This is a genomic window from Acinetobacter sp. WCHAc060033 (assembly GCF_004209125.1).
GTDB lineage: Bacteria > Pseudomonadota > Gammaproteobacteria > Pseudomonadales > Moraxellaceae > Acinetobacter > Acinetobacter wuhouensis.
Map to the genome: position 1 here is coordinate 57,672 of NZ_SGSW01000003.1, position 83,142 is coordinate 140,813.

At 36.8% G+C, this 83,142-nt stretch carries 88 protein-coding genes and 1 riboswitch (1 of these 89 cut by a window edge); of the genes, 51 read left to right on the plus strand and 37 right to left on the minus strand.

The window, feature by feature from the left end; genetic code table 11:
- The 3 genes from EXE10_RS01815 to eno form a co-directional block, all read left to right on the plus strand.
- On the plus strand, nt 1–492 hold the end of the coding sequence (locus EXE10_RS01815; protein WP_130112160.1) for a CTP synthase. Its footprint begins 1,149 nt before the window's first position; the window shows 492 of its 1,641 coding nt (coding positions 1,150–1,641); its start codon lies beyond the left edge, outside the window; its stop codon occupies nt 490–492.
- Between the two features lie 27 nt (nt 493–519).
- Nucleotides 520–1,377, plus strand: a complete 858-nt coding sequence (gene kdsA, locus EXE10_RS01820) for a 3-deoxy-8-phosphooctulonate synthase (RefSeq protein WP_130112161.1) — start codon at nt 520–522, stop codon at nt 1,375–1,377.
- Between the two features lie 64 nt (nt 1,378–1,441).
- Nucleotides 1,442–2,731: a phosphopyruvate hydratase gene (gene eno / locus EXE10_RS01825; RefSeq protein ID WP_130112162.1), complete on the plus strand. Its 1,290-nt coding sequence runs from the start codon at nt 1,442–1,444 to the stop codon at nt 2,729–2,731.
- Between the two features lie 90 nt (nt 2,732–2,821).
- Here eno and EXE10_RS01830 read toward each other — a convergent pair whose 3' ends face one another.
- Nucleotides 2,822–3,079 carry a Txe/YoeB family addiction module toxin gene (locus EXE10_RS01830; RefSeq protein WP_068974290.1) on the minus strand — a complete coding sequence of 86 codons (258 nt, stop codon included), beginning with the start codon at nt 3,077–3,079 and terminating at the stop codon, nt 2,822–2,824.
- On the minus strand, nt 3,076–3,330 hold the full coding sequence (locus tag EXE10_RS01835; protein WP_087551866.1) for a type II toxin-antitoxin system Phd/YefM family antitoxin: 255 nt from the start codon (nt 3,328–3,330) through the stop codon (nt 3,076–3,078). Before EXE10_RS01835 ends, EXE10_RS01830 begins: the two co-directional genes overlap by 4 nt.
- Nucleotides 3,331–3,645: 315 nt before the next feature.
- On the opposite strand from EXE10_RS01835, the gene ftsB reads away from it, so the two are divergent.
- The 7 genes from ftsB (at nt 3,646) to EXE10_RS01870 (ending at nt 10,340) form a co-directional block, all read left to right on the plus strand.
- Nucleotides 3,646–4,032, plus strand: coding sequence for a cell division protein FtsB (gene ftsB, locus EXE10_RS01840; RefSeq protein WP_068974288.1), 387 nt, complete (start codon nt 3,646–3,648; stop codon nt 4,030–4,032).
- Entirely contained in the window at nt 3,998–4,714 is a 717-nt protein-coding gene (ispD, locus tag EXE10_RS01845; protein ID WP_130112163.1) for a 2-C-methyl-D-erythritol 4-phosphate cytidylyltransferase, read from the plus strand. The genes ftsB and ispD overlap by 35 nt, the downstream gene beginning before the upstream one ends.
- A gap of 99 nt (nt 4,715–4,813) precedes the next feature.
- Nucleotides 4,814–5,950, plus strand: coding sequence for a rod shape-determining protein RodA (gene rodA, locus EXE10_RS01850; protein ID WP_130112164.1), 1,137 nt, complete (start codon nt 4,814–4,816; stop codon nt 5,948–5,950).
- 253 nt (nt 5,951–6,203) lie between these two features.
- Nucleotides 6,204–7,472: a D-amino acid dehydrogenase gene (locus EXE10_RS01855; protein ID WP_130112165.1), complete on the plus strand. Its 1,269-nt coding sequence runs from the start codon at nt 6,204–6,206 to the stop codon at nt 7,470–7,472.
- Between the two features lie 18 nt (nt 7,473–7,490).
- Nucleotides 7,491–8,144 (plus strand): Imm19 family immunity protein, encoded by a 654-nt coding sequence (locus tag EXE10_RS01860; protein ID WP_130112166.1) that lies wholly within the window; start codon nt 7,491–7,493, stop codon nt 8,142–8,144.
- 93 nt (nt 8,145–8,237) lie between these two features.
- Nucleotides 8,238–8,726, plus strand: a complete 489-nt coding sequence (locus EXE10_RS01865; protein ID WP_130112167.1) for a hypothetical protein — start codon at nt 8,238–8,240, stop codon at nt 8,724–8,726.
- 73 nt (nt 8,727–8,799) lie between these two features.
- Nucleotides 8,800–8,885: riboswitch (glycine riboswitch) on the plus strand.
- 201 nt (nt 8,886–9,086) lie between these two features.
- Nucleotides 9,087–10,340: a D-amino acid dehydrogenase gene (locus tag EXE10_RS01870; protein ID WP_068974284.1), complete on the plus strand. Its 1,254-nt coding sequence runs from the start codon at nt 9,087–9,089 to the stop codon at nt 10,338–10,340.
- A 135-nt stretch (nt 10,341–10,475) separates the two neighbouring features.
- On the opposite strand, the gene EXE10_RS01875 is transcribed toward EXE10_RS01870, so the two are convergent.
- The 5 genes from EXE10_RS01875 to EXE10_RS01895 all read right to left on the minus strand — a co-directional run bounded on the left by EXE10_RS01875 (nt 10,476) and on the right by EXE10_RS01895 (nt 14,515).
- Nucleotides 10,476–11,669 (minus strand): hypothetical protein, encoded by a 1,194-nt coding sequence (locus EXE10_RS01875; protein ID WP_130112168.1) that lies wholly within the window; start codon nt 11,667–11,669, stop codon nt 10,476–10,478.
- Between the two features lie 151 nt (nt 11,670–11,820).
- Nucleotides 11,821–12,474, minus strand: coding sequence for an oxygen-insensitive NAD(P)H nitroreductase (gene nfsB, locus EXE10_RS01880; protein ID WP_130112169.1), 654 nt, complete (start codon nt 12,472–12,474; stop codon nt 11,821–11,823).
- 87 nt (nt 12,475–12,561) lie between these two features.
- A complete protein-coding gene (locus tag EXE10_RS01885) occupies nt 12,562–13,107 on the minus strand; it encodes an RNA 2'-phosphotransferase (protein ID WP_130112170.1) in 546 nt (181 codons plus the stop codon).
- A 25-nt stretch (nt 13,108–13,132) separates the two neighbouring features.
- Nucleotides 13,133–13,864, minus strand: a complete 732-nt coding sequence (locus EXE10_RS01890) for a UDP-2,3-diacylglucosamine diphosphatase (protein WP_130112171.1) — start codon at nt 13,862–13,864, stop codon at nt 13,133–13,135.
- Nucleotides 13,865–14,005: 141 nt separating this feature from the next.
- Nucleotides 14,006–14,515 carry a peptidylprolyl isomerase gene (locus EXE10_RS01895; protein WP_068974279.1) on the minus strand — a complete coding sequence of 170 codons (510 nt, stop codon included), beginning with the start codon at nt 14,513–14,515 and terminating at the stop codon, nt 14,006–14,008.
- Between the two features lie 166 nt (nt 14,516–14,681).
- Here EXE10_RS01895 and EXE10_RS01900 point away from each other — a divergent pair, with 166 nt between their 5' ends.
- Entirely contained in the window at nt 14,682–16,403 is a 1,722-nt protein-coding gene (locus EXE10_RS01900; protein ID WP_130112172.1) for a glutamine--tRNA ligase/YqeY domain fusion protein, read from the plus strand.
- A gap of 118 nt (nt 16,404–16,521) precedes the next feature.
- Entirely contained in the window at nt 16,522–16,839 is a 318-nt protein-coding gene (locus EXE10_RS01905; RefSeq protein WP_068974277.1) for a pyrimidine/purine nucleoside phosphorylase, read from the plus strand.
- Between the two features lie 59 nt (nt 16,840–16,898).
- Here EXE10_RS01905 and EXE10_RS01910 read toward each other — a convergent pair whose 3' ends face one another.
- The gene (locus EXE10_RS01910; RefSeq protein WP_130112173.1) at nt 16,899–17,783 is read right to left on the minus strand and encodes a LysR family transcriptional regulator; all 885 of its coding nucleotides are present in this window, start codon (nt 17,781–17,783) and stop codon (nt 16,899–16,901) included.
- A gap of 171 nt (nt 17,784–17,954) precedes the next feature.
- On the opposite strand from EXE10_RS01910, the gene EXE10_RS01915 reads away from it, so the two are divergent.
- Both EXE10_RS01915 and EXE10_RS01920 read left to right on the plus strand, forming a co-directional pair.
- Nucleotides 17,955–19,004 (plus strand): aldo/keto reductase, encoded by a 1,050-nt coding sequence (locus EXE10_RS01915; protein ID WP_130112174.1) that lies wholly within the window; start codon nt 17,955–17,957, stop codon nt 19,002–19,004.
- Between the two features lie 98 nt (nt 19,005–19,102).
- A complete protein-coding gene (locus EXE10_RS01920; protein ID WP_130112175.1) occupies nt 19,103–19,552 on the plus strand; it encodes an SRPBCC domain-containing protein in 450 nt (149 codons plus the stop codon).
- Nucleotides 19,553–19,722: 170 nt separating this feature from the next.
- Here EXE10_RS01920 and EXE10_RS01925 read toward each other — a convergent pair whose 3' ends face one another.
- A complete protein-coding gene (locus EXE10_RS01925; protein ID WP_068974273.1) occupies nt 19,723–20,262 on the minus strand; it encodes a lecithin retinol acyltransferase family protein in 540 nt (179 codons plus the stop codon).
- A gap of 198 nt (nt 20,263–20,460) precedes the next feature.
- Here EXE10_RS01925 and EXE10_RS01930 point away from each other — a divergent pair, with 198 nt between their 5' ends.
- Nucleotides 20,461–21,216 (plus strand): phosphodiester glycosidase family protein, encoded by a 756-nt coding sequence (locus EXE10_RS01930; RefSeq protein WP_130112176.1) that lies wholly within the window; start codon nt 20,461–20,463, stop codon nt 21,214–21,216.
- Between the two features lie 95 nt (nt 21,217–21,311).
- On the opposite strand, the gene EXE10_RS01935 is transcribed toward EXE10_RS01930, so the two are convergent.
- Together EXE10_RS01935 and EXE10_RS01940 are read right to left on the minus strand one after the other, a co-directional pair.
- On the minus strand, nt 21,312–21,560 hold the full coding sequence (locus tag EXE10_RS01935; RefSeq protein WP_068974271.1) for a hypothetical protein: 249 nt from the start codon (nt 21,558–21,560) through the stop codon (nt 21,312–21,314).
- 200 nt (nt 21,561–21,760) lie between these two features.
- On the minus strand, nt 21,761–23,002 hold the full coding sequence (locus EXE10_RS01940) for an OmpP1/FadL family transporter (RefSeq protein WP_130112177.1): 1,242 nt from the start codon (nt 23,000–23,002) through the stop codon (nt 21,761–21,763).
- A gap of 402 nt (nt 23,003–23,404) precedes the next feature.
- Between EXE10_RS01940 and EXE10_RS01945 the strand changes: the two genes are divergently transcribed.
- Nucleotides 23,405–24,049: a TetR/AcrR family transcriptional regulator gene (locus EXE10_RS01945; RefSeq protein WP_162994927.1), complete on the plus strand. Its 645-nt coding sequence runs from the start codon at nt 23,405–23,407 to the stop codon at nt 24,047–24,049.
- Between the two features lie 45 nt (nt 24,050–24,094).
- Complete coding sequence (locus EXE10_RS01950) at nt 24,095–24,772, plus strand: class I SAM-dependent methyltransferase (RefSeq protein ID WP_130112178.1); 678 nt, start codon at nt 24,095–24,097, stop codon at nt 24,770–24,772.
- An 84-nt stretch (nt 24,773–24,856) separates the two neighbouring features.
- Here EXE10_RS01950 and plsB read toward each other — a convergent pair whose 3' ends face one another.
- Complete coding sequence (gene plsB, locus EXE10_RS01955) at nt 24,857–27,061, minus strand: glycerol-3-phosphate 1-O-acyltransferase PlsB (RefSeq protein ID WP_130112179.1); 2,205 nt, start codon at nt 27,059–27,061, stop codon at nt 24,857–24,859.
- A gap of 231 nt (nt 27,062–27,292) precedes the next feature.
- Here plsB and cysK point away from each other — a divergent pair, with 231 nt between their 5' ends.
- A complete protein-coding gene (cysK, locus tag EXE10_RS01960) occupies nt 27,293–28,291 on the plus strand; it encodes a cysteine synthase A (RefSeq protein WP_130112180.1) in 999 nt (332 codons plus the stop codon).
- A 215-nt stretch (nt 28,292–28,506) separates the two neighbouring features.
- Entirely contained in the window at nt 28,507–28,971 is a 465-nt protein-coding gene (locus tag EXE10_RS01965) for a DUF4265 domain-containing protein (protein ID WP_228256762.1), read from the plus strand.
- A gap of 23 nt (nt 28,972–28,994) precedes the next feature.
- On the opposite strand, the gene EXE10_RS01970 is transcribed toward EXE10_RS01965, so the two are convergent.
- Together EXE10_RS01970 and EXE10_RS01975 are read right to left on the minus strand one after the other, a co-directional pair.
- The gene (locus EXE10_RS01970; protein WP_130112181.1) at nt 28,995–29,603 is read right to left on the minus strand and encodes a Maf family protein; all 609 of its coding nucleotides are present in this window, start codon (nt 29,601–29,603) and stop codon (nt 28,995–28,997) included.
- Nucleotides 29,603–29,986, minus strand: a complete 384-nt coding sequence (locus tag EXE10_RS01975) for a DUF2237 family protein (protein WP_068975129.1) — start codon at nt 29,984–29,986, stop codon at nt 29,603–29,605. Before EXE10_RS01975 ends, EXE10_RS01970 begins: the two co-directional genes overlap by 1 nt.
- Nucleotides 29,987–30,128: 142 nt before the next feature.
- Here EXE10_RS01975 and EXE10_RS01980 point away from each other — a divergent pair, with 142 nt between their 5' ends.
- The 6 genes from EXE10_RS01980 (at nt 30,129) to EXE10_RS02005 (ending at nt 35,612) form a co-directional block, all read left to right on the plus strand.
- Entirely contained in the window at nt 30,129–31,316 is a 1,188-nt protein-coding gene (locus EXE10_RS01980; protein WP_130112182.1) for a phosphoglycerate kinase, read from the plus strand.
- Nucleotides 31,317–31,466: 150 nt separating this feature from the next.
- Nucleotides 31,467–31,742, plus strand: a complete 276-nt coding sequence (locus EXE10_RS01985; protein WP_130112183.1) for a hypothetical protein — start codon at nt 31,467–31,469, stop codon at nt 31,740–31,742.
- A 129-nt stretch (nt 31,743–31,871) separates the two neighbouring features.
- Nucleotides 31,872–32,909: a class II fructose-bisphosphate aldolase gene (gene fba / locus EXE10_RS01990; RefSeq protein WP_068975132.1), complete on the plus strand. Its 1,038-nt coding sequence runs from the start codon at nt 31,872–31,874 to the stop codon at nt 32,907–32,909.
- Nucleotides 32,910–33,019: 110 nt separating this feature from the next.
- Nucleotides 33,020–33,880, plus strand: coding sequence for a DMT family transporter (locus EXE10_RS01995; protein WP_130112184.1), 861 nt, complete (start codon nt 33,020–33,022; stop codon nt 33,878–33,880).
- Between the two features lie 33 nt (nt 33,881–33,913).
- Complete coding sequence (locus EXE10_RS02000) at nt 33,914–34,519, plus strand: GNAT family N-acetyltransferase (RefSeq protein WP_130112185.1); 606 nt, start codon at nt 33,914–33,916, stop codon at nt 34,517–34,519.
- A gap of 490 nt (nt 34,520–35,009) precedes the next feature.
- Nucleotides 35,010–35,612 (plus strand): GNAT family N-acetyltransferase, encoded by a 603-nt coding sequence (locus EXE10_RS02005; protein WP_130112186.1) that lies wholly within the window; start codon nt 35,010–35,012, stop codon nt 35,610–35,612.
- Between the two features lie 43 nt (nt 35,613–35,655).
- On the opposite strand, the gene EXE10_RS02010 is transcribed toward EXE10_RS02005, so the two are convergent.
- The 5 genes from EXE10_RS02010 to EXE10_RS02030 form a co-directional block, all read right to left on the minus strand.
- Nucleotides 35,656–36,213: a CbrC family protein gene (locus EXE10_RS02010; protein ID WP_130112187.1), complete on the minus strand. Its 558-nt coding sequence runs from the start codon at nt 36,211–36,213 to the stop codon at nt 35,656–35,658.
- A gap of 32 nt (nt 36,214–36,245) precedes the next feature.
- Nucleotides 36,246–37,286: a helix-turn-helix domain-containing protein gene (locus EXE10_RS02015; RefSeq protein ID WP_130112188.1), complete on the minus strand. Its 1,041-nt coding sequence runs from the start codon at nt 37,284–37,286 to the stop codon at nt 36,246–36,248.
- A 196-nt stretch (nt 37,287–37,482) separates the two neighbouring features.
- Nucleotides 37,483–38,121, minus strand: coding sequence for a DUF4304 domain-containing protein (locus EXE10_RS02020; RefSeq protein WP_130112189.1), 639 nt, complete (start codon nt 38,119–38,121; stop codon nt 37,483–37,485).
- 19 nt (nt 38,122–38,140) lie between these two features.
- Nucleotides 38,141–38,740: a hypothetical protein gene (locus tag EXE10_RS02025; protein ID WP_130112190.1), complete on the minus strand. Its 600-nt coding sequence runs from the start codon at nt 38,738–38,740 to the stop codon at nt 38,141–38,143.
- 112 nt (nt 38,741–38,852) lie between these two features.
- Complete coding sequence (locus EXE10_RS02030; RefSeq protein ID WP_068975141.1) at nt 38,853–39,503, minus strand: hypothetical protein; 651 nt, start codon at nt 39,501–39,503, stop codon at nt 38,853–38,855.
- Between the two features lie 98 nt (nt 39,504–39,601).
- Between EXE10_RS02030 and ispF the strand changes: the two genes are divergently transcribed.
- Nucleotides 39,602–40,093, plus strand: a complete 492-nt coding sequence (gene ispF, locus EXE10_RS02035) for a 2-C-methyl-D-erythritol 2,4-cyclodiphosphate synthase (protein WP_068975142.1) — start codon at nt 39,602–39,604, stop codon at nt 40,091–40,093.
- Nucleotides 40,094–40,500: 407 nt separating this feature from the next.
- Here ispF and EXE10_RS02040 read toward each other — a convergent pair whose 3' ends face one another.
- The 3 genes from EXE10_RS02040 to rpsT all read right to left on the minus strand — a co-directional run bounded on the left by EXE10_RS02040 (nt 40,501) and on the right by rpsT (nt 41,718).
- Nucleotides 40,501–40,728 carry a hypothetical protein gene (locus EXE10_RS02040; RefSeq protein ID WP_130112191.1) on the minus strand — a complete coding sequence of 76 codons (228 nt, stop codon included), beginning with the start codon at nt 40,726–40,728 and terminating at the stop codon, nt 40,501–40,503.
- A gap of 213 nt (nt 40,729–40,941) precedes the next feature.
- Nucleotides 40,942–41,304 (minus strand): hypothetical protein, encoded by a 363-nt coding sequence (locus EXE10_RS02045; protein WP_130112192.1) that lies wholly within the window; start codon nt 41,302–41,304, stop codon nt 40,942–40,944.
- 147 nt (nt 41,305–41,451) lie between these two features.
- Entirely contained in the window at nt 41,452–41,718 is a 267-nt protein-coding gene (gene rpsT / locus EXE10_RS02050) for a 30S ribosomal protein S20 (RefSeq protein ID WP_004720657.1), read from the minus strand.
- 214 nt (nt 41,719–41,932) lie between these two features.
- Here rpsT and EXE10_RS02055 point away from each other — a divergent pair, with 214 nt between their 5' ends.
- The 4 genes from EXE10_RS02055 to EXE10_RS02070 are packed head-to-tail and all read left to right on the plus strand — an operon-like array spanning nt 41,933 to nt 44,502.
- Entirely contained in the window at nt 41,933–42,613 is a 681-nt protein-coding gene (locus EXE10_RS02055) for a nucleoside-diphosphate sugar epimerase (protein WP_130112193.1), read from the plus strand.
- Nucleotides 42,614–42,625: 12 nt separating this feature from the next.
- Nucleotides 42,626–43,138, plus strand: coding sequence for a ribonuclease E activity regulator RraA (gene rraA, locus EXE10_RS02060; RefSeq protein ID WP_130112194.1), 513 nt, complete (start codon nt 42,626–42,628; stop codon nt 43,136–43,138).
- Nucleotides 43,139–43,176: 38 nt separating this feature from the next.
- Nucleotides 43,177–43,962, plus strand: coding sequence for a glutathione S-transferase N-terminal domain-containing protein (locus EXE10_RS02065; protein WP_130112195.1), 786 nt, complete (start codon nt 43,177–43,179; stop codon nt 43,960–43,962).
- Between the two features lie 57 nt (nt 43,963–44,019).
- Complete coding sequence (locus EXE10_RS02070) at nt 44,020–44,502, plus strand: DUF6678 family protein (protein WP_087551898.1); 483 nt, start codon at nt 44,020–44,022, stop codon at nt 44,500–44,502.
- Nucleotides 44,503–44,594: 92 nt separating this feature from the next.
- On the opposite strand, the gene EXE10_RS02075 is transcribed toward EXE10_RS02070, so the two are convergent.
- From EXE10_RS02075 to EXE10_RS02110, 8 genes are all read right to left on the minus strand, one after another.
- The gene (locus tag EXE10_RS02075) at nt 44,595–45,077 is read right to left on the minus strand and encodes a lytic transglycosylase domain-containing protein (RefSeq protein WP_162994971.1); all 483 of its coding nucleotides are present in this window, start codon (nt 45,075–45,077) and stop codon (nt 44,595–44,597) included.
- Between the two features lie 201 nt (nt 45,078–45,278).
- Complete coding sequence (locus EXE10_RS02080; RefSeq protein ID WP_130112196.1) at nt 45,279–45,869, minus strand: hypothetical protein; 591 nt, start codon at nt 45,867–45,869, stop codon at nt 45,279–45,281.
- Between the two features lie 58 nt (nt 45,870–45,927).
- Nucleotides 45,928–46,872, minus strand: coding sequence for a phosphatidate cytidylyltransferase (locus EXE10_RS02085; protein ID WP_130112197.1), 945 nt, complete (start codon nt 46,870–46,872; stop codon nt 45,928–45,930).
- A complete protein-coding gene (locus EXE10_RS02090; RefSeq protein WP_171405023.1) occupies nt 46,869–47,519 on the minus strand; it encodes a lysophospholipid acyltransferase family protein in 651 nt (216 codons plus the stop codon). The genes EXE10_RS02085 and EXE10_RS02090 overlap by 4 nt, the downstream gene beginning before the upstream one ends.
- A gap of 81 nt (nt 47,520–47,600) precedes the next feature.
- Nucleotides 47,601–48,035, minus strand: a complete 435-nt coding sequence (locus EXE10_RS02095; protein ID WP_130112198.1) for a hypothetical protein — start codon at nt 48,033–48,035, stop codon at nt 47,601–47,603.
- Nucleotides 48,032–49,399, minus strand: coding sequence for a phosphatase PAP2/dual specificity phosphatase family protein (locus EXE10_RS02100; RefSeq protein WP_130112199.1), 1,368 nt, complete (start codon nt 49,397–49,399; stop codon nt 48,032–48,034). The genes EXE10_RS02095 and EXE10_RS02100 overlap by 4 nt, the downstream gene beginning before the upstream one ends.
- 94 nt (nt 49,400–49,493) lie before the next feature.
- Nucleotides 49,494–51,242, minus strand: coding sequence for a bifunctional alpha/beta hydrolase/class I SAM-dependent methyltransferase (locus EXE10_RS02105; protein WP_130112200.1), 1,749 nt, complete (start codon nt 51,240–51,242; stop codon nt 49,494–49,496).
- A 26-nt stretch (nt 51,243–51,268) separates the two neighbouring features.
- Nucleotides 51,269–51,913 (minus strand): CDP-alcohol phosphatidyltransferase family protein, encoded by a 645-nt coding sequence (locus tag EXE10_RS02110; protein WP_068975154.1) that lies wholly within the window; start codon nt 51,911–51,913, stop codon nt 51,269–51,271.
- A 161-nt stretch (nt 51,914–52,074) separates the two neighbouring features.
- Between EXE10_RS02110 and ybaK the strand changes: the two genes are divergently transcribed.
- On the plus strand, nt 52,075–52,542 hold the full coding sequence (gene ybaK, locus EXE10_RS02115; RefSeq protein WP_130112201.1) for a Cys-tRNA(Pro) deacylase: 468 nt from the start codon (nt 52,075–52,077) through the stop codon (nt 52,540–52,542).
- A 148-nt stretch (nt 52,543–52,690) separates the two neighbouring features.
- Here the strand turns inward: ybaK and EXE10_RS02120 are convergent, their stop codons facing one another.
- A complete protein-coding gene (locus EXE10_RS02120) occupies nt 52,691–53,605 on the minus strand; it encodes a hypothetical protein (RefSeq protein ID WP_130112202.1) in 915 nt (304 codons plus the stop codon).
- Nucleotides 53,606–54,179: 574 nt separating this feature from the next.
- On the opposite strand from EXE10_RS02120, the gene EXE10_RS02125 reads away from it, so the two are divergent.
- From EXE10_RS02125 to EXE10_RS02185, 13 genes are all read left to right on the plus strand, one after another.
- Entirely contained in the window at nt 54,180–55,973 is a 1,794-nt protein-coding gene (locus EXE10_RS02125; RefSeq protein ID WP_130112203.1) for an IucA/IucC family protein, read from the plus strand.
- Nucleotides 55,966–57,417, plus strand: a complete 1,452-nt coding sequence (locus tag EXE10_RS02130) for a lysine N(6)-hydroxylase/L-ornithine N(5)-oxygenase family protein (protein ID WP_130112204.1) — start codon at nt 55,966–55,968, stop codon at nt 57,415–57,417. Before EXE10_RS02125 ends, EXE10_RS02130 begins: the two co-directional genes overlap by 8 nt.
- Nucleotides 57,414–59,258 (plus strand): IucA/IucC family protein, encoded by a 1,845-nt coding sequence (locus tag EXE10_RS02135; RefSeq protein ID WP_130112205.1) that lies wholly within the window; start codon nt 57,414–57,416, stop codon nt 59,256–59,258. Before EXE10_RS02130 ends, EXE10_RS02135 begins: the two co-directional genes overlap by 4 nt.
- Nucleotides 59,259–59,330: 72 nt before the next feature.
- The gene (locus EXE10_RS02140; RefSeq protein WP_130112206.1) at nt 59,331–60,011 is read left to right on the plus strand and encodes a GNAT family N-acetyltransferase; all 681 of its coding nucleotides are present in this window, start codon (nt 59,331–59,333) and stop codon (nt 60,009–60,011) included.
- Nucleotides 60,008–60,388, plus strand: a complete 381-nt coding sequence (locus EXE10_RS02145; RefSeq protein WP_130112207.1) for a hypothetical protein — start codon at nt 60,008–60,010, stop codon at nt 60,386–60,388. Before EXE10_RS02140 ends, EXE10_RS02145 begins: the two co-directional genes overlap by 4 nt.
- Nucleotides 60,376–61,620, plus strand: a complete 1,245-nt coding sequence (locus tag EXE10_RS02150) for an MFS transporter (RefSeq protein WP_130112208.1) — start codon at nt 60,376–60,378, stop codon at nt 61,618–61,620. Before EXE10_RS02145 ends, EXE10_RS02150 begins: the two co-directional genes overlap by 13 nt.
- Nucleotides 61,621–61,638: 18 nt before the next feature.
- Nucleotides 61,639–63,900 (plus strand): TonB-dependent receptor, encoded by a 2,262-nt coding sequence (locus EXE10_RS02155; protein ID WP_130112209.1) that lies wholly within the window; start codon nt 61,639–61,641, stop codon nt 63,898–63,900.
- Between the two features lie 97 nt (nt 63,901–63,997).
- A complete protein-coding gene (locus EXE10_RS02160) occupies nt 63,998–65,302 on the plus strand; it encodes an MFS transporter (protein WP_130112210.1) in 1,305 nt (434 codons plus the stop codon).
- Between the two features lie 447 nt (nt 65,303–65,749).
- Nucleotides 65,750–66,424, plus strand: coding sequence for a 2'-5' RNA ligase family protein (locus tag EXE10_RS02165; RefSeq protein ID WP_130112226.1), 675 nt, complete (start codon nt 65,750–65,752; stop codon nt 66,422–66,424).
- The gene (gene cobU, locus EXE10_RS02170) at nt 66,412–66,936 is read left to right on the plus strand and encodes a bifunctional adenosylcobinamide kinase/adenosylcobinamide-phosphate guanylyltransferase (RefSeq protein ID WP_130112211.1); all 525 of its coding nucleotides are present in this window, start codon (nt 66,412–66,414) and stop codon (nt 66,934–66,936) included. Before EXE10_RS02165 ends, cobU begins: the two co-directional genes overlap by 13 nt.
- Before the next feature lie 100 nt (nt 66,937–67,036).
- Entirely contained in the window at nt 67,037–68,089 is a 1,053-nt protein-coding gene (cobT, locus tag EXE10_RS02175; RefSeq protein WP_130112212.1) for a nicotinate-nucleotide--dimethylbenzimidazole phosphoribosyltransferase, read from the plus strand.
- Between the two features lie 37 nt (nt 68,090–68,126).
- Nucleotides 68,127–68,753, plus strand: a complete 627-nt coding sequence (locus EXE10_RS02180) for a histidine phosphatase family protein (RefSeq protein ID WP_130112213.1) — start codon at nt 68,127–68,129, stop codon at nt 68,751–68,753.
- Nucleotides 68,750–69,490, plus strand: coding sequence for an adenosylcobinamide-GDP ribazoletransferase (locus tag EXE10_RS02185; RefSeq protein WP_130112214.1), 741 nt, complete (start codon nt 68,750–68,752; stop codon nt 69,488–69,490). Before EXE10_RS02180 ends, EXE10_RS02185 begins: the two co-directional genes overlap by 4 nt.
- A gap of 235 nt (nt 69,491–69,725) precedes the next feature.
- On the opposite strand, the gene EXE10_RS02190 is transcribed toward EXE10_RS02185, so the two are convergent.
- The 6 genes from EXE10_RS02190 to EXE10_RS02215 all read right to left on the minus strand — a co-directional run bounded on the left by EXE10_RS02190 (nt 69,726) and on the right by EXE10_RS02215 (nt 76,827).
- Nucleotides 69,726–71,795, minus strand: coding sequence for a TonB-dependent receptor plug domain-containing protein (locus tag EXE10_RS02190; protein ID WP_130112215.1), 2,070 nt, complete (start codon nt 71,793–71,795; stop codon nt 69,726–69,728).
- Nucleotides 71,796–71,976: 181 nt separating this feature from the next.
- On the minus strand, nt 71,977–72,510 hold the full coding sequence (locus tag EXE10_RS02195; protein ID WP_068975902.1) for a DUF2058 domain-containing protein: 534 nt from the start codon (nt 72,508–72,510) through the stop codon (nt 71,977–71,979).
- A 13-nt stretch (nt 72,511–72,523) separates the two neighbouring features.
- A complete protein-coding gene (locus EXE10_RS02200) occupies nt 72,524–73,201 on the minus strand; it encodes a YoaK family protein (protein WP_130112216.1) in 678 nt (225 codons plus the stop codon).
- Nucleotides 73,202–73,269: 68 nt separating this feature from the next.
- Nucleotides 73,270–74,466, minus strand: coding sequence for a serine/threonine transporter SstT (gene sstT / locus EXE10_RS02205; protein WP_130112217.1), 1,197 nt, complete (start codon nt 74,464–74,466; stop codon nt 73,270–73,272).
- A gap of 179 nt (nt 74,467–74,645) precedes the next feature.
- Complete coding sequence (locus tag EXE10_RS02210) at nt 74,646–76,373, minus strand: SulP family inorganic anion transporter (RefSeq protein ID WP_130112218.1); 1,728 nt, start codon at nt 76,371–76,373, stop codon at nt 74,646–74,648.
- 142 nt (nt 76,374–76,515) lie between these two features.
- On the minus strand, nt 76,516–76,827 hold the full coding sequence (locus EXE10_RS02215; protein WP_068975906.1) for an ArsR/SmtB family transcription factor: 312 nt from the start codon (nt 76,825–76,827) through the stop codon (nt 76,516–76,518).
- A 267-nt stretch (nt 76,828–77,094) separates the two neighbouring features.
- Between EXE10_RS02215 and EXE10_RS02220 the strand changes: the two genes are divergently transcribed.
- The 7 genes from EXE10_RS02220 to EXE10_RS02250 all read left to right on the plus strand — a co-directional run bounded on the left by EXE10_RS02220 (nt 77,095) and on the right by EXE10_RS02250 (nt 82,955).
- A complete protein-coding gene (locus tag EXE10_RS02220) occupies nt 77,095–77,352 on the plus strand; it encodes a hypothetical protein (protein WP_130112219.1) in 258 nt (85 codons plus the stop codon).
- Between the two features lie 6 nt (nt 77,353–77,358).
- A complete protein-coding gene (locus EXE10_RS02225) occupies nt 77,359–78,105 on the plus strand; it encodes a zeta toxin (RefSeq protein ID WP_130112220.1) in 747 nt (248 codons plus the stop codon).
- Between the two features lie 84 nt (nt 78,106–78,189).
- Nucleotides 78,190–78,528, plus strand: a complete 339-nt coding sequence (locus tag EXE10_RS02230; RefSeq protein WP_130112221.1) for a hypothetical protein — start codon at nt 78,190–78,192, stop codon at nt 78,526–78,528.
- 129 nt (nt 78,529–78,657) lie between these two features.
- Nucleotides 78,658–79,074 carry a YeeE/YedE family protein gene (locus tag EXE10_RS02235; RefSeq protein WP_068975910.1) on the plus strand — a complete coding sequence of 139 codons (417 nt, stop codon included), beginning with the start codon at nt 78,658–78,660 and terminating at the stop codon, nt 79,072–79,074.
- Between the two features lie 2 nt (nt 79,075–79,076).
- Nucleotides 79,077–79,487 carry a DUF6691 family protein gene (locus EXE10_RS02240; RefSeq protein ID WP_130112222.1) on the plus strand — a complete coding sequence of 137 codons (411 nt, stop codon included), beginning with the start codon at nt 79,077–79,079 and terminating at the stop codon, nt 79,485–79,487.
- Entirely contained in the window at nt 79,487–80,359 is an 873-nt protein-coding gene (locus EXE10_RS02245; protein WP_171478481.1) for an MBL fold metallo-hydrolase, read from the plus strand. The genes EXE10_RS02240 and EXE10_RS02245 overlap by 1 nt, the downstream gene beginning before the upstream one ends.
- Nucleotides 80,360–80,846: 487 nt before the next feature.
- Nucleotides 80,847–82,955 (plus strand): EAL and GGDEF domain-containing protein, encoded by a 2,109-nt coding sequence (locus EXE10_RS02250; protein WP_130112223.1) that lies wholly within the window; start codon nt 80,847–80,849, stop codon nt 82,953–82,955.
- Nucleotides 82,956–83,142: the final 187 nt, after the last annotated feature.

The following is an 83,142-nucleotide window of genomic DNA, read 5'->3' on the forward strand; positions in this document are numbered from 1 at the left end:
ATGCAATTGGCTGTGATTGAATTTGCACGTCATGTTGCAAATATGCCAGAAGCGACTTCAACTGAATTTAACCGTTCGACTAAATTCCCATTGATTGGTTTAATCACTGAATGGTTAGATGAGCGTGGTGAAATTCAACATCGTAGCACTGAGTCAAATCTTGGTGGAACAATGCGTTTAGGTGCTCAAAAATCAGAATTGGTTGAAGGCACAAAAACACGTGAAGTCTATGGTAAAGCTGAAATCACAGAGCGTCATCGCCATCGTTATGAAATGAATGATCGTTTCATTCCTGCAATTGAAGAAGCAGGTATGAAAATTTCAGGTTACTCATCTGTACAACATCTTGTTGAAACAGTAGAAATTCCTGAACATCCTTGGTTTATTGCTGTACAATTCCACCCAGAATTTACCAGCTCACCACGTGATGGACATCCATTATTTGCTGGCTTTATTGATGCTGCGAAAAAACAGCACCAAAATAGCAAATAAGTTTAAGGACACGACTAGGAAGTTTAAATGTCACAATTAAAACCACAAGAAATTGTACGTTTAGGCGATATACAAATGGCAAACCACTTGCCATTTGTATTATTCGGCGGAATGAACGTACTTGAATCGAAAGACTTAGCTTTTGAAATTGCAGAAACTTATGTAGATATTTGCAAACGCTTAGAGATTCCTTATGTCTTTAAAGCGAGTTTTGATAAAGCCAATCGTTCGAGCTTACATTCGTTCCGTGGTCCTGGTTTGGAAAAGGGCATTGAATGGTTAGGTGACATTAAAAAACATTTTAATGTGCCGATCATTACCGATGTCCACGAACCTTACCAAGCAGTACCTGTTGCTGAAGTTGCAGATATTATTCAGCTTCCAGCTTTTTTAAGTCGTCAGACTGATCTTGTTGAAGCAATGGCAAAAACACAAGCCATAATTAACATCAAAAAAGCACAATTCCTTGCACCGCATGAAATGCGTCATATTCTGAACAAATGTTTGGAAGCAGGAAATGACAAATTGATTCTGTGTGAGCGTGGTTCAGCATTTGGCTATAATAACTTAATCGTTGATATGCTTGGTTTTGATACCATGAAAGAAATGAACGTGCCGGTGTTCTTTGATGTGACACATGCGCTTCAAACACCAGGTGGACGTGCTGATTCTGCGGGCGGACGCCGTGCGCAAATCACCACACTTGCGCGCGCAGGTATGGCGACAGGTCTTGCAGGTTTGTTCCTGGAAGCACATCCAGATCCTGAACAAGCCAAATGCGATGGACCTTGTGCATTACGTATGTCTCAGTTAGAGCCATTCTTAGCACAGCTGAAAGAATTGGATACCTTGGTGAAAGGTTTCAAAAAGCTGGATACACACTAATTTTTACAATTAGATGCGCCTGAGATATGGCGCATCATTTTATTAATCAACTGAGGAATTGTTCATGAGTCAAATCGTTGACATTCGTGCACGTGAAATTTTGGACTCTCGTGGTAACCCTACCATCGAAGCAGACGTAATCCTGGACTCTGGCGTTGTTGGCCGTGCATGTGCACCATCTGGTGCTTCAACTGGTTCTCGTGAAGCTTTGGAACTTCGTGACGGTGACAAATCACGTTACTTGGGTAAAGGTGTTCGCACTGCAGTTCAAAACGTAAATGGTCAAATCAAAGACTTACTAAAAGGTCAAAACGTATTTGAACAAAAAGCGCTTGATGACAAAATGATCGCGCTTGATGGCACTGAAAATAAAGAAAAATTAGGTGCTAACGCAACTTTGGCGGTATCGCTGGCTGCTGCTCGCGCTGCATCTGCTGAAAAGAAAACTGAATTGTTCCAATATATCGCTGACTTACGTGGTCAAACGACTTTATCTATGCCTGTACCAATGATGAACATCATCAATGGTGGTTCGCATGCAGATAATACTGTAGATATTCAAGAGTTTATGATTGAACCTGTAGGTTTTACTTCATTCTCTGAAGCTTTACGTGCGGGTGCAGAAATTTTCCATTCTTTAAAATCTGTACTTAAAAAACAAGGTTTAAATACAGCAGTGGGTGATGAAGGTGGTTTTGCACCTAACCTTCGTACTAACGAAGAAGCGATTACTGCGATTCTTGAAGCAATTGGTCAAACTGGCTATAAAGCAGGTTCTGACATCATGCTTGCTCTTGACTGTGCATCTTCAGAATTTTACAAAAATGGTCAATATGTACTTGCAGGTGAAGGCAATAAAGCATTCACAAGCAATCAATTTGCTGACTATTTAGCTGGTCTTGTAAACCAATATCCAATTATCTCAATTGAAGATGGTTTGGATGAGTCTGACTGGGAAGGTTGGGCTTACTTGACTTCTATCCTTGGTGATAAAATTCAATTGGTTGGTGATGACTTGTTCGTTACAAATCCTAAGATTTTACAACGTGGTATTGATGAGAAAATCGGTAACTCGATCTTAATCAAATATAACCAAATCGGTACTTTGTCTGAAACTTTAGATGCAATTTACCTTGCGAAAGCAAATGGTTATAGCACTGTCATTTCTCACCGTTCTGGTGAAACAGAAGATTCTACAATTGCAGATCTTGCTGTTGGTACTGCTGCTGGTCAAATCAAAACGGGTTCACTTTCACGTTCTGACCGTATTGCTAAATATAACCAATTGCTTCGTATTGAAGAATTAACCAATGCAGTTTACCGTGGTAAAGCTGAATTTAAAGGTTTGAATTAATCGTTATTGATTGATTTAGATTGAAAAAACCACTCTAAAAGAGTGGTTTTTTATGTATAAAGCGTGCAGAAATTGGAAGAATGTTTGGAATTAATCATAATGATAACGGCACATCACAATAATAATTGATTCTGTTGTGACTTTATAAACGATGCGATTTTCTTTATCAATGCGTCTTGACCAATAACCACTGAGATCATGTTTGAGAGGTTCTGGTTTGCCAACTCCATCAAATGGGGATCGTTTGATATCTTTTATCAATGTATTGATTCTTTTGAGTGTTTGTTTATCTGTAGATTGCCAATAAAGGTAATCCTCCCAAGCTTCATTGCTCCAACTTAAAATCATTCTTCAATCAGCTCATGGTTTATTGTTTTACCTGCTTCAATTTGTGCAATTGAATCACGCAATCTTTTTGCATTCGCAGGGCTTTTTAGCAAATGGGCTGTTTCTTCATAGGCATTAAAATCTTCTAAGCTGATCAAGACGGCTGTTTGATTATTTTGCCGAGTCACTAGTACAGGGGAATGATCATCAATGACACCATCAAGTACAGTTGCTAAGTTTTTACGAAGATCCGAATATGTAACAACTTTCATAACAGCACCTTTTAAATTGAGTACACGTTATTGTACTTAATTTTGTACAATGTCAGCAACCATTCAATATGTTCAACTGTTACAGATCGTGTTTTAAATTTTGAATGGCGCAGCGCTGATATAGAGAATTTTATTTGAATAACTATTTGATAATCGTGATCAGTAATTTCATCTTGAAATTGTGTCCGAAACTGTAGATGTAATAATTAAGATTATTCACCATTTGCATATTTACCACAGTAAAGCGTTCACCATGCAAAATATTTGATGTATATTAGCACCTTAATTTAACGCTGTGACATAAGACAAAAATACATGTTAGACGTCTTTAAAACCACTTCAAGTAAAGTGATTGCCGTACTCGCGATCGTCATCGTAGCGGTACTTCAATACCGCTTTTGGTTCGGTGCGGGAGGGCATTTTCCGCATCAAGCACTCGTACAGCAAATCGAACAGCAAGCCGAAGTCAATGCCGACCTAAAAGAACGCAATCGAATCCTAGCTGCCGAAGTGTATGACTTAAAAAATGGCGCGGAAGCCATCGAAGAACATGCACGACTTGATTTAGGTTTAGTAAAACCACACGAAACTTTTGTGCAAATGAGTACCATCAGTACCCATTACAAACCGATTATTACAGATCCAAGTTTAAACAATTCAGGAACAAATGAAGACAGTGAACCAGCACCAGAAGAACCGTAAAATTTGGGCAATTATTCCTGCTGCAGGTACTGGAAGTCGTTTTTCAAAAACTGAACTCAAACAATATCAAATCATCCAAGACCAAACTGTCTTAGAACATACGATAGAACGTTTAAATGATTTACCACTCACTGGTTATGTGTTAGCAATCGGTGAGCAAGATGAATACGCACAAACATTGCCAATTAAAAATAAGCAAATTTGTCATTTTTGCCTTGGTGGTGCAGAACGTGTTAACTCTGTTTTAAATGCATTGAATTACTTAGAGCAATTCGCTCAAGCAGATGATCTTGTATTTGTACATGATGCCGCACGACCATGCGTAACAAAAGAATGCCTTGAAGATCTCATCCAAACAGCAATTGAACAAAACTGTAGTGCAATTTTAGCGATCCCTGTACGTGATACTTTGAAATTTGTTGAAAATCAAAAAGACATTCACAAAACAGTGAGTCGTGAACAGTTGTGGCAAGCGCAGACCCCACAAATTTCAACATTTGCAACACTTAAAAAAGCGATAGAAACAGCTTTAGAGAATGATGTTGTCATTACAGATGAAGCCAGTGCCTTAGAACATATTGGTGAAGCGGTACAAGTAGTCATGGGACGTTCAGATAATATTAAAATCACCTATCCAGATGATTTGGAATTGGCACGACTCATTTTACAATCACAGCAGTAATCCTAGAGAAATAGTTTAAAATTCTAAAATGAGAGATTTTCTCACTCAGCATTTATCTTTATAATCACGTAAAAATAAAGCTTAATTTAAGATTTTTATATGACGCCATCGCCACAATATAAGTTTTTACGCCAATCAGTTCGAGATGGTTTAAGTTTCAACCAAAACGCGTCCAGATGGGATAGATTACATCTCGATCCGTGGTTGCTCGGTTTATTGATTATTAATATGGTCTTAGGGCTATTGATGGTCTATAGCGCATCTTCTGAAGATATGTCGATGGTGATTCGCCAAGGTGTCAGCTTCGCTGTTGGTTTCGTTGTGCTTTTTTTATGTGCGCAAGTACCACCCAAAGTATATCAAGCCATCAGTCCTTGGTTCTATTTGTTTGCCATACTATTGCTCATACTTGTATTGCTGATCGGTGATGTGCGCTTAGGCGCAAAACGCTGGTTGACTATTCCAGGCATTGGCAGTATGCAACCCAGTGAATTTATGAAATTTGCTATGCCACTGATGATGGCATGGTATTTTTCACGGATGCCTTTACCACCGAAATTTCGTCATATCGTTGTTGCACTGATCATTATGATGGTGCCATTCGTTTTGGCATTATTACAGCCCGATTTAGCGATTGGTATTGTGATTGGTGGTGTATTTGCATTGTTCTTGAGTGGTATGTCTTGGTGGTATATCGGTGGTACATTGGCAGCGTTAGCATGTGCATTCCCGATTATTTGGACATTTGTACTGCAAGCCTACCAAAAGAAACGTATTTTAACATTATTCGATCCAGAGTCTGATGCTTTGGGTGCGGGATGGAACATTATCCAATCGAAGATTGCCATTGGTTCAGGTGGCTTGTCTGGGCGGGGCTTCTTAGAGGGTACGCAGTCACAATTGGGTTATTTGCCTGAACATCATACCGATTTCATCATGTCGACCTATGCCGAAGAATTTGGCTTCATGGGCGTGTTCTTTTTATTCGCGCTTTATACTGCGATTATTTTTAGATGCATGATGATCAGCCTAAACTGCTTCCATAACTATGGGCGATTATTGGCAGGTACGATAGGTTTGTCGGTGTTCTTTTATGTTTTCGTTAACTCAGGTATGGTGAGTGGAATTTTACCAGTGACAGGTGATCCATTGCCATTAATGAGTTATGGCGGAACAGCAGTGATCGCTTTATTGGCCAGCTTTGGGATTGTGATGTCGATTCACACACATCGTTAAAATAAATGATCTAAATATTTAAAATTGTAAATTAATAATAGGGTATTTATAAAATACCCTTTTTATTTGAATAAGATAGAAAATAAAAAGAACAGCTCTAATTATTCTAATACTTAAGCATGATTAAAACTATATTGCGTAATTTATATGAAATGCTACATTGAGAATTGATCAATATATTTTTCTAGAAGTATAACTTTTTATTATAGATTTTTATTAAAAATTTAATTTTTTATATAAGGTTCAGTTCTGTATGCATATTATTATACTTGGTGCAGGCGTTATCGGTACAACCTCCGCTTATTATCTAAAACAAGCAGGGCATGATGTGACGGTGATTGATCGACAGCCGAATGTTGCTTTAGAAACCAGTTTTGCCAATGCTGGACAAATTTCCCCTGGCTATGCATCACCTTGGGCTGCGCCTGGCATTCCACTCAAAGCATTTAAATGGATGTTTCAGCCCCATTCACCATTGGCAATTAAACTGACAGGCGATATGTACCAATACCAGTGGATGGTGCGCATGCTCGCAGAATGTAATATCAATCGCTATCAAATCAATAAAGAACGCATGGTGCGAATTTCAGAATATAGTCGTGATTGTCTAGATGATTTGCGTGCTGAAACAGGGATTCATTTTGATGAACGCCAGTTAGGAACTTTACAATTATTCCGTAAACAAGAACAGTTGGATGTTGCGGGTAAAGATACTGAAGTTTTAAAACATGAAGGTGTGCCATTTGAATTATTAGACAAAGCAGGTGTTATTCATGCTGAACCTGCGTTAGCACATGCGACGGTTGATTTTGTTGGTGGCTTACGTTTACCGAATGACCAAACGGGAGATTGTCAAAAATTCACGACAGAATTGGCTGAACTCGCGGCTGAACAAGGTGTTCAATTCTTGTTTAATTCCAGTATAGAAAAAATTGAAAAGGATGCAGATCATATTACAGGAATCTTACTCAGTGATGGAACTCGAGTAAAAGGAGATGCCTATGTGATGGCACTTGGCAGCTATAGCCATGAGATGCTCAAGCAATTGGATATAGATGCACCTGTCTATCCACTCAAAGGATATTCGATCACCACGAAGATTTTAGATCCAACATTATCACCCGTATCGACGATTTTAGATGAGTCTTATAAGATTGCACTGACACGTTTTGATGATCGTATCCGTGTGGGTGGTATGGCAGAAATTAATGGTTTTGATCGTTCCCTAAAAGCCAGTCGTGAAGATACTTTGTTGATGGTATTACAGCAACTTTTTCCAAAAGCCAGTGATATTTCAGATGCACATTTCTGGACAGGTTTAAGACCTGCAACGCCTGATGGAACACCAATAGTCGGTAAAACAAAATTTAAAAATTTATTCACCAATACTGGGCATGGTACGCTTGGTTGGACAATGTCCTGCGGTTCGGCAAAATTATTATCCGATATTATTTCTGGAACGACACCGCAAATTGAATATGATGATTTGAATGTATTCCGCTATGATTCAGTGAATCATTGATATATTGTTGAAAATTGCATGAATCAAAATCACGAAGTACTCAATCAAGAACTTACTTTTTCCAATACGCACTTTTGGCATTGGTTTATATTTTTATTTCGTGGTTTTGATGAGGTCAAGGAACTGAATTTAGATGAAGTACTTCAGGATGTTATAGGTCTAGATTTGAGTAACCAAGCATTTGAAATGTGGTATCAATCTTTTTTACCGAGTGATAGTGACACATTTCGAAATTACCGGTTTTCAGCAGGTTCAAATATTCAAGTGGATATTGAGTTTGCTCAGGATCACATTAATTATTATTTCAATGATTTGTATATTGGTAATTTAAGCGGACACTTTGAAGCTTGGTTTTTTACGCTAGATGAGTTTTTAGGTTTTAAATTGGATGATCAAAATTTCTTGTTATTATTACCTATGTTAGGTGTTGAGCAACAACAGATTTCGGAGATTAAAATTCAGATTTCAAAGCGATTGCAATATATTATTGCTTTTCAAGGGCATGAAGAATATATAGCAGGCTGTATAGTCAATGGTTTAAAGATGAATCAAGAGTTTTATAAAGATAAACAGGTTGGGATATGTAATCGACAAAATCATAGTATTCGTAATATTGAGCTTTACCCTGAGGGTTTTGAGCATATTCAAAAATTAAATCAAATGTTGAGTTAGATTTTTAAGTATTTTATGGATTTAAAAATGCAATGTTCAATCCTATCAAATCCGCAATAGAAATAACGAAGCTGAATAACAAGTTTTTAAAAAATGAATGAATTAAAAGTTTTACGTTTTGCTGAAGATGGTATAGCCCTGATTGCAAATAGCAAAAATAATCAGGTTAAACCTCTCTTGGATGATTTTTCTGCGTATGCATATGAATCTGAGTTTGAAAGAATTATGTATTTTTCCGCAACTGATTTATATGCAGAAAAAAAGCTAACGACCTCTAATTTACAATTATTAGTCAACTCATGGCATGGACAGACTTATATAAAGTGCAATATTGGTGCAGATTTATGTGAAAATTTAGTCTCTGATAGTGGCGTTGTACTGATTTTGACTGAGCAAGTGATCAATGATCAAATTTGGTTAGATCATTTATTTGCTGATAATATGGTTGAATTAGATCTAGCTTTAGCAAAAATAGAGCAAGTTGCACAATTAGAAAAAAATACGATTCAGTCTTTCATTTTAAGATTTTTGACGGAGAGTGATAAACAGCAGTTTCTAACAAGCTTAGACTCAAGTGAATAATATTTTACGCTTTAAAACCTTAAATATGTATCTATTTTATTCAAAATGGCATATACATTGCTATATACAAGGAAAGATGATTGCAGGAGAGAAGTCTTCTGACTCGCCGAAGGAGCAACGACCCCGGAAACTCTCAGGCAAAAGGACTGTAATCATTGTAAAACTCTGGAGAGAAGCCATTCTATTGAAAATAAAAAGAAATGGCTCACCGAAGGGGATGGTTTAACCTAAAACATTGATGATGAATGACTTAGGTTTTATCGAAGCTCTCAGGTACACATGACAGATGGGGCATACATTGACAATGTATTTTAGGACGAATGAAACGTCTTGAACATTACATTTCAAAGGAGTGTGCGTATGTGTCATGTCGTCGTTATTGGTTCAGGAATTACAGGTGTAACTTCCGCTTATGAACTTGCTCAATTAGGTTATCAAGTTACTGTTATTGATAAACATTTATTTCCCGCGATGGAAACATCATTTGCCAACGGTGGACAGCTGTCTGCCTGTAATGCAGAAGTTTGGAATCAAAAATCAACTGTACTCAAAGGCATAAAATGGATGGCAAAAAAAGATGCCCCATTATTGCTCAATCCTGCATTTGATTTGCACAAATATGCATGGCTGGTTGAGTTTCTTGGCAACATTAAACATTACGAAGCCAATACGTGCGACACGGTCAAAATGGCACTGTTGGCACGTCAAAGATTATTTAGTATTGCAGAACAAGAAGGTATTGATTTCGACCTAGAAAAGCGTGGAATTTTGCATTTTTACCATTCTGAAGAAGACTATAAGGTAGCAACTGCTGTCAATAATTTACTTTGTAAAGGTGGATTGGAGCGCCATGCAGTGACACCTGAAGAAATAAAATCCATTGAGCCAAGTTTAACTGGTGAATATTATGGTGGTTTCTATTGCCCAGGTGATGCAACAGGTGATATTCACAAATTTACCATGGGGCTTGCGAAGGCTTCGGAAAAGTATGGGGTGAAATACATCTTTGGCATGGAAGTGGTGAATATTGATCACACTTCTACAGGTGTAAATATTCAATATCACAGCAGTGGCGAAAATGTGAATGGTCAAGAAAGCCATGCTAAAGTCATTGAACAAATTAGCGCAGATGCAGTTGTGGTCTGTGGTGGAGTAGGTAGTTACCAGTTAGCCAATCAATTGGGTGATCGCGTTAATGTCTATCCCGTCAAAGGATATTCAATCACAGTGCAACTCAACGATGAGAAAAGTATCAATGGCGCACCGTGGGTCAGCTTGCTTGATGAAAGCGCCAAGATTGTGACTTCACGTTTAGGTGCAAATCGTTTGCGCATCGCAGGTACAGCGGAATTTAATGGTTATAACCGAGATATACGTTCAGATCGCATTCAGCCTCTAACGGATTGGGTGAATAAGAACTTCGATATTTCGACTGAACATTGTGTGCCATGGGCAGGTTTAAGACCGATGATGCCAAATATGATGCCTGTGGTAAAACGTGGAAAACGTGAGCGGGTATTCTATAATACAGGGCACGGACATCTGGGATGGACGCTTTCTGCTGCAACAGCAGTGATGATCAGCCAAGAAATTGCCAGTTCACATCCAATCTAATCGATTGGATTGAAAATATATTTCGGCATGAACATTTGATTCATGCTGAAAATTGATTTTAAAAATCTGTGAATAAATGCATTCAAAAGTTAATAAGTCATCACATTTACAATGCTTAACTTTGGATAATTCACGTTATTTCACAGGCTTTTGTTCAAGCTTTTGTGGCAATTGATGTACTTCACCTACATTTTTATTGATCTCTAATACGTGTTTAGATCGTTGATTGTTTAATAATTTTATTTCAGAATGCACACTGCTTTGTAGGCTGTTACAAACCTTTGGGTTTTGCTCCAGATAAGCTTGGTATTCTTGTGAATATCGTGCAAACCAGTCTTGAAATGCTTTTAAATGGCGCATTTTATCAAAAAGTTGTTCATCGAGAATATCTTGTGGTGTGTAATTATCTTTTTCGGTAAATTTTAATAACTTGAGAAAATATAATGCTTTCTCTGGTTGATCTAATAATGCATAGAGTTGTGCACTTATCGTATTGTTCCGTTGAGTATTTTCATCCTGATGTGAATTGTAAAATGTTAAAATTTTATTCTGGTTTTGTTTTAACCAAGATTTTGCTTGCTGAGGATAATAAGCTTTTAAATACTGATCATAATATTTGACCAATATAAAAAAATTACCAGAATCATAATCCATGTTAGGTTGTTCGAGTAATTCAAATAAAAAAGGCTGTAATGTTTGTATTAATATTTTTTGTTGATCTTTCCTGATCTTTTGTTTATCAAGTGCATTGAGAAGCTCACTCAGTACAGCATAGTAATGCTGTCTATATTGCTGATTTTCTGTATTAATTTCTTGATTTTTTTCAGCATATTGTTTAGATTTTTCTAAAAGTTGGGTGCGTATCTGTTGGTGTTGATCATCATCGAATGGTACGGAGTTGCGCGCATAGAAAATAGAAATATTGTAGAGAAGGTTTTCATCATAGGGGGAGTCTTGTAATAATTTTAAATAAGAATCTTCTGCATTTAAAAAATATTTCTCAGATAAATCTATGCAATGATGGAATACTAAATATTCAGAATAAGCTGCATTTAAGTTGGCAAAATCTAAATAAAGATTATCCCTATTTTCAGGTATTTTCCCTTGCATATTCACTGATTGAGTATTGAGTGAAAGAATATACGGTGTCATGATTTGTAGTTCGGCTAGAATTTTTGCTTCATCTGTTTTTTGAATATGATCAGGATTGGTAAATTGTTGACTAAATTTTGAGAATTTTTGATTTTGTTTATTTTCAGCACTCATTTCAAAAGATGAGCATGCGTAGAACTGTGTGATCAATAGAGTGAGTAAAATCGTCTTTTTCATAGAGCATGTATTTTTATTTTAACTTTGATCATTATTATCCCTTAGGATAAATGTTGAGTGGGTATGATATTTGTTGAGTTAGATATTTATGAGTGAAATAAAAAGAAGTCACGTATGACTTCTCTTATTTAAATTTTGACGATTCAAAAACTTAAAGTTTGGTAAATATTTCTTCTTTGTTTAAACGTGACTTAGGCAATGAAGCATTGAAATCTGCATCACTACGATAACCTAGTGTCATGAGTACAGATGGAATCAAACCTTTCTCGTCTAAACCTAATTCTTCGGTGATAATCGTTTCATCAAAACCACCGATCGGTGTTGCATCAATCCCTTCGATTCCTGCTGCAAGGAGAGCTTGCCCAAGTGCAATGAAAGTTTGGTTTTCTGCCCAACGTTGAATATCACCTTTTTCAGTACGGTAATAATCTACATAACCTGAACGGCTATCTTTTTGACCTTGTTTGGCTTTTTCATCTTTAAAACGACCGCTTAAATCATCTTGACTCAATAGATTCGCTAAATGCTGCTCTGTAATATCAGCTTTGGTACAAAAGAGAATCGTATGTGATGAGTCTAAAACTTTAGGTGCGTTATAAGCATATTTTCCAACTAGTGCTGTGGCAATGCGTTGTTTCGCCGCATCATTATCTGCAATGAAAAAGTGCCACGGTTGGATGTTGATCGAAGATGGCGTCAAACGTAGGATTTCTAGTAACTGTTCGAATTTTTCTTGCGGAATTTTCTTAGTTGCATCATAAGCTTTGGTCGTGTAGCGAGTTTTAGATACAGTTAATAAATCCATGAGCTGTCTCATATATCGTAAATTTTCGATATTATAGACATATTTCAGATAATTTGAATCTTTTGAAACGTAAATAAGCGTGAATTTTCACGGTTCAAACGCAATAAATTGTGGAACAACTCGCTCGACAAGCCATACACCATTTTCAGCCTGATAAAATTTAATCCCACGATGATACATTTCTAAGGCATTGATACTCAGAATACGTGGTTTACCATAACGCTGACCAACTGCTATAGCTGTTTCGATATTTTCTGATAAATGTACATATTGACGTTCCTTTGGAACTAATCCATGTTGTTTGATCGAGTCAATAAACCGTTCGGCAGTACCATGAAAAAGTATTTCTGGTGGCATCTTTTCGGTAAACGTTCGATCTACAGTAGATGTGGAGTGACCTTGTACAGCACGAATTTTTAAACCATCACTGCTGATTTGAAAACGTTTTTTATCACTATTTTCAACAATTGAATTTAGCGTAGCTCTATCGATTCTGAAATTATTGACAGGTTCAGCGTTGTCTATAAGTTCTTCAATATTTGCCCAACCTTGCTGATCCAATTTTAATTGAATTGATTCAGGTTGATGTCTGAGGATAAAACTCAAATATTTACTTATTTCTTTATCATTCATAATTAAAAGCGATTCTTTATATATTCTAATTTATTGTCCATTTGATGAAATCGTATTGCCCATCATCATCCACCTCTAAAATCATCGCTTCAGATGTTTTTTCACGCCAATCGCCTAAAACAATCCTCGTTTTACCATGTACATCATGGATTTCAGGGCGGTGGGTATGTCCATGAATCAATACATCAACCTCAGCTAAGGCAGTTTCAACAGCCTGTGCATTTACATCCATAATGGTATAGCTTTTAGTTTGATTGGATTCACGGCTTTTTTTGCGAAAACCATTGGCAAGTTTTTGTCTAAAACTCAAAGGTGTACTTTTTAATAAGCCTAAAATAATCGGATTACGAATAATTTTACGGAAACGTTGATAAGAAACATCATCAGTACACAGGGCATCGCCATGTTCGATTCTAAATTTTTTATTTCCAATATTTAGGGTATAAATCTCGGGTAGGAGTTTGCCATTGAATTGATTGAGAAATTTCTGACCTAGAGCAAAGTCGCGATTACCCACTAAAAAGAAAACTTGATTGCCTGATGATGTGAACTGTTTTAAAGCAGTGACAATTTCATCTAACCACGGGGCAGTGTAGTCATCGCCAATCCAAGCGTTAAACCAATCGCCTAAAATATAGAGTTGGGTTGGTTGTGTGGCATTATTATTTTGATATTGTTCCAATAAAGCTAAAAACCCCCGAACGAGTCGAGGGTGATCTGGTGACAAATGTAAATCAGCGATAAACAGATGGGTCACTATTTTATTTTACCTATTTTAGAATCCCCCTTGCGGAGCAATGCTCCTCACCCACCTTTATTAAAGAGGGACTTTCCACCCATTTATATTTGGGCTTTTACTCCCTCCTTTATTAAAGGAGGGTTGGGGAGGATTTAAAAATTACTCAGCAATAATTTTTGCAGATTCAATGACAACATTTTCTAAAGGAACGTCAGCGTGATAACCACGGTTACCAGTACGGACACCTTTGATCGCTTCAACAACGTCTAAGCCTTCAGTTACTTTACCAAATACTGCATAGCCCCAACCTTGTGCTGTTTTACCAGTGTGGTTAAGGAAAGAGTTGTTTTTCACGTTAATGAAGAATTGAGCAGAAGCAGAGTGGGGAGCTTGAGTACGCGCCATTGCAATCGTACCTTCATCATTGCTTAAGCCGTTGTCAGCTTCGTTTTCAATAGAGTCACGGGTAGCTTTTTCTTTGAAATTTTCATCCATGCCACCGCCTTGAATCATGAAACCGTCAATCACACGGTGGAAGATTACGCCATCATAAAAACCATCACGAACGTATTCTAAAAAGTTAGCAACAGTTTTAGGTGCTTTTTCAGAGTTAAGTTCAAGAACAATGCGTCCTTTGTTGGTGTTTAATTCGACTTGAGGAAAACTCATTCTATAATCTCCTAATCATGACAAAAATGTCATGGGTTTTTGGTTGAGAGAAGCATAAGCAAACTGTAAACTACATAGCAAGCAAAAACGTGATTTTCTTTGTTAATATTTTCGAAAATTCGTTTTTATTGATCCTATTTTAACTTTTAGAAGTGATTTATCAACTATGAAGCCAAATGATGTTGTTTCAGAACTGCCGAAAACCCCGACAACCAATACTGCATCTGTCGATAATGCGCAGCAAGAACAACAGGCAGGTTTGGACTTTGTACGCCAAGTGATTACTGATGATTTGGCAGCAGGTCGCACTCAACAAGTTGTGACACGTTTCCCACCTGAACCAAACGGTTATTTACATATTGGTCATGTCAAAGCGATTTGTTTGAACTTTGGCATCGCAGAAGAATACCAAGGTTTATGTAACCTACGTTTTGACGATACCAATCCAGATGCTGAAGAACAAGAATATGTCGATGGTATTGCCAATGATGTGAAGTGGCTTGGTTTTGAATGGAACGGTGAGCCTCGTTATGCTTCTAGCTATTTTGACCAATTACACGCTTGGGCGATTCAATTGATCAAACAAGGTGATGCTTATGTTGATTTGCAAAGCCCTGAAGAAATCCGTTTGAATCGTGGTAATTTTGTCGATTTAGGTAAAAATTCTCCATACCGTGATACTTCGGTCGAAGAAAACCTTGCACGTTTTGAACAAATGAACAATGGTGAGTTTGGCGAAGGCAAAGCGGTATTACGTGCCAAAATTGATATGGCGTCACCAAACGTTCACATGCGTGATCCGATTTTGTACCGTGTACTCCATTCTGAACATCACCAAACAGGTGATAAATGGAAAATGTACCCGATGTACGACTATGCGCATCCATTATCTGATGCGATTGAAGGTATTACCCATTCATTATGTACATTGGAATTCCAAGATCACCGTCCGTTCTATGATTGGGTGGTTGAAAAAGTTAAATCGCCATCTGTACCACATCAGTACGAATCTAGCCGTTTAAACATTGACTATACCATTACTTCTAAACGTAAATTGCGTAAATTGGTTGAAGGCAATCATGTAAGTGGTTGGGACGATCCACGTATGCCTACAGTGGTCGGTATGCGTCGTCGTGGTTTCACACCTGAAGGTTTACGTGATTTCTGTAAACGTGTTGGTGTGTCTAAAACGGATGGTATTGTTGATGTGGCAATGCTTGAGTTCTGTATTCGCCAATCTTTGGAAAATACCGCAGCGCGTGGTATGGCTGTATTGAATCCACTCAAAGTGACTTTAACGAATCTGCCTGAAGATATGGATTTGAGCCATGCACGTCATCCAAACGTGGATATGGGCGATCGTATCATTCCTTTAACATCAGAAATTTATATTGACCGTAAAGACTTTGAAGAAGTACCACCAAAAGGCTTTAAGCGTTTGATCCCTGAAGGCGAAGTACGTTTACGTCATGCTTATGTCATCAAGTGTGATGAAGTGATTAAAGATGCAAATGGCGAAGTAGTTGAACTGAAATGTTCGATTGATCCTGAAACTTTAGGTAAAAATCCTGAAGGACGTAAGGTGAAAGGTGTTGTGCATTGGGTATCTGCGACTAAAGGTATTCCTGCGGAAGTACGTGTTTATGATCGTTTATTCACAGAGGCTGCACCTGATGCCGATGACGATTTCTTGAAATGTTTAAATCCTGATTCGTTACAAGTTTTGCAAGCGGTGATTGAACCTGCATTGGCGCAAGCAAAACCTGAAGATCGCTTCCAGTTTGAACGTGAAGGATATTTTGTTGCAGATCAGCACGATCATACAAGCGATAAACCTGTGTTTAACCGTATCTTAGATTTGAAAGACAGTTTTAAACCGAATAAGTAATTTTAAATTTAAGTATTAAACCCAGCTTCGGCTGGGTTTATTTTTTGATAAAAATATTGAAATGAAGTCATGAAAAGATATACATTGTTTGTGTATAAAAATTAAACAGGTTTGTGTCATGGCGATACAATTTGATTTTGTCACTGTTCATAAAAAGCCGAATATTCATTTTGATGGTCGATCTATCAGTTATCTGATTGAATGTCAAGATGGTTCGAAGAAAACTTTAGGTGTGTTGCTTCCTACAGAAAAGCCCTTAACTTTTGAAACACATGTCCCTGAGAGAATAGAAATTATTTCAGGAAAATGTCTGATCAAAATTGGGGATGGGGAGTTTAAATCTTTTTCTGCAGGTGAATATTTTAAAGTTCCTGAAAATAGTCGCTTTAGTATGCAGTCAAGTGAAGTTGTAGACTATGTTTGTCATTTAGAATAATGCATTTTTTATTTTAAGGTTTGAAAATAAAAATAATATATTGTCAGCTTGATTATTTTTTATTGAAAATAATTTTGTAAATACTCAATAAAAACGCTTACTTTTTGTGGAACAAGCTTACGATCTGGAATAATTGCATAAATCTGTGTAGGTTCAACTGTATAGTCGGGCAGTACTTGGACTAATTTTCCAGATGCTAAATCTTCCTGTACATGCCAAAGCGAATGATTGGAAATACCAATGCCTGCCAAAGAAGCTTGGCGAATGCCATCACCTGAGTTGGAAATAAATTGTCCTGATACCTTGACCGAATAGGCATTATTTTCATTATCAAACAATTGCCATGTATGGCTTAAACCTTGTTGATGGTTTTGCACAATACATTGATGCTGTAATAAGTCATTAGGCGTTTTAGGTATACCATGATGTGCTAAATATTCAGGTGCTGCGCAAAGTAAGCGTGGATTATCCATCAGTGGTTTGGCGATCAGACTTGAATCCTGTAATTTTCCGATACGAATGGCGACATCAAAGCCATGTTCAATGAGATCAACATTTTGATCATTTAAATCTAAAATTATATTGAGTTTTGGGTGGTGTAAGAGAAACTGAGCAATCACAGCTGTAAGTATTTTTGCACCGAATGTTGCTGAAGCTGTCAACTTGAGCGTTCCTGTTAATTCCTGATTTTGTTCCAATAAATTATCTTTGAGTGTTTGAAATTCTTGAATGAGTGGATAACCTTGTCTGAGTAAAATTTTTCCTTCATCCGTTAGCGTTAAACGACGAGTGGTTCTGTAAAATAGCCTAAGCATTAAATGCTGTTCAAGTCTTTGAATTCGTTGACTCGCCACTGAAACTGAAATATCGGCTTCTTTGGCAGCCTGACTAATTGAACCGAGTTCTGCAACACGGACAAAAAAGTGAAAATCATCAGTATTCATAATCAGTGCGCCTTATCTCAATATTTTTTAAACGATTTTCCAAAAACACAAAACATAAAATACAATAACAATTATCAAGAAAATCAGAAAAATGATTGTTGATTATTCGTATTTATTTGAATATTTACGATGATTATTCTGTGATGAATCAATCATAGACGGTAGATTCACATGGAATATAACTTTCTAGGCAGTTCAGGATTACAAGTTTCAGAACTTGGTTTTGGCGCAGGAATATTGGGAGGTAAGGGACCATTATTTTCAGCATGGGGGCAGGCAGATCAGGCTGAAGCCAATCAAATGATTCAGCAATGTTTAGACGCAGGTATTAACTATTTTGATACAGCGGATGTTTACTCAGATGGTGAATCTGAACGGATGCTTGGCAAAGCACTAACCAATCAACGTCAACAGGTCATCATCTCAACTAAAGTTGGCATACGAAGCAATGAACAAATCAATCATGTCGGCTATTCACGTCATTATCTGATCCACGCTGTAGAGCAGTCTCTAAAGCGTCTAAATACCGACTATATAGATGTATTACAACTTCATCAATTTGACAGTTTTACCCCACTCGAACAACTGATGTCATCTCTAGATCAACTGGTTAAAAGTGGCAAGGTTCGTTATATCGGTGCATCCAATTTTGCAGGATGGCAGCTAATGAAAGCCCAAGCAATTGCGGATCGTTATGGTTATGAAAAATTCAGCGCACATCAGATTTATTATTCACTAATTGGACGTGATTATGAATGGGAACTGATGTCTTTAAACCACGATCAAAAAATTGGCGCTGTGGTCTGGAGTCCACTAGGCTGGGGCAGACTGACGGGTAAATTTGATCGAAATCATCCATTACCTGAACATAGTCGTTTACATGAAACAGCGCAATTCGCACCACCAGTCAATGAAGAATATCTGTATCAGGTTTTAGATGTGCTTCAGGATATTTCACTTGCAACGGGTTATTCTATTCCACAAATTTCACTTAATTGGATATTGCAACGACCAACAGTTTCAACAGTCTTGATCGGCGCTAGAAATTCGCAACAATTGTCTGCAAATCTTGAAGCGAATCAATTTAAATTGAATGAGGATCAAATCCAACGATTGGATACTGTAAGTGCGATTTATCCGCCTTATCCCTATTATCCTTATTGGAATGGACAATTTTCAGAACGATACCATGCACTGGTTAAATCCAATTTTATAGCATAGTAAACAAACTGATCGAAAAATGATTAACAAAATAAAAATACCGCATCTATAAATGATGTGGTATCACATTGTTTATACATTCAATTTGGAGCAACACAATGAACCCAACCATTGAAACCCAAATGCTGATCTGTAAACCGATCAATGATGTTTTTAATGCTTTTATCAACCCTGAAATCACCACGCAATTTTGGTTTAGTCATTCAACTGGAAAATTAGAACAGGGCAAAACTGTAGAATGGCGTTGGGCTAAATATGAAGTGACCGCACAAGTTAAAGTGTTAAATATCACTGAAAATAGACTGATTCAAGTGATTTGGGGAGATCCAAAATCGACAGTAGATTTTATTTTTGAACAGGTCAATGCAGAGCAAACCTACTTAAAAATCAGAAATTACGATATTCCATTACAAGGGGCGGAATTGATCGCTTTTATAGTCGATGCGACAGGTGGATTCACAACAGTCATTGATAATTTAAAAGCTTATTTGGAACACGGTATAAAATTAAATTTAATTGAAGACAAATTTCCACCATTTAACCGTTAAGTTTTTGTAAAAAAAATGTTAATTTATTTTTATTAAATTATTGTAATTTAATTAATTATTGACATTTATCGGAATGCTATTCATATTGAGGTTGAGCGTTATGCTCACCTTGAAAAAAACGTGATATTTCTCGTTCCCTGCTTCGGTAGGGTTTTTTTTGCCTAGTTGTTTTATTTTTTAGATTGTTGTTCTTTAATCGATAAATAAGTTGGAAGTTTAAGTTTAGATTGGGCTCTCAGTTTCATTTTTATATATAAAACTAAAGCAAAACATGTGGTTGCAATCGTTAAAAATAAACCATTCATATAGGTCATAATAGAGCTGATATAACCAATCGTGGTTAAACGGTTCATCATTTTGACTACTTGAGGACTACTTTCAATTCCTGTGATTGCCCAACTACAGAGGTGTTCACAATTATTAATAATTAAATGGTAATTATTTTCATGCATGCGTGAACGCATACGGCGTACCACATGGCGACCTTTAAATTTGGGCTGTTCATATTGACGAATATGGATGGTTTTACCATGAGCAAACTTTTCTAGTGTGGTGATTTCAATCGGGCGTTTTTTGAAAAGGTGTGCAAAACCAGAATAATGAATGACGCGTCCCTTACCTGCGTAAATCCCATGATGGCTATAGCCAAAATGCTTTACGATAAGATGCGAACCTAGAGCATACTTTGTTGTTACTGATTTAATCTGCATATTCCACTCAGTTCAAATAAAGTGTACACATGTATTTAATTGAAAGGACAGAGCCATTATAGCGATGTCATGTGAATATAGAAGCCTTGAAATTGATAATTAAGTAAAAATTTGCATCTAAAATGATAAATAATATTCATTTATCGCAGCTATACAGCTTAGAATAGGAGCGATTTCTATAGAATTTGTGTACATGATATGAAGCTAAAAGTGTCTTTACCGTTGCTATTATCGTGGTTTGGTATGAGTGGAATGCCATCACAAACGCTAGCAAATACCGAATATTTTGAAATTAAGCATAACAATCAAGTTATTGCAGATGTTGTCAAAATCGATGAATTTCATAAACTAAAACTAGCCTTAAATGATGCACAAAATAAGCCTTTTAAACGCTTTTCAGCAATTCTGAAAAAGCATAAAGATTGTCGACTCAGTTTTGCAATGAATGCAGGGATGTATCACGCAACGTTTGAACCCGTGGGCTTATATGTCGAACAGTCAAAACAGATTTATCCCTTGAATCTTCAAAAAAATCAATTTGGTAATTTCTTTATGCAACCCAATGGCGTGCTGGCTTGGAATAAAAATAAAGCAGTCATTCAAACCACGCAACAATTTAAAAATACAGATTTCCAATCCACCTATGCCACGCAGTCAGGTCCGATGTTGGTGATAAATGGAAGCATCAATCCGATTTTTGTGAAAAATTCAGAATCATTGAAAATCCGTAACGGTGTTGGAATTAAAAACAATCAGTTGTATTTTGTGATTAGTCGTGGACGAATCAGTTTTTATGATTTTGCTGATATTTTCAAAACACAATTAAAAATCAACCAAGCCTTATATTTAGATGGTTCAATTTCCAGTGCATATATTCCGCAAGCAAAACGCAATGATCAAATTTATGAGTTAGGACCGATGTTTATTTATGATGAATCAAAACAATGTGATTGATGAGCTTAGGTATTATTATTTTTAGGAATCTAAAAAGAGCAATATTTATGCTAATTTTTTTAACATGCGTACTGCTCTTAGGTGACTATAAGAAATTATTGTTTAACCATTCCAAGAATTGACGATTGTGCTTTACATGCTTGAATCGCTTCATCTTTAGATAACTTTTTAATTTCTTCTTCAAACGCTTTCTTTTGTTCTTTTAACGATTCTTCAGGCATGCCACTTTGCTTGCCAAGTTCCTCCATGTGTTTCCAAGATTCTTCACACTCTTTAGGTAAGCCACCGCAAGCAGTTAAAATTGTACCCAATGCCAAAACTGGAATTAAACGTAAGAGTTTCATATCGATATACCTTTAAATTTTTAGAGATTTTAAGTTAGACGCTAACTTGTTTTTTAATTTCCGTTATTTGATGTATAACATGTACAAATGACTGAAAAATGAATTTATATTTGAAAATAAAAAAGACTTCTTTCGTTAAGTGTTACAAGTGAAAGAAGTCTACGCTAAAACCTTAATTTAACCAAATCCAATAGAATGGATTAAAAACGATAACCCATTTTTAGACCATATCCAATCGCTGTATTGTCCTTATAGTCTCCTTGTTGGGCGATTTCAGAAATACCAGGAACAGGGAGGTAGTATGTACCATCTTGTGCTGTTGCATCACCAATCCAAAGATATTTCACACCACCTGCAATGAAATAGTTTGGTGCAGGATTATATTGCACACCTAAGCCTAAGCCCCAGCCACCCTTAGTTGGGTTGAGTACAGAGGCAGGATTGCCTGTACCAGAGTCCCAAGACACATCCGCAGAAGCTGCCCATTTTTCTGTAAATTGATGACCTAAACCCAGTGTGACGCTGTATTGATCTTTATGATAATCATCAAGATTGAAACCACCTGAATACAATCCTTGGCTAAGTTCACCTGTCGCCATTTCAGTCAAAGCCCCAAACTGTGTCGGTCTTAACTCAAACTGTTTCCAATTGACCCATCGTGCATTTAAATAAGCCAAAGTATCTTTATAAACCCCAGTTTGAAAATCTAAATTGACCGATTGAGGTGTGGTAATTTCAGTTTTTGTATCAGCAGTGAGGACTAGAGGCTCGCCAAAAATAGTTTCAGTTGCTTGTAACTTGTGTTTAATTTCAGAGCGATACGTCACGGCAGCTTTTAGTGCAATTTCTGGAATTTGGAATGCTGCACCTGCAAGCCAACCAACTGCATTATCTTGTTTAAAATCGGCATCATACCCATTGAAGATACTCATGGAATTACCACGAAGTTTTACATTACCTTTTACAGTTTGATAAACACCTCCTGCATAGAGGTTGAAATGTGGGTCAGGTTGGAAGCCAAAGAGCATACTAATATTTTGGGTATCGACATTGGCCTCAGTGCCAGTTTGACTGATCTTGTTGTCTGAAAATGTATTATTGTCACGTAAAGGGTATTTGACAGCTGCACCGAAGGGTTGGTCATAGATCAAACCAAAAGACACCATCGGCGCGATTTGGAGTTTGAGGGCAACATTATAATATTGAAAAGATTCTGCCATATCTCCAGTGCTGAGATCGGTACTTCCTACATTGACAAGATCTGGACGATCTCGAACTTTACCCGATACATCAGGATCGACCACAGCGATACTGGCTTCAACGTAATTTTTATCTTCAAGAAAGGCTAAAATCGACTGTCCAGACTGATCCATTGCAGCTGAGTGGCTATATGTCGTCGCTAAAATCGGCAACATACTTAAAATAAGTGGTTTTATTTTCATTCTATTCTTCCTTGAATATTATCGTTATTACCGTATAGAAACTTTATAAATAATCTAACCCAAAAGGCTAATTTATAAAGCTTTTATACGATTCTTTGATCAACTTAGTGAATCATTTTTAAGCAAGTGAATAAAGGGGAGATTTGACCAATATAAGGGGGGATTTTCGGACAATCTCTTTACAAATTATGCATAAAATCAATCTATTTGAGAGTGTTCTCTCACGATTGTGCTTATTCAATAAACACTCTGATTCATTGCAAAAAGGTTTACTGCCCAAAGGATAGCTAATTGAGTCGAAACTCATTAGTATTTAGTCTGAATTACCACATCGAAAAATTAGGGTAAAATTTACTTTAAGTTTTTTAATCTTTTATTTTTAAATGGAATTTTTATAAAGTCATGAGTTATAAACGATCCTCTGTGATGGAAGAAAAGATGCAACAAAACCGTGAGATGATTTTATTGTCTGCTCGGGAATTGGTTGCACAAGGAGGATTTAAAGATGCGCAAATTCAAGCGATTGCAGATCGGGCAGGGGTGTCGAGTGGTTTGGTTTATCGCTATTTTGAAAATAAAAATCAGGTTTTAATTGAAGTTTTAAATGCCGCAATTCATATCGAAGTCAATATTCTCAATGATATTGCGCATACCGAACAGACTGCTGTGGAAAAGTTACATCGTGCAGTGACGACCTTTGTGAAACGTGCGATGAATAGTCCGCGTTTATCTTATTCTTTATTATTTGAACCTGTCGATCCACAATTTGAATTGGAACGTTTTCAAAGTAAGCAATTGATTAAAGAAAGTATTCTTAAAATACTAACCGAAGGTCGCCATTCTGGTGAATTTATTTTTGAAGATCTAAATACCACAGCACTATGTATTGTGGGGGCGATGACGTTCGTGGTGATTGAGCCTTTGAGTATTGCCAAAACCAACCGTTTTGACAAAACCTATAAAGAATATTTTGTGAAGCAAATTGCTGATTTTTGCTTACAGGCGGTTAAAGTGAAGCAAGTTCAAGATGTTGAATCATCGAAGTAGCCGTATTAAAAATCTCTAAATTCAACATTCTTAAAGGATGGAAAGATGGCAAAGGATTTTAACAACCCTATTGTAGTCGATGGCTATGATGAGCATATCCGTAAATTGATTCCAAGTTATGAAATGATTCATTTGCAAGTGCATGCTTTATTGAAAACCTATGCGCCGTCGAATGCTAAAATTTTAGTGGTTGGTTGTGGTACAGGTTATGAGTTGAAATATTTAGCTGAACAATTTCCAAATTGGACATTTACGGCGATTGATCCTGCACCGAATATGATTGAAAAAGCGCAGCAATATATTGCGGATTCAGGGCTTTTAAATCAGGTTCAATTTTTACAGGGTGATACTTCTATTTTATCCAGCTTGAGTGAAACTTTTGATGTTGCATTGGCAATTTTGGTTTCGCATTTTGTACCGACACAACAAAAAGGACATTTTTTTAAAGATATTGGAAATAGCCTAAGCAAATTTGGATTGTGTTTAAGTTATGAACTCACTCAAATCTCAAATCCTCAACAATTAGAAACCTTGAAAATACTTGCTTTAAAAACAGGCTTGTCTGAGAAGCAGGCTGAGGTTATGGCAAATCGTATTGATCAAGACTTTGCATTGATCAGTGTAGATGAAATGAAGCATTTATATCAGCAAGCAGGGTTTTCTACTATAGAAACCTTTGCACAGGTATTGAATTATTATGGTTTTATTGGATTAAAGAGCTAAAAAAATCCCTTCAACTTGATGCATAATTTTCATGATGCAAAAGTAAGTGAAGGGATTGTTTATTCTAAATTCAATTTTAAAAGCTTATTTCTCTTTATCTTCTTTCTCAGCGTCTTTTACTACGACATTGACATCATATAAATGTGCAAAAGCAGAAAGTAAGCGAACTTTTGGATCAGCATCCGAGATTTGAATATTATCTTCGTCATTGATTTGAATTAATTTTTCAGTCACAAAATATTGTAAAAGCTGTTCAATTTCAGTTTGAACCTCTGATTCATCCCATTTTAAGAAAAAGGCTTTCTGAATTTCAGGATAAAGTGCAATCACTTGGCTCAATAAATCAGCTTTAGCAATGACAAAAACTTGTTGCTCCGTTTGCATTTTCAATACTTTGGCAATTAACGCAGGCAAAATAAAAGTATGCAAAATGTTGTTGCTAAAGTACTTCAGTAAACCGACTTGGGTATCACTGACTTTAACCCAGCGTTCATTATCATGCTCAATCAATTCAACTTGCTTAAGCTTCATTGCATATTGAATGATTTCTTGATTTGAAAGCTCCGTCATTTTCATACGTTCATCATAACAATATTGTTTGAGCAAGTTTCTTAATTGCTCTAAACGTTGGATGACTTCACGTTCAGCCAATGCATGTGTCGGTGCATTTAATAAAACAAGAGAAATCAAGCTGATTGGATTAATCACGACCGCTTTGTTGATATTTTCTAAAATTTCGATCGCAACATCATTCACGGTCGCTTTGACAGAAGCGGGCATTTCTTCATGGAGTGCAACATGTTCAGGCGCATTGTGTTTTTTGAGTAAGTCATCAAGGAACACTGGCTCACCTAAATTTACATGAACGACACCAAAGACTTTTTCAATTTTTTGAATAGATTTTAACAATCCAAATAGAGATTCGGCTTGTTTCTTTTGTCCGCCTAACTCTTTGATATAAGAGCTACCTTCCATCAATTTTTCATAACCAAAATAGGTTGGAATGAACGCAATTGGCTTACTATTACCACGTAAATAGCTCTGAATGGTCATAGCGAGCATGCCTTTTTTCGGTGCAAGCAATAAACCTGTACGTGAGCGACCACCCTCGATGAAATATTCCATCGGTGTATTACGATTCAGCATACTGTAGATATATTCTTTAAAGACAGCAGTATAAAGTGCATTACCGTTAAAACTACGACGAATGAAGTATGCACCTGCGCCACGCATCAATTGTCCAACCACAGGCATATTTAAGTTAATACCCGCAGCAATATGCGGAATCATCAAACCACGGTTGTAAATGACGTAAGACAATAATAAATAGTCGATGTGGCTACGATGGCATGGCGTGTAGACAATTTCATAATCTTTCGCGAGTTCACGGACTGTATCGAAATTATGCACTTCGATCCCGTCATAAAGCTGTGTCCAAAGTTTGGTCAGGGCAATCTCAGCAAAGCGCAAAGTTGAATATGAAAAATCCGAAACAATTTCATCTAAATATTTATGTGCTAAATTTTCAGCTTCATTGACACTGATTTTTTTATGAATGCTCTCATTGAGAATCGCTTCTTTGACAGCTTCCGACATCATTAATTTTTTAATGACATTACGACGGTCAGAAATATCAGGACCTAAAATTGCTTCTTTATAGCCATTAAACTGTTTGTTGAGTTCAGTCACCACATAATGTGCAGGTGAGAAGTTCGGTGTAAGCTCAATGGCTGAATCAATTAGTGAACGTAACGAAATTGCTTGATGGAATTCGATATAGTTATCACGTCCATAGAGCGTGATATTGAGCGCTTGTTTAATCCCCGTCGGTTTTGTCCAAGCATCTGCCATTAAGGCTTTATACCAACTGTCTTCATTTTCAGGCGCACGTCCCCAAAGGATCGTAGTGGGTACTAAAAGCACATCTTGTTCAGGATGTTTTAATAAGTATTCAACCAGACGAATAATTTTGTCTGGATAATAAGCCGAAGCATTGCTTTTACTTGGTTCTAAAATAATAAAAGAATCATCTTCTTGATAATCATCAGATAAAAACAGTGGTGCAAAAGCTGGGCTTAAATTTCTTTTTTCTGTTTCATTGTCAATTAAGACTTTATTCGAGGTTGAATCATCTTGAATCACATAGCAAATCGGTGAACTAGGTGTATTCGGATCATGTATAGTATTTTCAAGTTTTTCTGTATCACCTAAAACTTGTGGGCTTACGATTTTATCTAATATTTTTTTTGTAAATTGTCGGTAAAATTTTTGATAAGCATTGCTTGCCATAATATTCTCTAGGTTAGCGTCATAGCGTTATTATGCTTGAAATAATATACAAATATACACTTTGATTTGATGACAATTCAGTCAAACAATTTGCTTAAAAACTAAACTTATGATTTATATGAATAATCTATTTCGATATAGATATAATTAAATTCAGTAACCGAATATCAAAGTTTCATAAAAAAGCATTATGATAGAGTGATATAACACATTTAGATTCAAGGAAAGACCATGTCTACAGATCCAAATTTCCCAGCAACTGAAAATTTAGGTATTGCTGTATATAGCAACAACGCTGAAGCGATTGGTAATACGCCTTTGGTACGTATTAACCGTCTGATTTCGGGTGGTGCTACTGTACTTGCTAAAGTGGAAAGCCGTAACCCTGCGTTTTCTGTAAAAGATCGTATCGGTGCTGCTTTGATTGCCGATGCTGAAGCAAAAGGTCTTTTGAAAAAAGGCATGCACATCGTTGAGCCTACAAGCGGAAATACCGGTATTGCTTTAGCATTTGTTGCTGCGGCGAAAGGTTATGATATTACTTTAACCATGCCTGCAAGTATGAGTATCGAACGCCGTAAAGTATTAAAAGCTTTGGGTGCAAATTTGATTCTGACTGAACCTGCAAAAGGAATGAAAGGTGCGGTTGATGAAGCTGTGCGTTTAGCGACTGAACAGCCTGAAACGTATTACTTACCACAACAGTTTGAAAACCCAGCGAATCCTAAGATTCATGAAACTACGACTGGTCCTGAAATTTGGGCGGCTACAGGCGGTAAAGTTGATATTCTCGTTGCTGGTGTAGGTACAGGCGGTACGATTTCTGGTATTTCTAGTTATTTTGAAAATGTAAAAAAACAGTCGATTCATTCTGTTGCTGTTGAGCCTGCTGATTCACCAATCATTGGTCAAACTAAACGTGGCGAAACTTTGACACCAGGACCTCATAAGATTCAGGGGATTGGTGCAAACTTCATTCCTAAAAACTTAGATTTAAGTTTGGTGGATGAAGTAATCGCAATTGAAAACCAAGAAGCGATTGATTTTGCACGTCAAAGTGCAACTCAAGAGGGTGTTTTTGTGGGTATTTCTAGTGGTGCGGCTTTAGCTGCTGCTGCAAAACTTGCGGCTCGCCCTGAAAATGCAGGAAAAACCATTGTGGTGATTCTTCCTGATGCGGGTGAGCGTTATTTATCTTCTGTGTTATTTGAAGATATTTCAGCGGATTGATTTGTATTTGGTGTTAGAAGAAGCCTCAGTTTGAGGCTTTTTTCTTCAGCCAAAAAAATTCTCTTGTAGTTTTATATAATGATAAATTAATAAACAATATGCCTAACTGAACTTAAGTTAAATATCATGTAAAAGTAAATTATTGATAATGACCATAGAGTGAAAAATGAATATAAATAATGAAATAAAAACAATAACTTCTCATTATTGTGGGGGTGGCTGAAGTTGAGCCAGTATTAATTCCATATTATGATTTCAATGGTGTTTTATCACAAGAACAAATTTGGGCTGAAATGATAGCGCAAGATAAGTACTTGATAAAAAGCATACCTGTATATGCCACTAATATAGCCTTTAGTGATTTACTTCAAGTTGAAAGGTTATCAGATGGTTTATTGTATTTCGATGACTTGTTAAAAACTTCAGAGAACTCAACAATTAGAATTGTTTTTTTTAATTTTGTTGAAGAAAATGTGAATAGAATATTAAATGAAATCCAAGAATTAGGTTGTGAATGGGTTGGGTTTGAAGGTGGGAGCTATTATTCAATTAATGTCGATAAAAATATCCAATATTCAAAGATTAAGAGCTATCTAGATCAAAATAGCCAAATTATTGATTATGCGGAAAGTTGTATATCAGACAAGCATATAAAAGATTTAACACCACCAATTTCGTAAAAAAATTAAAGGTTAGTTTTCTTCTATGGAAGCAGAAGCCCTAACTTCCTTAAAACCCCACACAACTGAATCATAGGCATACCCATTAGTGTGGTTTGATCCTGCCCAATCATTTGTTCAAATAATGAAATTCCCAAACTTTCACATTTAAAACTACCCGCACAATGCAAAGGCTGATCAACTTCGATATAACGCTGAATTTCTTCAAGTGTTAATTCACGGAATTTCACATGATAATGCTCAACCAAGGTGTGTTCAAAACCAGAAGCTAGATGTTGCACACTGAGTGCAGTACTAAAATAAACATTCTGACCTGAATTGGCTTGTAGCTGTTGAATGGCTTTTTCTACCGTTAAAGGTTTTCCAATAAAATCTTGTGGAGAATGTTCACGCCAAGCGACTTGATCTGAACCAATCACAATGGCATTTGGATGGTCTTTTGCTATGACTTGCGCTTTCTCAAAAGCCAAACGCTTTGCCAAATCATCTGCATGAGTTTCACCACGTGGAGATTCATCAATATCAGGTGAAATACAAAGATAAGTCAAACCTAGACGATTCATTAAATCTTTACGAGTTTGGCTTGATGAAGCCAAAATGATTTCAGTAGGCTTATTTTCAGAATGACTCATTAAACAGCATATTCCATTAACAAATCTAAAGGAACGTAAGACAGAACTGCTTGATGACACGCCTGTAATTTTACACGTGGCGCCATATCATGCTGATAAGCTTCAACCCAACGGGTCACGCATAGACACCAAAAGTCGCCTGGTTGTAAGCCTGGAAAGCCATGTTCTGGTAAGGGTGTAATTAAATCATTACCCATTCTTTGGGAAAAACTCAAAAATTCAGAAGTTAATTCGACACAAACCGTATGTTGTCCGATGTCAGAAGGTGCTGTATGACAAAATCCGTTACGAAAATAACCCGTAATCGGTGAGAAGCAACAACTTGCTAAAGGCTCACCTAAGACATTTAAACCATTGATTTTAGGATTGGGATGAATAGACATAAGCATTCAAAATTAAAAAGTTTGACCTATAATAATCAAAACAGAACTTTTCTACAGCTTTTCTACGAAAGTATCTAACCTTTTTTTGTGTAATCATTTAGAATCTACGCGATTTTCAATATCTAATAAAAGAGAGCTATACATGAATTTTCAGCGTATGACTGACCTCGATTTAACAGGCAAGCGTGTTCTTATCCGTGAAGATTTAAACGTACCTGTTAAAAATGGTGTGATTACAAGCGATGCACGTTTACGTGCGGCTTTACCGACAATCAAATTGGCACTTGAAAAAGGTGCTGCGGTAATGGTGTATTCACACTTAGGTCGTCCTGTTGAAGGTGAACCAAAAGCTGAACAATCTCTTGCACCTGTAGCGGCTTATTTAACTGAAGCTTTGGGACAAGAAGTAAAATTATTTACAGATTACTTAGATGGCGTTGAAGTTGCAGCGGGTCAAGTGGTTTTACTTGAAAACTGTCGTTTCAATACAGGCGAAAAGAAAAATAACCCTGAATTAGCAGCGAAATATGCAGCGCTTTGCGATGTATTTGTCATGGATGCTTTCGGTACTGCACACCGTGCAGAAGCATCAACTGAAGGTGTTGCACGTTTAGCCAAAGTTGCTGCGGCAGGTCCTTTACTTGCAGCTGAATTGGATGCTTTAGGTCGTGCGCTTCAAACGCCTGAAAAACCAATGGTTGCAATTGTTGCAGGTTCAAAAGTATCAACTAAGCTTGATGTTTTAACTTCACTTTCTGATATTTGCGATCAATTGATCGTGGGTGGTGGTATTGCCAATACATTCCTTGCCGCGGCTGGTTTCAATGTGGGTAAATCATTGTGTGAACATGATTTGATTGATACTGCGAAAGCGATTGCAGCGAAAGTTTCAGTTCCACTTCCAACTGACGTTGTAGTTGCTGATGCTTCAGAAATCAACTTTGATGATTTCTTGGGTTCACTTGCGGCAGCGAAAGCGGTTGTGAAAAAAGTTGAAGACGTTGCTGACAATGACATGATTTTAGATGTCGGTCCAGAAACTGCAAAAGCATTTGCTGAGATCTTAAAAACATCGAAAACGATTCTTTGGAATGGTCCAGTAGGTGTGTTTGAAGTGGATCAATTCGGCGAAGGCACTAAAGCATTGTCATTGGCAATTGCTGAATCAGCAGGTTTCTCGATCGCAGGCGGTGGTGATACTTTAGCTGCGATTGATAAATATGAAGTTGCTGACAAAATTGGTTATATCTCTACAGGTGGCGGTGCATTCCTTGAGTTTGTTGAAGGCAAAACACTTCCTGCAGTTGCTGTATTGCTTGAACGTGCATAATCACTTATTTAAAACGCATTTATGACGTTTTAATGAAAGGGCTGACGCTGTGTCAGCCCTTTTGTTTTTGCTATTCATCTTCAAGTAATAAAAATGAAATATTTTTGCAATAAACTAAATTTAATCCAATCACTAACACTGGGAAATGTGATGAAATTTAAATTTGCTCTTGTAGTACTTCTGATTGCTCCTTTAGCACTGACTGCATGTTCTAAACAAGAAAAAGCACCTGCGTCAGAACAAACATCTGCTTCAGAAGCAACTTCTACAGCGTCTGAAAATATAACTCCAGAACAACAAGCAGCGATCGATGCAATCGACAAGCCTGTACTTGATGAAAAAAATACGGATGTTCCTGCTGAACTTTCAAATGCACCAGCAGATGCAGCGACTCCTCATGAAGAAGAAGCGCCAAAAGTACAATAATCTAAGTGCTTTGTTGATATTTGTTAAAAGTCCCTGCTAAAGCAGGGATTTTTTATGAAATAGTCAAGATTGTTGCTGATTTGAAATAATTCCCCATGTAGAATATGGGGCATTACTTGGGAGGATATTATGGCTCTTATTTCATTGCGCCAACTCTTGGATCATGCCGGTGAACATAACTACGGCGTTCCAGCGTTTAACGTAAACAACTTAGAACAAATGCGCGCAATCATGTTAGCCGCTGACGAAACAAATTCACCTGTAATTGTGCAAGCTTCTGCGGGCGCACGTAAATATGCAGGCGCTCCTTTTTTACGTCATTTAATTCTAGCTGCAATTGAAGAATGGCCACATATTCCAGTGGTAATGCACCAAGATCATGGTACAGATCCAGATGTATGTCAGCGTTCTATCCAATTAGGCTTTTCATCAGTGATGATGGATGGTTCTTTAGGTGCGGATGGTAAAACACCAACAACTTATGAATATAACGTAGACGTAACTCGTCGTACGGTTCAAATGGCGCATGCGTGTGGTGTATCTGTTGAAGGCGAAATCGGTTGTTTAGGTAGCCTTGAAACAGGTATGGCAGGTGAGGAAGATGGCGTAGGCGCTGAAGGCGTTCTTGACCATTCTCAATTACTTACTTCAGTTGAAGAAGCAACTCAATTTGTAAAAGATACCAATGTTGATGCACTTGCAATTGCTGTAGGTACTTCACACGGTGCGTACAAATTCACTCGTCCACCTACAGGTGATATTTTGGCCATTGACCGCATTAAAGAAATCCATGCGGCACTTCCAAATACACACCTTGTAATGCATGGTTCAAGCTCAGTTCCACAAGAATGGCTTGCGATCATTAACCAATATGGTGGCGACATCAAAGAAACTTATGGTGTTCCTGTTGAGCAATTGGTTGAAGCAATCAAACACGGTGTACGTAAAATCAACATCGATACAGATTTACGTTTAGCGTCTACAGGTGCAATGCGCCGTATGATGGCTGAACAACCAAGCGAATTTGATCCACGTAAATTCTTCGCAAAAACTGTAGATGCAATGAAACAAATCTGTGTAGATCGTTATACAGCATTTGGTACAGCGGGTAATGCAGACAAGATTCGTCCAATTTCTTTAGAGAAAATGGTGGATCGTTATAAATAATTTGATTTAATTATTTATAAATTGAATGATTTGTAAAAGAAAGCCCACTAAGTTTTAGTGGGCTTTTTATTAAACTTTTTGAAATACTAAATTGAAATAAGAAGATCGTCATGGAACTGATTTTTTCAGCAGCACTGTGTAGTGTACTGGTCTCTATCCTGTTGAAATTTGCCAAACAGAAAGGCTTTGATGCACTGCAAATGATTGCATGGAATTATGCCATTGCCAGTATATTCAGTTACTTATGGTTTAAGCCTGATTTAGCCCATATTTCAGTATCTCAAACACCGTGGTGGTTGATCATTGTATTAGGAATGGTGTTACCGAGCATCTTTTTATGTCTTGCTAAATCATTACATACAGCAGGGATTGTTAAAACTGAAATTGCACAGCGTTTATCTGTGGTTTTATCACTATTGGCGGCTTATTTTTTATTTCAAGAACAATTTAATCAATTGAAAATGTTAGGCATCAGTTTAGGAATTATTGCTGTGCTTTGCATTATTTTTTCTCAGACCAGTTCATCACATGCAACAAATACGGCTTTAGATCAGAAAGGAGTGATGTATTTACTCAGTGTTTGGATAGGTTATGCTGTTGTCGATATTTTGTTGAAATATACGACGAGTCTAGGATTGCAATTTCCTGTGACTTTGACCCTCATGTTTTTCTGTTCCTTTATTCTTTCTATCGCTTATTTATTGTTTCGTAAAGCGGATTGGAATATTAAAAATATCTTTGCAGGTTTTGTTTTAGGGCTTTTAAATTTTGCAAATATTGCCTTATATGTCAAAGCGCATATTTTACTGAAAGATTCTCCAGCAATTGTTTTTGCAGGAATGAATATTCTGGTCGTGTTATTTGGTGTGATTGCGGGCTTAATCATTTTCAAAGAAAAACTCAAAGTGATTACAGCATTGGGGCTAGTTTTGGGCTTAGGTGGGGTGGTATGTTTAGGATTAGCAATCTAATAGATTATTCTAAAACTCCATAGGTAAGATGTTATGCACGCTGATTTGTTTCAAGAGGACATAAAACTAAGTTTGAACAATGTTCTGCTTGTTCCATTATCTTATGAACACGAACAAGGCTTGATTGAAGCCACTAAAGATGGTGAATTGTGGAATTTAAGAATTACGTCCGCACCGCATTATTCAAATGTAAAATCTTATATTGAAACAGCATTGAAGCAAAAAGCTGAAGGAAGTCGTTTTCCTTTTGTAGTGATAGAGGAAAGTACGGGCAAGATTCTAGGTACAAGCAGTTATCACGATATTTTGATGGATGTAGGACGTTATGAAATTGGTTATACGTGGTATGCGCAATCCGTACAGCGCACGCATGTAAATACCACATGCAAATTATTGCTTTTAGAATATGCCTTTGAACGATTGGATGCACTTACCGTAGGATTGAGAACAGATCAATTTAATTTTAAAAGCCAAAGGGCAATTGAGCGCTTAGGTGCAAAAAAAGATGGTGTGATTCGTGGTCATGCGTTGCGTAAAGATGGCACGATTCGAGATACAGTGATGTACAGTATTATCAAAGGTGAGTGGAGTAATGTGAAAGCACATTTACAAGATTTACTTGCAAGCCATTCTAAGTAATAACTTAAACGGTTTTAAAAATTCTCAATTATTTACTGTTGTTACGCAGTAACATCAAATTCATATTTAAAATCTCGAAAAAAAGTTGATACGTGAAAGCGTCATCCGCAATTGTTTGAGGCAGGACTCATTCTAATTAGAAATGTTTCTGCGAAGCCTTCAATAATTTGACGGAAGTGGACGAGTTCTGCGGTGAGGAGCAACGCTCCGCAAGGTGGTTTTCTTGCGAAGCTTCGCTTCTCATTTGCCGAAACAAAAGTACCTCGAGCCGAAGGCTAATCCTGAGATTAAAACTTTTGATGTAAGACTCAGCTAAGTAAGCTTTAAAACATGCTAATCTTTTAAAGTGTGTAATATTAGTTATTCATGAATATAACAAAGCTTTTGAAATACTTTGTTATATTGTCATCAATACATCATCGTTCCATCATAAAACATTCAAAAACATAGCGGACAATGGGGGAGCCTCCTCTACATTGGTGTAATTGCTATGAATCAAGATGTTTTTTCCTCGCTTTATTCACCATTACACATCAATGGTGTACAGCTTTTGCCACTACAGGCCGAACATGAACAGGCTTTAGTTGATGTGTGTAAAGATGGAAGTCTATGGGAGCTTGATTACACCTCGGTACCACATTACTCCCAGATTAATGTTTATATTGCTAAGGCTTTAGAACTTAAATCTCAAGGATTACGTGTGCCTTTTGTTGTGCTCGATCAAACGACTGGATGTATTGTTGGAACAACCAGTTTTCGTGATTTTGTGTGGGATGTACGCCGTGTTGAAATTGGCTATACATGGTATGGACAATCTGTGCAAAGAACGCATATTAATACCAGTTGTAAGCTCTTATTGCTTCGTTATGCATTTGAAACATTACAAGCCAATTCAGTCGTCCTGCGTACAGATATTCGTAATTTGAAAAGCCAAAAGGCAATTGAACGTTTAGGTGCGCATCGTGATGGTATTCTTCGTCAAGATGCTTTGCGCAAAGATGGAACAGTCAGAGATACCGTGATGTATAGCATTGTTAAAGAAGAATGGGCAAATACCCACAAGCACCTAAACTCTCTTATAGAAAGCTACTAACCAAATTTTTACTTATTTTATAGATTCAATTATTTTCAGATTGTTAACTGCAATCGATATGTAGACGGTGTTGCGAGCAGTGAACACATTGAAAAAGATAGCCTTTAAACCAGCCATCTTCATACATATTATTCTGAATGGAATCTTCATTCACACAGGATTCTTGAATATCAGGAATGAGTTCATTATAAATATCTTTAATATTTTCACTGGTTGCATAGGCAATAAATTTACAAGGACTCATGCAATGAGTAAGCCATACGGCTTGTTGCCAAGTAAAATAACTAGGAGTTTTATAAAGTATTGTATCGATTAATTCTGGATTCATTTCGTGAGTAAAATAAAAATCACCATCCGCTTGTTGATGAAAAATAGCGCCTTCTAAATCAGCTAAGTCAAAGAAACTCCCTTCAAATTTTTTAGCAACTTCGCCATTTTCAATACACCAAGGGCAAATATAATCTGGCTTATCAATGCTATAAAATGAGCAGTTATATTTTAAATTTCGTTGCTGTTTGCAAACCGAGCAAATACCATCTTCTTTAATAAAGATATCGAGTTTATAAGCATTTGGATGATATTTAAATTGAGGATAATCCATGTTTTTTCTTTTAGGTATTGTTTAAATAAGACTCAACAATAAAACTCTTCTCTAAAATTTTCAATCAATTCTGGTGGAACACGTGTGGTTTGACCATTGGTGCGCATAAACAATTCACCTTTATAGTACAAAGGGCGATCAGCTTTATTGCATTTAAAAACTAAAATGACTTTATTTTGAATGTATATTTCTTCTAGCGTGGTATAAATATTGGAAATTTTATTGCTTTCATGTGCTAATTTATCAATCAAACTGCGCTTCATTAGATCAATTGAATTATTAAAATGTTCTGCCAGCTCTTGTTGAATCCCGACAATTTTTAAATCGTCCGAAATACCAATAAAAACATAGCCATTACGTGTATTCATAAAGGCAAAACAGGCTTTTACCCAACGGTCAGATTTGCGATTAGTCAGTAAATCAGTAGTACGCTCTTTAAACTCGATTCTTTGATTCTCACCTTGTTGAATCAACTGATAATAAAAATCTGCATTGGTATTGTTTTGGTAATGATTTAATGAGGTTTTAATTTTTTCGAGTGATTTATAAGCCGTTACAGTTTCTAAGTTATGAATATCTTGCCATTGGTAAATTAACTTGGTCTTTAATTCAATACTTAAATTCGGGTCAGCAATATATTCAAAACTCAGTTTTAAATAATGTAGGATTTCTCGATAAATATCATGGCTTGCGACAGGAATAGAAATTTTATTGTAGGTATCACGAACTTTTTCTATTTTTTTATGCAGCTCAAAAGGATCTTGATAAAAACTTAAATATTTAAATTCATTTAGAATATGTTCATAAGGACGATGAAATGAAGTCGGGAAAAGTTGTTTAGGTGGGATATTGATATATTTTTCAATTTGTTGGAAATAGTGTCTAAGGGTGGGATATTTAAAAGCTTGATAGATATTTATTTCAAATTTTTCGGAAAGTGAGTTAGATGTAAAAGCCTGAAAGAAGAGTAAAGTTTGGATTTCTTTATATTTATTGGGGTAGTCATGCCATTGAGTTTCGAGGAACTCATTAAAATTTTTAAACTTATTGGTGATATACGTGTTCAAATCCATATTAACACCCTTAATCCTCTGTTTTTGGTGTTCGGTATTTACAACAAATATGTCATCAGACTATTTATATAGGTTTATTTATAAGTGAAACAGGCAAATAAATAAAGCCGTAGTTTTTAAAATGTGTATGTAAAGTTGTTAGAAAATATAACAAATATTTCAAATTTATGAATCAATATACATCTGACTCAAATGTCTAAGGTGAAATATTAGGAATCGCTAAATGAGGATTTATCATAAAGGAGTCGAGCTTTTGCTTTAAGGAGGTTGCTCGTTCAGGCACAGCTGGCAGAGCAAGTTCAGCTAAAGTTTTGACTAAGTCTAAATTTCCTGTAGCAGCTGCGACATGACATAATTTAGCCATATCCATTGGATGTATTGGATTTTGAACGGCAAGGTTTGCTTGATGAATAAAATCCTGTGGCCAATGTGCCAACGTATTGAAAAAAATTTGACTTTGACGATTCCACTCGGACGCTAAAAATTGAACCATTTCGATAGCTTCTTGTTCGTTTGAACCATACATCCAGTCGCTATCATAATCATTGATCAAATTAGGGAGAATTGAATTTCTCCATGCACAATCATATTCACGCATTTTTTCAATGACTAAAGGTTTACCTGTACAACCCATGACATATTCACCTAATGGGCGTAGGTGAATACCGAGATTAACCTGAAAACAATGCCGTTTTACTGAATGTTGAATATCGACAATACGAATGATTTCACCATCAATCTGTCTAAATACATCTGCTTTTTGAGTAAAACCTTGTGTTTTTAAAATCGGGTAAAACTGGTTACGTAATTGAGCAGAAACAAAGTTTTTATCCATGTTCTTTATTCACAAAAAATCAGCATTGCCATAGAAATTTGGCTGTTTTGCCTTGTGGACAATCAAAGAGATAGGCTGAACCTGCACCGCCAAAGTTCATTGATGTCCGATGGTCTGGTCCTTCTTCTAGTTGGGCAATAAAGCGCATTGGCTGTTGGCAACAATCGCATTCAGGCGTTTCATCATTTTGAATCCATTCTGCTTGCCCTGAAAGTTGTCCTAAAATTTCTCGCTTCTTACCAAACCATTGTTGGCGTGATTCAGCGTAATCTAAGTATTGGTCTTCAATGATTTTTGCACTGTATTCTGTTTCACGAAGTGTATTTTCAGATTCCGCGGGTTGAAAGTGTTCCAAAGCATTTGTGTTGTCAATAACAAGAACAGTGTTCCCGCCACCATCGGCATCCCAATCATCACACATATCAGGATCTTGGCTACACATAAAAATTAACTCAAGCCCTAAATCTGTTTTGACTTTACCTAGATATTGCATTGCCCCTTGGCAATTCTCACAGATTGGCCAATCTATATGTGTACCGATAGTTTTAACAGGTAGACCACCAAAAGAAGTCTGATCAAGCTGAGTGGGTACTTGATCTAGAACTAAAAGCTTTGTCATTTTTATCTCTATATTGTTTAGTTGTTATAGAGACTAATATATTTGAGCGATCTGCATAATTCAAATCACTTTATGAAAAAAATTGTTCATTTTCGTGATGAATCAGAGCTACTCAGTCGTATAAACGGTAAATCCCCGTAAAACGATCACAGCCTTTTTGTTGAGTTTTAACGGTTAAAATAGCTTTTTGAAAATTAAGCTGATATTTACAATCATGCTCATTGTCCAAAATTTCATTTTTCTTTTCAGGTGTCGTATAAGCAAGTAAAGGAACGATTTGAGTCTCTTTGCGATTATTTGGATTACGGTAGGCTATACCTTCCACTTTAATACGATCTTTAGTGAGTTGATGAATTTGTAAATGAATCGGTTGTTTAGAGATTTCACCATGTTCATATTTGATGAAATGTTGAGTTAAACTTTGATTCATAGACGTATAAAAATTCAAATCTTCAAATCGAATATCAAATTGTTGTTTAAGACAGTCATTGCTTTTACATTGTTGTAAGCGGTTAAACCATAAATGATTTGTATCATTAATCAAACGAATCGGTGCATCAGTAATCAAGTAAGCTGTTAGATATTTTTCATTTAATTCTGAACGTAAGTCACTGAACTGTGTGCTACATAACTTTTTTAAAAGCGTTGTATTTGAATGTCCACAATCGACAGGCAATGCATAGACCGCAGACGTGCTGAGACAGCCTAAAATGAGACCAGACAAAAGCGTTTTAATTTGATTAAGTTCTGTTTTCAACAGCATGATCGCTTATACTTTCACTATGTTTGCATTCGTACTATAGCGAATTAGAAACGACGAATAAAGATTTTAACTTTAAAAACTGCATAAAGGAGCTGAAAATGATCGTACCGATTCGTATTGGGCAGGGAATGGATGTACATGCCTTTGAAGAAGGTGACTTTGTGACTTTGGCAGGTGTAAAAATTCCACATACACAGGGTTTAAAAGCGCACTCAGATGGCGATGTCGTGCTTCATGCGTTATGTGATGCATTGCTTGGAGCATTAGCACTGGGTGATATTGGACAGCATTTTCCAGATACGGATGCTGAATTTAAAGGTGCAGACAGTCGTAACTTGTTAAAGCATGTTTATCAACTGATTTTAGATCGTGGTTATCGTTTAAATAATGCCGACATCACAGTGGCTTGTGAACGCCCAAAACTTGCAAAGCACAATTTAGAAATGCGTCAAAGTATTGCAGATGTGCTGAATGTTGAAGTGACACAAATCAGTGTTAAAGCAACTACCACTGAGAAACTCGGTTTTACTGGACGTCAGGAAGGGATTCTTTCTACTGCGACTGTATTGGTTAGTCATGTTGGAAAATAATATTTGTATAATTGCTATAAGTGATTCATTGATGTTAGGCAGTTAAAAAACAATGCACGTTACAAACAGTTTTAGAGCACATTCGGCGGAGTCTTGCATCAAAAGTTTTGATTTAGGGATTAGCCTGCGGCTCGCCTTACTTTTCTTACGGCAAAATGAGAAGCGAAGCTTCGCAAGAAAACCACCTTGCGGAGCGTTGCTCCTCACCGCAGAACTCGTCAGCTTCCGTCAAAATTTTGAATATATCGCAGAAACATTTATGGTTAGATGTAGTCTTGCCTCAGACAAATGCGGATGACGTTATCGCGTATCCACTTTTTTCTAGGAGCAATCTACGATTTTGGTGTTACTGTGTAACATCAGCGATTAATAAAGAAAGTCATCAAGAAATATATACCAGAGGATGTTTAGGCATCCTCATTTTTATTTCCGCGAACAAAATGAATAATGACGGGTAAAAGAGCCAATGCAAATACACTACAAATTATTGCTACCCAAATAGGATGCGCATTGGGATTTCCTAAGAAGAAATATTCAAAAATGACATAGATAAAACAAGCAAACATTGCTGTGGTTGCTAAAGGAATCGTGATTCTAAAAATCAATATATACCAAAATTTCTGTAGAGATTTCATGTTGAAGTTCATCGCATAAGCAAAGATGCTATAGAGTATTGAAACCATAATGAACGTCATAAAAAAAGCGGCAAATTGCAGGATGTAGTTACGTATTGTGAGTTCCTGAACAATATTATCGCCATCTGCATAGAGCACTTTGATATGCTCACCAATAATAGGTTGTTGAGCAGAACTGACATTGGTTTGAATGCTTTTTATTACATGCCCATGCTAATCTTGAAAGCTGACATAGGCATCATACATCAGCGTTCTGGTTTTAATACCTTTGGAATTTCGATCTGTGACCCATTCAGAAGTGTAGGAGGTGATTGTTGCTTGGTAGCTAGGCTTGGTAATGAAATTAAAAATAGAAACAGGAAGTATGATCAGAAAAGGTAAGACGATAGACGAGATCACGAAAATAATTGTCGCAGGGAAAAAATAGCTTGATTTGGATGTCGTAGCACTTATTGTGCTTTGGTGGTCATCTAAACGATTAACCCACTTTTTAGCAAGCCAAATTGACCAAATGAGCAAGGCAATTGCACTAAATATGAATATATAAATCGTAGGAATAGTTGTGAGTGTTTGCATTATTATTAAAATCAAGCGTTATTATTGAATAATGCTACAAGTTCAGCACTTTAAAACTATTGAAGTTTTGTAATTGATATTTTAAATTTTGAAGTAAAACCTATAGGTGTAAAAAAAGCCCTTGCGGGCTTTTTTCGAATGCATAAATTAGTTAGCTAAAGCTTTAACTTGTGCATTTAAACGGCTCTTATGACGAGCAGCTTTGTTTTTATGGATGATACCTTTATCAGCCATACGGTCAATTACTGGAACCGCAGCTTTATAAGCTTCAGTTGCAGCAGCATATTCACCAGTAGCGATTGCAGCGATTGTGCGTTTGATATATGTACGTACCATTGAACGCAAGCTTGCGTTGTGTTTACGTGCTTTAACGTTTTGACGAGCACGTTTTTTTGCTTGAGCAGAGTTTGCCACTCGTGCACTCCTTGAAATAGATTGGTCTGGGCGGGCTGAAATCGCATCTGAAAACCTACATCAGAGGATTATCACCAGCCCGTAAACAAGTGCCATATTGTGATTAAATAGCCCATCAAAGTCAAGTCTTGACATGCTTTGACAACATTTTAGTTGCAGAAAAATTTGAAATAAAACGTTAGATTAGTGATAAATCTAGGAGATTGTTTAAAAAATGACTAATTCGATAAAAAGAGCGATTGTGATCGGGGCAACAGGTTTAGTGGGAAAATCTTTAGTTGAACAATTAAATTCATTAAGCAGTTGTGAAAAAATAACCGTCGTGGTGAGAAAGCAAAATTCGGAATTTGAACAATATGCCAAAGTGGAGCAATTTCTTTTAGACGACTTTCTTTTACTCAATGATCAAGATGTAAATGGCTATAGTCATGCGTTTAGTTGTTTAGGCTCAACCATTAAAAAAGCAGGATCTAAACAAGCATTTTATAATATTGATTTTGAAATCAATGCACATTTTGCGGATCTGTTTGAAATGACAGAAACACATTTCCTTTTAGTTAGTGCGATGGGTGCAAAAGCAGGTTCCCCAATTTTCTATAATCAAGTCAAAGGCGAGTTAGAAGAATATATTCAAAAATTAAATCTTTATCGTTGTTCGATTATTCGACCTTCATTGTTATTGGGTGATCGTACAGAGGAGCGTTTTCTTGAAGATGCAACACAAAAACTCTATCGTAAATTTTCACATTTAGTACCAAACTCTTTTAAATATAAGCCAGTGACAGCCGAGCAAGTCGCTCATACTATGGTCGAGGTTGCACAAACTCAAACTCAAAAAATTGAAATATATGATAATTTATACATACAAAACTTGCGCATACAAAATGCCAAATAATGGAGAAATAAAGTGTCTACAGTCGCATTCGTAACTTGTGATTTATTGGATGACAATCCTGAAAAAGAAATTCAAACTTTAATTCCATCACTGGATGGAAAGTTCTTCCGCAGTTATGGATTGCGCAAAACATTTGGTGGTCAAATCGTGACAGTAAAATGTTTTGAAGATAATTCACGTGTTAAAGAATTACTTGCGACAGATGGTCAGGGCAAGGTACTGGTTGTTGATGGTGGTGCGTCAATGCGTTGCGCTTTGATGGGCGATATGATCGCTGAATCTGCGGTTAAAAATCACTGGAATGGTGTGATCATCTACGGTTGTGTACGTGATGTAGATGCTTTGGTTGAATTAGATTTAGGTGTACATGCATTGGCTTCAATTCCACAAAAAAGTAATCGTAAAGGCATAGGCGAGGTGGATGTTCCATTGTATTTTGGCAGTGTTACTTTCAATTCTGGCGAATATGTCTATGCAGATAACAATGGAATTGTAGTATCAAAAGAAAAATTAGTTGATCTATAAAATGATTTCAAAATAGGGTTATCCCTGAGGGTCGCAAGATGGTGCATCATCAAATAAAAGTCGTACAGGCTTTAGCTTCAGCAATTACAGCAGGTGGTCGTGGTGCAAATGGTACGCCATTTCCCAATCAGCCTGAAAAAGCACTAAAGTTATATGAGTTTGAAGGTTCACCATTTTGTCGCCGTGTCCGTGAGGTGATGACTTTATTGAATTTGGATTATGAAGTTTATCCATGTCCAAAAGGCGGTACGAAATATCGTAAACAAGTCAAAGAATTGGGTGGAAAAATGCGTTTTCCATTCTTGGTTGATGAAAATACAGGTGAAAAACTGTATGAATCCCAAGATATTATCCATTATTTATTTAAACATTATGGTAAAAATGGCAAGACGCCGAAGAAGTATGCACATTATCCAAAATATCCGTTGGTGGCTTTTGCTGGTACGCTAATCAATGGCGCACGTGGCGTATGGATTGATAAAAAGATTGTCAATCGTGCTGCACCTGAACAATTGATTGAGTTGTGGGGATTTGAAGCAAGCCCCTACACGCGTATTGTACGCGGTGTGTTGACTGAACTTGAGATTCCTTTTGTTTTTCATAATGTGGCTAAAGAGCGTTGGCAAGATCAAGGCCCATCGGTTTTGCGTTTAAAACCAGGTAAATACATTCCTTTGACAGGTGGTAAGCGTGAAAAAGTTGTTCCTGTGATGGGCCGTGTTAAAAATGATATTCAAGTGCCTTATTTGGTTGACCCAAATACAGGCGCACAGTTGTTTGAGTCTGAAGCAATTGTAAATTATTTACAAAAACAATATGGCTAAACAATTAAATGACAATATTAAGCATCCTTAGGGATGCTTTTTTTGAGGTGGATTTTGATGAATATACATGAAAAATATGATGAATATCAAAAATATATTGGATTTTTGAAGTCCGATGTTTGTGAACAAAAATACTTTAAGAAAATTAGGGAAATTATTCATCAACGACAACTTGTATCTTTCATGAATGATTCAAAATGGATTAAATTATTACATGAAGTTGAACAGTTAAAGTTTGAACCTGCTTTTATTGCTAAACGATTGACTGAAAAAACAGATATCGAGTATGAGCAGAATTTCTGTAATAAAATTCCATACTATTTAGGTAATTGGCAACCTTTTTATAAGGAAGCAATGCCCATTTTCTTAGATATTGAATATGTGTTAGTTCAACCTCGATTGACTAAATATCAAGGTCGATTGGTTAATGATTTGATTATTGATATAAGTGAGCAGTTTAATGCTGTTCTGATTGAGTTAAATATTCCGTATGTGATGGAACAGCAATGCTTTAAGATTATGGCTTATCAAGCAGCTTAAGCATTGCTATGTTTTTTGTTCTATCGTTATTGCTCATTTGAGCATTAATATTCACTATAAATATTCACTGTAAGTATTTGATACATAATGTTTTATAACGCTGATTTTAAATTCTTCTCATGCTGTTTGACTTGTTTTGCGTATTTTTTACCTTGTTTGCGCATTTTACGATTTGTTTCATAATTGGTTGGCCCAACATTGTAATATGCCAAGGCTTTTTTCCAACTGCCCGCAGACTGATTGTATTTTGCTAAAATCATCGTGCCACATTGCACATTGACAAACTCATTGAATAAGTCACCAGGACATGATTGTTGCCAATAACGTGGCATGACCTGAGTGAGTCCAACAGCACCCGCAGAAGAAGTCACATAACTACGATAACTTGATTCTTGGCGAATGGTGGCTGCGAGTAATAGTGGATCGACATTGTATTGATCGGCATTTTGCACAATGATGGGTGAAACACGATTTGCCACATCAGGTGAAACGGAATAGGCTTTTTGAATACCACCAGAAAGTTTTGCTGCACGTTTTTGAACTGAGCCACCGCCTAAAGAAGAACATGCTGTCATTGCAAGTGTTAATGTAATTATTGAAGCAACTTTTAAATGATGAAAATTCAAAACACGACCAATTAGATTATTCCAAAGTTACTCGATCTTAAGTTGCCATCCTATACCTGTCAATGCGAGATAACTCAAGGTTTATAGTTGAATTGTATCTATTTCCCAACTTTATTCGCACAAGTTTGACAACTTAAAATCATCAATTTGCTATTTATTAGAACTGACTTGGTGCTGTTTTAGCATGATGGCTAACATCAGTTGGGCTGGGTTTTGAGGCGCATATACGACTTGAAATTGATTATTTCCACTTTTTTCGTACACAGCATAGTAAACAGGAATCGTCAGTTGATTGTTTTTGATCGAGAGTAAATCTTGTTGAGGTAAGTCTTTACTAACTTCAGTTAAAGCATTTTGATCAACGTGTTGTTGAATCACACCTTCACAAATATAGTCCGCACCTTCAAACTGTGAAATTAGGTAATCTCTTTGTTCATTCTGTTGAGGTTCAGCGGCTGAACTGGTATTGCCAGCGGATTTTGAAGTATTAATCTGCTTGATATCTGCGAGTGAAATTCCAACAATGGACTGTGTTTGAAGATTGGTTTGTTTGCCGTCAGGACCGAACTGATTTTGTACCTGTTCCATAGAAGTGAATGGTTTGGTATTTACTTGTTTGGCATAAAGTTTTTTTACAGCATCTATGGCTTGTTTGTTATTACAACCTGAACCTTCAAATAGGCTACAACCTTGCAATACGATCATCATGCCAAACAGTGAAATTGTTGTTTTCATATACATTGTTTTAAACCCCTTATCCATTAAGATTTGTCTTTAAATTTGCGATTTAAACTTTGTGTTAACTCCACCAATATCTCAAGATATGGAAGAAGATCGGTGCAGAAAAGCAAATAGAATCAATACGATCTAACATACCGCCATGTCCATGAATGAGTTGCCCCCAGTCTTTAACGCCACGGTCACGCTTGATTGCAGACATCACCAAACCACCAAAAAATCCAAAAATACAAACAATCAATCCAATGACAGTTGCTTGTAAGTAGGTGAATGGAGTGAGCCATGACATTGCAACACCAAGCGCTGTCGCTAAAATGATGCCGCCAAGGAGTCCTTCAACAGTTTTGGACGGTGATAATACTGGTGCAACTTTATGCTTACCAAAAAGCTTACCACAGACATATTGCAGAACATCAGATGCTTGTACGACCATAATTAGCCAAATTGCCAACCAAATCGGTTCACCTTTGAAAGCAGGTAATTTCAAATTCAGCAAAGCAGGAACATGTGAAATACAGAACACACAAACCATTAATCCCCATTGAATTTTTGAGCTTCGCTCTAAGAAATGTTTGGTATCTTCTTGTTTTAAACTGGCAATTGGAATCAGTAGAAATACATATAAGGGAATAAAAATTGAATAAAGCCCGTACCAATCTGTATAAATTAAAAAATATTGATAGGGAATAACAAAGTAAAAACTAATCAATAAAGGGAAATAGTCACCACGCCGTGTCGGCAATAGACTAATAAATTCACGTAAAGCAAATAACGAAATAATCCCAAACAATACAATAAACGCAGTTTTACCCAGTGCAATTGCTGCGCCAATCACGATGAGCATGACCCACCAAGCATTGATTCGTGCGTTTAGATTATCAATGACCGATGATGGTTGATCTCCAGTTCTTTGCTTGAGAATAAAGCCCACAGTTGATGCAAAAATCAAAATGCCTGCGAAAATACCAAATAAAAGATAGGTCTTATCTAGATTGTCTAAAATCATTGATTTTCAACCTCTTTTAATTCTAATAACTTACTTTGTGCATAGTCGATAAAGGCTGTCTTTTCTAATTCTAAGTGCTGTTCTAAAGGGCAACCAAAACAAACCGTTGAAAGTAATGGTAAAGGAATAAAAGCACCTTTGGGCATGACACGTCTTAAATTTGAAATCCATACAGGAACAATTTCAATCTCAGGGAATTGCTTATGTAGGTTGTATAAGCCACTTTTAAAAGGCAATAAGTCAATATCGTCATTCAGATTACGTGTGCCTTCAGGGAAGAAAATAATCGAATAACCTTGTTCCAGCGCTTCTTTGATCGGTTGTAATGGATCTGCATTATTTTCACGATTGCGCTGAATCGTCACACCATTAAAAGTATCTTTAATTAAGAATTGGCGAAAACCATCTTTGAGCCAATAGTCTGAAGCAGCAACGGGTTTGGTTTTACGACGCATTAATTTAGGTAATGAAGACCACAATAAAATAAAGTCGATATGGCTATTGTGATTGGCATAATAAATACGTTGTTTCATGTCAGGTTGGCAACCAATCCATAAACTGCGTGCACCAGTCAGTAAGCGCGCACCTCGACGTGTTAAAAATGCGATAAAACGTGCAATCGAACTAGAAGCGATATTGGTTTTCACATTTTCACTCGTTTTTACTGATGATCGTGTAGTCTGTTCTGGTATTTGATTCATTATTGAAGCCAATTGATATTGAACAATTTATTGTGCAAGTAATCTATAGATTAAAATGATTAAAACAAAATATTGCAGTAACAGCAAAGCAATTTGTATTTTTAATAGTTTAAAGCAACCTGCGAAGCGTACTGACCAATCACGTCCTGCTTTGGATTCGGGCATGAGTTTCATTGACATTAAGCTTTGGTCAAATTGTTGGGTTAAGTTTTCAATGCTTTCGATTTTTGATTCTTGTGCCATCATTTCAAGGAGTTGAGCATCGAATTTCACACGGAAGGAAATATAGTGGTGTGTAAAAGATAATAACAATGTAATGACAATGAGTATCCAAAATTCAATGGATTGCCAACCTTTAAGTAAAATCGCAATTATTGAAAGCGCAAAAGCCAAATAGCCTGAAAATAATAAAGCTGTGGTAGAAGATAATAATTTAGCCACTACAAAGAAGTTCATCTTCATGGTGCTAAACCTTTGAGTTTGAGTTGGTAAATTTGCAATTCCTCAATTTGTGGCTCTTTTAATACCACCCACGGACGTGCTTTTTGTATCAACTCAACGGCTTCTTGGATATTTCCAACATGCTTTTGCTGTATTAACCATGCGGCAAGCAAAGCGCTACTACGTGAATAGCCTAAAGCACAATAGACTAAAATTTTAGTATTTGTGTGATTTAATTCGTTCAATTGCACATTGAAATATTCCACAGCATATTGAAGCTGATTGGCTTGCAATGGAATTAAATCCAAGCTGAGATATTGCTTATATTCGATTTGATGATTCGTAGTGCTATGACTTAAAGGCAATTCTGCAACACAGTCAAAGATTGCTTGATATTGTTGAGTATCGTTTAAGCTCGGAATACGCCCGATATAAATTTTTTTATTCTCAATTTCAATAACAAATGAATCTTCAGGATGCTTTCGTGTCCAGATGCGACTATTCAACCATGCAAATATAAGATAAGGCGCTAAAAGGATTTTTGCCGCAATAGTCATATTGCCATCACTTTGTTTTTGCATAAAATGAGGACGAACAAGGCTATAACTATGCGCCACAATAAATAAGCTCACAGCAGGATAAATCAACCAAAGTCCCCAAGGTTTGAGCTCATAAGCTAAAATTCCGCAGATCACCACACCACACATGTAGTAACTGCCCAGTTTTAAATGCTTAGACGTTAAAAACTGGATACCATCTTTTTTAAAAGGTGATTTGGCTGAAACTGGAAATAACCATAGACAGATTGCACCAACTAAAATTCCTGTTGGAACATCTATAAAATGGTGTTGCCATGTGGTCAGTACGGATATACCGATGAGAAAACACCATAGATCCACAAGATATTTCCAAGTACCTTGTACATGTCTGCGATAAAAATCCCAGAGAATCACTAAAAGAACAATGTGTAAAGAAGGCATTTGGTTAAAGGGTTTATCGAAGCCCATGAGTACATCGAACCATAAGCCAAAGAATCCATCCAAAGCTGGTCTGTCAAAACTGAATTTTAGAGGAAATAAGAGAAAGCACGTAATACTAATGATTTGTGCGAGAAGTAGGCGTGAAGCTTGTTGCCGAAGTTCAAATTTATTCCAACAGATTAATAATGAAAGCCCGTAAAATAGGTCAATTGACCAGTAAGGCACAATTGTCCAAGCCCATAGGGGAATATGTTTTTCCCAGTCAAATACGATACTGGGTACATGACTCAAACCTGACGCATAATGGTTGGCAAAGCCATAGGTCAAGAAAAAGAAGGGGGCGAGGAAAACTAAGCAGAGAATTCCCCATTTCCAAGTGCCTTTTTCTTTATCGAGTATCTGCATACATATTCCATGACTTATTATTTTAATTTATAAAAGTTGAATCATTTCAGAAAGGTAGATGGTTAATCATTTAAACCTCTACCTCTATGTCACTTTACAGCTTTTGCGCTACAGAAACAGTAAATATTCCAAATTCATCGATACATTGATCGACTTTTTTAAAGCCTGCAGCTTCAACTAAAGCATCCATTTCAGCTTGAGAGCGTAAACGCATGACCCAAGCATCACCTTCACGGTGTGAGGTAAGCGCACGAGCAATAAACTCTTGTTGTGGATGCCAAATTTGACCGGTATAGATCAGATAGCCATCTTTCAAAATTGCCTTACTTAAACCCTCTAATGATTGACGAAGCAAATCATTATCACTAAACAATTCATATAAACCTGAAACGACAGCCAGTGATGGTTTTGGTTTTACCGAAGCCAAAGATTGTGTATCAAAGGCATCTGCTTTGATAAATTCAGCAATTTCAGCTAAACCACGATCTGCAATCATCTGCTGACCCGCTTGCACATTGATCTCACTATAATCTCTTAGCAAAATAGAATCAGGCTGTTTTGGTAATTGCGCAACAGCATCTAAAATATAACGACCATGACCAGAAGCAATATCCATAATTCTTAAAGGCTTACGCTTTTTAACAAGGATCTCAGCATATTTTTGCAATAGATGCTCAATGTTTTGTTTACGGACACGGATTCCTCGCCAACCAATCGCATTCAAATATTGACGGTCAATGATTTTACCAATCGGATTGCCACTTTCTGTTTGATTGCGATAAACAAAGTCTAAGGTACTACCTGAGTCATAGCCTGTATCTTCACCAATTTTTAAGCCTGTAGATAAATGACTACCAATTTTCAAATTCTTTTTAGTCATTTCCCAAAAAATATTTTTAATGGATTTACTCGGTAATGGTGAACTGAGATCTTCTGCAATGGCACAGCTGACACCGATTTTATCGGCATTTAAAACATCAGGTGCTTGATATTCCACAGCAAAACATTGTTGGATAAAACGACGGATTTTTTCAGTGGCGATATAGCGATCTTTTTCGCCTATAGTGTCATGGAAGAAACCATCTAAGACATGAAACTCTTTTTTAGGATGTGGAAGTTTTTGATAAAACTCTCGTTGTGGCTTTTGAAATACCACAAAGTCAGAACCTGAACATAAAACTTGAGTGGGTACAAAGATATTTTGCGAATCTGCCACAATACGTTTAGAGGCATCATATAAACCAAGCAACATACGCACAGAAATTGCTTTGGCAATTTTTGGATCTGTATCATAGCTTGTTGCACGTTCTTCATCATGAGTCAGCATTTTGGCTTTGACATAACTTTGAATGAAGAAATTACCACGTACCTTTGCCATGACTCTTAAACTTGGTTCAGCAAAAGGTACATAAAGTTTAATATCAAAAGCAGGCGAGGCTAGGCACAATGCACGGATTTTAGGGGCATAATCATGTACCCACGTGGCAGCGAGAACCGCACCGACACTTTGTGCAACCACAGCAATATTTTGCGCTTCAATGCCATAATTTTGCTCAATATGTTGTACAAAATATTGAATATCTTTGACACATGCTGAAAAACTCGGTGCATCACCACGTTCACCCGCCGTATTACCATGACCACGTGCATCCCATGCAAAAAAGTCGAATTCTGGTAAATTCAGTTCATTGACCAAATGTGCCATACGATCAGAATGTTCATGACCACGATGGAATAAAATGATGGCTTTTTTAGACTCAGAAACAGACGCTGTTTTCCAATGCTGATAAAAAATCTCAGTGTTATCATGCGTGGTGAATGTGTGGTGACTGTTGTTATACATTGTTGGATACCCTAAATTTTTAAGAATTAAACTGACGAAGTGGTCGATTTCAAACTGTTTTTAATGCGGTTATAAATTGTCAAAATAAGTAATAATCCGATAAGGCAGAGTATGCCGTTACAAATCCAACCGAGCAGTTGCAGATTTGTACTGAATATAGGAAATATCACGATAATTACAGTGATTAAACTTAACCAAAATGCGCGGTCACTTTTCCCCATTGGCCCATCGTAGCGACGTTCTTGACCAATCAGTGGTGCCATTACACCTGTGTATTCACTTAAAATGGCGAGAAAAGCAATCAAGAGTAAGAGCGGTGTACTGATAAAGCTAAACACAGCTAAACAGATATAGAGTGCTGTGTCGGAAATCACATCACACAATTCATTGTAAAATGCGCCTAAATTGGATTGTTGTTTGAACTCACGTGCAAGCATGCCATCGATTGCGTTAAATGCCATCCGAACCAGCATCCATACAGGAAAGATCAATAGCCATACATTCGGTGCAATATCAAGAAAATAGACATAAATAAAAATGGCGATTGCAATAGAAATGAACATCGCCAAAAGGGTGATTTGATTCGCTGTGACTCCTGCATTAAATAGCTTTTGCACAAAGGGGCGTAATAAGTTTTGAAATGCAGGTTTTAACTGGTAAATGGATGGCATTGTTTTACTAAAATTAGCTATTTGAATGGATTTTAAGCAAATAATCGATTGTTTGACAAGATTTAATTTTCAGGATTAAAAATAAGCAAAGTTATTTTTAAATTTGTGCGAATCGTCCTATAATTTTATCCATTCTAGAATTAATCATTTTGCTATCTATCATGACACCTGCTTGTAAAGTTTTAAAATCTAATAAAATTGAATTTTCTATTCATGAATATGAACATGATGTGAATGCAAAAAGTTTTGGTTTGGAAGCCGCAGAAAAACTGGGTTTAGATGTTGAAGAAGTCTTTAAAACCTTGATGGTCACAGACGATAAAAATTATTTTGTTGCTGTTTTGCCCGTTAATCATCAGCTCAATTTAAAGAAAGTTGCCAGTGCTTTTGGATGTAAAAAATTGCACATGGCAGATCCTAAAGATGCTGAACGTTTAACAGGTTACTTGGTCGGTGGCATTAGTCCAGTAGGACAGAAAAAGCGTTTAAAAACGGTGATTGATGCAACTGCTGAATCCTTAGCTAAAATCTATGTCAGCGGTGGTAAGCGTGGCTTGGATATTGGGCTAAAACCACAAGATTTGGCAAAAGTTTTAGGTGCAAATTTTGTCGATGTTTTGGATGAGTAGTTTTTTAGTCAAAAATTCTTGTAGTTGTTTTTATGGACTGAGCTTGAAATATTGATCTGTAAAAGTATAAAGATATTGCACATATAAAAGCACCTTAAATTTTATAAAATTGACCAGTGCTTAGTATGTTTTAGAGTAATGAAATTTATTAGTAAGTTTTATTAAAAAAATTTTTAATTTTTAAATCTTTTACATCATAAATTTGAATAACCTTATTTTCATTAGTTATTACACACATAGACTTTAAACAAATATTAGTGAGAAATAATTTTTCATTATCCTTATTTCCTTTTATAGTTACTAATGGGTATGGGCTATTAGAAAGGTTATTCTTTTGAAGAGCTTTTTTACTATCAACAAAATGTTGTTCAGCTTTATTTTTCCCTTCATTGATAATTTGTTGTCCAATATTCAGAACGCTTATAACACCAACTAATAAAAGAATTGAAATTGTATAATGTATAAGGAAACTCAAGTCGAATTTAAAATTTTGATTGATAGATGTCTCCTCAATATCACCATAAACTTCTTTTTTAATCAGTGGGGTAGTTAGATTTAGCCTTGTTAATATTCGATGATTGGATTCTTCGATTTTTCTACTTTTATTTTCAATTTTAAAAAATATTTTTTTTAAAAAACGGCTCATTTTAAAAAGAGTATTTTTAACTTTTTGTGGAGTTTTGCTTTTAGCGGTATTGATGGTCTTAGAAACTATAGAGTGTTTTTTTATAAACTTAACAGGATAGTAAAATGTCAAGTTATATAAAATTATAAAAAAATTAAAAATAAGTCCAATAGCCTTTATAATCAAATATAGCCATTGTTTAAGTGAAATTGAAGTTACATAAGAGATAATTAAAAAAATAAAAATTAAAGTAATCCATGCTTTATAACCAGAAATAAAGCCTTGAATGATTAGACTAATTACAGGGATATCAAAAGAGTCTATATTTACTCCATAAAAATCAAGATATCCGATGTAATAGCAATAGCCACACCAATAAAGCAAAAATGTAAATATAGATGTTAAAACTGCCCAATCAAAACTAATATTTAATTTCATAAGTTTCTCTTTATAAAGAGTATTTAAGTTACTACAAAAAAACTGAGCAGATGAAAGTACTTGCTCTTTGATAAGCTTTTGAACTTTACTAAAATTGCAAAAAATCATACCACAAAGCCTAATGTTGACGTAGCTTAGTGACACAAAAATAGTCAGTAGCATCTACAAAGCAAAAGGTTGATATTGGCAAGGTATATTTAAAAAAATGTATAAAAATTGACTGTGACTAAAGCAGATGAGTCGTTTCAGCTACTTATAAAATAGAAAATGCAAAAAGTTGTGTATTTCAAAAAAATGAATAATTAGATGAAATCTACCAATGATAAATGAGAATATTATCATTTATAACTATGACAATTTTAGTGATAAAAATATTAGGAAAAATAAATATAAATTTTAATTTTTTTAAATTCATTTAGTTAATTACAAGAAAACAGAAATGATACAAACTTGCGTTTAAAAATGAGAATCATTAGCATTATTGGTGTGTTTTAGAGCACATTTGAGAAAAATCATAAATTAATTTGAAACTTTTTAGTGCAGTAAAAAGTCTTGTACAGAGGAATCTGGTCAGATGAAAGAGCTTGCCAGCCGTTTGGCGATGCAGCACCTAATCAATGCATATTCACAAGAAACAGGTTGTGGAATTTTGCTTGAAAAATATCAACAAAATTCAACCCAATTGACGTTTAGCCAAGGCATGACGTTATTAATGATCCCTTTGGATTCCATCCAATCTCAATTATATGTCCCGTTGTCTTATAGCAGTTTAGTTGGACGACACCGTATCGCGAAACTGCCACAGATCCTGAACAAAGGGCAGGTACAAAAATACAGCCACATCGCAATAGTCGCATTACTTTTAGACGAATTAGTACAAAATTCAGAAGTTACATTAGACGCATCATCACTTGTGGAAAAGTGGATACAAAGCCGTGACGCATTAACTGCATTTTTAACACATCGTGAACATGATTTTGATTCACTCATTCAAGCCAAACAAGATTTTATTTACACAGAACAAGCCTTAATTTTAGGGCACAGTATGCACCCAGCGCCAAAGAGTAGATTAGGCTTTATTCATGAAGATTGGCTGAAATATTCACCAGAAAATAAAGGTTTAACACAACTGTATTTCTGGTTGGTTGATCAAGAATATTTTGCAGAAGGCTCTGCTGAAGAAACTCAAATTTCTAAACAACTCAAGCAAGAAATTCGTTGGCATTTGAATGAAGCAGAATTAGAGCAACTACGAACCTATTCAAATTATCAATTACTCACATTGCATCCTTGGCAAGCACGCTATTTACAAAGTAAAGATTGGTATAAAGCACTTAAAACCAAGAACAAAATCATCGATTTCGGTGAGAAAGCATGGCAATTTTCACCAACGACATCGGTGCGAACTTTAGCAAGTTATCAAGCGCCGTGGATGGTAAAACCATCATTATCCGTAATGATTACCAATTCTATACGGGTTAATTTAGCCAAAGAGTGTCATCGTGGTGAAATGACACATCGATTGTGGAATGGTCGATTCGGTAAGAACATTCTAAAACATTGTCCAACGTTAAAAGCAGTCAATGATCCTGCTTGGACAGCACTAAAAATAGATGGAAAGATTATCAATGAAACCATCTGTATTTTTCGAGATCAGCCATTTGATAAACAACAGCAAGTGACTTGTATTGCCTCACTGTGCCAAGACCATCCAAGTCAGGATTTAAACCGTTTTGATCATTTATTTGAAAATATTGCATATGCTCAACCTGAATTGAGCTTAGAACAGATTGCACTGAATTGGTTTAAACAATTTTTAGAAATTAGCTTAGTACCAATGATGTATCTGTATCATCGCTACGGTATGGCGTTTGAGTCTCATCAACAAAATGTTTTAGTTGAGTTGGAACATGATCAACCAAAGAATTTATGGTTGCGTGATAATCAAGGCTTTTACTATATAGAAGAATACGCCACAGAAATTTTAAAAGAATTTCCTGAACTTGATGTTAAAGCGCATGCAGTCGGTTCAAAAGCCTTTGTTGATGAGCGTTTTAGTTATTATTTCTTTGGTAATACTTTATTTGGCATTATCAATGCAATCGGTGCAACAGGTACTGTTCATGAACAACAATTGCTCGATATTTTACGTGATCAAATTACTGATTTATTGGAACAATATCCTGAAAGTAGTTTGTTAAGCCGTTTATTGTATCAACCGACATTGCCCTATAAAGGTAATTTACTTACTCGTTTGTATGAATTAGATGAACTTACTGCACCTGTAGAACAACAGTCTATTTATATACAGCTTCCGAATCCTTTATTTCAAATGGTTCAAACTGAAAAGGATGCTGTATATGCTTGATTTTATAGGCGTAGGTCTAGGACCTTTTAATTTAAGTTTAGCGAGTTTGTTACATCAAAAGTCAGATTTAGACTATCTATTTTTTGAGAAAAAAGCGCAATTCGACTGGCATGCAGGGATGCAACTTCCACATACCGTTTTGCAAGTGCCGTTCATGGCAGATTTGGTGTCAATGGTTGATCCAACCAGTCCCTTTAGTTTTCTGAATTATCTCAAAGCACAACAACGGTTATACAAGTTTTATTTTCTAGAACAGACACATATTCCTCGTCGTGAATATAATCATTATTGTCAATGGGTTGCTGATCAAATTGAGCAAATTGAATATTTATCTACTGTGACTTCAATTCAGCCCGTAGAAAATGGTTTTGCGGTTAGCGTGATTCAAGATGGTACAGAAAATCAATATTTATGCCGTAATCTTGTATTGGGTGTCGGTAATATTCCTTATCTGCCCAAGTGTTTGCAAAGTTTGATGAAAGCTCATCCTGAGCGCTGCATCCATTCCTCACAGTATTTAGACGATTCTCATCGAGCCTTAAAAGGCAATGTTGTGGTACTTGGATCAGGGCAATCTGCTGCTGAAGTTTTTTTAGATCTATTCGATCAACAATATGACTATGATCGCCAGCAAAATGCACAATTCAATCTGCATTGGCTCACCCGTGCCAGTGGTTTTTTTCCAATGGAATATGCGCCTTTAGGATTGGAGCATTTTAGCCCTGACTATTTACGTCATTTCTATCAGTTTGATGAATTAAATAAAGATCTACAGTTGGGCAAACAATCGTTGTTATATAAAGGAATTAGTGCGCAAACCATTCATGAGATTTATCAAAAGTTGTATCACCGTAGTATCGGTGGACAACCATCATCTACGCATCTACATAGCCAAGCGAATCTCATAGATGCCACTTTTACGGATTTAGATCAGGTCAAGTTGGTGTTTCAAGACCGTGTGACTTTAAAACAATTTTCAATAGATGCTGATTTTGTCGTCAGTGCGACAGGCTATCACACCCCTGAATTTGAATTTTTGAAACAACTCAAAACGCATATTCAAACCAATGCGCAAGGACGTTGGCAGATCAGTGAAGACTACCGTGTGGCACATGATGCAGTCGGTGAAATATTTGTACAAAACATGGAAATGCATACTCATGGTGTTGGTGTACCTGATCTTGGTTTGGGGGCGCATCGTGCAGCGACGATCGCCAATCAATTGCTCGGTTATACGCAATATGATTTAGGCAATACAGCACAATGTTTCCAACACTTTAATCCATTCCAAAATCCTGAAGTCAATGCCTATCAATCAAAGTCTATTTCACAGTTAAGCATGGCGCAGACCAATCAAGCTTTTCAGCAGGTCAAAAACCAACAGCCTCATTCCAAAGAGATCAAACATACAACACACCCATTTTTTGAGAAGAACAGAATATGACATTTGCTAAATTACAAATTACGCAAAAACAGTGGCGTAGTGCAGGGCAACGTTTAATTGAAATGGCGATTGCAGAGTTCTTATATGAAGAAATTATTCAGGTTGAGCATTTAACTGAAAATGCATTTCAATTGACACTGGCTGAATGCACTTATCAATTCAAAGCCCAGCAGTATTTATTGGGACATTGGCTGATCGAAGAAGGTTCTGTTCGAGAATTAAGTGATTTGGAAAATCCTGCTTGGAATTTACATCAATTTATTGCCGCTTTTTCTAAGCAAGCTGAAGTTAAACCTTTTACTAAAGCTTATTTAATCAAAGAAATGAACAATACGTGGCTCGCAGAAGCACATGTATTTGATGAAAGTCGTTTAACGAGTCATGCAGTATTAACTGAGCCGCATCATCGTATTGAAGGAATGTTACGTGGTCATCCTTGGTTGATTATGAGTAAGGGGCGGATGGGCTTCGGCTATGATGACTATCTCAGTTCAGCGCCAGAGCTTTCCCCAAACATTAAAGTTTTATGGTTAGCGGTTCATCAAGATTTAGCAGAGTTTCATTCGACCACTGAGTGGCAAGCGGGTGAACTTTATCAACATGAATTTGATCAAGATGAGTTGCTCAAGTTTCGTGAAAAAATGCAGACTTTAGCACTTAATGCTGAAAATTATTATTTAATTCCAGTCCATGCATGGCAATGGCATCAATGGATTGTACCTACATACAGCAATGAAATTGTGGATCAAAGAATTGTTGAGTTAGATATTGGGCAAGATGATTATGTGCCAATGCAGTCGATTCGTACATTATACAATACAACGAACCCACAACGTCATTACATTAAGTTGCCTGTCAGCATTTTTAATACAGCAGTTTATCGTGGCTTACCCTCTAAGCGTAACTTAGCTGCGCCTGCTGTTACGGGATGGCTCAAAAATATTCTCAAAAATGATACCGATTTACAAAAAACAGGAGTGGTATTCCTTGGCGAAGTTGCGACTTTAACCATTCAACAACCGTGCTATGACCAAATAGATGGTGCGCCGTATCAGTTTAAAGAGTTATTCGGTTGTTTGTGGCGAGAAAGTGTTGATCCTTATTTAAAACAAGGTCAACAGGTGTTTTCACAAGCAGGACTTTTACATCGAGATATTCAAGGACAATCGATTCTTGATGTTTTAATTCAAGCTTCTGGTTTATCTCCTTTGGCATGGTTAAAAAAGTTTGTTGAAGTGAGTGTTACACCTTTACTTATTTGTCTTTATAAATATGGACTTGCATTCTCACCGCACGGTGAAAATACCATGTTGATTCATGAAAATGGTGTTCCGAAAGCGATGGTACTGAAAGATTTCATAGACGATGTAAATTTAGTCGATGAGGATTTTCCTGAGCTTGGTGATTTACCCGAAGAAGCCAGAATTCTTCTTCGTCATTCAGCATTAGAACTTAGCCATTTTATCTTCACTGGTTTGTTTATGGTGCATTACCGCTATATCTGTAATGTATTTCTGCAAGATTATCCGCAACATTCAGAATTAGAGTTTTGGCAAACTGTTTCAAATGTCATCGCCGAATTTCATGAGCAACATCCTGAACTGGCAGAGCGAATTGCCAAATTTACGATGTTTAGAAATGAATACGACAAAATTTGTCTGAATCGTGTTCGCCTATTCACCACCAGTTATAACGATGAAGCCGAGCGTCCAGTCCCAGTCTTTTTAGATCCGATCGCCAATCCTGTAAGCCCCAATACGCTTAAAAATTGGGAAAGCTTAAATAAAACACAATCTTCTCCTATACAAACATCAGCAAAGCGCCAAACAGAACTGAGCTAATCATCAATATTGAATAACAACCGATTTAAGTAAGTGATTTAAATAAATTCTAGATTGAAATAAGGACAGATGATGAAAACATTATCACAGCAATTGCCAGATTTTTATGAATACTATGAGAATGAGACGCAATTCTACTTGCGTCAAATGCAATATCCTGAAGACATGGCAATGGTACATCGTTGGATGCATGAACCCCATGTGATTCCACAATGGCAATTAAACAAGTCTGAGATTGATTTGAAAGTGTATTACGAAAAAATGCTTTCAGATGATCATCATCGTATTTTGATTGTCGGTGTAGATGGTCAAGATGTGGGATATACCGAAATTTATGAGGGCAAACGTGATCGCTTAGGGCGTTATTACGATGGGCATGAATTAGATCTAGGTTGGCATTTACTCTTTGGGGAAAAATCAGCTTTTGGCAAAGGTTATCTTCGTGCTGTGATGCGCTTATTAAGTTTCTATATTTTTGAAAATGCAGGGTCTCTTAAAATCGTGGGCGAGCCTGATTCTAAAGTAAAACCTTATGCTGCAGTGGTTGAAGAACTTTGCTATGAAGCACAGGGCATTATCCCGATGCCTGAAAAAGATGCCATGCTCTATTACTGCTTCCGAGATACTTTTTATGCCAAGTTTGGTCACTATTTAATTGAATCTACAAAATATTTAGACACAGTTAAAAAAGGTGGCACTAAAAAAACTCAACATGAACGTGATACTACGAAGCAGGTTGAAACAAGTTTATGAGCTATCGTTCAACCCATATTCAAATCATCGACATGCATTTTTCAGGAAATGTATCTGTCGAGGAATTTCAACTGTGGCTCACTCAAGTCGAAACATTGATTGTACAAAAACAAGATTTTGTTTTAGTGATGCAAACGGATGTTGAAACAACACTTCCTGAACAATATCGAGCATTGCAAGCAGCGTGGTATAAGAAATTTAAAAGCGATTTTTTTAAATATTGCATTGGTTTAGTCCGTTTAGCGCAAGATGAAGCAGATCGTGAACGCTTAAATACACCAGCATTACATGCTGCTTGGCGTGTTCCTTATTATGTCACTTTAGATCACGCAGATGCTTTGCAATGGGCAATAGGGCGATGGTCATGCAAAAAATAAATTCGAATCATACGGCTGTTTCAGTCACCCAACTTTCAAGAATGAGCCTGACGGTTGTCATCATTCTTTATTTGGCACATGCCTTACCATTGTATTTTTATAATGTGGCTTTACCCGCGATTCTAAGACATCAAGGTGTGGATCTCCGTTGGATTGGGATGTTGTCACTGCTTTATATTCCTTGGGCATTTAAATTCTTTTGGGCGCCACTGATTGATCGTTTTTATCTTAAAAAATTAGGTAAACGCAAAACGTGGTTGTTGTTCACTCAACTTGCCTTAGTGATCGGTGTTTTGGCACTGGCATTTACCCAATTCTCCTATGGTTTCACAGTCTTCATTGTGATTGGGTTATGGATTTCTACTTTTGCTGCCACACAAGATATCGCCATTGATGGTTATACAGTCGAAGCTTTTTCCGAGTCTGATTATCGCTTGGGGAGTATGGCGCAAAGTATCGGTGTAGCTTTAGGAAGTATGCTTGGCGGTGCTTTGACCTTATGGCTGTATCAATATCATGGCTGGCAAATCGCGCTGACTTGTCTCGCCACGATGACAGCTTTGACCATGTTGGCAGTATTTAAAATTCAAGAAAAAACAGATGTTCAAATAGCCAAAACAGCACCGAGTTTAATCCGAGCATTTAAACGACCTGAAATTCGATGGGCATTATTGCTGATTATTTGTTATCGCTTTGTCGAAGCACCTGCAATGGCAATGCTCAATCCAATGTTGATTGATCAAAAATGGTCACTGTCACAGATTGGCGTATTGATGTCGGTTGTTGGAGCAGGTGTAGGTTTACTGGCTGCGGTGTCTGCTGCATTTCTCCTCAAAAAACTCAAAGCAACGCAATTACTGGTCTGGGCTGGTTGGTGTAGAACCGTGGTCTATGGATTATTGGGCATGGCAATCATCTTCGGATGGCTGAATCAATGGCACCTATTATTAGGCGTCTTTGTTATTGCATTCCTTGCCATACGCTATATCGCGATGACTTCGCTCTATGCCCATTTCATGCAAAGTAGTTCTAAGGAACAAGCAGGCACGGATTTTACTATCCTTGTTTGCTTTGAATTATTGGTCTATTTCATTGGCGGTGCGACATCAGGCTTTCTTGCGCAATCGTTGGGTTATGGAAAGTTCTACATCGTTCTTGCACTGGTATCTGTACTGAGTGTGGTGCTTTCACAAATCATTATTTTCAAATCACAAAAAACTTTAAATCCATAAATAAATGGGGCATTCGTAATGAAAAAAATATCAATTCAATTCCAAGTAACTTGCTTAAGTTTGGCGATTTGCACACAACTCTATGCTCAGGACTCAACAGCTAATTCAAGTAGTCATACTGAAAATTCAGTGACTCAACTTGCGCCGATTGTGGTGACAGCGACTCGATCTGCACAAAGCATTGCTGATATTGCAGGGACGGTATACAGCATTGACCGTACACAAATTGAAAAACAAGCCAATGCAGGTAAAAGTACCGCAGATATCTTAGGTTTATTGGTGCCGTCATTAACCCCAAGCAGTGGAACAACGTCAAACTATGGCATGAGCATGCGTGGTCGTGTGGTGCAATATATGATCGATGGTGTACCCCAAACAGGCTATCGCGATGGCTCAAGACAGCTCAATAGTATTAGTCCGACCATGATTGAACGTATCGAGGTGGTGTCAGGAGCAAGTAGCATTTATGGTTCAGGGGCGACAGGTGGGATTATCAATATCATCACCAAGAATGGTGGCGAAGAACCTTTAAGTTTTGAAACTAAACTTGGTGTAACTTCAGGTGATAATTTTAAAAGTGATGCAATGGCGTATGAGGCGTCGCAATCTGTTTCATTCAATCAAGGCGCTTTAAAAGGTTCTTTGGGTGTGGGTTATGCCAAACGTGGTGAAATTCAAGACAGTCATGGCAATCGTATAGGTCCTGAAGTTGCACAAACAGATCGTCAAGATACCGATACGATCGATGTCAATGGACGTTTAACGTGGAAAATTGCAGATGGTCAGAGCTTAAGTTTTGGAGCGCAGTATTACAATGATGAACAAGACAGTGACTATGGTCCAGATTATGGTAAAAATTTAGCAGTACTATTTGGTGCTGCGCCAAGTCAAAAAGCTGTGAAAGGTTTGCAACTCGATACCCAACCACAAACTGAGCGTTATAGTTTTAACACTCAATATCAAAATGATGATTTCTTCACTCAAATTTTAAATGCAGAAGCGTATTATCGCAATGAACAGGCTCGTTGGTATCCTGCTGTAAACCCAATTGCACATAGTGCATTACCAAAAGATAGTAAGAATAACTACTTGGTATATCAATCTGATACGGATATTGATGTTTGGGGCGCACGTTTAGCACTGCAAAAGGATTTTGATTTACAGGGGCGAAAACTTGGACTGACTTATGGTCTTGATTATGAAAATGAACAAGATCGACAAAATATTCAACGCTATGATTTAGCCACTTTTATGGCAAGTAACGGTCTTAAATTTAAACCGCAACAGCGTTATGGTTTTGGTCCCGATGTTGAAACCAGTAAATTGGGTGCATTTATCCAAAGTCACTATGATTTGACGGATCGTATTGGTTTACAAGCAGGAATACGTCATGAACGAGTAGAGAGTGATGTATCGAGTTCAGTACCTTATACAGAAGCGATCATTGCTCATGATGTTGCCGATTATCAAGCCAAATCTTTAAATGGTGGTACAGTGAAACATGATGCGACATTATTTAATATCGGAGCGGTTTATCATCTGACTGATGCTCAACAAGTCTTTGCCAACTTCTCTCAAGGATCGAATTTACCAGACGTACAGCGTATGTTACGTGATGTTCCTGCAAACTTTGTTGTAAATAGCCAAACGATTGATCCAATTAAAGTGAATAACTATGAGTTGGGTTGGCGTATTCAAACGCCTAAAGGAATTAATGCAGGTTTAACTGCGTTTTATAATGACTCTGATAAAAGTCTGAAATTTGGCGCACCTAATTACACCATTGAAGTCTTAGATACTGATGAACGTGTTTATGGGGCAGAAGCCAATATTGCTTATCCAGTATCACCAAATTGGACAGTCGGCGGTACAGCTGCCTATACTTCAGGACAATTTAAAAATAGCAATGGTAAATGGCAAGAACTGGATGCAATTCGTGTAGCGCCGTTAAAAGGGACAGTATATTCAGACTGGCAGTTCAATGATGGTTTAGGGCTTCGTGTTCAAGCGCTTGCTATTGGTGGTACAGATAAAGCACGCCAAGATGCAATCGACAACGGCTCGACACGTCCACCTGCGGAAATCAAAGGTTTTACCATCATGGATGTGATTACCAATGCTAAAGTCGGTTTGGGAACTTTAGGTTTTGGTGTGTATAACGTTTGGAATAAAGATTATAAATCAGTTTATAGCCAAGCCGTGTCAACGGTATATGGTGCAATTTCTAGTTTGCCTGCGCAAGGTCGTACTTATGGTCTGACATATACCATGAAGTATTAATTTTCAAAGCCTCTTTCATATTAGGAAGGGGCTTTATTTTTAAACGCGGTTTTTAACTTTTAAATTTATGTTTAATATTTCTATGTACTGAGATGAAATGAATAAAAATAATGATAAAACACTGTGGATTTTATTATCTGCAAGTCTGGCGAATGGTGTTAGCTTTTCAATGATTTTACCTTTACTTGCCCCACTTATTCGCCAATTACACATGACAGAGTTTCAAGCAGGGCTTTTGGTTTCAGTCAGCGCTTTATTGATGAGTTTGACTGCAATGTGGATTTCAAAAAAAGCGCAGTGGCAAAATCAATTCTATTTGCTCAGTATTGGCTTTATTGGGATGACCATCACGTGGGGATTATTTTCTGCTGTGCTGAGTTATGGTGTTACTTATAGCATCGCGATGAGTCTGCTATTCAGCTTACTTTTAGTGACTCGAGCCAGTACAGGAATTTTTATGGCAATGCCACAAATCGCACTACAAAGTTTTGTCATGACCTCATGTACTGAGGAGAAACAACGTAGTCAAATGATGGCGAAATTTGGATCATTAAATAGTGTGGGTTTAATTCTTGGTCCATTGGTCACGACTTTATTAATCGGATGGGGGATTCTCGTTCCGATGTGGTTGGCGGTGATAATTTTAGCGCTGATGAGTATTGTCATTGTATATTTATATCCAAAAGAACAGTTGAATCATCAAGCTAAGATTCATGATGGGTCAGTTCAAACGACCACAGGACAACAGCAGAAGATTCATCAAAAACAAGAGACTTATTTACAACGAGAAGGTGATGGCGTTGCAAATTCAAAACAGATTAAGCGTCAACAAGACAGCATAAACAAAGCAATCATTTGGTTAATTCTAGGATTTAGCTTATATATCGCGATTGTGACCTTAAATTTAACTGCTGGATTTTATATCCAAGATAAATTTCAACTGAGTATTCCACAAAGTGCGATTTATTTTTCACAATGTTCGCTCATTGTGGGAATCGCATTGGTCATGATGCAAATCGCTATTTCTAAATGGTTAAAATGGTCATTACAACAACTGCTTTTTGTCGGGTTGAGTAGCATGTTGTTTGGTTTAGGAATTTCTATTGTCAGTGCCAGTATTTTCATTTTTCAAAGTGCTTATATTTTTTATGGGATTGCAGTGGCGTGTTTAATGCCTGCTTTTACCACAGGTGCTGCGCAATCTGTTGCATTGAATTTACAAACTAAAATTGCAGCACTTTGCACTATGGTTCAAGGTTTAAGTTTGGTAGTCGCACCATTATTGAGTACAGCTTTATACCAATTCGATATGATTTTTCCTTATTACATGCTGATCGGAATCTTTATTCTATTTTCAGGATATTTCGTCGTATTAAGATTAAAAACTGGAAAGTATGAATAAGGATTTAAACTGAATAACTAATGTTACGCAGTAACATAAAAATATTCCTGCTTCTCGATAAAATAGGATACGCGATAACGTCATCCGCAACGTGTCTGAGGCAAGACTACTTTTAATCAGATATGTTTCTGCGATCTATTCAATATCTTGACGGAAGTGGACGAGTTTTGCGGTGAGGAGCAACGCTCCGCAAGGTGGTTTTCTTGCGAAGCTTCGCTTCTCATTTTGCCGAAACAAAAGTGTGGTCGAGCCGAAGGCTAACCCCTAAATTAAAACTTTTGATGTAAGACTCCGCCAAGTAAACTTGAAAACAATGTTGTTCTTTTGAAGTGCGTAACATCTGTGAATAAAATTCAAGATTAATTGTACAACGCTCATTCAATTCAAGATCAAAAAAATCTCAATACATGGTTTAATAATGCGATTGAATTCGATGTGAATTTTCAGGTGTTTTTACAACCCAACAGTTTAACAGTTCCAACAGAAGCACATGACTATCCCGAGTGGCACAAAGGGAGAGTGCGTTACGCATTGTGGTATTTGGAAATACAAGATACTGAATTATTAGATTATTTAAATCAACTTCGGAATCAATTTGCGCCGTATTTGTTCCAACCCAATACCCGCCAGTTTCATATCACCTTATATATTTGTGGTTTTTTACTTGAAAATAAAGCTCAAGTACATTTTGACGATGATTTTTCACAGCAACAATTTCAACAGCAACTGGAACGTTTAAAAGTACTTGAACTTAAACCATTTCATTTAAAAGTGGGACGCTTAAATAGTTTCAGTAGTGCCTTATTTTTAGAAATAGAAGATAATGAAAATAGCCTAAGCAAAATTAGAAATTTATTTTCTAAGTCATCTCAAGAAATTGCTGCACTCAATTATTGCCCACATATTACACTGGGGCTGTATTCACAACAGTTTGAATCAAAAAAAATTTTTAAAATAATTGATTCTATACCACCGAAAACTTTTGAAATCAGTATTAATCAACTCAGTTTTGGTATTTACCAAGCCAACGTTTTACAAGGTCAGTTGACCACCTTACATCAGTTTCCGTTGAATCAACATCATAGGGAAAATTCTCAGGAGATTCATTCATGTTGCAATTAATCTTGGGTGGTGCACGTTCTGGTAAGAGCCGTTTGGCGGAACAGATTGCCAAAGATTCAAAACTCACAGTGACTTATGTTGCGACTGCGCAGATTTGGGATGACGAAATGCGTGATCGAATTGATCATCATCAAGCTCAACGTCCGCAAGAATGGCAACTGATTGAAGAACCACTATATTTAGCAGAATGTTTACAACGCATCGATCAGAATGCACCTGAAACAGGGCAAGTTATTCTAGTGGATTGCTTGACCTTGTGGATGAGTAATTTATTGATGAATGAAGATCAAAATTTACAATTGGCAGAATGTCAGAAGCTGTTAGCTGTTTTGCCGACATTAAAGTCAGAAATTATTTTAGTCAGCAATGAAACAGGGTTGGGCGTTGTACCAATGGGTGAAATTACCCGTAAATTTGTCGATGAATCTGGTCGTTTGCACCAACAGCTCGGGCAAATTTCGGACAAAGTCATGTTCTGTGTTGCTGGTTTCCCGATGATCTTAAAAGGTTAATATATGTGGCTTTTCACACTGTTGTTTCAATAAATGTAACATCCGTTGTGATCAGCCATAAATGAATTATTTTTAAAGTAAAAATGAGTAGGAATAGAAAATGAATTGGTGGTTAGATGCATGTCAAGTTCCCAATACTGAAATGCAACAACAGGCTGAACAACGTCAATTACAACTGACGAAACCAACAGGTTCACTTTCTGTTTTGGAAAATGTTGCGGTGCAATTGGCAGGTTTACAGGGCAAAGTAAAGCCAAGTGTAGATGCACCGTGGATTACAATTTTTGCAGGGGATCATGGTGTGATGGCTGAAAATATTTCAGCCTATCCGCAAGCGGTGACTCGCCAAATGCTACAAAACTTTGCCACTGGCGGTGCTTGCATTAGCGTAATTGCCAAAGAGTATCATGCAACACTACAAGTGATTGACTGTGGTTCAGTCGGTGAAGCTTATGAATATGTTGGTGTTGAACGTCACTGCATCGCACAAGGTACAGCAAACTTTGCACAACAGGTGGCAATGACTGAAGAACAGTGTATTCAAGCCATGAACCTTGGTCATGATAGTGCTGAAAAAGCCATTGCCAATGGTGCTTCGATTTATATTGCAGGTGAAATGGGCATTGGAAATACCTGTTCAGCCTCTGCGGTGGCTTGCTTTTTGCTCAATGAGCCTGCTGAAAAATTAACAGGTGTCGGTACAGGTATTCGCGCAGTGCAATTGGCACATAAGAAACATATTATTCAGCAAGCAATTCAACTTCACCAAGACTATGTGGCGGATGATGCTTTTAAAGCCTTATGCGCCGTAGGTGGTTTAGAAATTGCAGCAATGACAGGCGCATATATTCGCTGTGCTCAACTTGGCTTGCCGATGATCGTCGATGGTTTTATTAGCACAGTTTCGGCATTACTTGCGGTAAAAATAAATCCACAAGTGCGTCAATGGATGCTGTTTGGACACCAATCTGCGGAATATGGTCATCAACGCTTGTTGCAAGAATTGGATGCCGATCCATTATTAAAATTGAATTTACGTCTGGGTGAAGGCAGTGGTGCGGGGGCAGCGCTTGGTGTAATTAAACTGGCGTGTAGTTTGCATAACAACATGGCGACATTTGCAGAAGCAGCGGTGATTGGTGAGAAGGTTTAAAACAATTCACGATTTGCATGTGAACAAAGGTAACTAAATGAAATTGAGGATTGATTTACTTCGTCATGGTGAAACCACGTTAAGTCACACATTACGTGGTTCAACGGATGATGAATTAACCGAATTGGGTTGGCAACAAATGCAACAGACAATTGATCAGCATACGATTGTTGATCATCAATCTTCAATTTATAAACCTTGGAATGTCATATTTACCTCGCCTTTACAACGCTGTTTTAAATTTGCAGAAAAGTTAGCAACTGATTTAGATTTAGGATTGATCACAGATCCTCATTTACAAGAAATGCATTTTGGTGATTGGGAAGGAATTTCTACACAGCAAATCTATGATGAAAATCCTGAATTATTGGCAAATTTTTGGCAATATCCAACGCGTTGTACACCACCTAATGCAGAAAAATTGATAGATTTTCAACAGCGAGTTTTAACGGCTATCGCAGATGTTGGTTTGGAAATGCAACAAAAGAATCATCAAAATGCTTTGATTGTGACGCATGGTGGGGTGATTAAACTTTTGAAATGTCTGGCTTTGCAACAACCTTTAGATGATATTTTAAAAATGTCAGCAGAGTTAGGGCAGCTCAATTGCTTTATATTGGACAGTGAAACGATGCAATTGGAATGGATAGAGAATAAAAAATGACACCTTTTTTAATCGCATTGCAGTTTTTAACCACGTTTCCAATTCAACTTAAGGCAATGCCAAGCCCACAACAAAATGCACAATCCTTATTGTTCTATCCGATCATTGGTTTATTGATAGGGCAGATTTTATTTGCAACTGCTTATTTTCTAAATACTTTACCGATTATTTTACTTAGTACATTGATTTTAGTGTTATGGATTTGGCTAACTGGTGGTTTGCATTTAGATGGTTTGGCTGATACTGCGGATGCATGGGTCGGTGGTTTTGGTGACAAAGAACGAACTTTAAGCATCATGAAAGACCCTGCATGTGGTCCGATTGGGGTATTAAGTCTAATCATCCTTTGTTTAATCAAATGGTCAGCCTTGTATGTACTTTTAGAGAAAAAATTATATTTGGCTTTAATTTTATTCCCGATTTTAGGGCGCTTAGCACCACTCTTCTTATTCCTTACGACTGAATATGTACGTGCAAAAGGCTTAGGGTCTTCGATTGCACAATATATTCCCAAAACATGGGCAATGATTGTTTTTGCGCTGACACTTTTAGCGACAGGTTATTTTGTCTGGATTGGTTTGGCGACAGCAATTATTTTTATTCTCACTTTGATCTATTTACGCCATAAGTTTGTTCAACGAATTGATGGTATTACAGGCGATACCGTGGGCGCGAGTATTGAAATTGTTGAAGCGGTGAGTCTATTGAGTTTTGTGGTATTGAGTTTTTATCTTTAATGTTTTTATCTTTACTTTTAACTGTGATATTTAGTGTAAGGTCTATAAAGATTGCTTTGGGCGTTTTTTCTCATAGATCATCATGGTTAGGGAGAGGCTTTAAGAAAACCTCTCCTTAACCCTCACGTGCGCTTTATTTTAAAGCAGTGCTTTAAAACTTGCTCAGGAAAGGGTACGACCAATATTGATCAAGTCAGACTGAAAAATTACTTTTACAAGTGCTCTAATTTTTTAATCAAAATTTCTTTTCAACAGTAAATAAAAAGCTTGGAATCGCGTCATTCACACGTGCTTCGTACAAACTACCATCAGACTGATGATTCAAGCGTTCTTTATAATCGGTACTTAAAATATTTCGTGCGCTGAACGTTGTAGCCCAACCTTTGTCAAAGCGTTTGGTTGCACTAATATCAACATTGACACGTTCATTACTGGTACGGTCATAAGGCAGATAATCTAAGGCGCGTGTAAATTCAGGGGTATAGTTGACATTAATACTGGTCGCAAGACGCCACGGCTGATAGTTGTAAGAAAGCCCTGTACTTGCGGTATACGGTGCTACATCACTGACTAGGCGTTCATTGTGATCAGCATCTTCAATTTTGGCACGTACTGTAGACACTTGACCTGTTAACATCAGTGAGTGACCTTTTGCCGTTTGTTTTAATGCATAACGCCCTGCAAGCTCTACACCATAGGTTGTGGCTTGATCTTGGTTATAAGGGCGTTCTACATAGCGACCATTTTCAAGGCGAATGACTTTTTCAATATAGTCATCAATATCACGATGATAAGCTGTGATATTTACGCCGCCAGACTCCATGTTATAGCCTAAAGTGGTTTCAAATGCGGTGATTTTTTCTGGCAAAAGGTTTGGATTACCACCACGATCTGGATTGTTCATTGTTCCTGCATCAGCATCGGTCGAAACGGATACCGTTGGCATTAAATTATTGCTATTTGGGCTTTTTACGGCACGACTGATATTGGTTTGTAATGACCATGTATCGGTAAAATCAAAGCGGTGTGCAAGTACAGGGCTAAAATTTTGATCAGTATATTCAACCAAACCTGAACGATCCAACCACTCTTGACGCGCCCCCAAAGTAATCGTTTGACGTGGTGTGAATTTCCAACTGCCTTCTAAATAAAGCGCATAACGTTGTTCATCTAGGGTTTCAGCAATATTACTTTCAAGCTCATTAAAACGAGAATCCACGCCAAATTTAACTTGTTTTGTTTCATCGAACTTACGTACACCGTCGTAGGCAAGTCCATATTCTGTTACTGTTTCATCAATATAAGAACTATATTGGCTCGACTTGGTTGACTCAGTTTCATTCTGCTTTTCTACAGTAAAACGGACTTTGTCTGAGTCGCCTTTATCTTTTCGTTCATAACGTGTATTCAATCGGATACTATCATTCTTATCATTTTGAATTTGATTGCCGCTATTGCCATCTGTTTCATTATTACGATAGAAAATTTCAGCCACTAATTTTTGCTGATCATCCAATTGATATTCTACACGTGGTGTAAACATGGTACTGGTACGATCGGTATTACGAGTTTGTTGGCGGATGCCATTGGCATTTTCAACCTCAGTCGTTGAGGTTGAGTCATTCCACATTTGATTGGCTGATACGCTATAAATCCATGCACCATCACGTCCATCCGCTTGTACACTGACATTCTTACGTTCTTCTTCTTTTTTATCTGATTCAGTGAGCCCGTAGCCTAATTTTACCGAACCGCTAATTCGTGCATCATCTAATGGTTCTTTTAGGATGATATTAATAACAGCAGAAGAGGCAACTGAAGCTTGTGCAACACTCGGTTGTTTGGTGATTTCGATGCGTTCAATCATTTCTGGGGTGATTGAATCGACGACCGACATGCCACCACGCGGACCACCTTGTACAGGTTCACCATTGATCAGGAAAATTGGCGCACCACCACCACGGAAACGCATGCTACCTGAGCCACCACGAGGACCTTGTCCAGGCGTCGGCATTTGGAAACCTGCTGCACGACGTAACGCATCGTTGACTGATTGATCGCCATATTTCAGCATTTCATCACGTGTTACGATAGTTTTTGCGACAGCACTGATATCTGGATCTTTGGGTTGAGCACTCGAACCTGTCACTACGATGGTTTTTAATTGTTGTGGTTGTTCGGCAGTATTATTGGTTGGTTGTTGAGTTTCAGCGATAAGATCTTCAGCAAAACTTGCTGAGTTTATTGCAAAGATAGCGATACTTAATGTGCTGAGCGTACCCCAGTAAAGTTTTGTACGGTGCATGTTGCAGAATTCCGTTTATGTAATTTCGCGTAAGATTAACCGAAAATTGTGGAGAAATATTGTGGAGATCACAAGGAATACTAAATAATTATCAATTGTATTTATATTCTTAATCGGGCGTAAAAAAGCCAATCATTCGAAAATAATTGGCTGAATAAGACGTTGCGATTTTAAAGGGGGTTTACCACATTAAATCATCAGGAATCACATAGGCTGCGTATGGATCTTCTTCATCTGTGACTTGTTCATTTTTCTCTGCATTGGTGCTAATGATAAAGCCGGTCATTTTCTCATTGATACGTTCTGCCAAAGCTTTCGGTAAGAATGCATAATGATCACTTTCTTTGGCAATCACCAAGCTACCTGAAACAAGAGCATTATATATTTGCTGATTCAAATAAACTTTTTTAATCGTACCATCAATAAATTGATAAACGACCTCACCATCCGTATCTTTAATTTTATGTTGTGCAATCATTTGAATGATTGATGCTTTTAAGGCTTTTTCATCTAAAACCTTTTGTTTCTCTTGGTTTAACGCTTGATCTTTAGAGATTTTTTCTTGTTTATCTTGCTCAATTTTTGCTTTTAATTCCGCTTCATTACTTTGACCAGTGCGTTGCTCATGTTGAGCCTGTTTTGACAATTTTTTTGCCTTTTTATTGTCAACTAAGCCAGCTTTTAATAACTGCGCTTGCAATGCATTTTTGACCATAACACTTAACCAACTATGAATGATGTTTCGAACTATGTCGAAAATAAATGAACCAATACACCAGACTTAAACTCAAACTTAAGCCTGCGGGAATAAGAAATGCATTCAATTGTAAATAAGGATGAATGATGGTGGCAATCATTCCACCGATAATAAATCCAAAAAGAATAAGCAAATGTAGTATGACACGGCGTTTTTCACTTGAGAATCCTCGGAAATAATAACCCAAAGCCAATCCGAGGTCAGTTAAAACACCTGAAAGATGAGTTGTACGAATAATCGTGCCTTTATAATGGCTGACCATCGCGTTTTGCATTCCCATCGCAGCACTTGCCCAAAGTAGGGCATATTTCGGGTAATTGGGAATAAATAACCAACATAGGAAAATAAAAATGCCAACCAAACTGAGTGGTACGCCATAACGACGCCCAAGCTCAAAATGACTATTGCCCAAGATAAAACCACTATAACTAGAACCCAGTATATAACTGAGCAGAATCAGCGTCAGATAAATAACAATATCAAACTGCTGATGAATCAGCGCTTGAGCAAGCAGACTCGCATTCCCCGTCATGTGAGAGATGGATTGATGTAAAACGGTGATTAAACCTAAAACATTAATCATGCCTGCATTGACTGCAAGCATGAAAGCACCAAGTTGAATCCAGACGGGTAAATGTTGTAAAGGCATAGTAACTTCTATTTTTCATATACTTTTGAGACTGTGAATAGAACATTTACTACTCACAGCGCAATATACTACTTTTTAGAAAGATCTACCGCTGCTGTAAATAAGACGTCAGTAGAAGAGTTCAATGCAGTTTCAGTTGAATCTTGAAGCACACTGATCACCATACCAATTGCAACTACTTGCATAGCAATTTCAGATGGGATACCAAACAGACCACAAGCAATCGGAATCAATAATAAAGAACCACCAGCAACACCAGAAGCACCACATGCTGTAATTACAGAAACCACGGATAAAATAATCATGGTCACAGCATCAACTTGAATACCTAGCGTATGTACAGCAGCAAGGGTAAGCACTGTAATTGTAACAGCCGCACCTGCCATGTTAATTGTTGCACCCAATGGAATCGCAACGTTCGCTGTGGTTTCATTAACACCTAAGCGTTTCGCCAAGTCTAAGTTCACTGGAATATTGGCAGCCGAACTACGAGTGAAGAATGCGGTGATTCCACTTTCTCTTAAACATTTTAAAACCAAAGGATATGGGTTTTTACGCATTACAACTGCTACGATCAATGGATTGATCACCAAAGCCACAAAGAACATGGTGCCAACCAGAACTGCAATCAATTGCGCGTAATTTTTCAAAGTATCGAGTCCAGCTTGTGCAAAAGTTGCCACAACTAAACCGAAAATACCAATCGGTGCAAAAGCAATCACAATACGAATGATTGAATTTACTGCATCTGCAACATCTGTAATCACACGCTTGGTAGTATCTGAACCATGACGTAATGCAGCACCCAAACCCACAGCCCAAGCTAAAATCCCAATGAAGTTTGCTTCATGTAAAGCTGTAATAGGGTTGGTAATAAAGCTTAAAAGTAAATTCTTTAAAACTTCAGCTACACTACCTGGTGGTTGCAAAGCCGCATCAGAGGCATGGGTAAATACCAATGTACTTGGAAATATCGTACTTGCGATCACTGCACTGATCGCTGCAAGTAACATTCCAATGGTGTATAAACCCAAAATAGGTTTTAAATTTCCCGCACCACTACCGACTTTAAAATTGGCAATAGAGGCAAGTACCAATACAAAGACCAAAATTGGCGCAACAGATTTCAACGCCTTAATGAATAATTCACCTAAAATATTGAAATATTCAGCTGAACTTGGAAATGCAAACGCCACTATAAAACCAAGAATAATGGCAATAATAATACGTGTGACTAAACTTAAACGTGCTAGGGCAGCAAACATGTTGAACCTTTTTGCCTAAATTGGTCTAAAATCAATGAACAAGCTGACTATTCTATACCTAAAATGAATAACTTAAATCATACAAATGCTTTGTAAAAACTAAGATATTAAAAAACATATAGGTTTTTTGAAAATCAAGCTTTAATATTGCTTATTAATCAAGCAAATTCAATCTAAAATTAACAGAATGTTTGTGCATCTAACTCATGCATCGCTTGATAATGAGTTAAATAAATTTTACCGCTTAACTCATCAATGAGGTTTGATTGTTTTAAGCGATCCATCACAGGACCTTTGACTTCAGAAAGATGGGTTAGAATATTGAGTTTATTCAACTCATTATTAATTTCTTCTAAGGTTTCAAGTGCGCTCAAATCAATATTACTAATACTTGAGCAATTGATCACAACATGGTGCAAATCTGGATGTTTACTCACTTCTGAAATGACAAATTCTTTGAGCGTATTGGCATTTAAAAAAGTCAGGTTTTCATCAATGCGAATCGATACGATATTGGTACTGGTTAACACATCATGACGTGAAATATTACGGAAATGTTGTGTACCTTCAACCAAACCAATCACGGCGATATGTGGACGACTGATTCGCCATAACAGCAATAAAAACGTCGAAACAATACCAATGATTAGACCTGTTGAAATATCGATACACAAAACACCAAAGAATGTCACCCACATTGCGATTCCATCTGCTTTGGAATAGCGCCACGAATCGATAAAGGGTTTAAAATCCACCAACTTCCAAATTGAAACAATAATGGTTGCCGCCAGTATTGCCAAAGGAAGTTCTTTAAAAACACCTGTAAAATATAGGCTAACGATCACAATGAAAATAGAAGACAACACACCTGCCATCGGTGTTCTGGCTCCCGCATCTGCATTGACCACAGTACGAGATAAACTGCCCGTAACAGGGAAGGAAGCCGTAATTCCTGCACTAAAATTGGCTAAACCCAGCGCAACGAGTTCTTGATTACTATTTAATTCACTACGTTGTTGAAAAGCGGTGGCTTGCGCAATCGAAATTGATTCAACAAAACTGACCATGGTGATCATGGCTGCGCCTGGCAGTAAGGTCAGTACCAAATCCCAACTCCAAAACGGCATGGAAATAGGCGGAAAACCAGAAGGAATTTCCCCAACTGTTTTAATCCCATATTGATCTATATGCAGAAAATGTACCAAAGCAATTGAAATAAAAACCAAAAACAAGGGTAGCGCTTTGATTAAAAAAGGCATTGAATGCGCAAAAGATTTAAATAAGTCACTATTTAAAAATTTTGGTGCATAAATTAAAAATAGAATTGCAAATAAGCCAAAAACCAAGGTTTGAAGATTGGTTAAACTGAGGTATTGCCAAGCACTTTGTATAAATTCAACCACATTTCCAGATTTTAAAGGAACATCGACGAGGAATTTGACCTGACTCAGTGCGATTAATACCGCAGAAGCAATAATAAAACTTTTAATCACAGGATGACTGATTAAACGAATCAGAAAACCAAAACGGAAAATACCTAATAAGGTCGAAAGTATGCCAACCAAAAGTGCTAAAAGACATGCAGCTTGAATATAAACAGGTGATCCAACTTCGTATAGGGGAGAAAGCGTTGCAAAGGTCATCATTGAAATCAGCGCAACAGGACCGATTGAAAGTGTCGGACTTCCACCCACCATTGCATACACAATCATCGGTAAAATACTGGCATATAAGCCTGTTACAGGAGGTAAGCCAGCAACCATCGCATACGCCATGCCTTGCGGAACCAACATAGCAATGACAATTAATGCTGCGAGTAAATCAGCTCGAAATTTTGGCTTTGAATAATCTTGAAGCCATTGCCAAGCAGGAAGAATTTTACTGAGGTGAATCTTGGAGTCAGACATGAGTGCTTTGTTATCACATTTTCATATATATTATGCAGAAAAAATGCTAAGAAAACAGCTAAAATAATCCTTTAAGGAGTTAACAATTTGTTTTTAGTATAAATTTAGTCTGTTGCTTAATCTGAATGAAAATATCTCAAAGTTAAACTTTAGGGCAATATAAGTCATATAAAGTGGTCAGTACTACCGTCATTTTTTCATCCTTGATGGAATAATAAATTTGCTTTCCATCACGGCGAGTAGATACAGCATCACTTTTACGCAACATCATGAGCTGTTGGGATAAAGTAGGCTGATTAATTTGAGTTTTTTCTTCGATTTGCGAAACATTCAGCTCTTCTTGAGCAAGATGACACAAAATGAGTAAGCGATCTGTATTGGCTAAAGATTTTAAAATAGTCACAACGGATGATGCTGATTCACGCATTACATCAATTTCAAGATCATTAGACATATATAACGGTTCCCTGATTATTTACGCTATTATAACTGTGTCTATCATCATCGCATGATACTAACTTTATGTTTTTTGATGAAGTTCTAAATCAATTTTATCTATATAACAATTCAGGCTATTTTATTCACAATTTTGAATAAGCCAGAAACTCATTTTTTTCTCGTTAAATAATGAGTTTAGTACTGATTCGTTGAATAAATAGACAAATTGTCTACTTATGATAATATGTCGAGAACAGCTTTAAAAACAGTTGAAATATACATAATGAGTACATTTACCGTGATGAAAACCACACTACGTGAGGAAGCAACGATTCCGATGCTTGCTGTAGATGCGTTTGCACAGTCTTTTGTGCAAGCAACCCATTCAACTGTAAAAGTAACTTATGCTCAAAATCAACAGCTCGTAGAACAAGTGGATGGTCAGATTCATATTGTTAAAGATCTTTCAGATGCCTATGTCGATCCAAAGTTAAAGCGTAGTGTTTTGAAACGTAAGAAAAAACAAGAGGTGATGGCATAAGGTTCTATGCGTCAACCGAGAATAAGAATGTTTGCTGGTCCCAATGGATCAGGTAAAAGCACCATTAAAGAATATTTAGCGCCCCATCAAATCGGGGCGTACTTAAATGCAGATGAATTAGAAAAGCAGCTTTATGCAACGCAAAGTTTGGCTTTGGATGATTTTCATCGTGATTTATCTGCATCAGCATTGTTAGAATTTTTAAAACAAAAAAAGCGCAAAAAAGATCAGAAATTCATTCCTTTATTATCGACTGAGCCAAAAATCATTGACGATAGCCTCATCATTTTTGAAATTCAGGAAATAGATTCCTATTTATGTGCACGGATTATTGATTTTATTCGTTTTGAATTTTTACGTCTAAAAATCAGTTTTACCTTTGAAACGGTGATGTCACATATCAGCAAGGTTGAATTTTTACGTGAAGTACAGGAGCATGGTTTTAAAACCTATTTGTACTATGTCGCGACAGTAGATCCTGAGATTAATATTGGACGTGTGTATTATCGAGTCAATACAGGTGGGCATGCTGTACCTGAACAAAAGATTCGTGAGCGCTATTATCGAAGTTTGGATTTACTCATGTCTGCGATTGAAGCATCAGATCGCGCTTATATTTTTGACAATTCGAGTCATGGTGAAAAAGCATCTTTTATTGCAGAAATTGAAAAAGCAGAAGTATTAAAATTAAATCCTGCGGTTGAGTTGTTTCCAAAATGGTTTGTTGAAAAAGTCTTGGATGAATTTAGTTAAAATCGAAAATTTTATACATTTAAACACCAAAGATCATTTTATGAAGTTTTAATAAAGCAACCATTTATAGTCAGAGAACTTGGAATGAATAACTTAGATTTGATTTCTAAACTTGAAAAAATAGGGCAATTACCTCCAGAGCGTAGCCAAGATGTAGATGATTTTCCACTAGAGGAATTTGATCAGCACTTACAAAGTTTTGAATTACCAATAACTTTAGAAATCGCCAAGCGTTTAATTAAGCTTTCTCCACCAAGCAATACAGGTTGTTTTGGCGTGGAATGGGCAATATTACATTTGATAGAAAGCCTAAATGTGGAGCAACTTCAAGATTTAATCGCACATTCAGAGCAAAATGAAGTCGTTGATCTTTTATCCATACGTTTAAAAAATTATTTTAAAAAAAATAATGGTGAAGCGTAAAAATAAAGCTGATTCTACTTGTAGATTTAGAATGTATGCACTTTAAAGTATAGACTTATACAAAAATAAGATTGAATAATTAAATTAAACATATATTATAAAAACATATATTGTTATTGGTTTATATCGATGCACAGTTTTGTTCTTGCCTTCTTAGGAGGGATTCTTCTTGGACTCGCAGTGGTTGGCTATTTGTTTGTAAATGGTCGTATTGCAGGGATTAGTGGCTTGATTGCACAAGTGCTGAATCCACAAAGCTTGTTTAAAACCCCTGCATTATGGTTCTTATTGGGTTTATTTATTACACCATTTGCGTATGGTCTGTTTTTTAAACCTGAAATTGTTATGGTGCATTCAGAACCCATTTTATTGATCGTCGCAGGGGTGTTGGTCGGTTTTGGGACTCGCTTGGGTTCAGGTTGTACCAGTGGTCACGGTATTTGCGGAATGAGTCGCTTATCCGTTCGTTCAATCGTCGCAACTTGTACATTCATGCTCGCAGGATTTATGACTGTCTATGTGATGCGCCATGTGATAGGAGCTTGATTATGAAAAATATTCTAGCATTCGTATTCGGTGGCTTATTCTCCATAGGTTTGATGATTTCAGGCATGTCAAATCCTGCAAAGGTAATCGGTTTCCTTGATCTATTTGGACAGTGGGATCCAAGTCTAGCATTTGTAATGATTGGTGCAATTCTTGTTGCATTTATCCCGTTTCAGTTAGCGATCCGCAAACCTGTAACAGTATTTAATGAACCGATTGATTTACCAAAGAATAATCAACTTGATAGAAAACTACTTTCAGGTGCATTTATTTTCGGAATCGGTTGGGGAATTGCAGGGATTTGTCCAGCACCTGCATTTACTTTGATTGGTTTGGGATATTATCAAGCTGCATATTTTATTATTGCAATGTTGGTTGGTGTTTTGATTCACCGTAAAGTTGCAGGAGCATAATGATGTATCCACTGGTTCAAGATTTTTTTGATGAAAATACCAATACCTTTAGTTATGTCGTAACAGACCCTAAAACTCAGTATTGTGCAATTATTGACAGTGTTTTGGATTATAATGCCTCATCAGCAACAACGCAGACGACACATGCAGATCAGATCATTGCCTATATCAACAAAAATCAGCTTAAAGTCCAGTGGATACTAGAAACACACGTACATGCAGATCATCTAACTGCTTCACAATATTTAAAAGCACAGTTAGGTGGTCAAATCGCCATGAGCGAAAAAATCACCATTGTTCAAGATATATTTAGCAAAATTTATAATATTGATATTAAAACGCTAAATTCGCATCAATCGTTTGATCATTTATTTAAAGATCATGAACACTTTATGATTGGTGAAATGGATGCGTACAATATTCCAACGCCAGGGCATACACCTGCATGTTTAAGCTATGTGGTTGGTGATGCTGTATTTGTTGGAGATACCTTATTCATGCCTGATTATGGGACTGCACGTTGTGACTTTCCAAAGGGCAGTGCTTCTCAGTTATATGATTCAGTCAATGAAATCTATAAATTACCTGATCATATGCGGATGTATTTATGTCATGATTATTTGCCTGAGTCACGACAACATTATGTATATCAAACCACGATTAAAACTCAACGTGATGAAAATATACACATTCATACAGGCATTACCAAACAAGATTTTATCAGCATGCGTGAACAACGAGATGCAACATTATCTATGCCGAAATTAATTTTACCTGCAATTCAAATTAATATGGATGGTGGCAAATTTCCTGAACCAGAAGTCAATGGTTTACGTTATTTAAAATTACCTTTAAACTATTTTAATGGATGATTTTTAGGCACATTAAGTTAATTAAATGAATGTAAATTAAGCATGATTCAAAGTTTTATAAAAAAGCATAATGTTTTTATGAATATAATTATATTTTTATAGGAATTTCATATTGAGTACAATATTTTGTAATAAAATTTAAAAAACAAAAATATTGTTTATTTTTGATTAATAATTAATTTATTCTTATTTTTATCTAGATTAAGTTTTTGATAATAAATATGATTTAAAATATGGAAAACTAGATAAGAATATTTATAAAAACAATCTCGACCATTGTCGTAGTCTGAATATTGGATTCCATACATTTATCTGTATACAATGTCATTAACTGGTGTAAAAATGTTATATTCATCATATATTATTTTTGATATGAGTGTTTAAATACATTTTTTATGGGTTGTCATCGAATATGCATGTTTAAAATATATACATTTTTATAAAATAGTTTATATTTGTAAATGTGCTGATTTTATAGGATTAATTTATGGCGAGTATCACTTTACCTCTAGATTCGAATTTGAATCCAGTGGATTCGTCTGCCAATTCTATTCCTGTAAAAGTTGCACAAATTTCCAATGAGGTAAAACAAGCTTTGGATTTAATGCCACATTTAGTGTGGATGACTAAGCTTGGCGTGGGTTATTGCAATACTCCGCTCAAACAATTTATTGGCATTGAGTCGAACAATATTTGCGATACCGACTGGATTAAATATTTACATCCTGAAGATGCAGAGCATATTTATAATATTTGGATCACTGCACAAAAAACAGGTCAAAATTTTGAAAAAGAATGTCGCATCCGTAATGTAGATGGACACTATCAGTGGTTTTTACTCCTTGCACAAAGCACAGAATATGCTCGTAAACAATTTGATTGGACTATAACTTGTACCAATATTCATGACCGTGCATTGTTATTACGCGAAACCAGTGAGTCGTTACGTGCTAATACAGATATGCTAGATGTCAGTGTGGACTGTATCAAAATTATTACACCCGATGGTTTTGTTTCTCACATGAACAAATCAGGTTGTATTGCTTTACTTGGTAAAGAGAAAGTGAAGACTTTTGGCATGGAATGGCTTGGATTATTGCCACCAGAAGTTCGTGATCAAGGCAAGAAAGCAATTAAACAAGCGGCGAAAGGTAAGAATGCACGTTTTGCAGGAAAAAGTGTCTTTGGTAATTTGACCATGTATTGGGACAATATTCTGACTCCTGTGGTAAATGAAGAAGGGCAAACCACCAGTATTTTATGTGTATCTCGTGATGTCACGAAACAAAGAATTGCTGAAGAAAAACTCCGTATCACCAGTGAATTTGATGAAATGACGGGCTTAATGAACCGTCGAGCATTTAAGAAAAAACTCAAGGTTTCAATTGCTAAAGCAAAAGAAATTCGTGGTCAAACAGGTTTGTTATTGATTGATTTAGACCACTTTAAACATATTAATGACACATTGGGACATTCTGCAGGTGATCACTTGCTTAAAGTATTGTCTAAGCGACTTGCACATTGCTTAGATGAAAATGCTTATATTTCAAGATTGGGTGGTGATGAATTTGCTGTTGTGATTGAAAATATTGAAAGTAATGAACAAATTATAAATGTTTCAAAAAAACTCTTAAAGCAACTCGAAGCACCAATTACATATAGTGGTAAGTTGCTGAATGGGGGAATGAGTATTGGTGGGTCAGTTTACCCAGTAGATGCAAAAGATGGTTCTGGTCTATTAAAATGTGCAGATACTGCACTCAATGATTTAAAAGATCGTGGTCGTGGTGGCATTCGTATGTTTGGCGTAGATATGTTTGAAATCGCTCAAATGAAAGCCAAACAACTCGACACGGCGCGTCAGATAATCCGTAATAATCAAATTGAACCGTTTTATCAACCTAAAGTTAAGTTGGATGATTGTTCAATTATCGGGTTTGAAGCATTGTTACGTTGGCGTGATCTGGAAGGTAATGTTTATTCGCCAGCGACTGTGGTTGAAGCATTTAATGACTTCGAGTTAGCGACCAAAATCAGTGAAACCATGCATAATAAAATTTTTGCTGATATGTCAGCGTGGATTTCGCAAGGAATTAACGTTGTTCCGATCTCAATCAATGCTTCGCCAGTAGAATTTATGCGTGATAACTATGCTGAAATTTTATTGAAGCGTTTGGCCGCTTATAAAATTCCACATGATTTAGTTGAAATCGAAATTACTGAACATATTTTGGCTGATCGCGGTTATGAATATGTAGTACGTGCTTTGAAAAAGTTGAAAAATTCGGGAGTACGGATTGCCTTGGATGATTTTGGTACAGGGCATTCTTCGATGACCCATTTACGTGATTATCCAGTAGATTCATTGAAAATTGATTATAATTTTGTCAATCGGATGCATGAAGAAAAGTCGATCAAAGCTATTGTCGAAGGGATTGCCAAACTTGGACCAATTTTATCATTGGATATTATTGCTGAAGGTATTGAAACGGTTGAACAACTTGATAGTTTAAGAGCAGCAGGTTGTAAATTTGGACAAGGCTTCCTATTTAGCCAAGCTATCAGTGCCGATGATGCTAAACAAATGTTAATTTAATTAGGGTCTGTTGACATTTCATAAATGGCTTGCGTTGTCGGCTAAAATAGAGCAAACGAGGCATGAAATGAAAAGAATGGTGGTTCCATTTTTAAATTTCATAACGAAGTTTGTGATAATTTTAGCCACAACCTGAGCAAGAACAAAGCACTGCTTTGTTTGCAGCGCAAGGCGCAGCGGGGGACTG

Coding starts and splice junctions, on each gene's coding strand:
- ftsB (WP_068974288.1), top strand. CDS start 3,646: ATGTTAGACGTCTTTAAAACCACTTCAAGTAAAGTGATTGCCGTACTC.
- EXE10_RS02150 (WP_130112208.1), top strand. CDS start 60,376: ATGCAAAAAATAAATTCGAATCATACGGCTGTTTCAGTCACCCAACTT.
- sstT (WP_130112217.1), bottom strand. CDS start 74,466: ATGTTTGCTGCCCTAGCACGTTTAAGTTTAGTCACACGTATTATTATT.
- EXE10_RS01925 (WP_068974273.1), bottom strand. CDS start 20,262: ATGCAGATTAAATCAGTAACAACAAAGTATGCTCTAGGTTCGCATCTT.
- nfsB (WP_130112169.1), bottom strand. CDS start 12,474: ATGGATTTATTAACTGTATCTAAAACTCGCTACACGACCAAAGCTTAT.
- EXE10_RS02130 (WP_130112204.1), top strand. CDS start 55,966: ATGCTTGATTTTATAGGCGTAGGTCTAGGACCTTTTAATTTAAGTTTA.
- EXE10_RS02100 (WP_130112199.1), bottom strand. CDS start 49,399: ATGCAGATACTCGATAAAGAAAAAGGCACTTGGAAATGGGGAATTCTC.
- cysK (WP_130112180.1), top strand. CDS start 27,293: ATGTCTACAGATCCAAATTTCCCAGCAACTGAAAATTTAGGTATTGCT.
- EXE10_RS01945 (WP_162994927.1), top strand. CDS start 23,405: ATGAGTTATAAACGATCCTCTGTGATGGAAGAAAAGATGCAACAAAAC.
- EXE10_RS02055 (WP_130112193.1), top strand. CDS start 41,933: ATGACTAATTCGATAAAAAGAGCGATTGTGATCGGGGCAACAGGTTTA.
- eno (WP_130112162.1), top strand. CDS start 1,442: ATGAGTCAAATCGTTGACATTCGTGCACGTGAAATTTTGGACTCTCGT.
- EXE10_RS02135 (WP_130112205.1), top strand. CDS start 57,414: ATGACATTTGCTAAATTACAAATTACGCAAAAACAGTGGCGTAGTGCA.
- EXE10_RS01865 (WP_130112167.1), top strand. CDS start 8,238: ATGAATGAATTAAAAGTTTTACGTTTTGCTGAAGATGGTATAGCCCTG.
- EXE10_RS02215 (WP_068975906.1), bottom strand. CDS start 76,827: ATGTCTAATGATCTTGAAATTGATGTAATGCGTGAATCAGCATCATCC.
- EXE10_RS01930 (WP_130112176.1), top strand. CDS start 20,461: ATGAAGCTAAAAGTGTCTTTACCGTTGCTATTATCGTGGTTTGGTATG.
- EXE10_RS02070 (WP_087551898.1), top strand. CDS start 44,020: ATGAATATACATGAAAAATATGATGAATATCAAAAATATATTGGATTT.
- EXE10_RS02240 (WP_130112222.1), top strand. CDS start 79,077: ATGAAAAATATTCTAGCATTCGTATTCGGTGGCTTATTCTCCATAGGT.
- EXE10_RS02110 (WP_068975154.1), bottom strand. CDS start 51,913: ATGCCATCCATTTACCAGTTAAAACCTGCATTTCAAAACTTATTACGC.
- ispF (WP_068975142.1), top strand. CDS start 39,602: ATGATCGTACCGATTCGTATTGGGCAGGGAATGGATGTACATGCCTTT.
- EXE10_RS02105 (WP_130112200.1), bottom strand. CDS start 51,242: ATGTATAACAACAGTCACCACACATTCACCACGCATGATAACACTGAG.
- EXE10_RS02140 (WP_130112206.1), top strand. CDS start 59,331: ATGAAAACATTATCACAGCAATTGCCAGATTTTTATGAATACTATGAG.
- EXE10_RS02120 (WP_130112202.1), bottom strand. CDS start 53,605: ATGAAATTAAATATTAGTTTTGATTGGGCAGTTTTAACATCTATATTT.
- EXE10_RS02160 (WP_130112210.1), top strand. CDS start 63,998: ATGAATAAAAATAATGATAAAACACTGTGGATTTTATTATCTGCAAGT.
- EXE10_RS02030 (WP_068975141.1), bottom strand. CDS start 39,503: ATGCTGTTGAAAACAGAACTTAATCAAATTAAAACGCTTTTGTCTGGT.
- EXE10_RS01975 (WP_068975129.1), bottom strand. CDS start 29,986: ATGTCTATTCATCCCAATCCTAAAATCAATGGTTTAAATGTCTTAGGT.
- EXE10_RS01950 (WP_130112178.1), top strand. CDS start 24,095: ATGGCAAAGGATTTTAACAACCCTATTGTAGTCGATGGCTATGATGAG.
- EXE10_RS01910 (WP_130112173.1), bottom strand. CDS start 17,783: ATGAATACTGATGATTTTCACTTTTTTGTCCGTGTTGCAGAACTCGGT.
- EXE10_RS02245 (WP_171478481.1), top strand. CDS start 79,487: ATGATGTATCCACTGGTTCAAGATTTTTTTGATGAAAATACCAATACC.
- EXE10_RS02230 (WP_130112221.1), top strand. CDS start 78,190: ATGAATAACTTAGATTTGATTTCTAAACTTGAAAAAATAGGGCAATTA.
- plsB (WP_130112179.1), bottom strand. CDS start 27,061: ATGGCAAGCAATGCTTATCAAAAATTTTACCGACAATTTACAAAAAAA.
- EXE10_RS02005 (WP_130112186.1), top strand. CDS start 35,010: ATGAATCAAGATGTTTTTTCCTCGCTTTATTCACCATTACACATCAAT.
- EXE10_RS02155 (WP_130112209.1), top strand. CDS start 61,639: ATGAAAAAAATATCAATTCAATTCCAAGTAACTTGCTTAAGTTTGGCG.
- EXE10_RS01875 (WP_130112168.1), bottom strand. CDS start 11,669: ATGAAAAAGACGATTTTACTCACTCTATTGATCACACAGTTCTACGCA.
- EXE10_RS02195 (WP_068975902.1), bottom strand. CDS start 72,510: ATGGTCAAAAATGCATTGCAAGCGCAGTTATTAAAAGCTGGCTTAGTT.
- EXE10_RS01885 (WP_130112170.1), bottom strand. CDS start 13,107: ATGAATGATAAAGAAATAAGTAAATATTTGAGTTTTATCCTCAGACAT.
- EXE10_RS02010 (WP_130112187.1), bottom strand. CDS start 36,213: ATGGATTATCCTCAATTTAAATATCATCCAAATGCTTATAAACTCGAT.
- EXE10_RS01905 (WP_068974277.1), top strand. CDS start 16,522: ATGGCGATACAATTTGATTTTGTCACTGTTCATAAAAAGCCGAATATT.
- EXE10_RS01980 (WP_130112182.1), top strand. CDS start 30,129: ATGAATTTTCAGCGTATGACTGACCTCGATTTAACAGGCAAGCGTGTT.
- EXE10_RS02190 (WP_130112215.1), bottom strand. CDS start 71,795: ATGCACCGTACAAAACTTTACTGGGGTACGCTCAGCACATTAAGTATC.
- EXE10_RS02185 (WP_130112214.1), top strand. CDS start 68,750: ATGACACCTTTTTTAATCGCATTGCAGTTTTTAACCACGTTTCCAATT.
- EXE10_RS01915 (WP_130112174.1), top strand. CDS start 17,955: ATGGAATATAACTTTCTAGGCAGTTCAGGATTACAAGTTTCAGAACTT.
- EXE10_RS02015 (WP_130112188.1), bottom strand. CDS start 37,286: ATGGATTTGAACACGTATATCACCAATAAGTTTAAAAATTTTAATGAG.
- EXE10_RS02085 (WP_130112197.1), bottom strand. CDS start 46,872: ATGATTTTAGACAATCTAGATAAGACCTATCTTTTATTTGGTATTTTC.
- EXE10_RS01940 (WP_130112177.1), bottom strand. CDS start 23,002: ATGAAAATAAAACCACTTATTTTAAGTATGTTGCCGATTTTAGCGACG.
- EXE10_RS02180 (WP_130112213.1), top strand. CDS start 68,127: ATGAAATTGAGGATTGATTTACTTCGTCATGGTGAAACCACGTTAAGT.
- EXE10_RS02225 (WP_130112220.1), top strand. CDS start 77,359: ATGCGTCAACCGAGAATAAGAATGTTTGCTGGTCCCAATGGATCAGGT.
- EXE10_RS01995 (WP_130112184.1), top strand. CDS start 33,020: ATGGAACTGATTTTTTCAGCAGCACTGTGTAGTGTACTGGTCTCTATC.
- EXE10_RS01830 (WP_068974290.1), bottom strand. CDS start 3,079: ATGATTTTAAGTTGGAGCAATGAAGCTTGGGAGGATTACCTTTATTGG.
- EXE10_RS02020 (WP_130112189.1), bottom strand. CDS start 38,121: ATGGATAAAAACTTTGTTTCTGCTCAATTACGTAACCAGTTTTACCCG.
- fba (WP_068975132.1), top strand. CDS start 31,872: ATGGCTCTTATTTCATTGCGCCAACTCTTGGATCATGCCGGTGAACAT.
- EXE10_RS02080 (WP_130112196.1), bottom strand. CDS start 45,869: ATGTATATGAAAACAACAATTTCACTGTTTGGCATGATGATCGTATTG.
- EXE10_RS02145 (WP_130112207.1), top strand. CDS start 60,008: ATGAGCTATCGTTCAACCCATATTCAAATCATCGACATGCATTTTTCA.
- EXE10_RS01855 (WP_130112165.1), top strand. CDS start 6,204: ATGCATATTATTATACTTGGTGCAGGCGTTATCGGTACAACCTCCGCT.
- EXE10_RS02220 (WP_130112219.1), top strand. CDS start 77,095: ATGAGTACATTTACCGTGATGAAAACCACACTACGTGAGGAAGCAACG.
- EXE10_RS02065 (WP_130112195.1), top strand. CDS start 43,177: ATGGTGCATCATCAAATAAAAGTCGTACAGGCTTTAGCTTCAGCAATT.
- EXE10_RS01935 (WP_068974271.1), bottom strand. CDS start 21,560: ATGAAACTCTTACGTTTAATTCCAGTTTTGGCATTGGGTACAATTTTA.
- EXE10_RS01985 (WP_130112183.1), top strand. CDS start 31,467: ATGAAATTTAAATTTGCTCTTGTAGTACTTCTGATTGCTCCTTTAGCA.
- EXE10_RS02045 (WP_130112192.1), bottom strand. CDS start 41,304: ATGCAAACACTCACAACTATTCCTACGATTTATATATTCATATTTAGT.
- EXE10_RS01970 (WP_130112181.1), bottom strand. CDS start 29,603: ATGAGTCATTCTGAAAATAAGCCTACTGAAATCATTTTGGCTTCATCA.
- EXE10_RS02125 (WP_130112203.1), top strand. CDS start 54,180: ATGAAAGAGCTTGCCAGCCGTTTGGCGATGCAGCACCTAATCAATGCA.
- EXE10_RS01835 (WP_087551866.1), bottom strand. CDS start 3,330: ATGAAAGTTGTTACATATTCGGATCTTCGTAAAAACTTAGCAACTGTA.
- EXE10_RS02075 (WP_162994971.1), bottom strand. CDS start 45,077: ATGACAGCATGTTCTTCTTTAGGCGGTGGCTCAGTTCAAAAACGTGCA.
- EXE10_RS02095 (WP_130112198.1), bottom strand. CDS start 48,035: ATGAAGATGAACTTCTTTGTAGTGGCTAAATTATTATCTTCTACCACA.
- EXE10_RS02250 (WP_130112223.1), top strand. CDS start 80,847: ATGGCGAGTATCACTTTACCTCTAGATTCGAATTTGAATCCAGTGGAT.
- EXE10_RS02235 (WP_068975910.1), top strand. CDS start 78,658: ATGCACAGTTTTGTTCTTGCCTTCTTAGGAGGGATTCTTCTTGGACTC.
- cobU (WP_130112211.1), top strand. CDS start 66,412: ATGTTGCAATTAATCTTGGGTGGTGCACGTTCTGGTAAGAGCCGTTTG.
- EXE10_RS01900 (WP_130112172.1), top strand. CDS start 14,682: ATGAAGCCAAATGATGTTGTTTCAGAACTGCCGAAAACCCCGACAACC.
- ybaK (WP_130112201.1), top strand. CDS start 52,075: ATGACACCTGCTTGTAAAGTTTTAAAATCTAATAAAATTGAATTTTCT.
- EXE10_RS02200 (WP_130112216.1), bottom strand. CDS start 73,201: ATGCCTTTACAACATTTACCCGTCTGGATTCAACTTGGTGCTTTCATG.
- rodA (WP_130112164.1), top strand. CDS start 4,814: ATGACGCCATCGCCACAATATAAGTTTTTACGCCAATCAGTTCGAGAT.
- EXE10_RS01920 (WP_130112175.1), top strand. CDS start 19,103: ATGAACCCAACCATTGAAACCCAAATGCTGATCTGTAAACCGATCAAT.
- cobT (WP_130112212.1), top strand. CDS start 67,037: ATGAATTGGTGGTTAGATGCATGTCAAGTTCCCAATACTGAAATGCAA.
- EXE10_RS02025 (WP_130112190.1), bottom strand. CDS start 38,740: ATGACAAAGCTTTTAGTTCTAGATCAAGTACCCACTCAGCTTGATCAG.
- EXE10_RS01870 (WP_068974284.1), top strand. CDS start 9,087: ATGTGTCATGTCGTCGTTATTGGTTCAGGAATTACAGGTGTAACTTCC.
- EXE10_RS02210 (WP_130112218.1), bottom strand. CDS start 76,373: ATGTCTGACTCCAAGATTCACCTCAGTAAAATTCTTCCTGCTTGGCAA.
- kdsA (WP_130112161.1), top strand. CDS start 520: ATGTCACAATTAAAACCACAAGAAATTGTACGTTTAGGCGATATACAA.
- EXE10_RS01860 (WP_130112166.1), top strand. CDS start 7,491: ATGAATCAAAATCACGAAGTACTCAATCAAGAACTTACTTTTTCCAAT.
- EXE10_RS02040 (WP_130112191.1), bottom strand. CDS start 40,728: ATGAAATCTCTACAGAAATTTTGGTATATATTGATTTTTAGAATCACG.
- EXE10_RS01895 (WP_068974279.1), bottom strand. CDS start 14,515: ATGAGTTTTCCTCAAGTCGAATTAAACACCAACAAAGGACGCATTGTT.
- ispD (WP_130112163.1), top strand. CDS start 3,998: ATGAAGACAGTGAACCAGCACCAGAAGAACCGTAAAATTTGGGCAATT.
- EXE10_RS02000 (WP_130112185.1), top strand. CDS start 33,914: ATGCACGCTGATTTGTTTCAAGAGGACATAAAACTAAGTTTGAACAAT.